The sequence below is a fragment of the Streptomyces sp. NPDC047085 genome, assembly GCF_040643735.1.
GTDB lineage: Bacteria > Actinomycetota > Actinomycetes > Streptomycetales > Streptomycetaceae > Streptomyces.
The window spans coordinates 482,222-597,088 of sequence record NZ_JBEYUW010000001.1 but is presented as its reverse complement, the minus strand read 5'-3'; the positions used below and the strand labels follow the sequence as shown (position 1 = coordinate 597,088).

93 protein-coding genes, 3 tRNA genes and 3 pseudogenes (2 of these 99 only partly in view) are annotated in these 114,867 nt (G+C 71.8%); 63 read left to right on the top strand and 36 right to left on the bottom strand.

Annotated features, from left to right (window positions below):
• Positions 1-1,147: the 3' portion of a pyroglutamyl peptidase gene (locus tag ABZ865_RS02410; RefSeq protein WP_361222579.1), read on the top strand. Its footprint begins 107 nt before the window's first position; only the last 1,147 of its 1,254 coding nucleotides appear in the window; its start codon lies off the left edge, out of view; it ends in the stop codon at positions 1,145-1,147.
• Here the strand turns inward: ABZ865_RS02410 and ABZ865_RS02405 are convergent.
• Positions 1,137-1,940: an EI24 domain-containing protein gene (locus tag ABZ865_RS02405; RefSeq protein WP_361222577.1), complete on the bottom strand. Its 804-nt coding sequence runs from the start codon at positions 1,938-1,940 to the stop codon at positions 1,137-1,139. The genes ABZ865_RS02410 and ABZ865_RS02405 overlap by 11 nt on opposite strands.
• A 514-nt stretch (positions 1,941-2,454) precedes the next feature.
• The gene (locus ABZ865_RS02400; protein WP_361222575.1) at positions 2,455-2,889 is read right to left on the bottom strand and encodes a MarR family transcriptional regulator; all 435 of its coding nucleotides are present in this window, start codon (positions 2,887-2,889) and stop codon (positions 2,455-2,457) included.
• A 104-nt stretch (positions 2,890-2,993) separates the two neighbouring features.
• On the opposite strand from ABZ865_RS02400, the gene ABZ865_RS02395 reads away from it, so the two are divergent.
• Both ABZ865_RS02395 and ABZ865_RS02390 read left to right on the top strand, forming a co-directional pair.
• Positions 2,994-3,992, top strand: a complete 999-nt coding sequence (locus ABZ865_RS02395; protein ID WP_361222573.1) for an NADP-dependent oxidoreductase — start codon at positions 2,994-2,996, stop codon at positions 3,990-3,992.
• A 94-nt stretch (positions 3,993-4,086) separates the two neighbouring features.
• Positions 4,087-4,506, top strand: coding sequence for an organic hydroperoxide resistance protein (locus ABZ865_RS02390; protein WP_361222571.1), 420 nt, complete (start codon positions 4,087-4,089; stop codon positions 4,504-4,506).
• 62 nt (positions 4,507-4,568) lie between these two features.
• Here ABZ865_RS02390 and ABZ865_RS02385 read toward each other — a convergent pair whose 3' ends face one another.
• Both ABZ865_RS02385 and ABZ865_RS02380 read right to left on the bottom strand, forming a co-directional pair.
• A complete protein-coding gene (locus tag ABZ865_RS02385) occupies positions 4,569-5,729 on the bottom strand; it encodes a serine hydrolase domain-containing protein (RefSeq protein ID WP_361222569.1) in 1,161 nt (386 codons plus the stop codon).
• Positions 5,730-5,924: 195 nt separating this feature from the next.
• Entirely contained in the window at positions 5,925-6,938 is a 1,014-nt protein-coding gene (locus ABZ865_RS02380; protein WP_361224421.1) for a hypothetical protein, read from the bottom strand.
• A gap of 200 nt (positions 6,939-7,138) precedes the next feature.
• Here ABZ865_RS02380 and ABZ865_RS02375 point away from each other — a divergent pair, with 200 nt between their 5' ends.
• The 8 genes from ABZ865_RS02375 to ABZ865_RS02340 all read left to right on the top strand — a co-directional run bounded on the left by ABZ865_RS02375 (position 7,139) and on the right by ABZ865_RS02340 (position 17,592).
• A complete protein-coding gene (locus ABZ865_RS02375; protein WP_361222567.1) occupies positions 7,139-8,296 on the top strand; it encodes a mandelate racemase/muconate lactonizing enzyme family protein in 1,158 nt (385 codons plus the stop codon).
• The gene (locus ABZ865_RS02370; RefSeq protein ID WP_361222565.1) at positions 8,293-9,309 is read left to right on the top strand and encodes an alcohol dehydrogenase catalytic domain-containing protein; all 1,017 of its coding nucleotides are present in this window, start codon (positions 8,293-8,295) and stop codon (positions 9,307-9,309) included. Before ABZ865_RS02375 ends, ABZ865_RS02370 begins: the two co-directional genes overlap by 4 nt.
• 182 nt (positions 9,310-9,491) lie before the next feature.
• The gene (locus tag ABZ865_RS02365) at positions 9,492-10,463 is read left to right on the top strand and encodes a hypothetical protein (protein WP_361222563.1); all 972 of its coding nucleotides are present in this window, start codon (positions 9,492-9,494) and stop codon (positions 10,461-10,463) included.
• 37 nt (positions 10,464-10,500) lie between these two features.
• Positions 10,501-11,610 (top strand): multiple monosaccharide ABC transporter substrate-binding protein, encoded by a 1,110-nt coding sequence (gene chvE, locus ABZ865_RS02360; protein ID WP_361222562.1) that lies wholly within the window; start codon positions 10,501-10,503, stop codon positions 11,608-11,610.
• Between the two features lie 42 nt (positions 11,611-11,652).
• Positions 11,653-13,212: a multiple monosaccharide ABC transporter ATP-binding protein gene (mmsA, locus tag ABZ865_RS02355; protein WP_361222560.1), complete on the top strand. Its 1,560-nt coding sequence runs from the start codon at positions 11,653-11,655 to the stop codon at positions 13,210-13,212.
• Entirely contained in the window at positions 13,209-14,453 is a 1,245-nt protein-coding gene (mmsB, locus tag ABZ865_RS02350) for a multiple monosaccharide ABC transporter permease (protein WP_361222558.1), read from the top strand. Before mmsA ends, mmsB begins: the two co-directional genes overlap by 4 nt.
• A gap of 144 nt (positions 14,454-14,597) precedes the next feature.
• The gene (locus tag ABZ865_RS02345) at positions 14,598-15,761 is read left to right on the top strand and encodes an aldose epimerase family protein (protein ID WP_361222557.1); all 1,164 of its coding nucleotides are present in this window, start codon (positions 14,598-14,600) and stop codon (positions 15,759-15,761) included.
• Positions 15,762-15,882: 121 nt separating this feature from the next.
• Positions 15,883-17,592 carry a histidinol-phosphate transaminase gene (locus ABZ865_RS02340; RefSeq protein WP_361222555.1) on the top strand — a complete coding sequence of 570 codons (1,710 nt, stop codon included), beginning with the start codon at positions 15,883-15,885 and terminating at the stop codon, positions 17,590-17,592.
• A gap of 19 nt (positions 17,593-17,611) precedes the next feature.
• Here the strand turns inward: ABZ865_RS02340 and ABZ865_RS02335 are convergent, their stop codons facing one another.
• The gene (locus ABZ865_RS02335; protein ID WP_361222553.1) at positions 17,612-18,079 is read right to left on the bottom strand and encodes a MarR family winged helix-turn-helix transcriptional regulator; all 468 of its coding nucleotides are present in this window, start codon (positions 18,077-18,079) and stop codon (positions 17,612-17,614) included.
• Between the two features lie 62 nt (positions 18,080-18,141).
• On the opposite strand from ABZ865_RS02335, the gene ABZ865_RS02330 reads away from it, so the two are divergent.
• Positions 18,142-18,513: a DUF4267 domain-containing protein gene (locus tag ABZ865_RS02330; RefSeq protein WP_361222551.1), complete on the top strand. Its 372-nt coding sequence runs from the start codon at positions 18,142-18,144 to the stop codon at positions 18,511-18,513.
• Here ABZ865_RS02330 and ABZ865_RS02325 read toward each other — a convergent pair.
• Positions 18,477-18,935, bottom strand: a complete 459-nt coding sequence (locus ABZ865_RS02325) for an ATP-binding protein (RefSeq protein WP_361222550.1) — start codon at positions 18,933-18,935, stop codon at positions 18,477-18,479. The two genes, ABZ865_RS02330 and ABZ865_RS02325, sit on opposite strands and share 37 nt — an antisense overlap.
• Before the next feature lie 107 nt (positions 18,936-19,042).
• On the opposite strand from ABZ865_RS02325, the gene ABZ865_RS02320 reads away from it, so the two are divergent.
• The 3 genes from ABZ865_RS02320 to ABZ865_RS02310 are packed head-to-tail and all read left to right on the top strand — an operon-like array spanning position 19,043 to position 20,827.
• Complete coding sequence (locus ABZ865_RS02320) at positions 19,043-19,879, top strand: helix-turn-helix transcriptional regulator (protein ID WP_361224318.1); 837 nt, start codon at positions 19,043-19,045, stop codon at positions 19,877-19,879.
• Entirely contained in the window at positions 19,876-20,061 is a 186-nt protein-coding gene (locus ABZ865_RS02315; protein WP_361222548.1) for a DUF397 domain-containing protein, read from the top strand. The genes ABZ865_RS02320 and ABZ865_RS02315 overlap by 4 nt, the downstream gene beginning before the upstream one ends.
• 7 nt (positions 20,062-20,068) lie before the next feature.
• On the top strand, positions 20,069-20,827 hold the full coding sequence (locus tag ABZ865_RS02310; protein WP_361222546.1) for a hypothetical protein: 759 nt from the start codon (positions 20,069-20,071) through the stop codon (positions 20,825-20,827).
• Between the two features lie 25 nt (positions 20,828-20,852).
• On the opposite strand, the gene ABZ865_RS02305 is transcribed toward ABZ865_RS02310, so the two are convergent.
• Entirely contained in the window at positions 20,853-21,503 is a 651-nt protein-coding gene (locus tag ABZ865_RS02305) for a DUF4360 domain-containing protein (protein ID WP_361222545.1), read from the bottom strand.
• Positions 21,504-21,726: 223 nt separating this feature from the next.
• Positions 21,727-22,008, bottom strand: a complete 282-nt coding sequence (locus ABZ865_RS02300; protein ID WP_361222543.1) for a hypothetical protein — start codon at positions 22,006-22,008, stop codon at positions 21,727-21,729.
• 75 nt (positions 22,009-22,083) lie between these two features.
• Between ABZ865_RS02300 and ABZ865_RS02295 the strand changes: the two genes are divergently transcribed.
• The 3 genes from ABZ865_RS02295 to ABZ865_RS02285 all read left to right on the top strand — a co-directional run bounded on the left by ABZ865_RS02295 (position 22,084) and on the right by ABZ865_RS02285 (position 27,165).
• Positions 22,084-25,053, top strand: coding sequence for a beta-galactosidase (locus ABZ865_RS02295; protein ID WP_361222542.1), 2,970 nt, complete (start codon positions 22,084-22,086; stop codon positions 25,051-25,053).
• 112 nt (positions 25,054-25,165) lie between these two features.
• Entirely contained in the window at positions 25,166-25,849 is a 684-nt protein-coding gene (locus ABZ865_RS02290; RefSeq protein WP_361222540.1) for a toxin-antitoxin system, toxin component family protein, read from the top strand.
• Positions 25,846-27,165: an MAB_1171c family putative transporter gene (locus ABZ865_RS02285; RefSeq protein ID WP_361222539.1), complete on the top strand. Its 1,320-nt coding sequence runs from the start codon at positions 25,846-25,848 to the stop codon at positions 27,163-27,165. Before ABZ865_RS02290 ends, ABZ865_RS02285 begins: the two co-directional genes overlap by 4 nt.
• Here ABZ865_RS02285 and ABZ865_RS02280 read toward each other — a convergent pair.
• A complete protein-coding gene (locus tag ABZ865_RS02280) occupies positions 27,106-27,960 on the bottom strand; it encodes an SMP-30/gluconolactonase/LRE family protein (RefSeq protein WP_361222537.1) in 855 nt (284 codons plus the stop codon). The two genes, ABZ865_RS02285 and ABZ865_RS02280, sit on opposite strands and share 60 nt — an antisense overlap.
• Positions 27,957-28,730: an IclR family transcriptional regulator gene (locus ABZ865_RS02275; protein WP_361222535.1), complete on the bottom strand. Its 774-nt coding sequence runs from the start codon at positions 28,728-28,730 to the stop codon at positions 27,957-27,959. The genes ABZ865_RS02280 and ABZ865_RS02275 overlap by 4 nt, the downstream gene beginning before the upstream one ends.
• A 167-nt stretch (positions 28,731-28,897) precedes the next feature.
• On the opposite strand from ABZ865_RS02275, the gene ABZ865_RS02270 reads away from it, so the two are divergent.
• On the top strand, positions 28,898-29,455 hold the full coding sequence (locus ABZ865_RS02270) for a hypothetical protein (protein ID WP_361222533.1): 558 nt from the start codon (positions 28,898-28,900) through the stop codon (positions 29,453-29,455).
• A gap of 31 nt (positions 29,456-29,486) precedes the next feature.
• Here the strand turns inward: ABZ865_RS02270 and ABZ865_RS02265 are convergent, their stop codons facing one another.
• Positions 29,487-30,317, bottom strand: a complete 831-nt coding sequence (locus ABZ865_RS02265) for an oxidoreductase (RefSeq protein WP_361222531.1) — start codon at positions 30,315-30,317, stop codon at positions 29,487-29,489.
• A gap of 94 nt (positions 30,318-30,411) precedes the next feature.
• Between ABZ865_RS02265 and ABZ865_RS02260 the strand changes: the two genes are divergently transcribed.
• Entirely contained in the window at positions 30,412-31,314 is a 903-nt protein-coding gene (locus tag ABZ865_RS02260) for a LysR family transcriptional regulator (protein ID WP_361222530.1), read from the top strand.
• Here the strand turns inward: ABZ865_RS02260 and ABZ865_RS02255 are convergent.
• On the bottom strand, positions 31,304-32,185 hold the full coding sequence (locus ABZ865_RS02255; protein ID WP_361222528.1) for a hypothetical protein: 882 nt from the start codon (positions 32,183-32,185) through the stop codon (positions 31,304-31,306). The genes ABZ865_RS02260 and ABZ865_RS02255 overlap by 11 nt on opposite strands.
• A gap of 139 nt (positions 32,186-32,324) precedes the next feature.
• Between ABZ865_RS02255 and ABZ865_RS02250 the strand changes: the two genes are divergently transcribed.
• The 4 genes from ABZ865_RS02250 to ABZ865_RS02235 are packed head-to-tail and all read left to right on the top strand — an operon-like array spanning position 32,325 to position 36,941.
• A complete protein-coding gene (locus ABZ865_RS02250) occupies positions 32,325-33,413 on the top strand; it encodes a MerR family transcriptional regulator (protein WP_361222526.1) in 1,089 nt (362 codons plus the stop codon).
• 40 nt (positions 33,414-33,453) lie between these two features.
• The gene (locus ABZ865_RS02245; RefSeq protein WP_361222524.1) at positions 33,454-34,059 is read left to right on the top strand and encodes a class I SAM-dependent methyltransferase; all 606 of its coding nucleotides are present in this window, start codon (positions 33,454-33,456) and stop codon (positions 34,057-34,059) included.
• A gap of 40 nt (positions 34,060-34,099) precedes the next feature.
• Complete coding sequence (locus ABZ865_RS02240) at positions 34,100-35,548, top strand: acyl-CoA synthetase (RefSeq protein WP_361222523.1); 1,449 nt, start codon at positions 34,100-34,102, stop codon at positions 35,546-35,548.
• Positions 35,541-36,941: a carboxyl transferase domain-containing protein gene (locus ABZ865_RS02235; protein WP_361222521.1), complete on the top strand. Its 1,401-nt coding sequence runs from the start codon at positions 35,541-35,543 to the stop codon at positions 36,939-36,941. The genes ABZ865_RS02240 and ABZ865_RS02235 overlap by 8 nt, the downstream gene beginning before the upstream one ends.
• A 1-nt stretch (position 36,942) precedes the next feature.
• Here the strand turns inward: ABZ865_RS02235 and ABZ865_RS02230 are convergent, their stop codons facing one another.
• Positions 36,943-40,581 carry a S8 family serine peptidase gene (locus ABZ865_RS02230; RefSeq protein ID WP_361222519.1) on the bottom strand — a complete coding sequence of 1,213 codons (3,639 nt, stop codon included), beginning with the start codon at positions 40,579-40,581 and terminating at the stop codon, positions 36,943-36,945.
• Positions 40,582-40,826: 245 nt separating this feature from the next.
• Between ABZ865_RS02230 and ABZ865_RS02225 the strand changes: the two genes are divergently transcribed.
• The 5 genes from ABZ865_RS02225 to ABZ865_RS02205 all read left to right on the top strand — a co-directional run bounded on the left by ABZ865_RS02225 (position 40,827) and on the right by ABZ865_RS02205 (position 50,220).
• A complete protein-coding gene (locus ABZ865_RS02225) occupies positions 40,827-41,282 on the top strand; it encodes a CU044_2847 family protein (protein WP_361222517.1) in 456 nt (151 codons plus the stop codon).
• Positions 41,279-42,997 carry a trypsin-like peptidase domain-containing protein gene (locus ABZ865_RS02220; RefSeq protein ID WP_361222515.1) on the top strand — a complete coding sequence of 573 codons (1,719 nt, stop codon included), beginning with the start codon at positions 41,279-41,281 and terminating at the stop codon, positions 42,995-42,997. The genes ABZ865_RS02225 and ABZ865_RS02220 overlap by 4 nt, the downstream gene beginning before the upstream one ends.
• A 96-nt stretch (positions 42,998-43,093) precedes the next feature.
• The gene (locus tag ABZ865_RS02215; protein ID WP_361222513.1) at positions 43,094-44,152 is read left to right on the top strand and encodes a MoxR family ATPase; all 1,059 of its coding nucleotides are present in this window, start codon (positions 43,094-43,096) and stop codon (positions 44,150-44,152) included.
• 5 nt (positions 44,153-44,157) lie between these two features.
• Positions 44,158-49,002, top strand: coding sequence for an SAV_2336 N-terminal domain-related protein (locus ABZ865_RS02210; protein ID WP_361222511.1), 4,845 nt, complete (start codon positions 44,158-44,160; stop codon positions 49,000-49,002).
• Between the two features lie 180 nt (positions 49,003-49,182).
• On the top strand, positions 49,183-50,220 hold the full coding sequence (locus ABZ865_RS02205; protein ID WP_361222509.1) for a rod shape-determining protein: 1,038 nt from the start codon (positions 49,183-49,185) through the stop codon (positions 50,218-50,220).
• A 229-nt stretch (positions 50,221-50,449) separates the two neighbouring features.
• Here ABZ865_RS02205 and ABZ865_RS02200 read toward each other — a convergent pair whose 3' ends face one another.
• From ABZ865_RS02200 to ABZ865_RS02190, 3 genes are all read right to left on the bottom strand, one after another.
• On the bottom strand, positions 50,450-52,363 hold the full coding sequence (locus ABZ865_RS02200) for a serine/threonine-protein kinase (protein WP_361222507.1): 1,914 nt from the start codon (positions 52,361-52,363) through the stop codon (positions 50,450-50,452).
• A gap of 184 nt (positions 52,364-52,547) precedes the next feature.
• Complete coding sequence (locus tag ABZ865_RS02195) at positions 52,548-53,906, bottom strand: protein kinase (protein ID WP_361222505.1); 1,359 nt, start codon at positions 53,904-53,906, stop codon at positions 52,548-52,550.
• A gap of 61 nt (positions 53,907-53,967) precedes the next feature.
• Positions 53,968-54,303 (bottom strand): hypothetical protein, encoded by a 336-nt coding sequence (locus tag ABZ865_RS02190; RefSeq protein WP_361222504.1) that lies wholly within the window; start codon positions 54,301-54,303, stop codon positions 53,968-53,970.
• Positions 54,304-54,551: 248 nt separating this feature from the next.
• Here ABZ865_RS02190 and ABZ865_RS02185 point away from each other — a divergent pair, with 248 nt between their 5' ends.
• Together ABZ865_RS02185 and ABZ865_RS02180 are read left to right on the top strand one after the other, a co-directional pair.
• Positions 54,552-55,037 (top strand): hypothetical protein, encoded by a 486-nt coding sequence (locus tag ABZ865_RS02185; protein ID WP_361222502.1) that lies wholly within the window; start codon positions 54,552-54,554, stop codon positions 55,035-55,037.
• A 212-nt stretch (positions 55,038-55,249) separates the two neighbouring features.
• Positions 55,250-55,993, top strand: coding sequence for a hypothetical protein (locus ABZ865_RS02180; protein WP_361222501.1), 744 nt, complete (start codon positions 55,250-55,252; stop codon positions 55,991-55,993).
• A 198-nt stretch (positions 55,994-56,191) separates the two neighbouring features.
• Here the strand turns inward: ABZ865_RS02180 and ABZ865_RS02175 are convergent.
• A pseudogene (locus ABZ865_RS02175) lies at positions 56,192-56,571 on the bottom strand (site-specific integrase); the annotation flags it as partial.
• 1,072 nt (positions 56,572-57,643) lie between these two features.
• Here ABZ865_RS02175 and ABZ865_RS02170 point away from each other — a divergent pair.
• From ABZ865_RS02170 to ABZ865_RS02160, 3 genes are all read left to right on the top strand, one after another.
• Entirely contained in the window at positions 57,644-58,153 is a 510-nt protein-coding gene (locus ABZ865_RS02170) for a hypothetical protein (RefSeq protein ID WP_361222500.1), read from the top strand.
• A 64-nt stretch (positions 58,154-58,217) separates the two neighbouring features.
• Positions 58,218-58,538 (top strand): hypothetical protein, encoded by a 321-nt coding sequence (locus ABZ865_RS02165; protein ID WP_361222498.1) that lies wholly within the window; start codon positions 58,218-58,220, stop codon positions 58,536-58,538.
• Entirely contained in the window at positions 58,535-58,732 is a 198-nt protein-coding gene (locus ABZ865_RS02160) for a hypothetical protein (protein WP_361222496.1), read from the top strand. Before ABZ865_RS02165 ends, ABZ865_RS02160 begins: the two co-directional genes overlap by 4 nt.
• A gap of 64 nt (positions 58,733-58,796) precedes the next feature.
• Here ABZ865_RS02160 and ABZ865_RS02155 read toward each other — a convergent pair whose 3' ends face one another.
• The 3 genes from ABZ865_RS02155 to ABZ865_RS02145 are packed head-to-tail and all read right to left on the bottom strand — an operon-like array spanning position 58,797 to position 60,431.
• A complete protein-coding gene (locus tag ABZ865_RS02155) occupies positions 58,797-59,648 on the bottom strand; it encodes a helix-turn-helix transcriptional regulator (RefSeq protein ID WP_361222495.1) in 852 nt (283 codons plus the stop codon).
• Positions 59,649-59,671: 23 nt separating this feature from the next.
• A complete protein-coding gene (locus ABZ865_RS02150; protein WP_361222493.1) occupies positions 59,672-60,199 on the bottom strand; it encodes a DUF6879 family protein in 528 nt (175 codons plus the stop codon).
• The gene (locus ABZ865_RS02145; RefSeq protein WP_361222491.1) at positions 60,171-60,431 is read right to left on the bottom strand and encodes a hypothetical protein; all 261 of its coding nucleotides are present in this window, start codon (positions 60,429-60,431) and stop codon (positions 60,171-60,173) included. The genes ABZ865_RS02150 and ABZ865_RS02145 overlap by 29 nt, the downstream gene beginning before the upstream one ends.
• Before the next feature lie 643 nt (positions 60,432-61,074).
• Here ABZ865_RS02145 and ABZ865_RS02140 point away from each other — a divergent pair.
• Complete coding sequence (locus ABZ865_RS02140) at positions 61,075-61,611, top strand: hypothetical protein (protein WP_361222490.1); 537 nt, start codon at positions 61,075-61,077, stop codon at positions 61,609-61,611.
• Positions 61,612-61,803: 192 nt separating this feature from the next.
• On the opposite strand, the gene ABZ865_RS02135 is transcribed toward ABZ865_RS02140, so the two are convergent.
• The 3 genes from ABZ865_RS02135 to ABZ865_RS02125 form a co-directional block, all read right to left on the bottom strand.
• Positions 61,804-61,877 (bottom strand) — tRNA-Ile (locus tag ABZ865_RS02135).
• Positions 61,878-62,055: 178 nt separating this feature from the next.
• Positions 62,056-62,128, bottom strand: a tRNA-Asn gene (locus ABZ865_RS02130).
• 6 nt (positions 62,129-62,134) lie between these two features.
• A tRNA-Asn gene (locus ABZ865_RS02125) sits at positions 62,135-62,207 on the bottom strand.
• A gap of 158 nt (positions 62,208-62,365) precedes the next feature.
• On the opposite strand from ABZ865_RS02125, the gene ABZ865_RS02120 reads away from it, so the two are divergent.
• The 4 genes from ABZ865_RS02120 to ABZ865_RS02105 all read left to right on the top strand — a co-directional run bounded on the left by ABZ865_RS02120 (position 62,366) and on the right by ABZ865_RS02105 (position 68,046).
• On the top strand, positions 62,366-62,665 hold the full coding sequence (locus ABZ865_RS02120) for a YtxH domain-containing protein (protein WP_361222489.1): 300 nt from the start codon (positions 62,366-62,368) through the stop codon (positions 62,663-62,665).
• A 107-nt stretch (positions 62,666-62,772) separates the two neighbouring features.
• Positions 62,773-64,212: an FGGY family carbohydrate kinase gene (locus tag ABZ865_RS02115; RefSeq protein ID WP_361222488.1), complete on the top strand. Its 1,440-nt coding sequence runs from the start codon at positions 62,773-62,775 to the stop codon at positions 64,210-64,212.
• A gap of 172 nt (positions 64,213-64,384) precedes the next feature.
• On the top strand, positions 64,385-66,118 hold the full coding sequence (locus ABZ865_RS02110; RefSeq protein WP_361222487.1) for an ABC transporter ATP-binding protein: 1,734 nt from the start codon (positions 64,385-64,387) through the stop codon (positions 66,116-66,118).
• Positions 66,118-68,046: an ABC transporter ATP-binding protein gene (locus tag ABZ865_RS02105; RefSeq protein ID WP_361222485.1), complete on the top strand. Its 1,929-nt coding sequence runs from the start codon at positions 66,118-66,120 to the stop codon at positions 68,044-68,046. Before ABZ865_RS02110 ends, ABZ865_RS02105 begins: the two co-directional genes overlap by 1 nt.
• Before the next feature lie 58 nt (positions 68,047-68,104).
• On the opposite strand, the pseudogene ABZ865_RS02100 reads toward ABZ865_RS02105, so the two are convergent.
• The 5 genes and pseudogenes from ABZ865_RS02100 to ABZ865_RS02080 all read right to left on the bottom strand — a co-directional run bounded on the left by ABZ865_RS02100 (position 68,105) and on the right by ABZ865_RS02080 (position 75,108).
• Positions 68,105-69,384 (bottom strand): annotated as a pseudogene (locus tag ABZ865_RS02100) (RNA polymerase sigma factor).
• Positions 69,385-69,453: 69 nt separating this feature from the next.
• Complete coding sequence (gene dnaG, locus ABZ865_RS02095) at positions 69,454-71,361, bottom strand: DNA primase (RefSeq protein WP_361222483.1); 1,908 nt, start codon at positions 71,359-71,361, stop codon at positions 69,454-69,456.
• 47 nt (positions 71,362-71,408) lie between these two features.
• A complete protein-coding gene (locus ABZ865_RS02090) occupies positions 71,409-72,674 on the bottom strand; it encodes an FAD-dependent oxidoreductase (protein ID WP_361222482.1) in 1,266 nt (421 codons plus the stop codon).
• Positions 72,675-72,778: 104 nt separating this feature from the next.
• Entirely contained in the window at positions 72,779-74,071 is a 1,293-nt protein-coding gene (locus ABZ865_RS02085; RefSeq protein ID WP_361222481.1) for a deoxyguanosinetriphosphate triphosphohydrolase, read from the bottom strand.
• A 122-nt stretch (positions 74,072-74,193) separates the two neighbouring features.
• The gene (locus ABZ865_RS02080; RefSeq protein WP_361222479.1) at positions 74,194-75,108 is read right to left on the bottom strand and encodes a sirohydrochlorin chelatase; all 915 of its coding nucleotides are present in this window, start codon (positions 75,106-75,108) and stop codon (positions 74,194-74,196) included.
• Positions 75,109-75,273: 165 nt separating this feature from the next.
• Here ABZ865_RS02080 and ABZ865_RS02075 point away from each other — a divergent pair, with 165 nt between their 5' ends.
• The 5 genes and pseudogenes from ABZ865_RS02075 to ABZ865_RS02055 all read left to right on the top strand — a co-directional run.
• Positions 75,274-75,966: an ElyC/SanA/YdcF family protein gene (locus tag ABZ865_RS02075; RefSeq protein WP_361222477.1), complete on the top strand. Its 693-nt coding sequence runs from the start codon at positions 75,274-75,276 to the stop codon at positions 75,964-75,966.
• Between the two features lie 2 nt (positions 75,967-75,968).
• Positions 75,969-77,438 (top strand): membrane-associated oxidoreductase, encoded by a 1,470-nt coding sequence (locus tag ABZ865_RS02070; RefSeq protein WP_361222475.1) that lies wholly within the window; start codon positions 75,969-75,971, stop codon positions 77,436-77,438.
• Positions 77,439-77,612: 174 nt separating this feature from the next.
• On the top strand, positions 77,613-80,000 hold the full coding sequence (locus tag ABZ865_RS02065) for a molybdopterin-dependent oxidoreductase (protein WP_361222473.1): 2,388 nt from the start codon (positions 77,613-77,615) through the stop codon (positions 79,998-80,000).
• 143 nt (positions 80,001-80,143) lie between these two features.
• Complete coding sequence (locus ABZ865_RS02060; RefSeq protein WP_361222472.1) at positions 80,144-81,298, top strand: transposase; 1,155 nt, start codon at positions 80,144-80,146, stop codon at positions 81,296-81,298.
• A gap of 122 nt (positions 81,299-81,420) precedes the next feature.
• A pseudogene (locus ABZ865_RS02055) lies at positions 81,421-81,609 on the top strand (arylamine N-acetyltransferase); the annotation flags it as partial.
• Between the two features lie 33 nt (positions 81,610-81,642).
• Here the strand turns inward: ABZ865_RS02055 and ABZ865_RS02050 are convergent.
• Positions 81,643-82,080 (bottom strand): gamma-glutamylcyclotransferase family protein, encoded by a 438-nt coding sequence (locus ABZ865_RS02050; protein WP_361222470.1) that lies wholly within the window; start codon positions 82,078-82,080, stop codon positions 81,643-81,645.
• 139 nt (positions 82,081-82,219) lie between these two features.
• On the opposite strand from ABZ865_RS02050, the gene ABZ865_RS02045 reads away from it, so the two are divergent.
• The 3 genes from ABZ865_RS02045 (at position 82,220) to ABZ865_RS02035 (ending at position 85,553) form a co-directional block, all read left to right on the top strand.
• Positions 82,220-83,869, top strand: a complete 1,650-nt coding sequence (locus tag ABZ865_RS02045) for a M4 family metallopeptidase (RefSeq protein ID WP_361222469.1) — start codon at positions 82,220-82,222, stop codon at positions 83,867-83,869.
• 355 nt (positions 83,870-84,224) lie between these two features.
• Positions 84,225-84,767: a hypothetical protein gene (locus ABZ865_RS02040; protein ID WP_361222467.1), complete on the top strand. Its 543-nt coding sequence runs from the start codon at positions 84,225-84,227 to the stop codon at positions 84,765-84,767.
• A gap of 135 nt (positions 84,768-84,902) precedes the next feature.
• Positions 84,903-85,553 (top strand): class F sortase, encoded by a 651-nt coding sequence (locus tag ABZ865_RS02035; RefSeq protein ID WP_361222465.1) that lies wholly within the window; start codon positions 84,903-84,905, stop codon positions 85,551-85,553.
• 17 nt (positions 85,554-85,570) lie between these two features.
• Here ABZ865_RS02035 and ABZ865_RS02030 read toward each other — a convergent pair whose 3' ends face one another.
• Complete coding sequence (locus ABZ865_RS02030; RefSeq protein ID WP_361222463.1) at positions 85,571-85,915, bottom strand: helix-turn-helix domain-containing protein; 345 nt, start codon at positions 85,913-85,915, stop codon at positions 85,571-85,573.
• Positions 85,916-86,013: 98 nt separating this feature from the next.
• Here ABZ865_RS02030 and ABZ865_RS02025 point away from each other — a divergent pair, with 98 nt between their 5' ends.
• The 11 genes from ABZ865_RS02025 to ABZ865_RS01975 all read left to right on the top strand — a co-directional run bounded on the left by ABZ865_RS02025 (position 86,014) and on the right by ABZ865_RS01975 (position 97,945).
• Positions 86,014-86,913: an NAD(P)-binding domain-containing protein gene (locus ABZ865_RS02025; protein ID WP_361222461.1), complete on the top strand. Its 900-nt coding sequence runs from the start codon at positions 86,014-86,016 to the stop codon at positions 86,911-86,913.
• Positions 86,914-87,103: 190 nt separating this feature from the next.
• Positions 87,104-88,318 carry an FAD-dependent oxidoreductase gene (locus tag ABZ865_RS02020; RefSeq protein ID WP_361222460.1) on the top strand — a complete coding sequence of 405 codons (1,215 nt, stop codon included), beginning with the start codon at positions 87,104-87,106 and terminating at the stop codon, positions 88,316-88,318.
• The gene (nirB, locus tag ABZ865_RS02015) at positions 88,318-90,924 is read left to right on the top strand and encodes a nitrite reductase large subunit NirB (protein ID WP_361222458.1); all 2,607 of its coding nucleotides are present in this window, start codon (positions 88,318-88,320) and stop codon (positions 90,922-90,924) included. The genes ABZ865_RS02020 and nirB overlap by 1 nt, the downstream gene beginning before the upstream one ends.
• Complete coding sequence (nirD, locus tag ABZ865_RS02010) at positions 90,921-91,274, top strand: nitrite reductase small subunit NirD (protein WP_361222456.1); 354 nt, start codon at positions 90,921-90,923, stop codon at positions 91,272-91,274. The genes nirB and nirD overlap by 4 nt, the downstream gene beginning before the upstream one ends.
• Before the next feature lie 557 nt (positions 91,275-91,831).
• Entirely contained in the window at positions 91,832-93,262 is a 1,431-nt protein-coding gene (locus ABZ865_RS02005) for an ATP-binding protein (RefSeq protein WP_361222455.1), read from the top strand.
• A gap of 2 nt (positions 93,263-93,264) precedes the next feature.
• Positions 93,265-93,687 (top strand): roadblock/LC7 domain-containing protein, encoded by a 423-nt coding sequence (locus ABZ865_RS02000; protein ID WP_361222453.1) that lies wholly within the window; start codon positions 93,265-93,267, stop codon positions 93,685-93,687.
• The gene (locus tag ABZ865_RS01995) at positions 93,684-94,034 is read left to right on the top strand and encodes a DUF742 domain-containing protein (RefSeq protein ID WP_361222451.1); all 351 of its coding nucleotides are present in this window, start codon (positions 93,684-93,686) and stop codon (positions 94,032-94,034) included. The genes ABZ865_RS02000 and ABZ865_RS01995 overlap by 4 nt, the downstream gene beginning before the upstream one ends.
• A complete protein-coding gene (locus ABZ865_RS01990; protein ID WP_361222449.1) occupies positions 94,012-94,653 on the top strand; it encodes an ATP/GTP-binding protein in 642 nt (213 codons plus the stop codon). Before ABZ865_RS01995 ends, ABZ865_RS01990 begins: the two co-directional genes overlap by 23 nt.
• Complete coding sequence (locus tag ABZ865_RS01985; RefSeq protein WP_361222447.1) at positions 94,650-95,867, top strand: cytochrome P450; 1,218 nt, start codon at positions 94,650-94,652, stop codon at positions 95,865-95,867. The genes ABZ865_RS01990 and ABZ865_RS01985 overlap by 4 nt, the downstream gene beginning before the upstream one ends.
• A gap of 93 nt (positions 95,868-95,960) precedes the next feature.
• Positions 95,961-97,205, top strand: a complete 1,245-nt coding sequence (locus ABZ865_RS01980) for a cytochrome P450 (RefSeq protein ID WP_361222445.1) — start codon at positions 95,961-95,963, stop codon at positions 97,203-97,205.
• Positions 97,206-97,411: 206 nt separating this feature from the next.
• On the top strand, positions 97,412-97,945 hold the full coding sequence (locus tag ABZ865_RS01975; protein WP_361222443.1) for a DUF4232 domain-containing protein: 534 nt from the start codon (positions 97,412-97,414) through the stop codon (positions 97,943-97,945).
• 155 nt (positions 97,946-98,100) lie between these two features.
• Here the strand turns inward: ABZ865_RS01975 and ppdK are convergent, their stop codons facing one another.
• Positions 98,101-100,821, bottom strand: coding sequence for a pyruvate, phosphate dikinase (gene ppdK, locus ABZ865_RS01970; protein ID WP_361222441.1), 2,721 nt, complete (start codon positions 100,819-100,821; stop codon positions 98,101-98,103).
• 408 nt (positions 100,822-101,229) lie between these two features.
• On the bottom strand, positions 101,230-102,459 hold the full coding sequence (locus ABZ865_RS01965) for an ROK family protein (RefSeq protein ID WP_361222439.1): 1,230 nt from the start codon (positions 102,457-102,459) through the stop codon (positions 101,230-101,232).
• Between the two features lie 120 nt (positions 102,460-102,579).
• On the opposite strand from ABZ865_RS01965, the gene ABZ865_RS01960 reads away from it, so the two are divergent.
• The 3 genes from ABZ865_RS01960 (at position 102,580) to ABZ865_RS01950 (ending at position 108,438) form a co-directional block, all read left to right on the top strand.
• Complete coding sequence (locus ABZ865_RS01960) at positions 102,580-104,490, top strand: hypothetical protein (RefSeq protein WP_361222437.1); 1,911 nt, start codon at positions 102,580-102,582, stop codon at positions 104,488-104,490.
• A complete protein-coding gene (locus ABZ865_RS01955) occupies positions 104,487-106,427 on the top strand; it encodes a glycogen debranching N-terminal domain-containing protein (protein ID WP_361222435.1) in 1,941 nt (646 codons plus the stop codon). The genes ABZ865_RS01960 and ABZ865_RS01955 overlap by 4 nt, the downstream gene beginning before the upstream one ends.
• A gap of 352 nt (positions 106,428-106,779) precedes the next feature.
• On the top strand, positions 106,780-108,438 hold the full coding sequence (locus tag ABZ865_RS01950; RefSeq protein ID WP_361224315.1) for a CDP-alcohol phosphatidyltransferase: 1,659 nt from the start codon (positions 106,780-106,782) through the stop codon (positions 108,436-108,438).
• Here the strand turns inward: ABZ865_RS01950 and dusB are convergent, their stop codons facing one another.
• Entirely contained in the window at positions 108,439-109,593 is a 1,155-nt protein-coding gene (gene dusB, locus ABZ865_RS01945) for a tRNA dihydrouridine synthase DusB (RefSeq protein WP_361222433.1), read from the bottom strand. It lies immediately after the preceding gene.
• 82 nt (positions 109,594-109,675) lie between these two features.
• Here dusB and ABZ865_RS01940 point away from each other — a divergent pair, with 82 nt between their 5' ends.
• A complete protein-coding gene (locus ABZ865_RS01940) occupies positions 109,676-111,127 on the top strand; it encodes an MFS transporter (protein WP_361222431.1) in 1,452 nt (483 codons plus the stop codon).
• Positions 111,128-111,203: 76 nt separating this feature from the next.
• Here the strand turns inward: ABZ865_RS01940 and ABZ865_RS01935 are convergent, their stop codons facing one another.
• The 3 genes from ABZ865_RS01935 to ABZ865_RS01925 form a co-directional block, all read right to left on the bottom strand.
• Entirely contained in the window at positions 111,204-113,036 is a 1,833-nt protein-coding gene (locus ABZ865_RS01935) for a VCBS repeat-containing protein (protein WP_361222429.1), read from the bottom strand.
• Between the two features lie 112 nt (positions 113,037-113,148).
• Positions 113,149-113,679, bottom strand: a complete 531-nt coding sequence (locus ABZ865_RS01930) for a DUF4232 domain-containing protein (protein ID WP_361222427.1) — start codon at positions 113,677-113,679, stop codon at positions 113,149-113,151.
• Positions 113,680-113,788: 109 nt separating this feature from the next.
• Entirely contained in the window at positions 113,789-114,664 is an 876-nt protein-coding gene (locus tag ABZ865_RS01925) for a helix-turn-helix transcriptional regulator (protein ID WP_361222425.1), read from the bottom strand.
• 169 nt (positions 114,665-114,833) lie between these two features.
• Here ABZ865_RS01925 and ABZ865_RS01920 point away from each other — a divergent pair, with 169 nt between their 5' ends.
• Positions 114,834-114,867: the 5' end (the start) of an MFS transporter gene (locus ABZ865_RS01920; protein ID WP_361222423.1), read on the top strand. The gene runs 1,391 nt beyond the window's last position; only the first 34 of its 1,425 coding nucleotides appear in the window; the start codon lies at positions 114,834-114,836; its stop codon lies off the right edge, out of view.

The following is a 114,867-nucleotide window of genomic DNA, read 5'->3' as shown; positions in this document are numbered from 1 at the left end:
CGAGGAGCAGCGGCTCGACAAGGCCGTACCGCGGGAGATCCTCCGGCGCTCCGGATTCGACGACGTGGCACCGGAGTTCGTCCGGGAGCTGGCCGGCACCCGCTCCTACGCGCTGGCCCGCCGGATCGTCGTACGGGAGGGTTCCGCGCTGTGGCGCAGGGCCGTCGACCGGGCGCAGGGACGCGGGCCGACGGGCGGCGACCTGAGCCGGGACGACGACCGGCCGCTGTACTGGGCCCGGCTGGAACTGACCAGGGAAGTGCGCGCCTGGGAGCCGGAGTTCATCCTCAACGACGCCCAACGCGCCGCACTGCTCGACCAGTTGGAGCGGACGTCACGCGGCCAGACCGACATCCGCTATCCCGCGCGCGGGCATGTCCGACGCGTCCTCCTCACCGGCTTCGACCCGTTCACGCTGGACCGGGACATCCGCATCTCCAATCCGTCCGGGGCGAGCGCGCTGGCGCTCGACGGGACGGTGATCGAGACGGCCGAGGGTCCGGCCCGGGTGGAGACGGCCGTGTTCCCGGTGCGCTGGGGGGACTTCGCGGACGGCACGGTGGAGCGCGCCCTGCGGCCATGTCTGCCGGAGGTCGACCTGTTCACAACCGTGAGCCAGGGCCGGGTGGGACGCTTCGACATCGAGCGCAACAACGGGGCCTGGCGGGGCGGCTTCCCCGACAACGACAACGTCTCGGCCACCGGCACCGTCCCGGTCACCGACCCGGCCACGCAGCCGCAGTGGACCACGACGACCCTGCCGTACGCCGCCGTCACGGCCGCGGACACGGGCCGGTTCCCCGTGTACGACCACACGGAGGTGACCGAGATCCCGGCCGGGGGCACCGAGCCGGTCGTACGGCCGGACGGTCCGACCAGTCGCTCGACGGCGCGGGCCGGGGGCGGCGGCGACTACCTCTCCAACGAGATCGCCTACCGGGCGACGCTGCTGCGGGACCGGCTGGGCCTGCACGACCGGCTGCCGGGCGGCCATGTGCACACCCCCGTGCTCCAGTTCGGGGCGGGCAACACCGACCCGGCGACGGGGGCGGTGACCGACCCCGAGTTCGTGCGCAACCGGCTGGACATCATCGCGCAGGTGCGGTCGATCGTGCGGGTGGCGGCGGAGGCCACGTTCAGGAAGTGACCTGCGCGTCGTCGCCGTTCGCCGCGGACTCCTCCTCGTCGTCCGCGCTCTCCTCGCCCAGCAGTTCCCGGGCGAGGAGGGTGGCGCCGGCGACCGCGCCCGGCATCAGGAACACGGCGACGAACGGGACCAGGAAGGCGAGGCCGAGGGGCGCGCCGAAGCCCCAGACCAGGGTCTTGCGGGAGCGGAGCAGGGTGAGGCGGGCGCGGAGGTCGACGCCTCGGCGCTGGAGGGCGACGGAGGCGAGTTCCTCGGTGAGGAAGAAACCGGTGACGAAGAAGCCGATCACCGGGACGACCGTCTGCCCGACGACGGGCAGGAAGCCGAGGGCGAAGAGCAGGACGCCCCACAGCCCGGCCCGGACCAGGATCCGCAGGCTGTCGCGGGCGGAGATCCACAGCTCGCGCCAGAGCGGCAGGCCGGACCGCGGCGCGGTGCCGTCGGGCGAGACGTCCTCGTCGACCTTCTCCGAGAGGCTCTCGTAGAAGGGCTGGCCGATCAGCAGGGTGACGGCCGTGAAGGTGAGGACGGCCAGCAGCAGGCCGAGGGCGAACAGGACAGCCGTGAGGAAGCCGCGGAACAGGCCCTGCCAGGGGCTGGACCAGTCGTCCGCGAACGGGGTCGCCCAGGCGACCGCGTCCGGCCCCCACACCGCAAGCGCGACCAGCGCCGCCACGTACAGGACCAGGGCGATCAGGCCCGGCAGCAGCCCGAACCCGTACTGCCGGCCATGCCGACCCACCCAGCGCTGGCCCCTCAGCAGATACCCGAACCCCACCCCAAGATCACGCATGACGAAGACTTTACCTGGGGCCGGCCCGGGGCCTGGGTCGCGCGGTCGGCCGGGGGGGCCGGGCCGGGGGCGGCCGGGAGGCCGGACCAGCGCGGGGGCCAGCCGGGACCCGGGGGCCCGAGGCCGGGAGGCGGGAAGACCGAACCGGGACCGGGGAGCCCGACCGGGGCCGGGGCCGGGATCGCGCGGTCGGCCGAGTCCAGCCCCCAGGCCAGCGCGGGGGCCAGCCGGGACCCAGGGGCCGGGAGCCGGGAGGCGGGAAGACAGGACCGGGGCCGGGGAGCCGGACCGGGGCCGGGGCCGCTCGGTCGGCACCGAGTCCGGCCCCCAGACCAACGCGGGGGCCAGCCGGGACCCAGGGGCCGGGAGGCGGGAAGACGGGACCGGGGACGGTGAGGCGGACCGGGGCCGGGGCCGGGGTCGCGCGGTGGGCCGAGTCCGCCTCCCCGGGCCGGGGCGGGGGCCGGAGCGGAAGCGGGGGGCGGGGCCGGCCGGGGCCGGAGGCTGGGGTGGCTCAGGTGTCGAGCATGCGGCGGAGTAGGTCGCGGAGGGAGCGGCGTTCGTCGTCCGAGAGGCCGGCCAGGGGGGCGCGGGCGAAGCGGAGACCTTCGCGCAGTTCGCGGACCACGCGCAGGCCCTCGTCGGTGGCGACGGCCATCTTGACCCGGCGGTCGGCGGGGTCGGGCCGGCGCTCGACCAGGCCGCGGGACTCCAGGCGGTCCACGATCCCGGTCACGTTGGACGGCTCGCACTTCAGCTTCTGGGCGAGCTTGCGCATGGGCAGCGGGTCGAGGGCCAGCAGGCTGAGCAGCTTCGCCTGCGCGCCGGTGAGCGCGTGCCCGGAGGCGGCTTCCTCGTAGTCCGCGTGGTAACGGGCCACCACCTCGGCGATGAGTTCGACGACCTCCACGGTCAGTTCGTCCGGACGGGTGCTCTGCGGTGTGGCCATAACCCCCAGGATACCTCATTACTTGACAACCTGAAATATTCAGATGCACTGTTGTTTCAGGTGCTGAAGTAATCGGCGCCGAGGAGTTTCGGAAAGGGACCGTGATGATCAACCGTGAGTGGCACCTGCTGAGCCGGCCGGTCGGCTGGCCGAAGCCCGAGGACTTCGCCCTGGTCGAGACCGAGGTCCCGACCCCCGGCGAGGGCCAGGTGCTGGTGCGGAACGAGTACCTCTCCGTCGATCCGTACATGCGCGGCAGGATGTCGGCCGCCAAGTCCTACGCCGCCCCCTACGAGCTGGGCAAAGCCATGCAGGGCGGCGCCGTCGGCGAGGTCGTCGCCTCCAACGCCGAGGGCATCTCCGTCGGCGACCACGTCCTGCACTTCTTCGGCTGGCGCGAGTACGCGGTCATGGACGCGCAGCACGCGGTCAAGGTCGACCCGGAGGCTGCTCCCCTGTCGACGTACCTCGGCGTACTCGGCATGACCGGCCTCACCGCCTACGCCGGCCTGCTGCGCACCGCCTCCTTCAAGGAGGGCGACGTCGTCTTCGTCTCCGGCGCGGCCGGTGCCGTGGGCAGCCAGGTCGGGCAGATCGCCAAGCTCAAGGGCGCCTCCCGGGTCATCGGCTCGGCCGGGTCCGACGAGAAGGTCAAGCTGCTGGTGGAGGAGTACGGCTTCGACGCCGCGTTCAACTACAAGAACGGCCCGGTCGCCGAGCAGCTGCGCGAGGCGGCGCCCGACGGCATCGACGTCTACTTCGACAACGTCGGCGGGGACCACCTGGAGGCGGCCATCGGCTCGCTCAACCAGGGCGGCCGGATCGCGGTCTGCGGCATGATCTCGGTCTACAACAACACCGAGCCCGCGCCCGGCCCGAGGAACCTCGCCCGGCTGATCCAGACCCGGGGCCGGATCGAGGGCTTCCTGGTCGGCGACCACTACGACCTGCAGCCGCAGTTCGTCCAGGAGGTCGGCCCGTGGGTCGCCTCGGGCGCGCTGAAGTACCGGGAGACCGTGGTCGACGGCGTCGAGAACACCCTGGAGGCGTTCCTCGGGGTCCTGCGGGGCGACAACATCGGCAAGATGGTCGTCAAGCTCTAGCCTTCCCGGCCTTTTCGGCATGCGGTAACTTCTTTCCGAAATACGCCGTCGATCGTGGGCGCGAGTCGCGGCGGACCGAGGAGGAAGACACCGCATGCCCATCCAGCACTCCGACGTCCTGTACACCGCCGTCGCCACGGCCGAGAACGGTCGCGACGGCCGCGTCGCGACCGACGACGGCAAGCTCGACGTCGTCGTGAACCCGCCCAAGGAGATGGGCGGCAGCGGCGCCGGCACCAACCCGGAGCAGCTGTTCGCCGCGGGTTACAGCGCCTGCTTCCAGGGCGCGCTCGGGGTTGTCGCGCGCCAGGAGGGCGCGGACATCTCCGGGTCGACCGTCACCGCGAAGGTCGGTATCGGCAAGAACGAGGAGGGGTTCGGGATCATCGTCGACATCTCGGCGAGCATCCCGAACGTCGACGCGGACACCGCGCGGAGCCTGATCGAGAAGGCCCACCAGGTGTGCCCCTACTCGAAGGCGACGCGGGGCAATGTCACCGTGACACTCGGCTGACAGCGAGCGTTGCGTACAGCGGCGGCCGCATCCTCGCTCTGGGGTGCGGCTGCCGTGTTCCGTCATCTGCTCGCCAGTGCCGCCCGGTGTACGGCCAGTGCCAGCCGGTCGTTCTCCGGGGCCGCCCCGCCCGGGAAGGCGAAGCGGCGGCGGGTGTAGCCGTAGGCGAGGCCGCTGCGGGGGTCGGCGAAGGCCTGGGAGCCAGCGTCGCCGCTGTGGCCGATCGCGCCGGCGCCGAGGAAGGGGTACCAGGTGTCGGCCGTGGCCTGGAAGCCCAGGCCGAACGACTTGTGGGCCCGGGCCACCAGGTCGTACCCGACGGAGTGCGGCTGCCCGAACTCCGCGACCGTGTCCTCCTTCAGCAGCGGCGCCTTCTCGGCGACCTCGCTGATCATCGCCGCGTACATCCCGGCCAGGCCGCGCGCCGAGGCGACGCCGCCCACCGAGGCGGGGCCCTTCGCGCGGACGGTGCGGTCGTTCGGCAGGGACTCCAGGTCGGTCGGCTCGGGGGCGTGCCGGTTGTAGGCGATCGCGGTGAGCGTGTGCGGACCGGTCGGCAGGGCGTTGAGCTGCGCCTGCTGCTCGGGGGTGGGCAGCATCGGCTGCGTGGTACGGAAGCGCGGCTCGCGGGAGGCCGGCAGGCCGAGGTGGAAGTCCAGGCCGTAGGGGGCGCGGATCCGCTCCTCGTACAGCTCCTGGATCGTACGGCCCGTCGCGCGCCGGACGACCTCGCCGGTGAGTGCGCCGATCACCAGCGCGTGGAAGCCGAAGGCCATGCCCGGCCGCCAGAACGGGCGCTGGTCGGCGAGGCGTTCGGCCAGCGCGCGGTCGTCGGCCAGCTCCGCCGCGCTGAAGCCGGTGTCGGTGCCCACCAGACCGGCGCGGTGCGCGAGCAGGTCGCGCAGGGTCAGCGCGCCCTTGCCCTCGACGCCGAACTCGGGCCAGTAGTAGGTGACTTTGCGGTCCAGTTCCAGCGTGCCGTCCTGGACCAGCAGGGCGGCGACGAGGTGGGCGGCGCCCTTGGTGGACGAGAACACGCCGTACAGCGAGTCCCCGTCGGCGCCCTCGCCCGCCCACAGGTCGACGACCCGCCGGCCGTGGACGTACGCGCACAACTGGCCCTCGTAGTCGCCCCGTTCCCCGGCGACGAATTCGGCGAACTCCTCACGCACCGCCTCGAAGCCCTCGGCGACGGTGCCGTGCACGCTGATCTCCTGCGTCATCCGCTCTCCTCAGACTGAGCCGCTGCTCGCTGCTCCCCCTCGACGCAACGCCCGCTCCGGCTTCGGGCGTTCCCGGCGTCGAGTACGACGAGACGTACCTGATCGACTCAACCACCCCGGCCCCCGGTTGGTATCACCGCTAGCCCGGATGGCCGATGCCACGGGCACTACGGAGGCACGGACGGCCGGGTGGGGCTAGGTGCACCACCACAGGAAGCGGTTGCACGTCTTGGTCGGTGAGGGATGGGGGGTCGGGACCGAGGTGGTCGGAGCGGTGGTGGGGGTGCTGGTCGGGCCGGAGGTCGGCGGGGCGGCCGTGGCCGACGGGCGGGGGCCGGTCGTGGCCGAATGCGCGGCCTTGTCCGTGGCGCTCGGGGACGTGGAGGCCTTGTCCTTCGGGGACTCGGACGCGGACGCGGAGGCCGACGCTCCCGGGGAGGCCGAGGTGTGGCCGGCCGAGGTGACGCCCGAGGTGCCGTTCAGCGGGGTGGCCGTGCTGCTGTCCGGGGAGGTGGAGGTCGCGTCGCCGTTCGTGGAGGTGTCCTCGGAGGCCGCGGGGCCGCCGGTGGAGAAGGGGGCGTCCATGCCGACCTCGGCGAAGGTCAGGCCGCCCGCCGCCAGGACCAGTCCCGCGGTGATCAGCACCGTACGACGCCGCCGGCGCCGGTGCGCGGCGGCCTTGCGGTCCCGGCGGCTCCCCTCGGCACGGGTCTGGCGGCGGCCGGAGCGGGGTGCGGAGTCGTCGGGGGCATGGCCGTCGGGCGCGTGGCCGTCGTCGACTCCTGAGTCGTCCCCTGTGTCGTCCCCTGTGTCGTCCGCTGTGTCGCCGCCGCGTTCGTCCTCGTACCGGTCCGCGTACTCGCCCGTGTAGCCGTCCGTGTAGGCGTCCTCGTACCCGTCCTCGTACTCGTCGCCGTACTCGCCTTCGGCCGCGGGGGCGGCGTGTGCGTCCGGCGAGTCGTATGCCTCGGGGGCGCCGCCCTGGCGGGGGATCCGTGCGCCCGCGGGGGGTGTCGGCGTGGCGTAGGGGGCGTGGCTCGGGTGGCCGCCCGTGGGTCCGGCTGGTGCGTAGGGGTCGGCCACCGTGCCGCCGTATCCGTGCGCGACGGGTACGTGCGCGGGCGCGTCGGCCGTCTGCGCCGGGGCGCCGCAGCCGGGGCAGGCCAGGGCGCCGTTGAGGTGCCGTTGGCACGGGTGGCAGTAGTCCATGACGCGGGAAGACTAGATTCCGCACCCGTCCCGTTCCTAGGCGGCGTTGTGAAGGTTTCGTGGGAGATGGCACATTCTCTCGAAACCCTTGCCGAAACCGTTACCTGTTCGCCCCATTGACACCCTCGCCGTCCCATCCTTACTGTCACGCCAACATTTCGAACGTGTGACGAAATCTCGAACAGCGAGAGGCAACTGCCGTGCGCATCACCGGAATCAGCACCCACGTGGTCGGGACGCCCTGGCGCAATCTGACATACGTACAGGTGCACACCGACGAGGGGATCACCGGGGTCGGCGAGACCCGGATGCTCGGCCGCACCGACGCGCTGATCGGCTATCTGCGGGAGGCCCAGGCCAACCACATCGTCGGATCCGACCCGTTCGCCGTCGAGGATCTGGTGCGCCGCATGAAGTACGGCGACTACGGGCGGGCCGGCGAGATCGTCATGTCCGGCATCGCGGTCGTCGAGATGGCCTGCTGGGACATCAAGGGCAAGGCGCTCGGCGTGCCCGTGTGGCAGCTGCTCGGTGGCAAGGTCACCGACAGGGTGAAGGCATACGCCAACGGGTGGTACACGACCGAGCGAACCCCGGATGCCTACCACAAGGCGGCCCGGGCGGTCATGGAGCGCGGGTACCGCGCGCTGAAGATCGACCCGTTCGGCACCGGCCACTTCGAGCTGGACCACGAGCAGACCCGGTACGCCGTCTCGCTCATCGAGGCCGTGCGGGATGCCATCGGGCCCGACGCCGAGCTGATGCTGGAGATGCACGGCCGCTTCTCCCCCGCCACGGCCGTACGGCTGGCACGGGAGCTCGCGCCCTTCCGGCCGGCCTGGCTGGAGGAGCCCGTGCCGCCGGAGAACCTGAAGGCGCTGGAGAAGGTCGCGGCCAAGGTGGACATCCCGGTCGCCACCGGTGAGCGCATCCACGACCGGATCGAGTTCCGTGAGCTGTTCGAGAGCCAGGCGGCGGACATCATCCAGCCCGACGTCGGCCACATCGGGGGCATCTGGGAGACCCGTAAGCTCGCCGCCACCGCCGAGACCCACTACACGCTGGTCGCCCCGCACAACGTGGGCGGCTCCGTGCTGACCGCGGCGAGCCTCCAAGTCGGCTTCAGCACCCCGAACTTCAAGATCCTGGAGCACTTCAACGACTTCGCGGACGCGGAGATCAAGAAGGTCGTGAAGGGGGCGCCGGAGGTCGTGGACGGCTATTTCCACCTCTCCGACAAGCCCGGCCTCGGTGTCGAGCTGGACACCGACGCCGCCGCCGAGTTCCCGCAGCAGCAGGCCCGGTTCGACCTGTGGGCCGAGGGCTGGGAGCAGCGCCGGCCGAAGGGGTCGAAGTGAGCGCCCGCACACTGAGGCAGGTCGTGATCGAGGCGCCCGGTGCGCACCGGCTCGTCGAGCACACACCCCGCGATCCCGGTCCCGGCGAGGCGCTGGTCGCCGTGCACGCGGTGGGCATCTGCGGCAGCGACCGCGAGGTGTACCAGGGCAACCGGCCCGAGGGGTACGTGCGCTACCCGCTCACGCCCGGCCACGAGTGGTCGGGGACGGTCGCGAAGGTGGGCCCGGGAGTCCCCGCGTCCCTCGTCGGCCGCAAGGTCGTCGGGGAGGGCTTCCGCAACTGCCAGGTGTGCGAGCGCTGTCACGCGGGCGAGACCACGCTGTGCACGGCGGGGTACGAGGAGACGGGGTTCACCCAGCCGGGCGCGATGGCCGGCACGCTCACCCTGCCCGCCCGGCTGCTGCATCCGCTGCCGGACGGCGCCGACCTCACGGCCGCCGCCCTGCTGGAGCCGGCCGCCTGTGTCGCGGCCGCCGCGCTGAAGGCGAACGCCCGGCCGGGCGAGCGGGTCGCGGTGGTCGGCACGGGCACGCTCGGGATGTTCGCCGTGCAGTTCCTGAAGGCGATCTCGCCGGTGGAGCTGCTGGTGGTGGGCACCGGACGGGACCGGGAGGCGCTGTCCCGGCAGTTCGGGGCGACCGACTTCCGGCTCCGGGACCAGGAGCTGCCGGAGGACTACGACGTCGTGATCGAGACCGCCGGGTCCGCGTCCGCCGCGCGCACCGCCGCCTCCCTGCTCAGGCGCGGTGGACGCCTGGTCCTGACCGGGATCCCGGCGCCGGGCGCGGATGGGCTCGACCCGACCGACCTCGTCGTACGACAGCTGGAGGTGCACACGGTCTTCGGGGCGCCGCCGGACGCCTGGGCGCATGCCGTACGGGTGTTCGGCGCCGGTCTGCTGGACCCGCTGCCGCTGGTCACGCACGAGCTGCCGCTGACCGAGTTCCCGCAGGCCATCGAGCTGGTGGGGGCCGGTGATCCGAAGGTGGGCAAGGTGCTGCTCCACCCCTGAGTCGTGCGCCGGCCGGGGTGTGACCTGAACGGCGCCCCGACCGGCGCACCACCAAGGTCTTCCCGTACCCACAGTCCCGAACCTTGTCCGAAATATCGAACGCGAAGTCGACGAGCGCACGCACCGATGTCAACGAGCGCCCACCGCACGCAACGAAACGCAACGAACGAGAAGGACAGCTTGTGACCGACGCTTCCGCCCCGGCAGCCCGCAGGCCCGGTGAGCAGGCGCTCGCCGCTCTCGGCCTGGGCGCGCCCGCCCTCGACCCCGCCGACGCCTCCGCCCACGGCTTCCCCGGCGGCGGCCGCTGGCGCACCGAGATCCCCTCGTGCGAGGGTCCCGAAGCGCTCGCGGTCGTCCTCAAGGAGGCCTCGCGCCTCGACGTGCCGATCCACCGGATCAGCCAGGGCAGCGGGGTGTGGATGCTCACCGACGCCGAGATCACCGAGATGGTCGAGGCGACCGGCGAGCGCGACATCGAGCTGTGCCTGTTCACCGGCCCGCGCGGCACCTGGGACATCGGCGGCTCGGTGCGCTCCGACTCGCGGGGGGCCGGACTGCGCGCCCGCGGCCACGACGCCGTCGCCGGCTGCGTCGAAGACGCCGTCAGGGCAACCGAGTTGGGCGTCAAGTGCCTGCTGGTCGCCGACGAAGGCGTGCTGTGGACCCTGCACCGGGCGCGCCAGACCGGGATCATCCCGGCCGACACCACCCTGAAGGTCTCGGCGCTGATCGGACCGGTCAACCCCGCCGCGTACGCGGTGTACGAGGGGCTGGGGGCCGACTCCATCAACGTGCCCAGCGATCTGACGCTCGATCACCTCACCGAGATCCGCCGGGTGTCCGGCGCCCCCATGGACATGTACATCGAGGCCCCCGACGATCTCGGCGGCTATGTGCGGATGTACGAGGTCGCCGAGCTGATCCGGCGCGGCGCACCGCTCTATCTGAAGTTCGGCCTGTCCAAGGCTCCCGGCATCTACCCGTGGGGCACCCATCTGCGGGACGTGACCCTGGACACCGCCCGGGAGCGGGTGCGGCGCGGCCGGCTCGCCCTGGACCTGCTCGCCCGGCACGGCGCGGACGACGGCATGGCGCCGCTCGGCTCCCGGTTGCCCGGCCCGCTCAACCGCTTCCCCATCACCACCGCGTGACCCCGCTCAACGACGAGAAGAACAAGGACGGATCACCATGCGCAACCGCAGAGCCGCTCTCACCGCGATAGCCGGAGCCGCCTCCCTCGCCCTCGCCCTGTCCGCCTGCGGCCAGAACAGCGACGGCGGCAGCAAGGCGGAGAAGGGCAGCGCCAAGGGCGGCACCATCGGCATCGCCATGCCGACGAAGTCCTCCGAGCGCTGGATCGCCGACGGCAAGAACGTCGTCAAGAACCTGGAGGCCAAGGGCTACAAGACCAAGCTGGTCTACGGCGAGGACGACCCGGACACCCAGGTCTCCCAGATCGAGAACCTGATCACGCAGGGCGTCAAGGGCCTGATCGTCGCGGCGATCGACAACAAGTCCCTGAACAACGTGCTCCAGGAGGCCGCGGACGCGCACATCCCGGTCATCGCCTACGACCGCCTGATCCTCGGCACCAAGAACGTCGACTACTACGCGTCCTTCGACAACGAGAAGGTCGGCAAGCTCCAGGGCACGTACATCGTGCACAAGCTGGGCCTGGACAGCGGCAAGAAGGGCCCGTTCAACATCGAGCTGTTCGCCGGCTCCAACGACGACAACAACACCCGGTACTTCTTCAACGGCGCGATGAGCGTCCTGAAGCCGTACATGGACAAGAAGCAGCTGGTCGTCCGCTCGGGCCAGACCGAGCTGAACAAGGTCACCACCCTGCGCTGGGACGGCGCCACCGCGCAGAAGCGCATGGACGACATCCTGACCTCCTCCTACAAGTCGGAGAAGGTCGACGCGGTCCTCTCCCCGTACGACGGCATCTCCATCGGCATCCTGTCGTCGCTGAAGTCGGACGGCTACGGCTCGGGGAGCAAGCCGCTGCCGGTGATCACCGGCCAGGACGCCGAGCTGGCCTCGGTGAAGTCGATCATCGCCGGTCAGCAGACGCAGACCGTCTACAAGGACACCCGCAAGCTCGCCGAGGTCGCCTCGACGATGGTCGACGACGTCCTCAACGGCAAGAAGCCCGAGGTCAACGACACCACGTCGTACAACAACGGCACCAAGGTCGTGCCCGCCTACCTGCTGCAGCCGGTGAGCGTCGACAAGTCCAACTACCAGCAGGTCCTGATCGACGGCGGCTACTACACCGCGTCCGAGCTCAAGTAAGCGCCCGCCCCTACGGATCGCAACGGATTGGAAGGCACGACCATGGCGGGACCCGTCCTGGAAATGCGCTCGATCGTCAAGACCTTTCCCGGTGTCAAGGCGCTGTCGGACGTCACCCTGACCGTCCGGCAGGGCGAGGTCCACGCCATCTGCGGGGAGAACGGCGCCGGCAAGTCCACCCTGATGAAGGTGCTGTCCGGCGTCCACCCGTACGGCAGTTACGAGGGGGACATCCTCTTCGAGGGAGAGGTGTCCCGGTTCAGGGACATCCGGGCGAGCGAGCAGCACGGCATCGTCATCATCCACCAGGAGCTGGCGCTGGTGCCGTACCTCTCCATCGCGGAGAACATCTTCCTGGGCAACGAGCACGCCAGGCGCGGGCTCATCAACTGGAACGACACCCTCAGGCACGCCACCGAACTGCTGCGCCGGGTCGGTCTGGACGAGCACCCGGAGACCCGCGTCGCCGACATCGGCGTGGGCAAGCAGCAGCTCGTGGAGATCGCGAAGGCGCTGTCCAAGCAGGTGAAGCTGCTGATCCTGGACGAGCCGACGGCGGCCCTGAACGACGAGGACAGCGGGAAACTCCTCGACCTGATCCTGGAGCTGAAGGACCAGGGCATCACCTCGATCATCATCTCCCACAAGCTCAACGAGATCCGCAGGGTCGCCGACTCGGTGACGATCATCCGGGACGGCCGATCCATCGAGACCCTCGACGTCAAGGCGCCGGAGACGACCGAGGAGCGGCTCATCGCGGGCATGGTCGGCCGCGACCTCGACCACCGCTTCCCCGAGCGCACCCCGCACCGGCCCGAGGAGGGCGCGGCCCCGGCGCTGGAGATCCGGGGCTGGACCGTGCACCACCCCATCGACCAGCAGCGCAAGGTCGTGGACGACGTGTCGCTCGAGGTCCGCCGCGGGGAGATCGTCGGCATCGCGGGCCTGATGGGCGCCGGCCGCACCGAACTCGCGATGAGCGTCTTCGGGCGGACCTACGGCCGGTACGCGGGCGGCACGGTCCTCAAGGACGGCAAGGAGATCCGGACCAGGACCGTCCCGGAGGCGGTCCGGCACGGCATCGCCTACGTCACCGAGGACCGCAAGCACTACGGCCTCAACCTCATCGACACCATCAACCGCAACATCTCGCTGACCGCGCTGACCAAGGTCGCCAAGCGGGGTGTGGTGGACGAGCACGAGGAGCGGCAGGTCGCCGAGGGCTTCCGCACCTCCATGAACATCAAGGCGCCGACCGTGTTCGAACCGGTGGGCAAGCTGTCGGGCGGCAACCAGCAGAAGGTCGTCCTCAGCAAGTGGATCTTCGCGGGTCCGGACGTGCTGATCCTGGACGAGCCCACGCGCGGCATCGACGTGGGCGCGAAGTACGAGATCTACACGGTCATCGACCAGCTCGCCGCCCAGGGCAAGGCCGTCGTCTTCATCTCCTCCGAACTGCCCGAACTGCTCGGCATGTGCGACCGCATCTACACGATGGCCGCCGGCCGGCTGACCGGTGAGGTGCCGCGGGCCGAGGCCACGCAGGAAGTGCTGATGCGTCACATGACGAAGGACAAGACCGACAAAGAGGTAACGCGATGAGCACGGATGTGACCGCCAAGAGCCCGGCCCCCGCGCCGCCGGGCAGGAGCGGATCGGCCGCCGACTCCGGTCTGCTCCGGCTGATGCTGGACGGCCTGCGGCGCAACATGCGCCAGTACGGCATGCTGATCGCGCTCGGCCTGATCGTCGTCCTGTTCGCGATCTGGACCGACGGGGACCTGCTGCTGCCGCGCAACGTCTCCAACCTGGTGCTGCAGAACAGCTACATCCTGATCCTCGCGATCGGCATGATGCTGGTGATCATCGCCGGGCACATCGACCTGTCGGTCGGTTCGCTGACCGCGTTCGTCGGCGCCTTCGCGGCCGTGCTGACCGTGCAGCACGGGCTGTCCTGGCCGATCGCGTTGGTGCTGTGCCTGCTGGTGGGCGCGGTGGCGGGCTCGGTGCAGGGCTTTCTGATCGCCTATCTCGGCATACCGTCCTTCATCGTGACGCTCGCGGGCATGCTCCTCTTCCGCGGCCTCACGGAGATCCTGCTCAAGGGGCAGACCCTCGGCCCCTTCCCCGACGGCCTGCAGAAGATGGGCAACGGCTTCCTGCCCGAGACCGGCCCGAACACCAACTACCACAACCTGACCCTGCTGCTCGGGCTCGCCCTGATCGTGGCCGTGGTCTGGCAGGAGGTCCGGGACCGCCGCCGCCAGCAGGAGTTCGCGCTGGACGTGCTGCCCACCCGCCTCTTCCTGCTCAAGCTGACGGCTCTGGTCGCCGCGATCCTCGTCCTCACCCTCCTGCTCGCCAGCTACAAGGGCGCCCCGATCGTGCTGATCATCCTCGGCGCGCTGGTCGTCGGCTACGGCTACGTGATGCGCAACGCGGTGTTCGGCCGGCACATCTACGCGATCGGCGGCAACCTTCCCGCGGCCAAGCTGTCCGGCGTGAAGGACAAGAAGGTCACCTTCTACGTCTTCCTGAACATGGGCGTCCTCGCGGCCCTGGCCGGTCTGGTGGTCGCGGCCCGGCTGAACGCGGCCTCGCCGAAGGCTGGCGTCAACTTCGAACTGGAGGCGATCGCCTCCTCGTTCATCGGCGGCGCGTCCATGAGCGGCGGTGTCGGCACCGTCCTCGGCGCCATCATCGGCGGCCTGGTCCTGGGCGTGCTGAACAACGGCATGAACCTCCTCAGCGTCGGCACCGACTGGCAGCAGGTCATCAAGGGCCTCGCCCTGCTGGTGGCGGTCGGCTTCGACGTGTGGAACAAGCGCAAGTCCGGTTCGTAAGCAAGCGAGTGAGCCGAAGGGGCGCGCCGGTGTCGAGAGACCGAACGCGCGGAGGCGCGAAGCGCTGAGCACGATCGGGCTCTCGACACCGGCATCCAGCGCCCCGGAGGCGAACGAGCGCCCAAACAAAGGGGAGCCGCACACATGGAACTGAACAGACGCACGGTCATCGCGGGAGCCGCGGCAGCGGGTATCGCCGCGACCACCCTCGGCACGGGCAGCGCCCAGGCCGCCACCGGTTCGGCCTCGGGAAGGAAGCCGGTGAAGGAACCCTTCGGCAAGCTCGCCGACGGCACGAGGATCTACCGCTGGTCGCTGGAGAACGGCGGCACGCGGCTGAAGGTCCTCAACTGGGGCGGTGTCGTCCAGAGCCTGGAGATCCCCGACCGGCACGGCCGCCACGCCAACGTCTCGCTGGGCTTCGCGCGCATCGACGACTACGTGGCGAAGACGCCGTACTTCGGCGCGCTCATCGGCCGCTACGGCAACCGCATAGGCAAGGGGCAGTTCACCCTGGACGGCACGGCGTACCAGCTGTCCGTCAACGACGGCGTGAACAGCCTGCACGGCGGCAAGCAGGGCTTCGACAAGCACGTGTGGGACGTGGAGCCGTTCACCGAGGGCTCGGACGTCGGACTGCGCCTGCACTACACCAGCGTCGACGGGGAGATGGGCTACCCGGGCACGCTCAGGGCGACGGTGACGTACACCCTCACCCGGCACGGCGCCTGGCGCATCGACTACGAGGCCACCACCGACAAGGCCACCGTCGTCAACCTCACCAGCCACGTCTACTGGAACCTGGCCGGCGAGGGCAGCGGCACGATCGAGGACCACGAGCTCACGATCGCCGCCTCCCGCTACACCCCCACCGACGCGGGCCTCATCCCGACGGGGGAGCTGGCGAAGGTGGCCGGGACCCCCTTCGACTTCCGCCACGCCAAGCCGATCGGCCGGGACATCCGGGCCGGCCACGAGCAGCAGGTGCAGGCAAAGGGGTACGACCACAACTGGGCGCTGGACAAGGGCGTCACCGCGAAGCCCGAGCACGTGGCGACCCTGCGCGACCCGCGCTCCGGCCGCACCCTGAAGATCGCCACCGACCAGCCGGGGCTGCAGTTCTACTCCGGCAACTTCCTCGACGGCACCCTGACCGGCACCGGCGGCCGCACCTACCGCCAGGGGGACGCGCTGTGCCTGGAGACCCAGCACTTCCCGGACTCGCCGAACCACGCGAACTTCCCGTCGACCGTGCTGCGGCCGGGCCGGACGTACCGGACGACGACGATCCACACGTTCGGGGTGTGACGTGACACGCGCGGCGTGAACTGGCTCACGTGCCCCGTGAGTTGAACAACACCTCCGGCGCCTCCGTACTCATGGGTGGCCCGTGCTCCCCCGCACGGGCCACCCTTGGACGGAGGTTCCCTTGCCTGACAACGTCACCTCGTTGTTCCGCAACACCGCGGCGCACAGCCCCTCGATGGCGGCGCTGACGCGGGAGAGCGACGGGTCGGGCCCGGTGGACTTCTGCATCCCGTGCAACCCGTACTTCCCCACTCCCGCCATGTTCGAGGAGCTGGCGGTCCGGCTGCGCGAGATCATCACGTACTACCCGAGCAGCGCCGACACCATCACGGCCGAGCTGTGCAGCCTGCTCCAGTTGCCGCCGCAGTGCGTGGCGATGGGCAACGGCTCCACCGAACTCATCACCTGGATCGACCACCTCCTGGTCCGCGAATCCCTGGCCATCCCCGTGCCGACCTTCGGCCGCTGGACCGACCAGCCGATGGAGACCGGCAAGCGGGTCGACATGTTCCCGCTCCAGGAGGCGAACGGCTTCGCGCTGGACCTCGCCCAGTACGCCGAGTTCATCCGGGCCCGGGGCACCCGGGTCGCGGTCATCTGCAATCCCAACAACCCCGACGGCGGCTACCTGCACAAGCAGCAGGTGGTGCAGTTCATGGACGCGATGGCCGACCTGGACCTGGTGGTCGTGGACGAGTCGTTCCTGGAGTTCGCCGACGCGGAGGCGGAACCGAGCGTCGTCCAGGAGGCGATGCTCCGCCCGAACGTCGTCGTCCTGCGCAGCCTCGGCAAGAACTTCGGCCTGCACGGCATCCGCTTCGGCTACCTGGTCGCGAACCCCGCGATCGCGGGCAGGGTCCGCTCGATGCTGCCCAAGTGGAACCTCAACTCCTTCGCCGAGCACGTGGTGTTCATGCTGCGCGAGCACGGCACGGAGTACGCGCAGAGCCTGATGCAGGTACGGCGCGACCGACTGGAGATGACCAGCCACCTCTCCGCCCTCCCCGGCCTCACGGTCTACCCCTCCCAGGGCAACTTCCTGTTCGTACGCCTCCCCGTCGGCGCCGAAGGCACCGTGGTCCGCGACCGGCTGCTCACCGAGCACCGGATCCTGGTCCGCGAGTGCGGCAACAAGATCGGTTCGTCCAGCCGCTTCCTGAGACTCGTGGTGCGCCCCCAGGTCGACGTGCGTCGCCTGGTGTCCGGCCTGGAACAGGTGCTCTACGGGACCAGGAGGGGAGCCGCCGTACCCGAGCTGAGCACCGGGACCAGCTACAGCTCGGGTACGGCGGCGGTGGACCGGCTGATGAGCGAGACCAACGGCGCCGGAATACCGGGGCTCGACGCGGGGGCCCTCGCGGCCGGCGTCGCCCCGGCCCCGGCCGCCGCTCCGGCCGCCGGCACCGGCATGCCCTTCCCCGCCGCCGCGCCGACCGGCGGCAGCATGCCGATGCCGGCGGCAGCCCAGCCGGTGCCGGTGGCAGCGCAGGCGGTCCCGATGCAGCAGCCGACGCCGGTACCAGTGCCGGTACAACAGCCGGTAGCCCCGGCCCCTGTTCCGGCGCCGACGCCCTTCCCCACGCCGGTACCGGCTCCCGCACCCGCGGCCCCCGCACCTGCTCCGACGCCGGTCCCCGTCCCCGTCCCCGTTCCGGCCGCTGCCGTCGCGGTCGCCCCCACCCCGCCGGGCGTTCCGGCCCGCGGGGGTCTCACGGCCGCCCAGGTACGCGGCATGACGGCCCCCGCCACCGACCTGACCCCGGCCCCGGCCACCGGCTGGCCCAACGCACAGAGCTGGCCGAACGCGGCGGGAATGGGACAGGCAGGCTAGCAGCGCCCGGGGCTCGCCGCTACGGCAAGCCCGCGTCCTTCGCCATCACGCGCAGGGCTTCGGTCAGCGCCTTTCGTTGAGTCTTCGTCAGCCCCGCCGTGAATTCCTCGTCCAGGGTTCGCGCCATGGACGTGCAGCGTTTCAGGAGGCCCTGTCCCTCCTCGGTGAGGGTCAGCACCTGCCGTCGGCGGTCCTGAGGGTCCCGGATGCGCTGCACCGCGCCGAGGCTCTCCAGGTGGTCGGCCAGTGAGACCACCAGGCTGGGCGCGACGCCCATCCGTGCGGCCAGTTCCTGCTGGGACGCGGCCGCGGCAAGGCTGAGTGCAGCCATCAGGCCGACGTGCTTGGGCTTGAGGCCCAGTTGCTCTATCTCCCGGGTGAACCGGTCGGTGGCCACCGTGCCCAGAGTGCCGAGCCGGAACACCACGGTCGAGGTCAGGCCCGGGGCGTCGCCTGCCGCCTTCGCCTCCCCATTGACATCGCTCATGCCGAGAATGGTAGCGTCCCAGTATCGTTCACAGTCAGAATGATTCAGGGGGGAACGCAATCATGAACTCGTCCACCGTGCAGACCGTCCTCGTCGTCGCCAACGCCCTCGCCTCCCTCGTCTCGGCCGGCTCGTGCGTCGCCGGGATGATCAGGCCCGGCCTCGCCCTGCCCAAGGGCATGGCCGTCAACGGGGGTACGCGTCTGTACGCGAACGCCTACGGCGCCAGGGCGATCCCCCTCGCCGCCGTCACCCTCGCCCTGTTCGCCCTGGGCGACCGGTCCGTCGTCGCCCCTGTTCTCGCCATCGCCGGTCTGGCCCAGATCGGCGACTCCGCGATCGGGGTTCAGCAGCGCAACAAGGGCATGGCCATCTGTGCCGGCGTCTTCGCCGTCCTTCACCTCGCGTCGGCGTGGTGGTTCCACACGCGCTGAACGCCCGCGGTCAGACGGGACGGCGGCAGGTCGACCTCGGCTCGTACGGTTTTCCCGGGCGGATCGCGGTCGACCACCTCCCACCGGTCGGCGAAGGCGTTCACCAGCACGAGCCCGCGCCCCGCGTCCGCGAGGGGTGCGGGCTCCCGTACATCTTGGGGGCCGGGCGGCTGCTGCTCGGCCCGGGTGTCGGTCACCTCGATCCGCACACTCCCCGCGAGCAGCGCGAGCCGCAGCTCGAAGTCCCGTCCGGGTACGCGTCCATGAGTTACGGCATTGGCGGCCAGTTCGGCCACGATCACCGCTACGGCGTCCGCCGCGTCGGTGCCGTGCGGGATGCCCCAGGCGTCGAGTTGGGCGAGGGCGAGATGCCGGGCCAGGCGGGCGCCGCGAGGAGTCGGGCTGAGGCGTTGGGTGAGCATGCGCCCAATGTGGGGGGCGTGAAGGAGGCTTCACCAGGTGCGCGCCGCGTACGCTGCATCAGCGTACGCGGTGACGATCTGGACAGTACTCGTGACGGGCCGTGACCATGACCTTCATGGGTGCGGGAAGCAACGGTGAGCCGGAGTCGTCGGACAGCCTGCGGACGTTCGGAGCGGTCGTGCAGGCGCTGCGCGAGTATCACGGGCTGAGCAGGGAGGAGTTCGGCCGCCTTGTGGGGTACTCCAAACACACGGTGGCCTCCGTGGAGTTGGGGAGGCGGATGCCGGACGTGGGGTTCGTGGAGGCGGCGGAGGGGGTGCTGGGCAACACGGGCGCGTTAAGGAAGGCGGCGGGGCATCTTGAGCGGCAGCCCGGCTTGGCCTCTTGGTTCCGGCGGTGGGCCGGGCTGGAAAAGACGGCGATCAACCTGTTCAACTACGAGTGCCGGATGCTTCCTGGGCTGTTGCAGACGGAGGCATTCGCAAGGCAGTTGTTCGCCGACGAGCTTCCACCTCTGAGCAACGAGCAGATCGAAGCCAGCTGGGCTGCCCGGGCCGAGCGTCAGCAACTGTTGCGCGAGCGACCGAACACCGCCTTCAACTTCATCATTGAGGAGCAGGTGTTCCTACGGCGTACAGGCGGGGTGGATGTCACCCGCGAGGCCATCGACCACGTACTTGAGATGGCTCAACTGCGCAACGTAGAGGTGCAGATCATGCCGCTCGTCCAGACGTCGCATGCTGGACTGCACGGGCCCATCGCCCTGCTGGAGAATCCGCAGAACAGGTGGTTCGCGTACAGCGAGGGGCAGGAGAGCGGACAGTTCATCGCCGACCCGAAGTCGATCAGCGTGCTCCAGAGCCGGTATGCCAGGATGCGTTCACAGGCTCTCACCATCCACGACTCCGTGAGCCTGTTGCAACGGATGCGAGGAGACCTATGAGCACCTCCGAACTGGCGTGGTTCAAGAGCAGCTACAGCAGCGGCTCCGGCGACAACTGCATCGAGGTCGCCCACACCCCCGCCACCATCCACGTCCGCGACTCCAAGGACCAGCAGGGCCCCACCCTCGCCCTCTCCCCCACCGCCTGGGCGGACTTCCTCACGTACGCCGTGCAGCGATGATGGAGGCATGACGATCAACACGGCCCTGGCCGACATCCTCGACCGTGGCGCCGCCGCGACGGAGGCGCAGCAACTGCTCGCCGCCCTCGCCGACCACGGCGTCTTCGTGCCCGCGCAGGCGAACGGGTCGGTGATGTTCCTCCGGGGAGAGGACGGCGCCCCCGTCCTCCCCGGCTACGTCAGCGAAGCGTGCTGCGCCGAGCAGTTGCCGGAGGCGGCCGGGTCGGTCCACTGTGACGCCCTGCGGCTGATGGACATCTCCCAGCAGACCGGCGTCGGCGTGCTCGCGCTGCACTCGGCCACGAACTGGGCCCGCGTACCGATGCCGTTGCTGGCCCAGACGCTGCGCGAGCGAGGTCAGCAGGCCGGAGGGCAGCAACTGAAGCTCACCTGGTCGACCCACCCCGTCGCCGTGGCGCTGCGGGACGCCCTCTCTCGGCGGATACGGGACTTCCCGGCGATCCGTACCGTCTGGGTGTCACAGGCGCGGCGCATGGAGACCGGGTTCGAGCACCTGATGCTGCACGTGGCCGTGGACGAGCCGCTGCCGTCGGCCTCCGCGCACCGGATGATGGAGGCGCTGCTCGGCGGGGAGGTGGTGCTCGGGGAGGAAAGCCCCCAGGTGGGCATGATCGCCCTGAACACCACCACGCACGCCGACACGCTCGCCGAGCTGGAGCGCATGGGCCTGGACACCGTACGCTCCGACCCCGCCACCGGGCGCGTCGAAGTGGTCTCCCGGGAGTTCGACGCGCCTCGGCAGTAGTCGGCCTACGTCACGTGTCCGGGCTCTACTTCCCCGGACACTGCTTCCAGGCCAGGTGGTACACCGTGCTGATGTCCCCGTCGGTCGAGTCCATCGTCATGAAGCTGACCTTGCCCGGTGACGAGCTGCCCGCGTTCACGCGCAGCTCGGTGTTGATGTTGAAGTTGCGGAGCACTCCGCAGGGGGCCCAGACGAGTTGGGCCCAGTCGGTGCTGTCGGTGGCCTGCCAGTCGTCGTTGTAGGGGCCGCCGAAGGGGTGGGTCTTGGACGCCGTGTTCGGGGAGCCCTGGAAGTAGTACGACGCCTTCTGCGTGCTGCTCGCGCCGGGCTGGAGCGAGAGGAAGCCCCGGTAGTCGGCGCTGGCGATGGCGTAGGTGAAGCCCTGCGGGACGTGGACGACCAGGTTGAGCTGGCAGTTCTTGCGGAAGGCCGTGGGGTCGGAGTTGCCGCCGGCCTGGGCGAGGTAGTCGCTGTAGGTGACGGTGAAGGCGGTGTTGTCCGGAGAGACGGCCACCGCGGCCGTACCGGCGGGACAGCCGGAGCCGTTCACCGTGGCGACGTCGATGACGATCTTGTCCGGGGGCGGGTCGTCGAAGACGGGGGACGAGGACGAAGCGGGTATCGCGGTGGTGAGCAGAGCGGCTACCGCGCCGCTCAGCAGGAGGCCACCAGCCATGGTTTCTCCCGGTTGTCGAGTGGGGGGTTACGCCTCCGACCCGTCCGCGAGACATGCTTGGCAGAAACTGTGTGGAACCTGTGAAGGCGGGGGAGGCGAGGGAATCGTAGGAAGCCCCGCTTCCGCCCGGCAGGGCGAACTCCGGCCATTCACTTCGGGGTTTTCACTCACCCGTCTGCAGGGGGATCTACAGGACCTACAGGACTTACAGCACCTGCGGGACCTACGGGTTCTCCCAGGCCGCCGGCTCCGCCGCCAGTGCCCGTACCGGCTCGGGCAGCGCGTCCGCCGCGAGGTCGGCGATGGTGACGCCCTCCAGGATGCGGCGCACATTGGCGCGCAGGGCGATCCACAGGGGCAGCAGGGGCTGCGCGGTTCCCGTGTACGACAGGCCCGTCGGGCGTACGGCGGCGATCTCCTCGGCCTTCACCGGGCCGTCGTCCTGCCGGACGGCCACCTCCAGTACCGCCCGTAACGCGTAATCCGCCCGTGCCGAGATCCTCATGCGTCCGTTGTGGGGCGTACCTCCGTGGACAATGGCCGGACCGCGCCCCCGTAAGATCGCCCGGGAGGATCCACCTTGGCGCTCAGCAGACGTACCTTCAGTGCCCTGGCCGGCTCGGCCGCGCTCGGTTTCGCCCTGGGCGGCAGCGGCGGTCCCGGGGCGCCCTCGGCGTTCGCGGCGCACAGCGTGCCCACCGGTCCGGCGCCCGCCCCGCCGCGTGCCGACGGGGAACGTCACACCATCGGGTACGACAACTACTCGCTGATCGTCGACGGCCGACGACTGGTGGTGTGGTCCGGCGAGATGCACCCCTTCCGGCTGCCGAGCCCCTCCCTGTGGCGGGACGTGCTGCAGAAGATGCGGGCGCACGGGTACAACGCCGTGAGCATCTACGTGTCCTGGAACTACCACTCCCCCGCGCCCGGGCACTACGACTTCTCCGGTGTCCGGGATCTCGACCTGTTCCTGCGCACGGCCGCCGAGACCGGGCTGTACGTGATCCTGCGGCCGGGCCCGTACATCAACGCCGAGATCGACGGCGGCGGCTTCCCGGGCTGGCTGACGGCGACGAAGGGGACGGCGCGCACCGCCGACCCGACGTATCTGTCGCACGTCGACGAGTGGCTCACCGCGGTGAACCGGATCGTCCGGCGGCATCTGTTCACGCAGGGCACGGGGACCGTCCTGCTGTACCAGATCGAGAACGAGTACGACTCCCACGTCGGGGAGGCGACCGGGCGGGACTACATGTCCCATCTGTACCGGAAGGTCCGGGGCGACGGGATCGACGTGCCCCTCTTCCACAACGACAAGGGGCGCAACGGCTACTGGGTTCCGGGGTCCTTCGACACCGACGGGGAGACGGGCGGCTGGCTGTACGGGTTCGACGGGTATCCGTCGCCGTCCCAGACGCCGCCGGACTGGGGGCACTTCGGGAAGGGCGGGCCGACGGGCGGGGCCACCGCCTCGCCGCGTACGCCCGGGTTCGTACCGGAGTTCGGGGGCGGCTGGTTCGACCCGTGGGGCGGGGCCTGGTTCGACGGCAAGGGGTACGCCGAGTCGCGGCGCACCCGGGACGCGGCCTACGAGCGCCGCTTCTACCTCACCAACCTCGCCAACGGCATCACCCTGCACAACGTGTACATGACCTTCGGCGGGACGTCGTGGGGCTGGCTGCCCGCGCCGGTGGTCTACACGTCGTACGACTACGGGGCGGCCATCGACGAGGGCCGCAACGTCACCGAGAAGATCGCCCCGATGCACCAGCTCGGGCATCTGCTCCAGCGCGTGCCGGACTTCGCCCGGCTGGACCGGGCGGCGGACGTGAAGGCGGCGGGGCTGAAGGTCTACCACCTGACCAACCCGGACACCGGCACCCATGTGTACGTCGCCCGCAACGACGGCACGGAGGCCGTCACCGGCGACCTGCCGACGAACGCCGGGAAGCTCAGGATCACCGTGCCCGCGCGCGACGCGCGCCTGCTGACCACCGGACTCGCGCTCGGCCGGCGGACGCTGAAGTACTCCACCGCCCAGCCCATGATGTCCCTGACCGTCGGCCGGCAGGACGTCGCCGTGTTCACCGGGCGGCACGGCGACATGGCGGACCTGGTCCTGAAGTCCCCGGTGGAGCCGTCCGTCACCCGCCTCGACCCGGAGGCGGCCTGGGCGTACGACGGCGACGAACTGCACGTCAACGCGCCCCTCGGACAGGGCGGGCTGACCCGGGTGCTGGTCGAGAAGGGCGAGAGCGACACCCCGCTGCTGCTGCTCTTCGCCGACGACGCCACGGCCGTACGGATGTTCCCGTACGACACCCCGTCCGGCACCCTGCTGGTGTACGGCCCCCAGCTGCTGCGCCACGCCGAGGTGCGCGGCTCCGAGGTCCATCTGACGGGTGACGTCACCGGGGAGACCACGCTGGAGGTGTGGGGTCCGCGCGGGATCGCGAGCCTGGTGTGGAACGGGCGCAGGGTGCCGACCCGGGTGACCATGTCCGGCAGCCTGATGACGACGGACATGCTGCCCGCCGTGCCGGAGGTGGTACTGCCCGCACTGGACGGCTGGCGGACGCGGACGGAGAACCCGGAGGCGGGGCCGAGCTTCGACGACTCGTCGTGGAAGGTCGCCGACAGGACGTCGTCGTACAGCGTCACCCCGGTCCCGGAGGGCGGGCCGGTGCTGTTCGCCGACGACTACGGCTTCCACTACGGAGACGTCTGGTACCGGGGCACGTTCAGCGACTCGACCGGCATCGAGGAGGTCTCGCTCTCCTACAGCACCGGCACGCAGGGGCTGTTGATGGCATGGCTGGACGGGGAGCCGCTGGGCACCCACCGGATGCCGGTGCCGGACAAGGACACCACCATCAGGAAGGGCAGTTGGGACGCCACCGCCGTCTTCCCGGTGCGTGAGCGGCTGCGCTCGCCCGGCCGGCATGTGCTGTCCGTCCTCGTGCGGCGCATGCAGCACGACCAGGACGGCAAGGCGCAGGACACGCACAAGGTGGCACGCGGCCTGACCGCCGCCGTCTTCAAGGGGGCCGCCCCGCACGTCGGTTGGCGGATCCAGGGCGAGGCGGCCCCGGACCCGGTGCGCGGTCCGCAGAACAACGGCGGCCTGTGCGGCGAGCGGGAGGGCTGGCACCTGCCCGGCCTCCCCGACCGGGACTGGCAGAAGGTGACCTTCCCGCGCGCCGAGCGGCGGCAGGGCGTGACCTGGTACCGGACCACGTTCCGGCTGTCGGTGCCGCAGGACGTCGACGCCTCGATCGGACTCACCCTGGAGGACGACCCGTACCGGGCCTACCGGGCGCAGATCTTCCTCAACGGCTGGAACATGGGCCAGTACATCAACAACGTCGGCCCCCAGCACACCTTCGTCCTCCCGAACGGCATCCTGCGCACCCGGGGCAGCAACACCCTGGCGCTGGCGGTCCTTTCGGAGTTCACGACGCTGTCCGGACCGGGCAAGGTCGAGCTGACGCTGCTGGGGACGGCGGTGGGCGGGGTGCCGGTGACGCCGGTGGAGTCGCCCGGCCGCTGATCGCGTTCGGCCTTGTTCACCTATCAACGAGGGTCGCCTGATCGCATGACGTGCGCGCGCCCGGGCGCGTAGGCTCGGACGGGCCGCTCAGCGGCGGTGCGAAGGGGGAGAGATGGCATTCGCGGGCGGCGCGCGACGGCGGGCGGCGCAGGTGGCCGCGCGGCTGGTCCGGCCCCGCCCGGGCTCGTCGCGGCGCTCCCTGGCCGCCGGACTCGCGGCCGCCGTCCGTGCCCGGCCGCAACCGCCGCACGGCGTACGGGAGCTGTGCCGGGCGCTGTGCGAGGAGATGAGCGCACGGCGGGGCGGCCGGCCGGTGGAGCTGCGGTTCGAGCGCTTCCCGGACGAGATCGAGGTCACCGGGCTGTGGGTGGAGTTCCAGGACTTCGACCTGGTGATCGTCGAGGAGCGCGCGGAGGCCGTGCAGCAACTGGTCATCCTGGGCCACGAGCTGTGGCATCTGCACGCCGGGCACCGGCACCATGCCCCGGCCGGGGAGGCGGCGGCGCAGGCGCTGGCCGACGAACCGGGGTGGCGTGAGCGGGCGCTGGCCGATGAGCCCGGGTGGCGTGAGCGGGCCCTGGCGGCCGGGCCCGGGTGGCGTGAGCGGGCGCTGACGGTCGCGGCCCGCAACGGGTCCCGGGCCGCCGAGGAGGCCGAGGCGGACGAGTTCGGCCACCGGCTCGCCACGCTGTTCCGGCCGTACCTCACCGAACGCGCCCCCGACGCCCCGCTCGGCCCGCTCGACCCGGTGCAGCGCTCGCTCGGCTACCGCGGACGGGGCGGGGCCGCCCGGTGACCCCGTTGGCGCTCGCCCCCTCGCGCCTCCTCGACCAGCTCTACATCTCGTTCTGGATCCCCACAGCCGTCCTCACCGTCGCCCTGCTGATGAAGCTGCCCGCCATCATCCGGCTGTGGCGGGACCCGCTGCTGCGCGCGGTCGGCCGCATGCTGCTGCTCGCCTGCGCCGTCTTCGTGTTCTGCGTGCCATCCATGATCGCCTGGGTCAACCGGCTGACCGGCGTGCCCAACATCGCGGCGCCCTGGTGCTATTCGCTCATCACCGCGCTGTGCGGTTCCTGCCTGCTGCTCATCATCACCTGGCGCAATGGCCCGTCCGACCGGTCGGCGGTCACCCGGTGCGCGATCCGCTGGGTGGTGTCGGTGTACTGCGGGGTGATCGTCGCCCTGTGGGGGCTGTTCCTGCTCGCCGACGTGCCGGTGGAGCGGGTGCACGACCTCGACACGTACTACGCCACCACGCCGTTCATGCGCGAGGAGATCCTGCTCTACCTCGTCGCGCACGCCGTGGCCTGTGTGATCACGTCCCGGCTGATCTGGAGATGGGTGCGCACCGAGGGACTGGACGCGTGGCTGCGGTGGGGGCTGCGTCTGCTCGGTGCCGGGTATGTGCTGAACCTGGCCTTCGACGCGGCCAAGATGGCCGCCGTCGGGGCGCGTTGGTCGGGGGGCGACGGTGACCTGGACTGGCTGAGCACGGATCTCGCCCCGCCGGTCGCCGCGCTGTCGGCGATCCTGGTCGCGGCCGGGTTCATCCTCCCGCACGCCGGTCAGTACCTTCAGGACCGCCGGCGGATCCGCCGCGCCCACCGTGACCTGCGCCCCCTGTACGAGCTGCTGCGCGGCACGAGCGGCGAGTCCGCGCCGCCGGCGGCACCCCTCGCGGGTCCCGAACTGCGCCTCACCCAGCGCGAGACCTTCATCCGGGACCTGCTGCTCCCGCTGGCCCGCCACATCGACACGGACCTGACCCGGCGTGCCCACGACGCCGCCCTCACCCTCGGCCACGGGCCGGAGCGGGCGCGGGCGTTGGCGGGTGCGGTGGGCATCCTGGCCGCGATCGAGGCGAGAAGCGGCGGCTCGGAGCCGGCCGAGGAGCACGAACGGCCCGAGCGGCCCGACCGGCCCGAGGGGTCCGAGCGGTCCGAGCCGGCTGCCGGGGCCGACGCGGCGGGCCTGCTCCAGGACATCGGCCCGATCTCCCGGGCGCTGTGTCGTCCCGGCGAGATCGAGGCGGTGCGTGTGCGCGTGCGGTCAGCCCTGGAACGGGAGTTGGGGGAGGCCCCTGCCCGCGTCCGGGATCACCAGCACTGAGCCCGACAGGGGGTGTGGTGCCGGCAGGCCCGCGCGGGCTGTCGTGATGTAGAGGTCCGTCAGGTCGGGGCCGCCGAAGGCGCAGGCGGTGGTGCGGGGGGTGGGGAGGGGGATCACGCGGTCCAGGGCGCCGGAGGGCGTATAGCGGTGGATCGCGCCCCCGTCCCAGAGGGCCACCCAGACGCAGCCGTCCGCGTCGACCGTGAGGCCGTCGGGGAAGCCCGCGCCCTTCTCGATCTCCGCCAGGGGGCGGCGGTTGTGGATGCCGCTGGAGTCGTGGTCGTAGTCGAAGACGTCCACACGTCTGGTGGGGGTGTCGGCGTAGTACAGGCGGCGGCCGTCCGGACTCCAGGCCGTGCCGTTGCTGACGGTGACGTCGGGGAGGATCGTCGTCGCCTCTCCGTCGCCGGTCAGGCGGGACAGCGTGCCGCCGCCGGGTGCCTCGTCGTAGCGCATGGTGCCGGCCCAGAGCGAGCCGTCCGGCGCGACGGCGGCGTCGTTCCCGCGGCGGCCCGGTGCCGGGTCGTGGTGGAGCCAGCGGAAGGTGTCGTCGGGGTCCAGCAGGCCCACGCCGTCACGGAGGTTGAGGACCAGACCGCCGTCGGCGCGGGGCTTGACCGCGCCCACGTGCTGGTCCGTCGTGCGGATCGTGCGGCGGCCGGAGGAGGGGTCGTAGGAGTGCACGCGCATGCCCAGGATGTCCACCCAGAGGAGCCGGCCGGTGGCCGGGTCCCAGGTGGGCCCCTCGCCGAGGGTGGCCTCCGCGCGTACCGCCACCTCGTACGGTGCCGTCATGCCGCGCCCCGGTGGCCGAGCCGCTCCGACAGTTCCGTCGCGCCCTTCACGGCCAGCTGCTCCAGCTCCGCGCGCCGCTCCTCGCTCCAGCGGATCATCGGGACCGAGATGGACAGGGCGGCGACCACCCGCCCGCTGCGGTCGCGCACCGGTGCGGCCACACAGCTCACGTCGGGGTTGGACTCGCGGCTCTCGACGGCGATGCCCCGCTGCCGGATCTCCGCGAGGGCGGCGCGCAGCGCGGCGGGGTCGGTGATGCTGTTCGGGGTCATCGCGGCCAGCTCGGCGTCGTCGGGGATCCGCGCGGCCAGCTCCTGCTCGGGCAGCGCGGCCAGCAGCATCTTGCCGACGGAGGTGCAGTGGGCGGGGAGGCGGCGGCCGGCCGCCGAGACCATGCGGACGGCGTGCGTGGAGTCGACCTTGGCGATGTAGATGACGTCGGTGTCCTCCAGGATGGCCACGTGGACCGTCTCGTCGCAGGTCTCGGCGACCGAGCGGGCCACCTGCTGCCCCTCGGCGGCGAGATCGAGCTGCTCGGCGTAGCGGCTGCCGAGCTGGTACGGGCGTACGCCGAGCCGGTAGCGTCCGGGCTGGCCCGGCACCTGAACGATGTACGAGCGGGCGGCGAGCGTGGTGACCAGCTCGTGCACGGTCGTGCGCGGCAGCTGCAGCTTGCGCACGATGTCGGGGGCGGAGAGCGTCCCGTCCCCGTCGAGGAACAGCTCCAGAATGTCGAGAGCCCGGGTCACGGCAGGCACGAGGCGTCCCACGTCCGGCCTCCTCCCTGTGTGTTCGAAATTTCAACAGGCGATCGGAATAACGAACACAGGCTAGTCACCCTGCCTTACGCGGGCAATGGGCCGGAACGAGCCGGACACACACCGCCGGAACGAGCCAGCCGCACACCGCCCGGACGAGCCCGGGCACCATGGGTGCCATGGACCTCGACTTCCAGCTGGTGCTGCTGCGCCGCATGGCCGACCACAACCCGGATCTGGTCGACGACGCCCGGCGCCGGCTGGGCGCGTCCCTCGCGGACATGAGGGAGGCGAACAAGCGCTGGCAGGCCATGGTCCGGTCGCCCAGATCGCGGTCCGCCGCCGCCCGGTACCGGTCGGTCCTCGGGCCCCCGGAGGCCGTCGTCCCGCGCCGCCTCGGTGACGTCGACTGCGAGGCTCGGCAGTGGACGCTGCCCCTCTGGCCCGACCTGCGCTTCGAGGTGCTGGTCTCCCCCGACGGCGCGGTCTGGAACGAGTGGCTGGTACGGGCACGGGGCGCCCCGGCCCCGACGCTGCGCACGCTGGACGACCTCGCCCCGTGGTCCTGCACGGTGGACGAGGCCGCCCGCGCCTTCGCCCCGGCCCGCCCGCTGGAGGGCACGGCACCCACCCGCTGGGGCCTCGCCTTCACGGCCCCCGACGGGGACGGCGTACAGCATGACGTCGTCGCCGAGTTCACGTGGGGGCTGCTCCAGCGGACGGCGATCCGCGCATGATCCGCACGTAAGGCGTCTTACGCGAAGGGCTTTACGCGTCGAACGCCGTCGCCCTGCTCTGCTTCTCCCAGGCGGTGACGTCCTCGCGGACCTGGTCGAGGTGGCCCAGCACGGCGCTCACCGAGTCGTCGCCGAGCGGCAGCCGCAGCGGGGTGGGCTCCGCCTCCAGCGCGGCCAGGATGACGGCCGCCGCCTTGGCCGGGTCGCCGGGCTGCGTGCCGTGGCCGCCCTCGACGAACCCGCGGGTCTCGCTCACCTTCGCGTACGCCCCGCTGTCCCCGCTGGCCTGGGCCCGGCCGGCCTCGAACAGCGCGGTGCGGAACGCGCCCGGCTCCACGATCAGCACCTTGACGCCGTATTCGGCGACCTCGTCCGCGAGCGCCTCGGACATGCCCTCCAGCGCGAACTTGGTCGCGCTGTACGCCCCGAAGCCCGCGAAGGACATCTGCCCACCCATGCTGCTCATCTGCACGATCGCGCCCGAGCGCCGCTCCCGCATGTGCGGCAGCACCGCCCGCACCAGGGCCGCCGGGCCGAAGACGTGCAGGTCGAACAGGTCCCGCAGCTCCTGGTCGGTGGTCTCCTCGACGGCACCGACGTGGGTGCGCCCCGCGTTGTTGACCAGCACGTCGATCCGCCCGTGCCGGGCCACCACATCCCGTACGGCCGTCTCGATCGCGGCCGTGTCGGTGACGTCCAGCCGCAGCGCCTCCACCTGGTCGGGGTGCGCGGCCACCAGATCGTCCAGGGCCTCGGCCCGCCGGGCCGCGCCGACCACCACGTCACCGGCGGCCACCGCCGCCTCGGTGATCGCCCGCCCGAAACCGCTGCTCGCGCCCGTCACCAGCCATACCTTGTTCATCACAACTCCCGTTGGGCCTCATCGGCTTCGACATGAACAACACTGCGGCCGCACCCCGTTGCCCGTCCAAGACCCTCGGTGATAACCAACGGCTATGACCATGGACGTCCACGCCCGCGATCTGCGCTACTTCGTCGCGGTCGCCGAGGAGCTGCACTTCACGCGCGCGGCCGAGCGGCTGTACGTCTCCCAGCCCGCGCTGAGCAAGCAGATCCGGGCGCTGGAGCGGCAGCTGGGGGCGGAGCTGTTCCGGCGCGACCGGCACGGGGTGGCGCTGACGGCCGCGGGCGAGGCGCTGCTCCCCCATGCGCGCGCGGTGCTGGCCGCGTGGGAGGCGGGCGCGGCGGCCGTGGAGGCGGCCAAGGCGGCCCAGCGCAGCACGCTGACCGTGGGCATGAGCACCAGTCCGGGCCGGGGCGGCCTGCTGCCCGCGATCCGCTCCCGTTTCACCGCCGCGCATCCCGAGGTCACCGTCCGGCTGCGCCAGCTGAGCTGGGACGATCCGACGGCGGGGCTGGCGGACGGCACCGTGGACGTCGCCTTCGTCTGGCTGCCGCTGCCGGACGAGGAGCGCTACGGCTGGACGGTGGTCGCCGAGGAGCCCCGCCTGGTCGCCCTGCCCGAGTCGCATCCGCTCGCCGCCCGCGCCGAGGTCGACTTCGCGGACCTGCTCGACGAGCCGTTCCTCGCCCTGCCCGCGAGCGCGGGCCCGCTGCGCGACTACTGGCTCGCCCTGGACGCCCGCGCCGGCCGCCCGCCCCGGATCGGCGCGGAGATCGCCGGGGCGGAGGAGACCTACGAGGCCCTGGTCGCGGGCCTGGGCATCTGCCTGGTCGCCGAGGGCAACGCCCCTCTGATCACCCTGGGTGGCGTCACCACCCGCCCGGTCAACGGGATCGGCCCGAGCCGCTATGCGCTCGCGTGGCGGCGCGAGGACGGGCAACGGCCGCTGGTCCGGGCGTACGCGGAGGCGTGCCGCAGGACGGTCAGCCGGTGACGTCCGCGGCCGCCGCCAGGATCGCCTCCGTCACGCGCGGCAGCGAGGCCGGATGGAGGAAGAGGAACAGGTTGGGCTCGACCAGCTCCAGCTCCATCACGCGGGGCTGTCCGTCCTCCCCGTCGACCAGGTCCACGCGCGCGTACAGCAGCCCGTCCGAGCCGCCGGGCACGGACGTCAACGCCTTCTCGGCGACGGCGAGTTCGGCGTCCGTGGGCTGCCAGGGCTCCAGACCCGGGTGGGCCACCTTGTCGGCGTCGTACGGCGTGCCGGGGGCGAGGACGGCGCCCTTGCGGCTGGCGTGCAGCAGGCGGCCGCCGAAGAACTGCAGCGCCCGCTCCCCGCTGACGTCGATGCCGGACACGTACGGCTGCACCATCGCGGTGAAGCCCTCCGCGTGCATCCGCGCGAGCTGCCGTAGCGCCGTCTCGTGTTCGGCGGGGGTGTATCGGGCGGCGAACCGGGCGCCCGCGCCCGAGGTCGGCTTGATCACGTACTCGTGGTCGGGCAGGTCGGCCGGCTCGTCCGGAGCGAAGTAGCGGGTGGGGACGGTGGGCACGCCGGCCGCCGCCAGTTCGCCGAGGTAGCGCTTGTCGCTGTTCCAGCGCACCACGGGGGCCGGATTGGCCAGGCGCGTCACGGCGCCGACCCGCTCCACCCACGCCTCGAACTCCGCGGCGCGCCAGCTGTAGTCCCAGGTCGACCGTATGACGACGAGGTCGTAGCGGCCCCAGTCGACGTCCGGGTCGTCCCAGTACCGGCTCTCCGCCTCGGCCCCGGCCTCCCGCAGCGCCCGCACCAGCACCGGCAGGTCGCTGTCCTTGCCCGGCTCGGCGCCGGGGTCGTAGGTGGCGAGGGCGATACGGGGCACAGCGGGGCTCCCTGTCGTACGACGGTTCGATCGGCTGCGAGGCTAACAAGCGCTCGCGGAACCGGCCCAGCCCATTTGACCTTCACCTTCGGTGAAGCCCCAGCATCGGTGGCGGACGACGAGGAGCGCGAGGAGCTTCATGGAGTTGCTGACGATCGGTGCCTTCGCCAAGGCGAGCCGGCTGTCGCCGAAGGCGCTGCGGCTGTACGACGAGCTGGAGTTGCTGCGGCCCGCCCGGGTCGACCCCGACACCGGCTACCGGTACTACGCCGTCGAGCAGCTCCCGCAGGCCCGGCTCGTGGCCTGGCTGCGACGGCTCGGCATGCCGCTCGCCGAGATCCGCACGGTGTGCGCCCTGGACGCGGCGGGCGCCGCACGCGAGATCCGGGCGTACTGGGCGCGTGTCGAGGCAGAGACGGCCGTGCGGCGGGATCTCGCCGCGTTCCTCGTCGACCAGCTGACCGTGGAGTCAGGAGACGTCGAGTCGAGAAGGGACCACACCACCATGCTGGAACTGCGCTACGCCGCCCACACCGACCGCGGGCACGTCCGCCCCGCCAACCAGGACACCGTCTACGCGGGCCGCAGACTGCTCGCCGTCGCCGACGGCTTCGGCCCGGCGGGGGCGTCCGCGAGCGGTGCCGCCGTGGAGGCACTGCGGTTTCTGGACGAGGGAGAGGAGCTTGCCGCCGGCAGCGTGCTGAACGTGCTGGAGGACGCGGTGCGGGGGGCGAGCGAGGCCGTCCACGATCTCGCGGAGGGCGGCGAGGAGAACGGCACCACGCTGACCGCGCTGCTGTGGACGGGCTCGAAGCTCGCCCTCGTCCACATCGGGGACTCCCGGGCGTACCTGCTCCGGGACGGCGAGCTGTTCCGGATCACCCACGACCACAGCGTCGTGCAGTCCCTGATCGACGAGGGACGGCTGACGCCGGAGGAGGCCGAGAGCCATCCGCAGCGGACACTGCTCCTGAAGGCCCTCGGCGGCGGCATGGCCCCGCTTCCGGACCTGCGACTGCACGAGGCCCGAGCCGGTGACCGGTATCTGCTGTGCTCGGACGGGCTGACCGGGGTCGTGCCGGACGAGCGGATCAAGGAACTCCTCGCCGGCGAGGACGCGGTGCGCACGCTGATCGCCGAAGCGAACGCGGCGGGCGGCCCGGACAACGTGAGCTGTGTCGTCGCCGACGTCGTCCCGCCGACCCACCCGCCCGTATCTGTCGAATAGACACCTCATGTGGCTGACGGGCCAAGTGAAACTTGTGCCCATGGCGACTTACGGCACCGATGCGTACGACGGTATCGACGGGCTCCCACCCCTCGTGCGGGAGGCGTTGAGTCGCGCCCGCGCCCATCGTTTTCCGTACTCCTGCCGCCCCGAGCAGGGCCGCCTGTTGCACGCCCTGGCAGGCGGTGCCCGGGGCCGTATCGGGGAGACCGGTACGGGGTTCGGGGTGGGGCTGGCGTGGTTGGTGTCGGGGGCGCGGGCCGGGGTGCGGGTGTACAGCGTGGAGAGGGATCCGGAGCGGGCTCGGGCGGCGGCCGGGGTGTTCGCCGAGCGCCCCGAGGTCACCGTGCTCAGAGGGGACTGGCGGGGGATCGAGGAGTACGGTCCGTTCGATCTGCTCGTGCTGGACGGCGGTGGGCAGGGCAAGGTGCCCGGGGACGCGGCGGCCGATGTCGAGCGGTTGCTGGTGCCCGGCGGGACGGTCGTCGTGGACGACTTCACCCCGGCCACCGGGTGGCCGCCGCTGCACGAGGGCGCGCCCGACCTCGCCCGGCTGCACTGGCTGGAGCATCCCGCGCTGCGGTCGGCGGAACTGCGGCTCGCGGACGATCTGAGCACGGTCGTCGGAACGCGGCGGCTGGTGTAGGAAGGGTGCAGATGTCCCCGAGACTCGAGGAGTGCGCCGCGTGTCCTCCCTCTTTCCCGCCCTGGCGGACGGTCCGGGCGAGCGGGTCGCCCTGCGGTTCGGCGAACAGTCGCTGACGTACGGAGGGCTCGCGGCGGCCGCGGGCGCGGTCGCCACCCGGATCCGGGGCGCCGGCCGGGTGGCCGTGTGGGCGACCCCGGAGCTGGAGACCGCCGTCGCGGTGACGGGCGCGCTGCTCGCCGGGGTGGCCGCGGTGCCGCTCAACCCGAAGTCGGGCGAGAAGGAGCTGGCTCATATCGTCAGCGACAGTGCGCCGGACGTGATCCTGACGGCGCCCGGTGCGGAACTTCCCGGTGTGCTGGGTGAGTTGGCGCGGCTCGACGTCGACGCGTCCGAGGCCGACGCCGTCCCGGAGGAGCGGGCCTCCGACGAGGACCCCGCGCTGATCGTCTACACCTCCGGCACCACCGGTCCGCCCAAGGGTGCCGTCATCCCGCGCCGGGCGCTCGCCGCGACCCTGGACGCGCTGGCCGACGCCTGGCAGTGGACCGGGGAGGACGTGCTGGTGCACGGACTGCCCCTGTTCCATGTGCACGGACTCGTGCTGGGCGTCCTCGGCCCGCTGCGGCGCGGTGGCGGCGTCCGGCACCTGGGGCGGTTCAGCACCGAGGGGGTGGCCCGGGAGCTGAACGGCGGCGCGACCATGCTGTTCGGGGTGCCGACGATGTACCACCGGATCGCCGAGGCCCTGCCGGACGATCCGGAGCTGGCGAAGGCGCTGTCCGGGGCCCGGCTGCTGGTCTCCGGCTCGGCCGCGCTGCCCGTGCACGACCACGAGCGGATCGCGGCTGCGACCGGCCGACGCGTGATCGAGCGGTACGGCATGACGGAGACGCTGATGAACACCAGCGTGCGCGCCGACGGGGAGGCCCGCGCGGGCACCGTCGGCCTGCCGCTGCCGGGTGTGGAGCTGCGGCTGGTCGAGGAGGACGGCACGGAGGTGGCGGCGTACGACGGGGAGACCGTCGGCGAGATCCAGGTGCGCGGCCCGAACCTGTTCACCGAGTACCTGAACCGGCCCGACGCGACCGCCGCCGCGTTCACCGCCGACGGCTGGTTCCGGACCGGGGACATGGCCGTGCGGGAGCCGGACGGGTATGTGCGGATCGTGGGGCGCAAGGCCACCGACCTGATCAAGAGCGGGGGTTACAAGATCGGGGCGGGCGAGATCGAGAACGCGCTGCTGGAGCACCCGGGGGTGCGCGAGGCGGCGGTCACCGGGGAGCCGGACGCGGACCTGGGCGAGCGGATCGTGGCCTGGATCGTCCCGGTCAATCCTCAATCACCGCCTGTCGCCGATGAGTTGGCCGACCATGTGGCCCGGCGGCTGGCGCCGCACAAGCGGCCGCGTGTGGTGCGCTACCTGGACGCGCTCCCCCGCAACGACATGGGGAAGATCATGAAGCGGGCGCTGGTGGCCGATGCCTGAGCGGCTGTCGGCCCGGGAGGTGCTGGCGCTGGTCGCGGACGAGGCGACGTTCACCGAACTCCCCGGCCGGATAAGGGAACCGAAGACCGACGGCCCGCTTGCCTGGGAGGGGTACGACGCCTCGCGCGCCCGTGCCGCCGGGCGCACCGGGGAGGAGGAGTCCGTCGTCTGCGGCACCGCGCGCGTCGGGGGCACCCGGGCCGTGCTGATCGCGTTCGAGTTCGGCTACCTCGGCGGATCCCTGGGCGAGCGCACCGGCGACCGCATCGAGGCGGCGTACCACCATGCCCGGGCACATCGGCTCCCGGTGGTGCCGTTGGTGGCGACCGGCGGCAGCCGGATGCAGGAGGGCATGCTGGCGCTGACCCAACTGCAGCGGGTGGCCCGCGAGTCGGCGCTCACCCGGGAGGCGGGCCTGCCGCAGATCGCGGTCCTGCGGGACCCCACGACCGGCGGCGGCTGGGCCACCCTCGGCGCCGGCGCCGATGTGATCCTGGCCCTGCCGGGCGCCCAGGTGGGCTTCGCGGGCTCCCGGGTCCGGCCCCCGGACGCGGACCCGGCCGCCTACACGGCGGAGGCGCAGGTGGCGGCGGGGTCCGCGGACGCGGTCGTACGGCCCGAGGAGCTGCGGGAGACGCTGGGGCGGTGGCTGCGCCTGCTCACCACCCCGGCGGGGGACGCCCCGGCGCCGCGCGCACTCGGCGCACCGGACCTCCCGGGCACCGGCTGGGAGGCCGTCCAGCGCGCCCGCTCCCCCGAACGCCCCCGCGCCCAGGCCTACCTGGACGCCTACTTCACCCACCGGGTCGCCCTCAGCGGCGACCGCTGCGGCGGCACGGACCCCGAGGGCATGCTGTGCGGGTTCGGCGAGCGGGACGGCCGTACCGTCGCGTACGCGGCACAGACCGGGGCGGCGACCAAGCCGGCCGGGTATCGCACCGCGGCCCGGCTGATCCGGCTCGCGGACCGCCTCGACATCCCGGTGCTGACGCTGGTGGACACGCCGGGCGCGGCCAACGGCGCCGAGTCCGAGCGGCAGGGGGCCGGGGCCGCGATCGCCGGGCTGTTCGGGGAGGTGGCCTCCGCCCGGGTGCCGATCACCACGCTGGTCATCGGCGAGGGCGGCTCCGGCGGGGCGCTGGCGCTGGCCGCGCCCGGCAACACCTGGGCCACGCCGGACAGTTACTTCTCGGTGATCGCCCCGGAGCTCGCGGCGGCCATCCTCAAGCGCCCGCCGGAGGAGGTCGAGACGACCGCGGGACAGCTGCGCATCCGGCCGCAGGACCTGGTGGAGCTGGGGGTGGTCCGGGGCATCGTCGACACCGAAACCGACGCCGACACCGAAGCCGACACCGACACCGACACCGAAACCGCGGACCACCCTCGCCCCTGAACTACTTCACGGCCACCGCCTGGATGATCTCCTGGGTCACCGAGCCGCCCCTGTCGTCGCGGGCCGAGGCCCGCAGGGAGATGTGGGCGGCGGTGTCCGGCACGTTCAGCGTGCCGTGCCAGGAGGCGCCCCGGCCGGCGGTCAGCGGGACCGTCCGCCAGGTGGCGCCGTCGTCGTACGACACCTCCAGCCGGCCACCGCCGAGGGTGCCGGTGCCGGCCGCCCCCACGACGTACTCGACGCCGAGCCCGACCGGTATCCGCTTGCCGCCGGGCACCTTGCCGGCGAGGTCGGTGTCGACGTCGTAGGAGAGGTTGATCAGCGGCAGGTAGGTCCAGTGGTCGTCCGGGGTGGCGGCCGAGCGGAAGGTCCACTCGCTGTGGCCCTTCGAGGCGGGCTGCCACGTTCCGGCGTCCAGCGCGGTGTCGGTGACCACCTTGTAGGTGTGCTCGTCGGCGGGCGCGTCCCAGACGTAGGCGCCGGAGCCGGTGCGGACCCGGTCGACCAGGCTGCCGTCCAGGTAGACGCCGGTGGTCTGGGTCATCCCGCTGTCCGGGCTCCACGGGTCGCCGAAGCCGGTGTGGTCGGGTCCGGAGTCACCCCAGCCGGGGGTGTTCAACTGGATCTCGTTCCCGGCGCGTTGCTGTCCCCAGCCGAGCCCGGTGCCGAGATACGGGTGCCACACGGGCCGGAACCAGTTCCGCACCGTCCGGGTTCCGCCGTCGTAGCGGATCAGTCCGCTGCGCTCTTCGAGCGCGCCGTCGCGGGCGGTGACGGACTCGTGCCAGCGCTGTCCGGGCCCGGTGGAGACGTAGTCGGTGCGCTCGGCGGGGAAGTCGACGCGCTGCTGGAAGCCGAGGCCGATGGTGAAGGTGTCGGTGATCGAGTACCGGAACTCGCCCCCGCTCACCGGCCGCGCCGCGTGGAACTTGACGTGGATGGCGGCCAGTTGGTCCTCGGTGGGCGCGTAGGTGAGGTCACGGTCCGGGATCGTGCCCGGGTGGCCCTGGGACAGGTCGTACACGTACGGCGAGTTGCGGGTGCCGGTCATGTCGACCCTGCCCTGCGAGCGCAGCTTCGCCGCGTCCGCCGCGCCGACCGTGGCGATCTGCAGGGGCCGGTCGGAGCCGTCGTCGGCGCCCCACCAGTGCATCAGCCGGCCGGGCGCGTCGTCCGTCACGAACAGGGCCTTGGCGCCCGCGTCCTGGACGGCCTGGGCGAGCGCGGCCGGGTCGGCGCCGTCGGTGAGGCGCGCGAGCACCGCCTTGCCGGACACCCCGGTGACCGGTCCGTCCCCGACGTCGACCAGCGGCAGCCGCGTCCGCCCCTCGATGAGCGTGCCGCCCGACTGCACGGTCGCGTCGGTGACCCCCTTGACCTCCAGCAGCGGCTTGGTGAGCCGCCACACGGTCCGGTACTCGAACGTGCCCTGGGTGACCTTGTGGGTGGGCGCGGCGAAGACGCTGTCGTAGGTCAGGGGCACCTGGACCGCGCCGAACAGGTCGGACCCGTTCGCCGCGCGGTCGTACTCCATGGTCAGCTGCTGGGTCTCGGTGCGCCGGTCGACATCCGCCTTGATCTCGCGCAGCTTCCGCCCGTCCAGGGTGACGTCACGGTCGCGGTCCAGGACGATCTCGGGGTCGGCGAGGAAGCCGAGGCCGAGCGAGTCGGCGCCGTGGCTGCCGCGCACGTCGAGGAACGAGGACAGGCTGTAGCTGCCCGGCTTCAGGCGCAGCTTGAGGGTCCCGGAGTCGCCGACCTGCTCGGGGAACGCGTCCTCGCCCTCGGCGAGCGGCTGTACGGCGAGGTAGGCGCCGGTGGGGGCGCCGTCGCGGTCCTTGACGTGGACGGTGAGCGTGTACCGCTCCTCCTCCTTGACCATCCCGAACACGGTGTGCGCGAGCGGCGTTCCGTCCGTGCCGGTGGCCACGATCTGCCCGCTGGTCTCGCCGACCGGCGCCTTGGCGCCGTCACCGGTGACGGTGGTGGAGGCGGTGCCGTGCGCGGGGACGGTGAGGGAGGAGTCGGCGAGGGTGGCGACGCCGTCCGCCGCGCCCTCGGCGGAGAGCTTCAACTGGATGTCGTGGTCGGAGGAGTTGCGGTAGGTGAGGGTCCGGGTGACGGGCTTGTTCGCGTCGTACGGCCAGCTGTAGAAGCCGAGATCGGCGCTGCCGGTGGCGGTGACGTCCGCCTTCACGGCGTCGGCGACGCTGAGCCGCCCGGTGCCCAGCACGTAGGCGGAGGCGTCGAGCCGCTTCGAGCTGGACATCAGCGCGTCCTTCAACTGGGCGCCGGTCCAGTCGGGGTGGGCCTGGGCGAGCAGGGCGGCGGCTCCGGCGACGTGCGGGGTCGCCATGGACGTACCGCTCATCGAGGTGTAGTAGCCGCTGCCGGGGACGAGCTGGGAGCGGGCGGCGAGGATGTCGACGCCGGGTGCGGAGATGTCCGGCTTCAGGGCGTTGTCGCCGTACCGGGGCCCGCCGCTGGTGAAGTAGGCGGCCTCGTCCGCGGAGTCGACCGCGCCGACGGTGAGGGCCGCGTCGGCGGCGCCGGGCGAGCCGATGGAGGACGGGGCGCCGGTGTTGCCGGCGGCGATGACGAAGAGGGCGCCGGTCTCCTGGGAGAGGGTGTCGACCGCCTGGGCCATCGGGTCGGTGCCGTCGCTGGGCTCGCTCGACCCGAGGCTCATGGAGATGACCCGGGCGTGCACGTCCCGTGCCGCCCACTCCATGCCGGCGATGATCTCGGACTCGCTGCCCGATCCCTCGTCGCCGAGCACCTTGCCGACCGCGAGACCGGCGTCGGGCGCGACGCCCTTCTCCTTGCCGTCGGAGGCGGCCCCGCTGCCGCCGACGGTGGAGGCGGTGTGGGTGCCGTGGCCGTTGCGGTCGGCGACCTCCTGACCCTCGACGAAGCTCTTGCTGATGGTCACCCGGTCCTTGAGATCGGGGTGACTCAGGTCGGCGCCGGTGTCGAGGACCGCGACGGTGACGCCCTTCCCGGTGAGCCCCGCGTCCCAGGCGGCCGGCGTGCCTATCTGGGCGTTGCTCTCGGCCATGTCGGCCTTCACGCGCCCGTCGAGCCAGACCTTGCCGACGCTCTTGCCATGCGTGAGGGACCGCCAGAAGGTGCGCCCCCGGTCCGCCTCGACGGCGGCCCCGCGCAGGCTCGGCAGGCTCCGGGTCCGCTCGGTGCCGGCCGGGGTGGTGGCGGCGCGGGACTTACCGTAGGTCACGATCAGCGGCAGCGAGTCCGCTTTGGCGTCCGCGAACCCCTGCCGGATCAGCCCGCTCACGTCGAACAGCCGCCGGTCCAGGGTGCCGGCCCGCAGATAGGGCAGGGCCTCGTCCGGTACGACGCTGATGTCACCGTCGCTCATCTGGGTCCGTACGGCTCCGGTGGCCCCCCGGGGACGCTGCACGGAGACGGTCCTCCGCCCCTGCCCCAGGTCGGTGACGGTCACCTTGTCACCGGTGACGAGGGTGACGGTGGTGGCGGTGGTGGCGGTAGCGGGGGAACCGGGGGTGCGCTGGGCCGCGGTGACGGCCTCTCGCGCGCCCGCCGAGCCGGTCGGCAACAGGGCGATCACGAGCCCCGCCGACAGCAGCGCCGCTCCGCGGCTGACTGGTCCTCTGGTCATCCACGCCTCATCTCGTGTGGAGTGCGTCGAGTGCTGGGACGAGTGTCATGTGCCTCGTGTTGCGGGGGTGTTGGGCGTCAGCGGCGGAAAACCGCCCTGGCGGGTTCTCGCCAACGGCCGTTCGTGACGCGGACCAAACGGATTACATCGCCAGTTCCCGTCCGCAACAATGGAGTTGGCCGTGGAGCACGAGCACGAGCACGAGCACGGGACATGGGATACGGGACACGGGGGCGGACGTCGTCATGAACAAGCTGATGGAGTTCACCACGGAGGACGGCGCCGTCGTCGTGGTCGAGGCCACGGACAGCGCGGGCGGTACCCGGCTGGTCTCCCGCGACGGGGGCGGCCCCGCGGCCCAGGCCGTCCGCACCTTCGAGGCGGCCCTGGACGGAGTGCGCGCGGCGACCCTCTCCGCGCTGCGCGTCTTTCGGGACGGCAGCCTGCGCCCCGACTCCGTGGAGCTGGAGTTCGGCGTGAAGCTCACCGCGGAGGCCGGCGCGATCATCGCCAAGGGCGCGGGCGAGGGGCAGCTGGTGGTGCGGCTGGCGTGGACGTCGGAGCGCTCGGCGCCGGACGCGGGTGCCGTAGTGGACGAAGGCGCTGGCGCAGGCGCGGGCGCGTCGGCGAACACCTCGTCCGCGCCCGGCACCCTGCCCGGTCCCGCGACGCCCCTGGCGGAGCCGGCACCCCGCTCATGAGAGGCGGTTCCTGGAACGCCCGGATCGAGTCCGGGGGCGTGGTGATCGGGGCCGGCTTCCTGGTGACGCCGAGCACGGTGCTCACCTGCGCCCATGTCGTACGGGACGGCGACGGGGCACCGCTGACCGTCTCCTTCCCGGGCCACCGGGACCTCGCCGCCGTCCCCGCGAGCGTCGCCGTGCACGGCGGCTGGGCGGGCGGCGACACCGACCCCGGCGATCTCGCCGTCCTCGAACTGGACCGGCAGGTGCCGATCGGCCCGGCCGGCTTCGCGCCGCCCGGCGCCGAACAGGGCCTGCCTGCCCCGGCGTTGGAGGCCTACGGCTTCCCGGACGGGTACGACGAGGGCCAGGTCGCCGAGTACCGTGCCTCGTCCGCCACGCTCATCGCCGGCGAGTGGGTGCAGCTGGTGGCGGCCACCGCGCATGGGCAGCCGCTGACGCACGGCTTCAGCGGGGCCGCGGTGACCCTGAAGGACGGCCGGGTGGTCGGCATGGTCACGCAGGTGGCGGGTGAGCAGGACGTCCGCGTCGCCCGGATGCTGCCCACCGAGGTGATGGCCCGCTACTGGCCGGGGCTGGGCGAGCTGGTGCCGGCGCGCGACGGCGGCCGGGACGGCCAGGACCCGACGAGACGGCTGTACGAACTGGTGCGGCGGGCCGAGGCGGCCGGGCTGGAGTGCTCACCGGACCGGCTGTTCGTGGACGCCGTCGGTGACTTCGGCCCGGCCCCGCCGCCGGGCGGGTTCCCCTCCCTGCGGGCGGCGGTCGGCTATGTGCAGTGGGAGGTCGCGGAGCCGGCCGAGGCGCTGGCCCGGTTCGCCGACCGGCTGGAGCAGCTGCTGTCCGCGCCCCGCGGCTCCGCCTCGGCCTCCGTCGCCACTTCCGCCTCCACCTCCACCTCCTCCGTCGTCTCCTGGTCGCCGATCCTGGTCGAGCTGGACCGCAGCGGCGCCGGCGCCGACCAGGTCACCGTCGAGGTGTCCGCGTACCGGGACGGGCAGCGCCGGCCCGTGGGCACCGTCCGGCTGCCCCGCGCCCGGGTACGGGCCTACGTCCAGGAGTGCGTGGACGTGGCGTTCGACCATCTCGCCCCCGGCGCCGAGGAGTTGATCACCTTCGTGCTGCCGCGCGAGTGGCTGAACGAGCCCGTGGCCCACTGGGAGTGCGGGCCGGAGGACTCCACGCCCCTGGGCTGCGCCCACCCCGTGGTCGTCGCGGACCGGTTCCGGCACCGCAGCGGCCGGCTGCGCCACCAACTGGGCAAGAAATGGCAGAAGTCGGGGAGCGGAACCGGCTCCCCGGCCCTGTACCGCGTCGACTGCGGCAGCCGGGACAACCCGGCCGGCCTGCGCAAGCGGCTCCGGGAGGGGGAGACCGAGCTGGCGGGCTACGCCACCCCGCCCACCGCGGCGCCGGACCGGTTCGAGGCCGGCCTGACCACCCCGGTCCCGGTCCTCCTCTGGCCGCGCACCGGCTGCCCCGGCACCGACCACACGACACCCTGCGCGGGAACCACCTTCCTCGACGGACTCGCCCCGTACGTCGACGGGGTCCCTCCCGCCGAACTCCCCCGTGTCATCCAGGAGTTGCGAGAGGAGGTGGCAGCCGCCGACGAACCGGACCGGCACTGGGCCCGGGACGTCCAGCTCCTGTGGGACGACCCACGCTGCTTCCCGGCCCCTCCGGCCAGCCTGCACTCCCCCGTCGCCTGAACCCGCCCTACGCATCGGCAACCCGCCCTCACTGCCCAGCCGCCCGCGCCACCCAGCCGCCCAGCCGCCCGCGCCGCCTCAACGGAGAAGGAACCCATGCCCCTGTGGCCCGTGTACACCGGCACGAAGGAGCCGCACGACGGCATCACCGAGCTGCCCGCTCCCCCGCCCTGGCGGGACTTCGACGGCGGCCCGGCGCTGGACACGCCCGCCGACGACGCCGACAGCGCGGCCACCTCCCCCGACCGCACGCACCGCGCCGCCACCTACCGGGCCACCGAGCAGACCGTCCAGCTCGTCAACGCGGCCCTCTACCTGCGCCGGCCGCTCCTCGTCACCGGCCCGCCCGGCACCGGCAAGTCCTCGCTGGCCTACGCGGTGGCCCGCGAGCTGAAGCTCGGCCCGGTGCTGCGCTGGAACATCACCAGCCGCAGCACCCTGCACGACGGCCTCTACCAGTACGACCCCCTCTCCCGCCTGTACGCGTCCCGCCAGGCCGCCGCCGCTGCCTCCGCCACCGCTGCCCCCGGCGCCCCGGCCTCCCCGGCCACCCCAGAGGCCGGCATCGAGGACCACCTGCGCCTCGGCCCCCTCGGCACCGCCCTCCTGCCCTACGACCGCCCCCGCGCCCTCCTCATCGACGAGATCGACAAAAGCGACCTGGACCTGCCCAACGACCTGCTGAACGCTCTGGAGGAGGGGCAGTACGAGATCCCCGAGCTGGTCCGCTCCGCCGCCGCGGGCCACCCCCGGGCCGAGGTCATGGTCGACGGCACCCACGAGCGCGTCCCCGTCGAACGCGGCCGGGTCCGCTGCCGGGCCTTCCCCTTCGTCGTACTGACCAGCAACGGCGAGCGCGAGTTCCCGCCCGCCTTCCTGCGCCGCTGTGTCACCCTGCGCCTGCGCCAGCCCGACGACAGCCACCTCGCCGACATCGTCCGCGCCCACTTCGACGGCGAGCCGGACGCCTACGCACAGACCCTGATCAGCCGCTTCCTGTCCCGCGTGGGCGGCGGCGACCTGGCCACCGACCAACTGCTGAACGCGATCTACCTGGCCCGCTCCTCCGACCTGTCCACCGACTCCCTGGACGCGCTGGCGAAGCAGCTCATGCCGTATCTCGGCGAGGCCGCCCAGCGCCCCGACGCCTTCTGACCGTCATGCCGGCTGACCGCCCGGGCTCCCCGGACCCGCTCGCCCGCCTCGCCGACGTCCTGGCCGAGGCGGCGGACGGCGTGCGCCCCACCGCGCGGGAACTGGCGGAACTGCTGTGGCTGGCACGCCAGATGGAGCCACGGGGCGACGAGTCGGGGCCGACGCCGGCCGAGCCCGCCCCAACCACCACGGACGCACCTCGGCAGCCGCCCGCATCACCCCGGGAGGAACCCCCGGCCACCCCGCCCGCCCCGGACCCGGCACCACCCGAGCCTCAGGAACCACCCCGGGTCCCTCTCCATCTCCCCTCCCCCGCATCCTCCGCACCCGGCTCGCACACCGACCTCCTCTCCCCGGCGCCCCCGATGCTCCGCCACCCGCTGGGCCTGCAACGCGCCCTGCGCCCCCTCAAGCGCCGTGCCGACGCCCCCTCCGGTCACCGGCTGGACGAGCGGGCGACGGCCGACCGCATCGCCCGCCTCGGCGCGGCCCCCGAGTGGTGGCTGCCGGTGCTGCGCCCCGCCCGGGAGCGCTGGCTGCGCCTGAACCTGGTGTACGACACCGGCCCGACCATGCCCGTCTGGCGCCCGCTGGTCCGCGAACTGCACACCGCGCTCGCCCAGTCGGGCATCTTCCGCACCGTGACCCCCGTCCGCGCCGACCCCGACGGCACGGTCCACGGCCACGGCGCGCACGCCCCGGCCGACGGCCGCACGGTCACCCTCGTGCTCAGCGACTGCATGGGCCCGCAGTGGCGGCCGGGCGAGGCGGGGCGGCGGTGGTACGACACCCTGCGCCGCTGGATCCGGCAGATGCCCGTGGCCGTCGTACAGCCTCTGCCCGAACACCTGTGGCGCGACACGGCGCTGCCCGCCGCCCCGGGCCTCCTGTCGGCCCCGCATCCGGCCGCCCCGACGGCCGCCCTGACCTTCGCGCCGTACGAGGGCCACGACGACGCCCCCTCCGGCGCCGTGCCGCTGCCCGTGCTGGAGCCGGACCCGAGGTGGCTGGCGAACTGGGCGGCCCTGCTGACCTCGGCCGGCGGCACCCCGTACCCCGGCTCGGCCGCCCTGCTCGGCGCGCCCCCGGACCCGGCGACCCGTACGGACCTCTCCCGGCTGGCGCCGGAGGACCTGGTCCTGCGCTTTCGCGCGACCTCCTCCCCGGACGCGTTCCGGCTGGCCGGCCATCTGGCCCTGGGCCGGCCCGACCTGCCGGTGATGCGGCTGGTGCAGCGCGCGGTGGCGGCAGACCCGCGTCCGCAGCACCTGGCCGAGGTGATCCTCAGCGGCCTGCTCACCGCCGTCCCCGGGCCGCCGGGGTCGTACGCCTTCCGACCCGGCGTACGGGACCTGCTGCTGCGCAGCCTGCCGCGCTCGGCCCGGGGACGGACGACGGAACTGCTCGCGCGGGTGGGCGGGTTGATCGAGGAGCGCGCGGGATCGGCACCCGGCGAGTTCCGGGCGGTGACGCCCGCGCCGGGCGGTGCGGGCCCGGCGGCGGCAGAGGGGGACGCGTTCGCGACGGTCCGCCCGGAGAGCGCGCGCCGGCTGTCGGGGCAGAGTTCGGCACCGCGCGGTCTCGTCCCCGGATACCGGCCCGTACGGCTGCTCCCTGCCAGCGAGTCCGTGTGGCTGGCCGAGCGGGTGGCGGACGGGGAGCGGGTGGCGTTGCGGCTGCTGGAGCCCGTCACCGAGCCGGTGCGCCGGGCGGCCTTCCTGCGGGACGCGGCACGGCTCAAGGAACTGACCCACCCGAACGTCGTGGCCGTGCATGACTTCGGAATCGAAGGCGACGTCCCTTATCTCGCCATGGAGTACGTGGACGGCATCGCCCTGAAGGACCTGGCGGAGCTCAACAGCTATCGCCTTCCACCCCCACTGGTGGCAGCCGTCGGGAGCGACCTCGCTCACGCCGTCACAGCCCTGCACGCCGCCGGCGCCACGCACGGCGGGATCGACATGTCCCGGATCATGCTCCTGCCTGACGGCACCACCAAGCTCACCCCCCTTGAACCGGGCCGCACCTCGGGGCCGACCGGGCGGGAGGAGGATCTACGGGCCCTGTGCGGGGTGATGCTGGGGCTGACCACGCGGTCCGCCCCGCTGGCGCTGCCCATCAGGCCCGAAACGCTCGTGCGGCTGCACCAGGCGTTGCGGCCTTCGTACGCCGAGGCATTCACCCTGCTGCTGTCGCGGTCGCCGACGGACCAGGATCAGGGTGCGGCCCTGCTCACCAGGGACGAACTGCTGTCCCGGGCCCGGGAGGCATACGACCAGCGGCGCTACTACGTCCTGAGTGCGCTGCGCGTGGAACTCCCGGACGGCACGTCACCGGAGTTCGCACCGCTGGAACGGGCAATGCTCGCCCTTCTGCTGCTCAAGAACGGCCGCACGGTGACCTACGACCAGCTCAGGTCCGGCCTGTGGGAACCGTACGAGGAGCCGAAGGACGCACCGTCCGTCCTGGAACGGATCGCCTCCCGACTGTGGCACACCCTGGGGGCGGGCGAGCTGACGCCAGTGCCTGGCGGTTACGCCCTGCACACCAGCGCCGACTACGTGGACCTGGTCCACTACGAGGAACTGGACCGCAGAGCCACCGTCCTGGCCGAGCGGGGGTCCCACCAGGAGGCGCGGGAGTGTCTGCAGGAGGCACTGGACCTCTGGGGCGACGAGGGCCCCCTCGTGAACGTCCCCGGCCCCTCGGCCCGCGCGGCCGGCACCAACCTCCTCCAGCTCCGGCTCGACCTCTACCGCAAGTGGGCCGAGCTGCACATGGACATGGGCGAGTACGAGCGCGCGGCCACCTATCTCCGCATGCTCCTGGGCATGAACCCGGACCGCGAGGACTATCGCCGTCTGCTGCTGATCGCTCTTCGGGAACTGGATCGTATCGACGACGCGCTGGAGGTGTTCCAGGAGTACGAGTGGTCGGGCGGTGACGATCCCACGATCCTGGCCCTGGGTCATGAACTGCGCGGCGAGCACGCCGACTACGACGACCCGGTGGCCGGGGCGGAGGAATACAACGCCGATCCAGACGACGGCGCCACGTCCGCCCCGGGCGAGGATCCCTACCCCACCGAGGAGCCGTCCCTCCTCTACGGCCCCGAGGACTCATCCGAGGAGCGGCCCCTGCCACGGGACGAGGTGCCGGAGAGCCTGTTCGCCGGGGAGGACGACCATCCCGACGAGCGCCTCGCGTCGTCCCGGGCGGTGGCATCCTTCGAGTACGCGGACTGGCCCCATGGCCCCGATGCCCATGAGGCCCTGGGCCGGGCGGTCGTGCGGCTGCTCGTGGCGAGCGGGCTGGATCCGGACCTTTACGAACTGTGGGACCAAGGCACCGGTTACGAAGTGCGGCTGCGACTCGGGGTGTCGGAGCTTCCCTTGCTCGCCGTCACCCTTCAGGAGTTCACGGACCGGGTCGCCGAGACGGGCGGCCTGCGCTGGCGGGTCATGTTCCACGGGCTCGCGGACACCGGAAGCATCGAGGGCAACCACGAGGAGTGGCGCCCCCGGGAGCTCATCGAGGACGTCCTGGATGCGAGCGATGCCCCGGGAATCGTCGCCGTCTCCAACGCCCTTCGGGACGAGCTGGACGGCAGCGGGCGGCCCTTCCCCGTGCTGCGGACCATGGCCCTCAGCACGGCCGAGGACGGCTGGTACCTGCTCGCGCACCCCGTCGCCGCGGACACGGTCCCTCCGGTCCAGGGCCCCTTCCGCCTGCCGGCCCGGTCCCCCCTGCCACTGCCGAGGGGCGGCACCAGGGCCCTCGTGTACAGCGAGCACGGCACCGGGCTCACCCTCTCCCGTCCCCGGGAAGAGACCTTCTACTACGAGGTGGACCTCACCGAACGCAGCACGGGCCTGGACAGAATCGGACCGCCCGTCGACGGGACGCCGGTGTTCGAGGCGAAGGGGACTGCGGTCTGGCGGATCAAGGACCCGGTCGAGGGCGTCGTGCGGAAAGAAGAACGTCAGCCTGCCCCCGACGCTCTCACCCGACACCTCGACGACTGCCTGTACACCGTCTCGTCCGCCTACCCCGCCAGCAGCCTCGACGAGGCACGGACCGCGCTGAACGCGCGGCTGGACGGCCTGTCGTTGCCCGGGCACGAGATCCGCTGGACGGTCACCCTCGCACGGGTCCGCCCGTCGCCCGCAGCCGCCGACGGCGCGGCCTCGCCATCGGAGCCGGCCGACCCGGACCTCGTCGCCGCCCTGCGGGCGGCGGACGCCGTCCTCTTCGGCTTCGACGGCACGTTGACCCGGCTGGCCAACGACACCGTCGACCTCGATCCCCGGTACGAGCGCCAGTCGCCCGACCGCCACAGCGACGCGCTCGACCTGCTCCGGCTGGAGCAGCTCTCCGACCCGATCACCCCGGCGCAGGAAGTGGAGCTGAGGAACAAGGAAGTGGCAGCGGTCGGGGACGCGCCCTCCCTCGCCTACTCCGATCTGCTGCTCCGCACCCTGGACGACAAGCGCCTTCCGTTGGCCGTGGTCACGAATTGCTCGACCGAGGCGGTCGTCCTGTACCTGGAGAGGCAGGAGCTGCACCACCGTCTCCTCGGCGGCGTGCACGGGCGTTCCGGCCTGTCCGCCCCGTTGCTGCCCGACCCGTACCGTCTGCTGGAGGCCGCCCGGCAGCTCGGTGTCCCCCCGGGTCGCTGCCTCATGATCGGCGCCACCGGCCCCGAGCGGGACGCGGCACGGGCGGCGGGTGTCAGGTTCATCGACGCCGACGTCGACGTCGGCCCCGGACCGGGGCGGGCCGCGCCCGACGCCCCCGTCCTGTACAGCGCGGGCCTTCTCCCCCTCCTCCGCGCCGCCCGGACTCTCTGAAACCCCGCGAGCGCCCCGCGACACGCCGTACACGCTGCGACACGCCGGAAACCCCCCATTCAGCGGCACCCCGCCCGGCCCCCTCCAGAAGGCACGCACCCCCGTACGCCGCGCAGGATGCCAGTGAGGCCCCGTGCTACGGGCCCTCGCCAAAAGCCCGCGTACTCGGGAGGATTTGCCGTGACCGTCAGCCTGGAGCAGCTGCGCCGCTGCCACTTCGCCGTCGACCTGGGCGCGGCTCGCACCCGGGTGTATGTGAAGGGCGCCGGCCTCGTCGTGGACGAGCCCTCGGCCGCGGCCATGAACACCCGTACCGGCGCGCTGATCGCGGTCGGTGAGCTCGCCGAGAAGATGACGGGGCGGACGCCGAGTTACATCAAGGTCGTACGGCCGGTGTCCGGTGGCACGGTCGTCGACATCGAGATGGCGCAACGCATGCTGAGGCATCTGATGGGCGACCGGATGCGTCGCGCCCTGCGCCGCAAGCCCCGGCTGCGCGCGGCGGCCTGCACCCCGCACGACGCCGATCCGCTGGCCCAGCGGGCGACGATCGAGACGCTGGTCGGGCTCGGCGCGCGGCGCGTGGAGCTGGTGGACACGCTCATCGCGGCCGCCGTGGGCTGCGGGCTGCCCGTGGAGCAGCCCGAGGCCACCATGATCATGGTGTGCGGGGCGGCGGCCACCCAGGTCGCCGTGCTCTCCCTCGGCTCGATCGTGACGGCCGAGCGGGTCCCGGTGGGCGGCGAGGCGGTGGACCACGCGATCGTGCAGCACCTGCGGCACGCGCACGAGCTGATACTGCCGAGCCAGTCGGTACGGCCGTTGCAGATCGCCCTGTCCGACAACGGGCTCACCGCGCACGGGCCGTCCACCACCGAGATCCACGGCCGGGACGTGGCCACCGGGCTCGCCCGCAGCGTGCAGGTCGACACGGCCGCGGTGCGCAACGCCATCCAGACCCCGCTGACGGCGGTGCTGGACGGCATCGGCAAGGTGTTGCGCGTCTGCCCGCCCGATCTGGTCGCCGACCTCGCCGACCGCGGGATCATGATGGTCGGCGGCTCCGCGCGGCTGCCCGGCTTCGACCAGATGCTGCGGCAGGCCACCGGAATGCCGGTGCACATCGCCGAGCAGCCCGACATCTGCGCCGCGCAGGGGCTGGGCGCGATGATGGAGGGCCGGATCGAACCCCTGGTCCTGGACCCCCTGGCCGCCTGAGCCGACCCCGGCTCAGTACGGCAGGATGCGCCCCGAGGGGGTCCTGCGGTCGATCTCCTGCCCGCGCGGGGCCGCGGGCCGACGACTGACACGTACTCGGATCCGACGGTCCATGACGCCCTCCTCCTGCCGGCACGGTTCCGGCAGTGGACGCCGGTAGGAGGACCGTGCCCCGGACACGGCATGTCCAAGCCAGGAAATGACCAACTTGTCATTTCCTGGCGCCCTTTCAGGAGCGGTCCACCGAGAACGTCGTACAGTTCGGGCCGTAGACCCGGCCGTCCAGGTGGTTCGGCGTGGACGGGTCCGCGGTGCCCTGGAGGTTGACCGCCAGGTAGTTCGGCGGCTGGTCGATCCAGTACGTGGCCCGCAGCGTGAGCACGCCGCTCTGAAGGGTGCCCGCCATCGCGAACGAGCCGCGCGGCACCTGGGGGTTCGAGGGCGCCGGATAGAACGCGAACACGGCGTTCACGGTGCCGTCGCCGTGGTCCTCGATGGTGAGCACCAGGCCCGTGATGCCCTGGTTGCACACGTAGCTGCCGTTCCACTGGCCCGAGAGACCGGTCACGGTCGCGGCGGGCGAGGACGGAACGGTCTCGTCGTCCGGCGATTCGACCGGCGTGGTCTCCTCGTCCGGCGACTCGACCGGGGTCTCGGCGGGCGAGGTCGGGGGGTCCGAGGGGGTCGGGGTGTCGTACGGCGAGGAGTAGGGCGACGCGTACGAGTGCGAGTCCCCCGAGTCCGATGCGGAGTCGCCGCCGAACAGCGCGTTCGCCTGCCACGCACCGAGCCCGATCACCAGCACCGCGGCGAGCACGGAGCCGATCACGGCCCCGCGCCGTCTGCGGGCGGATTTGCCGGTGGGCGGACCGAACGTGCCCGGCACCGGGGTCGGGAGCGTGCCGGGAAGCGGGGTTCCAGGGAACGAGGTTCCAGGGAGTGGGGTACCCGGGATCGGAGTTGTCGGCGGAGGGGTGTGGGCACCGCCTCCCGGCGCGTCCGACGCCCACGCGGTGGGCGTGTAGGCGGGCGGCGGGGTCGGCGGCACCGGCCCGGTCATCGTGGGCGCCTGGTGGGCGGGGCCGACCGGGGTGGAGGGCGGCGCGACGGGCCGCGGGGGCGGTGGCGTGCCGCCGGCCGCATGCCCGCCGTCCGCATGCCCGCCGTCCGCCCCGGGCGCGGCAGCCTCAGGGGTCGCCGCCCCAGGGGGCGCCCCGCCCGGGGTCGCCGCCTCCGCCGCTCCCGTCCCGGGCCCTGCCTCCCGTACCGTCTCGGCCACCGTCGGGGGCAGCCAGGACGCGTTGGTGAACAGGAGCGTCGTGCGGGCCGCGCCCGCCGCGTCGGTGAGTTCCGTGAGGAGCGCGTCGACGGTCGGCCGGTCCTCGGGACGCTTGGCCAGGCAGCGCGCGACCAGACCCCGTACCGGCTCGGGCACCGCGTCCAGGTCGGGCTCGCCGTGGACGATGCGGTACATCAGGCCCTGGGCCGAGCCGGTGCCGAAGGGGCCGGTGCCGGACGCGGTGAACCCGAGGACCGCACCGAGCGCGAACACGTCGCTGGCCGGGCCGACCCGCTCGCCGGTGAGCTGCTCCGGCGACATGAACCCGGGTGTTCCGATCACCACACCCGTCCGGGTGATGGCGCTCGCCTCGGACGCCGTCGAGATGCCGAAGTCGATGACGCGGGGACCGTCGGCGGCGAGCAGCACGTTCGAGGGCTTCAGATCGCGGTGCACGAGCCCCGCCCCGTGGATCGCCTCCAGCGCCTCGGCGAGCCCGGCCGCCAGCGTGGTCACCGGGCCGGCCGCCCAGGCGCCGTGCCGGGCGACGGCGGTGTCCAGCGAGATGCCCGGGACATAGGCGGTGGCCAGCCACGGCGGGTCCGCCTCCGGGTCCGCGTCCACCACGCCCGCCGTGAACACGCCGTTCACCCGGCGGGCGGCGGCGACCTCGCGCGCGAACCGCATCCGGAACTCGCGGTCCTCGGCCAGTTCGGGCCGTACGACCTTCACGGCGACCGCCCGGCCGCCCTTGGACCGGGCCAGATACACCCGGCCCATGCCGCCGGTCCCCAGCCGGCCCACCACCCGGTAGGGCCCGACCTGGTGGGGATCCCCCGCCCCCAGCGCACGCAAAGTCTCCACACGACCCCCCAAGGTCTTCCACGTCTCCCTGCGCAGGCTTCACATGATGACGGCAGCAAGCGCTTGCACGGTTTCCGCTTTCAACAGACTCGGGAGGAATGACACGGACTCGATACCATTCACCCGACCAAGCCCGCCCATATGGCCAATTGAGGGGGCCATCGGGCCGTTGGGGACGGACCGGCTACCGGGCCAGATAGCGGGCCAGGGTGTGGTCGAGCAGGCCGAGCCACTCGGTGAGCCGGGCCGACCGGCGGGCGTTCAGCTCGCACGGGTACACGCTGCCGTCCCAGAGCTGGACCGTCACCGTCAGCCGGCTGCCGCGCGAGGAGGGCGTACGCCCCACGGTGGCGATCTCCGCCCACTCGAAGTCCGCGGCGACCCCCGCCACTTCGAGGATCACCCCGGTGGCGTTCACGACGACCCGCGCCTCACCGTCGGCGAGCACGGCCTCCGGAGGGCCGTACGGCATCGGCGGCCCGAACCCGTACGGGACCGGAGACGCGGCGGCGAGCGGCGCGAACTGAGGAGGCGTCGAGGGCGGTGCGGGGAGGTGCGGGGGTGTCGAAGGCGTCGGTGGGAGGTGCTGAGGCGTCGCCTGCGCCGGTGGAAGGTGGACCGGCGTCCACGGAACCTGCGCGGGCGTCGCCGGGACCTGCGGGGGCGTCGGCACGCCGGTGACCGTCGGGACGTACGACACGCTCTGCCCGGCCTCCCGCTCTCCCTGCTCTCCCTCCTTCCCCTGCTTCCCCTGCTCCCCCGGCTCCGTCTCCACCCCCTCCAGCCGGTCGAGCAGTTCGGTCGGCGTGGGCCGGGCCGCGGGGTCCTTCGCCAGGCAGGCCGCCACCAGGTCCGCCAGCCCGGGCGGCACGGCGGACAGATCCGGCGGCTCGTGCACGGAGCGGTACATCAGCCCCATGGGCGTGCCCTCGCCCCAGGCGCAGCCGCCCGCCGCGGCGACCAGGACGGCGCCGAGGGCGAACATGTCGGCGGCGCCGGTCACATCGTTGCCGAGGGCCTGTTCGGGGGCGAGGAAGCCGGGGGTGCCGAAGGCGGTGCCGGTCGCGGTGAGGCGCGTGGATTCGACGGCGCGGGCGATCCCGAAGTCGATGACCCGGGGCCCGTCGTCCGCCATGACGATGTTGCCGGGCTTGAGATCGCGGTGCACCAGGCCACGGGCGTGGATGGACTCCAGCGCCTCGGCGAGCGCGGCGGCCAGCGCCCGCAGCCGCGGCTCGTCCAGCGCGCCCTCGGCGGCGAGCCGCGCCGCCAGGGTGGGCCCGGGAATGTAGGCGGTCGCCAGCCACAGCGGATCACCGTCCACGTCGGCGTCCACCACCGGCGCCGTGTGGAAGCCGCCGACGGTACGAGCCGCCTCGACCTCGCTGCGGAACCGCTCACGGAAGACCGGGTCCGCCGCCAGCTCCGCCCTGGCGACCTTCAGCGCGACCGCACGCCCGCCCCGCGTCCGGGCGAGGTACACGGTCCCCATCCCGCCCTCACCGAGCTTCCGCTCGACGAGGTACCCCCCTATGCGTTCCATGCGCACAGTATGACCGCCGGATCACCGCGTGGGGGCCGGTCAGAGGGCCCCCGGCGTCCGTTCACTCAGGGGCGAAGGTGAAGCTGCGCCACGGGCCGGTCGCCTTGACCGCCTCGGCCATGCCCCCGATGTCCAGGTAGATGCTCGCGCCGCCGGCCGGCACGGTGCAGTCGGGTGTCGTGTACAGGAGCATGTCGCTCTGCGTGTAGTTGTCGACGTGGGTCACGCCCTCTCGGAACCGGTGACACCCGTGGATCGACGGGTTCGAGAAGGTCTCCACCAGCGTGAGACCGTTGCGCCCCACGATCGTGCCGGACGCCTGATCCTGGCAGGCGGTCAGCGCGATGCCGAGCAGTGCGATGCCGGTGAGCGCGGCCAGCGACCGTGAAGAGCGCATGAAGCCTCCTGTACCGGGGCAGAGCCGTCGGAACGTCATACCGGCACCACTATCCGTCCGGACCCCCGGACGGCGCCGGTCAGGTACCGCCGTTCGGGTGAATTTCAGCCGGGTCGCCCGGTCGACCCACCCGGGGCGACCCGTCCGGGCCCGGCGAGTGACCCGGATACCCCTCCCGGCGTGCGGGCCCGCACAGGCGCCCCTTCACTGGGGCGGGAAGACCGTTCGTCAGTCACGGGAGGCTCGGTATGGCAGGGCAGTGGATGCGGGGTGCGGCGGGCACTGTGCTGGCCGTGGTCGTCGGGGTCGCGGCGGCCGGGTGTTCCGACGGCTCCGGAAAGGGGTCGGGTGCCGCGAGCAAGGCGGCCTCCGCCGCCTCCTCCCTCGCCTCCAAGGGGGCGGACGTGCTGGCGTCCGCCTCGGCGGAGGCCGGGCGGAAGCTGGGCGAGATCAAGAACGGGGTGAACGCCAAGGAAGATGTGAAGCTCGGCTCCCCCGCCACCGACGGCGACGGCCGGGCAGCGGTCAAGGTGACCGCCAGGAACACCGCCGACTCCGCCAAGTCCTTCGCCGTACAGGTCAACTTCACCGACCCGAGCGGCAATCTGCTGGACGTGGTCGTGGTGACGGTCGACAACGTGGCCGCGGGTGCCACCGGCGACGCCACGGCCACCAGCAACCGCAAACTGACCGGCGACGTGCGCGCGGCGGTCGGCAGAGCGGTACGCCACTGACCACCTGCCTCAGAAGCAGGCCCTCAACTGTTCGCACGCTGAACGCCCCCTGTGCGGCCCCGATGCGGGCTATGCGGGGGGCGTTTCGTCATGCCCGGGATCAGCATCGCCGGCACATGAACGCCTCGTGAGTCAAGCAGCGTCAGTCGTGCACGCCGTCTGTAGGTACTTGTACTCATGCTTGGCTTCCTCCTCGGCGGAAGGATGGGCCCATGCCTGAATTCCGTAAGAACAGGACCGTTCGGGGTGCGGTCGCGGCCGTGGCGCTCATCGCGGTCTCCGCGTGTTCCTCGGGCGCGACCAGCGACAAGGAGGCAAGCAAGCTCGCCTCCAGCCAGGCTGCTGTCCGCGCACGCCAGCAGGCACAGCAAGCACTGCTTCGAACGATTCGTTCCTACGACCAGCGCACTTCCCTCACTCTCACCCTGACCGTCGTACGTGACATGTGCCTGCCAGGCAGGTCGCGTCAGTGGATCGACTCCAACGGCGACGACAGCTACAAGGTCAACTGCACCATGCGCGCCACCGCCTACTACGGAGCCGACCGCAAACACGTCGGAGACGTGCTCGACAGCATCTTCACCGCAGGCGACCAGCACGGAACCGGCATCACCCTCGGTCACACCTACTACGGGGACCATCTCGTCGCCTACTACCGGGGCAAAGGCCCCAACCCGCTGGCCGGTTCGCAGCCCAAGGGGCAGGAAGTCCCCGAACCCACCCCGGAACTCTTCGACGCCTCACAGACCCTGGCCTGGGACCCCGTCCACCCCACCCGGGCGGATCATCCGGTTGCCGAACCAGACCCGTGCCCAGCCGGCCGCCCTCCCCTGATCCGATGCACACGCGAACCAGCCCATAGGACAGTTGCCGAAACCCGGAGGCAGTACAGCATGCTGTTCGAACTCGACCTCACTGCCCCCGAATACTACAAAGTAACCAAAAAGAGCAATTAGGCGCCCGGGGACCGAGGAAGCGTCGGCCCCCGGCCGGTCGGGGCTTCTGCATGCCTTGATCGCCTGCCTCTCAGGCCGGCAGTGAGGGGCTGGCGGTCTCCGGCGTGTCGCTCCAGGAGACCGCGGAGCGGGCGGTGCACAGTCGGCGCAGGTGAAAATGTTCATGCGCCGACCAGCGAAGGTGGGGCGGGTGGGACTCGAAATCGTGGAGTGGCGCAGCGTCTCCTTGATCGCATGCAGGTCTCCCCGCCTGCGTGGATCAATGTTGCGGCGCAGTGCCTGAGGTCCCGCAAGTTGATTGGCGGCAGGTCCGCGCGCCGGCAGATCCGCCGGAATGCGTCCGACACCTTCTCCGGGTGCAGCCACACCCCGTCGACGTCCACGAAGACCTTGCCCGTGTCCGCCCAGTCCGCCGTCTCCTTGCCCTTCGCCCGCTCCTCGGCCGCATGCCTGTTCCACGCCTCTCGCTCGGCCAGCCGGCGCTCGCGGTGCGCGCGGAGGACGGCCACGTTGAGGCTGTCGAGCGCGATCGTGCCCGCGCTGCCGTCGGTCTTCGGCGCGCTCTCTTCCGGGGTCCACTGATGTTCTTGCTCATCAAGAAGGCCCGCGCCTACGGCATCATCCTGATCCTGCTCACCCAGAACCCCGACGCCCCGAGCCTGCCCACCTAAATGGGGCCGACTGCGGCCGGTCGGGCCGAACTCGGCCGCCTCGACCCGCGGGCGCCATTGGCGAGACCTGTACCGGCCGCTACTGTCAGCTCACCTAGCAGGCACGAGCGGGGGGACGGTCATGGCTAGGGAGCCGGACATAAGCAAGAACCGCGTCCGTTTAGGGACAGAGCGCATCCGGGCTGCGGCCGGAGTCACGGCTGTGCTTGTCGGTGACGCTGCCATCGCGATTGTGGCGTGGGTTGGGATTGTCCATGTGTCTGGTACTGCTGATGCGTCCTCAGAAATCACCGGCATCCTTACAGGCGCATTCGTGGCCCTGAGCACCACAACAACGGCGTACTTCGGTATCAAGGCCGCCACCAACACGGCAGATCGCGCGCTCGGCGTCATCCAGGGGCAAGATGTCCCTCGTACCCCACAACCCCCTGGGCCCCAGTGATAGCCCCGGGGAGGCCGCCTGCAGTCAGCCCGCGCTAACGCATCATGGGGCCATGGAGTCGACCAACCTGCGGCCAGGGCACCTCACCGCCCACCAGGTCGACCCAGCAGCTCGGCATCACCCTCGGCGGCGTCCGCCCGCTCGTCCACCGCGGCCAACTCCAGCGCTCCGGCGGGACTGCCCGGCAACCTGGTACGCCATCCCGGACGTCGCCGCCCTCTCCGCCAAGCGCGCCGCACCCAAGGCCGCTTGACCGCAGGTCAGACAGCGTGTAACGACCCCGGTGTACAACTGTGCCCACAACCGGCACCACAGACCACATAGCGAAGCCCCGGCGCGGACCACCCGCCGGGGCTTCGTCGTGCCATCACCATGCGGCCGCAGCCTTGCCAAGCCGGAGCTGATCGCCCGGTCCAGGACAGTTCAAGCCCGCCCGGCCGCACCACCCGCGCCATCACAGGATCATCACAGCACTACCGCAAACCCCACACGCTGCGGATGATGTGCCCTCAAGCACAACCGTCCCAGGGGGGACCCATGCACCAGCAGCACCCGCAGCAGCAGCCCGGATGGGGAGCACCACAGCCTCCCAAGAAGCGCGTCAGCAAGAAGCTCAAGATTGTCGGCGGCGTGTTCCTCGGCCTCATGGCCATCGGCGCTCTGGCCAACGGCGGTAACTCCGGCGACAGCAACAAGGACACCACCGCAAGCAACAGCGCCAAAGCGAAGCCCACACCGAGCGCGAAGAGCGAGCCCAGCCCGGACGTGAGCGCCGCCGAGAAGGCCGCCGGCATTCCGCCGAAGCCGACCGGCGAGAAGCGGCAGCAGCTGCTCAACGCGCTGAAGAAGGCTGCGCCGGACACGGTGAAGTACGAGGACAAGGCCATCGACGCGGCCCGCAACCAGTGCTCGGCCATCAACAGCGCTAGCGCCAAGGCGGACTGGGCAGCGTCGCAGCGCTTCACCTACAAGGACGTCACGACCACCGAGGCCCAGGGCAAGCAGATCAACGAGGCCCTGAAGGGTCTCGGCTTCTGCAAGGTCTGACCCCAGCACACACCGGCCCGGCCGCACACCCGTGCAGCCGGGTCTCTTCATGCCGGGGGTGAGCATGGCCCGCAGCAGACACCGGTCGGGCCGCCCGTACCAGCGGGCACGCCGCGAGATGTTCGCCATCTACGGCACCATCTGCCACCTCTGCGGACACGACGGAGCAGGCGAAGCCGATCACCTCGTACCCATCAGCGTCGACAGCGACCAGCCCCTCGATCCCCACCGCATGCGCCCAGCCCAGCAGCTGGTGCTGACGCACGGCCTCGGCGAGCAGGCCGACGGCTCCTGGGCTTCGTTCAAGAACAGCGTCTGGGTACCGCGGCAGAACGGTAAGGGCGCCGTCATCGAGGCCCTGGAGACCAGGAGCTGCGGTCCTTGAGTGTCGGCCTGACCCGGGTGGAGACGAAGCTCGACGGCATCGGCCAGGGGCTGACAGACCTCGGGAAGGACGTCGCCGACCACGAGACACGGCTCCGTAGCCTGGAGCGCTCCCGCTGGCCCCTGCCCATCATCGGCGTCCTCGCCGGCGTGGTCGGCGCCGCCACGGGCGCCACCGCCCTGTTCGCACGCTGAACCCCGAGCGCCCCCAGTCATGGTCATGACGCCCGTGGCTGGGGGCGTTTCGTCATGCCCGGGATCAACGGAGCGCGTCGAGAGCCTTCACGATGAGCGCGCGGGCGTCGGCGCCGTACACGGCCATGCCGCGCAGCTGCTCGAACGCCTTCACGTACAGGGCGATCTCGGAGGGCTGTGTCACCTGCACGCGGGCCGCGAGCAACTCGACCGATACGAGCGTCTCGTCGTACACGTGGAACAGTTCCTGCGGCCACATCGGCCGGTCCTGGACCGCGCTGGGGATGATGCCCAGCGACACTTGCGGCAGTGCCCCCGCCGTGAGCAGATAGCCGAGCTGCGCGGCCATCGCATCCGGATCGCCCAGTTGGTAGTGGAGGACCGGCTCCTCGATGACCATCGCGAACCGGTGCCCCGGCTCGTGAATGATCCGGGATCGCTCCAGCCGGGCGGCGACCGCGTCGGCGACGTCGTCGGGGATGTCCCGGAAGCGGGTGATCGAGGTCATCAGTCCGCGCGCGTAACCCTCGGTCTGCAGCAGGCCGGGCACCATCGTGGGCGAGTACACCCGGAACAGCTTGGTCGCTTTGAACAGTGGCACGTAGCTGTTCTGAAGTTGCTTCAGCCCGGTGCGAATCTTGCGCCGCCACTCCATGTACATCGACTCGGCGGTGCGGGACTGGGCGATGATGTCGGCCGCCTGATCCCCGGCGCCGCAGGCTTCGCACCAGCGGCGGATGTCGTCGGCGGACGGCGGAGTGCGGGCGCCCTCGATCCGGTACGTCTTGGGGTGTGACCAGCCGCAGCGTGCGGCCAGCTCAGGCCCGGTGATCCCGGCGTCGGCGCGGAGTTCTTTCAGGCGCTGCGCGACGGCTTCGCGGGCGGCCTGGGCCGAGGAGGACGGGGAGAGGGGCATGAGCCGGCCTGGTCACTTTCACGTTAGGTGATCTTGTAGTTCTCGTGCGGGACGGCGCGTGCCCACACCGCTTCGAACGCGTCGGCGCACAGCTTCGCCGCGGCCGGGTCCTCGCTGATCTCGCCACCCGCCGATGCACCGTTCCCGGTGAAGTGGTTCCACCGGACCAGGCGGCCGTCGATCAGCCAGAAGTCATTGCCCGGAAGCGCGATATCGGAGGCGCGCCGACGCGCGAGCCACCGCACCTGTTCGCCGGCCCCTAGGTTGACGACGGTGCTCGCATGCTCGTACCGGATGTAGTCGCTCACCGGCTCGGAAACAATGCGGGCACGGCGCACGGTCACGCCGCGGGCGACGGTGCGGCGGATGAGCGCCACCCACGGACCCCAGTAGGGCGAGTCGGGGTCAGTGTCACGCTGCCCGGTGCGTTTCCAGCGGGCGAAGTCGTCGGCCTCGCTGGCGACTCCGTAGGCGTCTCGCATCTCGAGGTGGACGGCTGAGCTCTGCGCGCCGTCCAGCAGCTCATCGAAGCTCGGCACGTTCTGCGGCATCGCACGCCTTCCTCAGGATCGGCACCATGCGGGCCGGGATTCGGACAACTGCCTCATGCTCAGGGATGCCTGACGCGTGGCCGGGGACCTCGAACGTTGCGCACTCTGCTTCGAGTTCAGGGCCTGGCTTCCATCCCTGGATAACCAGTTCGTTCTTGCTGTCGTCGACCCACACCGTGGGGCTTTCACCTGTGCCGGTATTCGGGTCGATCCCGATGAACCGTAAGGGCATGACCGCCTCCTGCACGCTTCGTGTTCAGAGATGTACACCACCGTCATGCGCAGGGCTTGGCAGGTCAAGGGGCGAAACAAGACGCGTGTACATCGATGCACATCGCTGGCTGTGCTGCACACCTCACTCATAGCTTCTTGAGACAGACGAAACCCCGGCGAAGCGGCGGGCCTCCCGGGGCGCGGCCAACGCCACGTGAGGAGCGTCGACGTGCAGAAGACTAAAGCCATCCAGGCGGTGCCTGCAGCAGCCGAGTACAAGGCGTTGCTGAAGCACTGCAGCACCTGCCGCGCCTGTCACAGGAACACCGCCGTTGCGTGCCCCGAGGCGGGCCGCCTCCGCCGCGCGTGGTCAACGGCCCGCCGCGCAGAGCGCGGGGGTGTCCGGCGATGATCTGCGCGCGCTGCAACCAGCCGATCGAGGGCGAGCCCGAGCCGCTCATCAACATGTCGGCCTCCGGGCCCGGCAGCACGGTGTACGTCCACAAGGGGGGTGCAAGCCGGTGCCCCGCCAGACCGGCCCGGTACGGCGGGTAGGTGTCAGACCCCGGCAGTAGGCTCCCGGACCCGGCGCGACGGCGTGCCGGGCACGGGCAGGCCCCGGCCGGACGCCGATCCGGCCGGGGCCGATACCTGGAGGACTTATGACCATCACTGCCCCCGACGTACCCCAGGTCACCAGCCAGACCTGGAAGGGCCATTGGCACGGGTTCGGCCCTTGGATCGGCGCACCAGTCGACTACGCCAAGGAAGGCAACCGACGGCCGCCCCACCCTGTACGGCCCGCGCCTGAGGCAGGCCACGCCGACCGGTATCAGCAAGCTGCCGGCGAGTTCGCCACCTCCAGCTTGCCGCCCTTGATGTCCGGTCACTGGCTGGTGAAGCAGGGGCAAGTCGCGGCCGACCGCACCTGGACGGATGTCAGCGACGCCATCGAGTGGCTGACGCGGCACTACACCGACAACCCGCCATTCGAGCGGACCGACGGCGGCCAGGCATACGAGCGCCTGGACGCGAAGATCGCGTACACGTCCGACGTTCTCCCCCGAGGGGTGGACATCGCCTGGGTTCACTACACCCAGGCTCGCAGCCTGCTCTCGCTGTCCGTCGTGTGCTGCCCGAACCTCTTCCACCCGGGCACTCCGTGCCCGCTGGGAATCGGAGCCCCTGCCCTCGCCTGAGACCAGCAGAGCACGATCCCGATGGCCCCGGCCGGCACCTCGTCGGTCGGGGCTTCTTCGTACCTTGATCGCCTGCACTTCGGTTGAGCTTCGGCTGAGCTAACGATCTCCGGCGTGTCGCTCCAAGAGACCGCGGAGCGGGCGGTGCACAGTCGGCGCAGGTGAAAACGTTCCTGCGCCGACCAGCGAAGGTGGGGCGGGTGGGACTCGAACCCACGGCCGACGGATTATGAGTCCGCTGCTCTAACCGGCTGAGCTACCGCCCCATAGCGGCGTGTCGCGTACAAGTGTGCGCGCCGTCTGCCGCAGCATAGCCGCTCATACGATCTCCTGCCTCGGATGGTCGGCTTCTGCGCTGCTTCCTGACCTTGAGGACATCCGCGCAGGCCGCGGCGGTTCCCGGGGACATGAAAAAGGACCCCCAAGGGGCCCTCGTTCATTGCGCTCCCCCGACTGGACTCGAACCAGTAACCTGCCGGTTAACAGCCGGCTGCTCTGCCAATTGAGCTACGGAGGACCGAAGCTCCCCCGACTGGACTCGAACCAGTAACCTGCCGGTTAACAGCCGGCTGCTCTGCCAATTGAGCTACGGAGGATCGCCTCGTTGCATCGAACGCACCTACCTGGGTAATCGCCAGGGGGCGGGCGCTCGCTGCGACACATACATTAGCGCAAGCAGGGGGGTGCTCCGCCAATCGGTATCCCCAGGCCCCGACGCCGCACCAGAGACCTACGCAAGGGAAGGGTGGCCGCCATGCGCTACCGGCTCACGTTCGTCGCCGGACTCGCCCTCGGTTACGTCCTCGGCACCAGGGCCGGACGCGAGCGCTACGAGCAGCTGAAGAAGTCCGCTCAGCGGATCGCGCAGAACCCCGCCGTCCGCAACACCGCCGAGACCGCCGCCCAGCAGGGCCGCGTCTACGCCGGCAAGGCCTTCCACACTGTCAGCGACAAAGTCGGTGACCGCGTCCCCGAAGCCGTGGCCCAGCGCATGCGCTCCCTGCGCCACATGAACGGCACCCCCGAGGACGACTGGGGCACGAGCAACACGTAGGGGATCGCCCCCGCGGCGCGCCCCCACGGCGCGCCCCACCGCGCCCCTCCCACCTGCTTGACCGCCCACGGCCAAAGCCCGCGCGGCGATGCTGCAAAATTCTCCGTATGGGGATAGTCGCCGGCTTGGACAGCTCGTCCGATTTCACTCGCATCGTGGTCTGCGACACGGACACCGGTGCCGTGCTGCGGCAGGGGTATGCCCCGCATCCGATGGAGGGCCGCCCCAGCGACGTGGATCCGCAGGCCTGGTTGCTGTCCCTGGGCGAGGCCGCGGGGGGCGGTCTGCTGGAGGGCGTGCAGGCCATCGGCGTCTCCGCGCAGCAGAACGCGCTGGTCCCGCTCGACGCGCAGGGCAACACCGTGCGCCCGGCGATGATCGGCGGCGACAAGCGGGCGCAGGTCGCGGCGGCCGACCTGATCGACGCGCTGGGCGGCCGGGAGGCCTGGGCTCAGGCGGTCGGCAGTGTGCCGGGGGCCGCGCAGCCGGTGACCAAGCTGCGCTGGCTGGCGAAGAGCGAACCCGAGAACGCCCGCCGGACCGCGGTGCTGCTGCAGGCCCACGACTGGCTCGTCTGGCAGCTGCTCGGGCGGCCCGTGCGCAGGACGACCGACCGCGGCGGGGCGTCCGGCACCGGCTACTGGTCCGCGGCCACCGGCGCCTACCGGCCCGACCTGGTCGAGCTGGCCCTGGGCCACCAGGCGATGCTGCCCGAGGTGATCGGCCCGTCCGAGGCCGCCGGTACGACCCCGGAGGGGCTGCTGATCTCCGCCGGGACCGGGGAGACCATGGCCGCCGCGTTCGGGCTGGGGATCGGGATGGGGGACGCGGTCGTCTCGCTCGGAGCGTCCGGCTCGGTGATGGCCGTGCACCCGGAGGCGCTCGCCGACCAGTCCGGGATGATCACCTCGCTCGCCGACGCCACCGGCATGCACCTGCCGGTCGTGACCACCCTGAACGCCGTGCGCACCCTGCGCGGCACCGCCGAACTGCTCGGCCTGCCCGACCTGGAGAGCCTGTCCGAGCTGGCGATGAAGTCCACACCGGGCTCCCACGGGCTGGTCATGCTCCCCTATCTGGAGGGTGAGCGGACGCCCAACCTGCCGCACACCGCCGGCACGATCGCCGGGCTGCGGCGGGAGTCGATGCGGCCGGAGCATCTGGCGCGGGCCGCGTTCGAGGGCATGCTGTGCGGGCTCGCGGACGCGCTGGACGTGCTGCGCGGGCGGGGCGTGGACGTGCGGCGGATCTTCCTGCTGGGCCCGGCCGCCGAGCTGCCCGCCGTGCAGTCCGCGGCGCCCGCGCTGTTCGGCGCGCAGGTCGTCGTACCGCAGCCCGCCGACTACACGGCGATCGGCGCCGCCCGGCAGGCCGCCTGGGCGCTCGGTGTGTCGCAGGGCACACTCGATCCGCGCACCCCGCCGTCCTGGCGGGGCGCGGCCGCGCAGGTGCTGGAGCCGGGTGAGGAGCTGGCCGTGGGCCAGGCGGTGCGGCAGCAGTTCGTGGCGGTGCGGGAGCAGACCCATCCGGGTGCGTTCCGGGCATAGCGCTTGGGATGTCCGGAAGGTCGTAAACCTGTTGGGAGCGGGCCGTAGCCGTACAGCCGTACGGTTGTCCGCTGTTGGGTTAATCGGTTGAGGTAACACCGGTGGAGTGTTCGACGATAGGGGCCAGGGGCAACCACCTCAGCCCCCTACCGCCGACTCCGAGAGACGTAGCGTGCTCATACGACTTCTGCGGACCTACCTCAGGCCCTACAAGAAACCCATAGCCCTTCTGGTGCTGCTGCAGTTCCTGCAGACCTGCGCCACTCTCTACCTGCCCACGCTGAACGCGGACATCATCGACAACGGTGTCGTGAAGGGTGACACGGACTACATCCTGTCCTCCGGCGCCCTGATGATCGGCATCTCGCTGGCGCAGGTCGTGTGCAACATCGGCGCCGTGTACTTCGGCGCCCGGACCGCCTCCGCGCTCGGCCGGGACGTGCGCGGCGCGGTCTTCGACCGGGTGCAGGCCTTCTCCGCGCGTGAGGTGGGTCACTTCGGGGCGCCCTCGCTCATCACCCGTACGACGAACGACGTCCAGCAGGTCCAGATGCTGGCCCTGATGACGTTCACGCTGATGGCGTCGGCGCCCATCATGTGCGTCGGCGGCATCGTGCTGGCCCTCGGCCTGGACGTGCCGCTGTCCGGAGTGCTCGTCGCGGTCGTGCCGGTGCTGGGCATCTGCGTGACGCTGATCGTCCGGCGGCTGCGGCCGCTGTTCCGGACCATGCAGGTCCGCCTGGACACGGTGAACCGGGTGCTGCGCGAGCAGATCACCGGCAACCGGGTGATCCGCGCCTTCGTCCGGGACGAGTACGAGCAGGGGCGGTTCGGGAAGGCCAACGGCGAGCTGACGGAGATGCAGCTGGCCACCGGCCGGATGCTCGCGCTGATGTTCCCGATGGTGATGACGGTGGTGAACCTGTCGTCCATCGCGGTGGTGTGGTTCGGTGCGCACCGCATCGACAGCGGCGGGATGCGCATCGGTGACCTGACCGCGTTCCTCGCCTATCTGATGCAGATCGTGATGTCCGTGATGATGGCCACCTTCATGTTCATGATGGTGCCGCGCGCGGAGGTGTGTGCCGAGCGCATCGAGGAGGTGCTGGACACCGACTCGAGCGTGGTGCCGCCGCTCGCGCCGGTCGCCGAGCTGCGCCGGCACGGGCATCTGGAGATCCGCGGGGCGGGCTTCCGCTATCCGGGTGCCGAGGAGCCGGTGCTGAAGTCCATCGACCTGGTCGCCCGGCCCGGCGAGACGACCGCCGTGATCGGCTCGACCGGCAGCGGCAAGTCCACCCTGCTGGGGCTGGTGCCGCGGCTGTTCGACGCCACCGAGGGCGAGGTGCTGGTCGACGGCGTCGACGTCCGGGAGGTCGAGCCGCGGCTGCTCGCCAGGACCGTCGGCCTCGTGCCGCAGAAGCCGTACCTGTTCGCGGGCACGGTCGCCACCAACCTGCGCTACGGCAATCCGGACGCCACCGACGAGGAGCTGTGGCACGCCCTGGAGGTGGCGCAGGCCAAGGACTTCGTGCAGAAGCTGGAGGGCGGGCTGGACGCGCCGATCGCGCAGGGCGGCACCAACGTGTCCGGCGGTCAGCGCCAGCGTCTCGCCATCGCCCGCACGCTCGTCCAGCGCCCGGAGATCTACCTCTTCGACGACTCCTTCTCCGCGCTCGACTACGCCACGGACGCGGCGCTGCGCGCGGCGCTGGGCCAGGAGACCGCCGAGGCCACCGTGGTGATCGTCGCCCAGCGCGTGGCGACCATCCGGGACGCGGACCGGATCGTCGTCCTCGACGAGGGCCGGGTGGTCGGCTCCGGCCGCCACCACGAGCTCATGGCGAGCAACGAGACCTACCGGGAGATCGTCCTCTCCCAGCTCACGGAAGCGGAGGCTGCCTGATGGCCGGGCCCATGGGACGCATGATGGCCGGGGGCGGCCCCGACCAGCGCTCGATGGACTTCAAGGGGTCGGGCAAACGGCTCGTCGCCCAGTTCAAACCGGAACGGGTCACGATCTACGCGCTGCTGACATGCGTCGTCATCAGCGTGGCCCTGAACGTGATCGGCCCGAAGATCCTCGGCAAGGCCACCGACCTGGTATTCGCCGGGATCATCGGCCGGCAGATGCCGGCCGGGGCCAGCAAGGAGCAGGTGCTCGACTCGATGCGCGCGCGGGGCCAGGGCTCCGTCGCGGACATGCTGAAGAGCACCGACTTCACCCCCGGCAAGGGCATCGACTTCGACGCCGTCGGGGAGGTCCTGCTGATCGCGCTGGTCACCTTCCTGGTGGCCGGTCTGCTGATGGCGGTCGCCACCCGGCTGGTCAACCGGGCGGTGAACCGCACGATGTACCGGCTGCGCGAGGCCGTGCAGGGCAAGCTGTCGCGGCTGCCGCTGTCGTACTTCGACAAGCGCCAGCGCGGCGAGGTGCTGTCCCGGGCCACCAACGACATCGACAACATCGGGCAGACGCTGCAGCAGTCGATGGGCCAGCTGATCAACTCGGTGCTGACCATCATCGGCGTGCTCGCGATGATGTTCTACGTCTCCTGGATCCTGGCCCTGGTCGCCCTGGTGACCGTCCCGCTGTCCTTCGTGGTCGCCACCCGGGTCGGCAAGCGGTCGCAGCCGCACTTCGTGCAGCAGTGGCGCTCCACCGGCAAGCTGAACGCGCACATCGAGGAGATGTACACCGGGCACACCCTGGTGAAGGTGTTCGGGCGGCAGGAGGAGTCCGCGAAGCTGTTCGCCGAGCAGAACGACGCGCTGTACGAGGCCGGATTCAAGGCGCAGTTCAACAGCGGTGTGATGCAGCCGCTGATGATGTTCGTGTCGAACATCAACTATGTGCTGGTGGCCGTGGTCGGCGGTCTGCGCGTCGCCTCCGGCACGCTGTCCATCGGTGACGTGCAGGCCTTCATCCAGTACTCACGGCAGTTCTCGATGCCGCTGACGCAGGTCGCGTCGATGGCGAACCTGGTGCAGTCCGGTGTCGCCTCGGCAGAGCGGATCTTCGAACTCCTGGACGCGGAGGAGCAGGAGGCGGACCCGGTTCCGGGCGAGCGGCCGGAGCGGCTGCGCGGGCGGGTGGCGCTGGAGGGCGTGTCCTTCCGGTACGACCCCGAGAAGCCGCTGATCGAGGACCTGTCGCTGACGGTCGAACCCGGGCACACGGTCGCCATCGTCGGCCCGACCGGCGCGGGCAAGACCACGCTGGTCAACCTGCTGATGCGGTTCTACGACGTCTCCGGCGGGCGGATCACCCTCGACGGCGTGGACATCCGGAAGATGTCCCGGGACGAACTGCGGTCCGGGATCGGCATGGTGCTGCAGGACACCTGGCTGTTCGGCGGCACCATCGCGGAGAACATCGCGTACGGCGCGGCGCGGGAGGTGACCCGGGGCGAGATCGAGGAGGCCGCGCGTGCCGCGCACGCCGACCGCTTCGTCCGTACCCTCCCCGACGGCTACGACACCGTGATCGACGACGAGGGCACGGGGGTCAGCGCCGGTGAGAAGCAGCTCATCACCATCGCGCGGGCGTTCCTGTCCGACCCGACGATCCTGGTGCTGGACGAGGCGACGTCGTCCGTCGACACCCGTACCGAGGTGCTGATCCAGAAGGCGATGGCCAAACTCGCCGACGGCCGCACGTCGTTCGTCATCGCCCACCGTCTCTCCACCATCCGGGACGCGGACACCATCCTCGTCATGGAGAACGGCTCCATCGTCGAACAGGGCACCCACACGGACCTGCTGGCGGCGGACGGCGCGTACGCGCGCCTGTACAAGGCCCAGTTCGCGCAGGCGGTGGCCGAGGTCGACTGACCTTCGAGGGTCGTTCGTATCGAGACAGGGGGCGCTCACGTCAGTGAGCGCCCCCTCTTCAGTCCAGGTAGCCCCTCAGTTGGTCCGCGTAGGCGTGGTCGCGGAGTTTGTTGAGGGTTTTGGATTCGATCTGGCGTATGCGTTCGCGGGTGACGCCGAAGAGGCGGCCTATTTCCTCCAGGGTGCGGGGGCGGCCGTCGTCGAGGCCGTAGCGGAGTTGGACGACCTTGCGTTCGCGCTCGCCGAGGGTGGAGAGGACCGCCTCCAGGTGCTGGCGGAGGAGGAGGAAGGCCGCCGATTCGACGGGGCTCGCGGCGTCGCCGTCCTCGATGAGGTCGCCGAGGGCGACGTCGTCCTCCTCGCCGACCGGGGCGTGCAGGGACACCGGCTCCTGGGCGAGGCGCAGCACCTCGGACACCCGCTCGGGCGGCAGGTCCAGGTGGGCGGCGACCTCGTCCGGGGTCGGCTCGTAGCCCCGTTCCTGCAGCATGCGGCGCTGGACGCGGACGACCCGGTTGATCAGTTCCACGACGTGCACCGGCACCCGGATGGTGCGGGCCTGGTCGGCCAGGGCGCGGGACATGGCCTGGCGGATCCACCAGGTGGCGTACGTGGAGAACTTGTAGCCGCGCGCGTAGTCGAACTTCTCCACCGCGCGGATCAGCCCGAGGTTGCCCTCCTGGACCAGGTCGAGCATGGTCAGCCCGCGGCCCACGTACCGCTTCGCCACGGACACGACGAGCCGCAGATTGGCCTCGATGAGGCGCCGCTTGGCCATCCGGCCCATGACGACGAGCCGGTCCAGGTCGAGCGCGAGCTGGCTGTCCAGGTCGGGCGTGTTGCTCAGCTTCTCCTCGGCGAACAGCCCGGCCTCGACCCGGCGGGCGAGCTCGACCTCCTCGGCGGCGGTGAGCAGCGGGATGCGGCCGATCTCGCGCAGGTACTGGCGGAACAGGTCCGAGGAGGGGCCGCCGGTGTCGTTGGCACGCGCGGTGACCGGCGCCTCGACGGGTTCCGCGGCCTCGCCCGCCGCACCGGGCTCGTCGGCGTCGTCCGTCAGCGCCTCGGCGGGCGGTTCCGCCGGCTCGTCGGCCGCCTCCGGGTGGTGGAGGCCACGGCTCTGCGGGGGCACGGCCACGAGGACGTCGGAGTCGGCGTCCGCCTCGTCGGCGGTTGCGCTGGTGGTGCTGTCGTTTTGGGTGAGGGTCTGGGTCTGCACGGGGGCGACCTCCAGGATGATCGCTGCTCAAGGTGTGCGGCAGCGGCACTTCGGGAGCGGAGAGTCGACGGCCTGCGCTCCGATGACTCGGGCACCGCACCCAGTGTGGAGTACGACACATGCCCGCCACGAGGGGCGTGCGGTGACTTTTTGCGTTCGGTCCGTGACGGCCTGGTGATCCCGGCCCCTCAGAGGGCCGACGGTCCCTCGTCCTGGAGGGCCCTTTCGTACCTGGTGAGGATCATCATCTCGTTCTGGACGGCGGCCGACTGGGCCGGATCCGAGTGCCCGAGCCGGGTCAGCGTGCTCTGCAGATCGGTGAGCCGACGGGCGACGGCCCTGCGGCGGACGGCGACGAGCTGCTCGCCCGCGTACGCCTCGTCGACGGTACGGCGCATGATCGCCTCCACCGCCAGCTCGGTCACCATCGCCCGCACCGTGTCGTCGGGCGCCGCCTCGCGGACCCGGACCAGGTACTCCTGCGCGTCCTGCGTGCCGTACTCGGCGCCGCCCGCCTCCGCGATCGCCTGGCGGACCGCCGCGTAGGGCGGCGCGGTGAACTCGTCGACGCCGTACGCGTCGAACGCGGGCGACACCAGCTCGGGGCGCTGCAGGGCGAGTTTGAGCAGTTCGCGTTCGGTGGCGAAGACGGGGTTGCGCAGGGTGAGGGCCGGGCCGCTGCTCGCGGGGCGGGGGGCGGCGGCCTCCCACTGCTGCTGCGGGCCGCGCGGCTGCTGCTGCGGGCCGCCCTTGCCGCCCCGCTCACGGGCCCAACGGGCCAGCTGGGCCACCCGCTTGACCACGAACTGGGTGTCGAGGATGCCGAGCATGCCGGCGAGCTCGACGGCGACCTCGTGCTGCGCGCCGCTGTTCTTGATGCGGGCGACGATGGGCGCCGCCTCGTCCAGGGCGGCCGCACGGCCGGCCGGGGTGTCCAGGTCGTAGCGGCTCACGATCTGGCGGAGCGCGAACTCGAAGAGCGGAGTGCGGGGTTCGACCAGGTCGGCGACCGCCTCGTCGCCCTTGGCGAGGCGCAGCTCGCAGGGGTCCATGCCGTCCGGGGCGATGGCGATGTACGTCTCGGCGGCGAACTTCTGGTCGTCCTCGAAGGCGCGCAGGGCCGCCTTCTGGCCGGCCGCGTCGCCGTCGAAGGTGAAGATCACGCGGGCCGAGCCGTTGTCCATCAGCAGCCGGCGCAGGATCTTGATGTGGTCGCCGCCGAAGGCCGTGCCACAGGTCGCGATGGCCGTCGTCACGCCCGCCAGATGGCAGGCCATGACGTCGGTGTACCCCTCGACCACGACGGCCCGGCTGGACTTGGCGATGTGCTGCTTGGCGAGGTCGATGCCGTACAGGACCTGCGACTTCTTGTAGATCGCGGTGTCGGGCGTGTTCAGGTACTTCGGGCCGTTGTCCGCCTCGTACAGCTTGCGGGCGCCGAAGCCGACGACCTCGCCGCCGATGTCCCGGATGGGCCACATCAGCCGGCCCCGGAACCGGTCGATGGGCCCGCGGCGCCCCTCCTGGGACAGCCCGGACAGCACCAGCTCCTTGTCGGTGAAGCCCTTGCCGCGCAGATAGCGGGTGAGGTGGTCCCAGCCCTGGGGGCTGTAGCCGACGCCGAAGTGGACGGCGGCGGCCTGGTCGAAACCGCGCTCGGCGAGGAAGATCCGGCCGGTCTCGGCCTCGGGGCTGACGGCGAGCTGCTCGGCGTACCACTGCGCGGCGATCTTGTGCGCCTCGACCAGCCGGATGCGCTCGCCACGCTGGTGGGCGGGGTTGTACCCGCCCTCCTCGTAGCGCAGCGTGATGCCGGCCTGCCCGGCCAGCCGCTCCACCGCCTCCGAGAAGGAGAGGTGGTCCACCTTCATCACGAAGGTGATGGTGTCGCCGCCCTCCTGGCAGCCGAAGCAGTGGAAGAGTCCCTTGCTCGGGCTGACCTGGAAGGACGGCGACTTCTCGTCGTGGAAGGGGCACAGCCCCTTGAGGTTGCCGCCACCGGCGTTGCGCAGCTGGAGGTACTCCGAGACCACGGCGTCGATCGGGACCGCGTCCCGTACCGCCTTCACGTCCTCGTCGTTGATCCGTCCTGCCACGGATGAATTCTACGGGGGCGGTGTGACAGCGATGGCGCTCGCGGCGGTCAGGAGGCCAGGCCCTCGAGGGGGACGTGCGGGTCAGCGAGGGCCTCGGTGTTCACCTGGGCCTGGGAGCGGATCAGCTTCTGGATCTGCTCTGTGACATCCCACACGTTCACGTTCATCCCGGCCAGCACGCGTCCTTCCTTCACCCAGAACGCGATGAACTCCCGCTTGCCCGCGTCGCCCCGGATCACCACCTCGTCGTACGACCCCGGCGGCGCCCATCCGCTGTACTCCATGCCCAGGTCGTACTGGTCGGTGAAGAAGTAGGGCACGCGGTCGTAGACGACGTCCTGCCCGAGCATCGCGCGCGCGGCCGCCGGGCCGCCGTTGAGCGCGTTGGCCCAGTGCTCCACCCGCAGCCGGGTGTCGAACAGGGCGAGCGGGAAGTTCGCCACGTCACCGGCCGCGTAGATGTCCGGGTCGGAGGTGCGCAGCCGCTCGTCCACCACGACACCGCCGCCCCGCGCCCGGTCGGCCAGCTCCAGCCCGGCGGCCTCCGCGAGCGCGACCCGCGGTGCCGCGCCGATCGCCGCGAGGACGTCGTGCGCCGGGTGCTCCTCGCCGTCGTCGGTGCGGGCCGCGAGGACCATGCCGTCCTGGCCGACGATCTCGGTGAGCCGCCGCCCGAAGTGGAACCGGACGCCGTGCTCGCGGTGCAGCTCGGCGAAGACGTTGCCCAGCTCGGGGCCGAGCACGCCGTGCAGCGGGGTCGGCTCCGGCTCGATCACCGTGACCTCGGCGCCGTACTCACGGGCCGCCGCCGCGACCTCCAGGCCGATCCAGCCTGCGCCGGCGATCACGAGGTGCCCGTTGTCCCGGCCGAGGTTGTGCAGGACGTGCTTGAGGCGCTCGGCGTGGGCGAGGCGGCGCAGATGGTGGACGCCGGCCAGACCGGTGCCGGGGATGTCCAGGCGGCGGGGTTCGGCGCCGGTGACGAGCAGCAGCTTGTCGTAGCGGACGACGGTGCCGTCGTCCCCGAAGCGCACGGTCTTCCCGGCGCGGTCGATCGCGTCGACGGTCTGGCCGAGATGCAGCTCGATGTCGTTCTGCGCGTACCAGGCGGGCTCGTGCACGAAGACGCTGTCGCGCTCCTCCTTGCCGAGCAGGTAGCCCTTGGACAGGGGCGGCCGCTCGTACGGCTGGTCGCGTTCGTCGCAGATCAGTATCACGCGCCCGGTGAAGCCCTCCGCCCGGAGCGTCTCGGCCGCCTTCGCGCCGGCGAGGCCGCCTCCGACGATGACGAATGTCTGATCCGCGTCGACCACTTGATGCCTCCTCTTAAGGATGTCGCCACATGCGAGCGTCCCGCACACGGCGTGGTGCGGGAAGGGGTAGTGACCCGATCAGGCCATCCAGGGTCACTTTCCCTTCACATATGCCCCGTGAGTCTCGCGTGCAGCGAGCGGGCCGAGGCGTCGGTGAGGGAGGCGATCTGGTCGACGATCACCCGCTTGCGGGCGTGGTCGTCGGGTGCCTCTTCGAAGAGGGTCCGGAACTGGGGGTCCAGGCCGTCGGGGGCGCGGGCGGTGAGCGCCTCGGCCAGTTCGGCGACGACGACACGCTGGTCGGCGCGCAGCCGTTCCTGTTCCGCGCGCTGCATCACGTACCGGTCGGCGACGGCCTTGAGCACCGCGCACTCCAACCGGGTCTCGTGGGGTACGACGAGTTCGGCGCCGTAGCGGGTGAGCCGGCCGCTGCCGTAGGCGGCGCGGGTGGCGCCCTCGGCGGCCAGGCAGAACCGGCCGATGAGCTGGCTGGTGGCGTCCTTGAGGCGGGCCTGGGCGACCGCCGTGCCGTCGTAGCCGTGCGGCCACCACTCCTGGCCCTGGAGGCGGTCAAGGGCGGCGGCGAGTTCGGCGGGATCGGTGCCGGTGGGGACGTACCGGCCGATGGCGACCTCGAACACCGCCTGCCGTTCGGGCTCGGCGTGCAGGCAGTCGGGGTCGATGTGGCCGGCGTGCAGGCCGTCCTCGACGTCGTGCACCGAGTAGGCGACGTCGTCCGACCAGTCCATGACCTGCGCCTCGAAGCAGGTGCGGGTGCCGGGGGCCTCCTTGCGGACCCAGTCGAAGACCGGGCGGTCGTCCTCGTACACCCCGAACTTCGGGGACGCCGGGTTCGTGGGGTGGGCGCCGCGCGGCCAGGGGTACTTCGTGGCGGCGTCCAGGGCGGCGCGGGTGAGGTTGAGGCCGACGGAGCCTTCGGCGGTGAAGCGTTTGGGCTCGATGCGGGTGAGGAGCCTGAGGGACTGGGCGTTGCCCTCGAAGCCGCCGCAGTCGTCGGCGAACTCGTTCAGCGCCTGTTCGCCGTTGTGACCGAAAGGGGGGTGGCCGAGGTCGTGGGAGAGACAGGCGGCTTCGACGAGATCGGGGTCGCAGCCGAGGGCCGCGCCCAGTTCCCGGCCCACCTGGGCGCACTCCAGCGAGTGGGTCAGCCGGGTGCGGGGGCTCGCGTCCCAGGCGTGGGCGCTGCGCTCGCCTGGCGTGACGACCTGGGTCTTGCCGGCGAGACGGCGGAGGGCCGCGGAGTGGAGGATGCGGGCGCGGTCGCGTTGGAAGGCGGTGCGGCCGGGGCGTTTGTCGGGTTCGGGTGCCCAGCGGTCGGCTGACGCCGGGTCGTAGCCGGGGGGTGGTGCGGTGCCGGTACCTGCGGTGCCTTCCATGGTTCGACAGTAAGGGTCGGCAGTGACAATTGGGGTGCGTCGGTGCGCCTAGTCGCCTGCGTAGTTCTGTTTTTGGGCGAGTGCAGGTGGTGTGGGGCTGGTCGCGCAGTTCCCCGCGCCCCTTAGGCAGCTTCCGTCGACCGTGTTGACAGGCTCTGGTCGTAGCGGTGGAGGATCAGGCGGGCCATCGCGTCGTGGGCGCCCAGGGGGGCCGAGGCTATCCAGGGGGCCTGGTCCGCGCACTGGGTGGCGAAGCGGCCCGGGGCCGTGAAGTACGAGGCGACGGCCACTCTGTGGCGGCCCCTCGACGCCAGGGCGCGCAGGGCCGTCGGGACCGTCGGGCTCGCCGCCGAGGCGTACGCGGGGACGACCGGGACGTCGAGGCGGGCGGCGAGGAGGCGGGCGGTGCGGCGGGTGTCGGCGGCGGAGTCGGGGTCGCGGGAGCCCGCCGCGGCGAGGACGACGGCGGTCGAGCGGCGGTCGGTGTCGTCCATGGCCGGGGGCCAGCCGGCCTCGGTCAGGCGGGCGTGCAGGGCCTCCACGAGGAGCGGGTGCGGGCCGAGAGGCGCGGCCACGCGTGCGCGTACGGGGGAGGCCGCCGCCATCTCGGGGATGTCCTGCTTGACGTGGTAGCCGCGGCCGAGGAGCAGCGGGACGAGGACGGCGGGGGTGTCGCCGAGGGCGGCGAGCGTGTCGGGGAGCAGGGGCTCGTTCAGCTCGATGTGGCCCAGGTGGAGGGGGAGGCCGGGGCGCAGCTGTCGTACCCGGTCCATCAGGGCCCGGACGGTGGACAGCGCGCTCGGGTCGCGGCTGCCGTGGGCGACCAGGACGAGGGCGGGCGGGGCCGGCCGGCGGCGCCCGGGCGGCGCGACGAGCCTGAGCTGTCCGGCGAGCCGGCTGCTGATGCTGTTCAGCAGGTGCGCCGCGCTGAGGTCCGCCGTGCTCAGGTCCGACGCGCTGGGGTCCGCCAGGCTCAGGTCCGCCGGGTTGTCGCGGTGGACGCGGGGCTCGTCGCGGGGAGGGTTCGACGCCGTCATGGAAGGATCCTGCCGGTGCGAGGTTGCGACCCCGTTGCCGGGCCGTCACAGGCGTTTTCCGTACGATCACCGCGGGCGGCCGTGGGGCGTGAGGCGACGTGAGGCGAACCGCGTCGGTGTCCCTCGCGTCCTCCATGGTCGGAAACCGAACACATGGGGGACCGGATGAGGATCCGTCGACCGCGGCTGCCGCGCACCCGTACCGGGCAGCGGCGGCTGGTGCAGGCCGTGATGGCCGCGTGTGTGCTGGCGCTGCTGCCGGTCACCTGGCTGTACGTGTCGACGGCCGACCGGCTCCGTACGACGGCGGACGCGCCGCGCACCGAGGTCGCCGTCGTCTTCGGCGCCGGGCTGTGGAAGGGGGAGCCGTCGCCGTACCTCGCGCACCGGCTGGACGCGGCGGCGAAGCTGTACCGGGCGGGCAGGATCAAGGTCGTGCTGGTCACCGGGGACAACAGCCGCAAGGACTACGACGAGCCGGACGCGATGCGCGCCTACCTGACCCGGCACGGTGTGCCGGACGCGCGGATCGTCAGCGACTACGCCGGGTTCGACACCTGGGACTCCTGTGTGCGGGCCAAGAAGATCTTCGGGGTGGACCGGGCGGTGCTGATCAGCCAGGGCTTCCACATCCGCCGGGCGGTGGCGCTGTGCGAGGCGGCGGGGGTGGAGTCGTACGGCGTCGGGGTCCAGGACAAGCACGACGCGACCTGGTACTACGGCGGCACGCGCGAGGTGTTCGCGGCGGGCAAGGCGGCGCTGGACGCGGCGTTCCATCCGGATCCGACCTTCCTCGGGCCGCGCGAGCAGGGCGTCACGAAGGCACTGGCTGGGGCGCGGGCGGGGGCGCGGGACTGAGCATGGAGATCACGGACCTGACGCCGGCCGAGCGCCGTGTGCTGGACGCCTTCCCGCTCGGCGGGGGCGTCGACTTCCGGGAGGCCGACGACGAGGACCCCGCGCAGGGCGCCTCCTGGGGTCCCGAACGCACCCTGCGGGCGGAGGTGTTACGGGAACTGCTGCTGGACGGGCCGGTGCGGGAGGGGCGGATAGCCGGCCTGAAGGTGACGGGCGCGCGGATCACCGGGAAGCTGAACCTCATGTACGGCACGGTCGGCCACTCCGTCCGGCTGCGTTCCTGCCACTTCGAGGAGGAACCCAATCTGTACGGGGCGCGGGTCGTCGCCCTGATTCTGAGCGACTCGGTGCTGCCGGGGCTGATGGCCGGAAATCTGCGCGCCGAGGGGGTCGTACGGATCAGCCGCTGCCGGACCACGGGGCCGGTACGGCTGCAGGGGGCGAAGCTGTCCGGGGCGCTGTTCGCCGACAGGGCGCGGCTCGGCACTCCCGACGAGGTCCCGGAGGAGCCCGTGCTCCAGCTCAACCACGCCGAGCTGGGCACGGACATATGGGCCCCGGAGCTGGTCACGCACGGCAAGGTGCACCTGAACGGGGCGATCGTCCGCAACCAGGTGAACCTCAACGACGCGGAGCTGAACGCCCCCGGCGAGACCGTGCTGAACGCCGAGGTCCTGACCGTCGGCACCGACCTGCACGCCATGCGGCTGCGGGTCCGTGGCCGGGTCAATCTGGGCGGTGCCCGGATCCCCCGCCAGCTCAACCTCGCCTACGCCCGTCTGTCCAACCCCGGCGGCCAGGTCCTGCGCGCCAGCAGCAGTGTCATCGGTGAGCTGTGGCTGCGGGAGGCCGCGCCGATCGAGGGAGCCGTCAATCTGCGCCGTGCCCAGTTCGACCTGCTGCACGTACCGCCCGAGGTGTGGCCCGGGCAGGTCCTGATCGACGGGCTCAGCTACCGCGTCCTGAGCCCGCACCTCCCGGCCGAGCGGCGCCTTCCCCTGCTGGAGCGCCAGCCGGACGGTTATCTCCCCCACCCCTACGAGCAGTTGACCGCCGCCTACCGCACGGTGGGCGACGACGCCGCCGCGCGCACCGTCCAGCTGGCCAAGCTCCGCCGCCACCGCCGCACCCTCCCGGCGTACGCCCGGCTGTGGGGCTACCTCCAGGACGCGGCCGTCGGCTACGGCTTCCGCCCGATGCGGGCCGCGGGCTGGCTGCTGTTGCTGCTGTGCACCGGCACGCTGGCGTTCGCCCTGCACCATCCGCCCGAGCTGAAACACGCCGAGGCGCCCGCGTTCAACCCGTTCTTCTACACCCTCGACCTGCTGCTGCCGATCATCGACTTCGGCCAGGAGGCGGCGTTCGCGCCGCGCGGCTGGTACCAGTGGCTGTCGTACGTGCTGATCGCCACCGGCTGGGTGCTGGCGACGACGATCGCGGCGGGCGTCACCCGCTCCCTGAACCGGCAGTAGCTCCCTGAACCCGAGCAGCTCCCTGAACCGGCAGTAGCGCGCCTCACCGGCAGCGAGCAGGGAGAACGGAACCGGGACCTCACGCCGCGCCCGGCCCTGCGGGGAGGTCGCCGTGCCGGGCGTGTAACAGGCAGCGGGTCCGGGTCGTAACACGCCCGACGCACGCTGGACCGCATGGAGAACACCTCGACGCCCACCCACTGCCCGTACTGCGCCCTGCAGTGCGGGATGACCGTCTCGCCCCTGCCCCAGGGGGGCGTCGAGGTGACCGAACGGCCGGACTTCCCGGTGAACCAGGGCGCGCTGTGCGGCAAGGGGCGTACGGCGGCGGAGGTGCTGTCGGCCGGGGTGCGGCTGACCTCGCCACTGGTGCGGGACGGCGGCCGGCTGGTGGAGGCGAGCTGGGAGGAGGCGCTGGACCGGATCGCCGGGGCGCTGGCGTCGGTGCGGGCGGAGAGCGGTGCCGACGCGCTCGGGGTGTTCGGCGGGGGCGGCCTGACGAACGAGAAGGCGTACGCGCTCGGCAAGTTCGCGCGGGTGGTGCTGGGCACCTCACAGATCGACTACAACGGCCGGTTCTGCATGTCGTCGGCGGCGGCCGCCGGCACGAAGGCGTTCGGCCTGGACCGGGGGCTGCCCTTCCCGCTGGAGGACATCCCGCGCACCGGCTGTGTGATCCTCGTCGGCTCCAACCTCGCCGAGACCATGCCGCCCTCGCTGCGCTTCTTCCGCGAACTGCGGGAGAACGGCGGCACGTTGATCGTCGTGGACCCGCGCCGGACGAAGACGGCCGAGCAGGCGGACCTGCATCTCGCGCCCCGCCCCGGCACCGATCTGGCGCTGGCACTGGGCCTGCTCCACCTGGTGGTGGCCGAGGGCCGTACGGACGAGGAGTACATCCGGGAGCGTACGACCGGCTGGGAGGAGGCCCGCGCGGCGGCGATGGCGCACTGGCCGGAGTACGTGGAGCGGATCACGGGGGTGTCCGTTCCCGAGCTCCGGGAGGCGGTACGGCTGTTCTGCGCGCCGGAGTCCGCGATGGTGCTGACCGCGCGGGGGCCGGAACAGCAGTCCAAGGGCACGGACACGGTGGGGGCGTGGATCAACCTGTGCCTGGCGACCGGCCGTGCGGGCCGGCCGCTGTCGGGGTACGGCTGTCTGACCGGGCAGGGCAACGGGCAGGGCGGGCGCGAACACGGCCAGAAGGCCGACCAGTTGCCCGGCTACCGCAAGCTGGACGACCCGGCGGCCCGGCGGCACGTGGCCGAGGTGTGGGGCGTGGACCCGGACTCCCTGCCCGGTCCCGGCCGCAGCGCGTACGAGCTGCTGGACGCCCTCGGCACGGACGTCCGCTCGCTCTTGCTCATGGGGTCCAACCCGGTGGTGTCGGCGCCGCGCGCGGCCCACATCGAGGAGCGGCTGCGCTCGCTGGACTTCCTGGCCGTGTGCGACGTCGTGCTTTCGGAGACGGCGGAGCTGGCCGACGTCGTCCTGCCGGTCACCCAGTGGGCCGAGGAGACGGGCACGACGACCAGCCTGGAGGGCAGGGTCCTGCTGCGCCGCCAGGCGGTGACCGCGCCCGCCGGGGTCCGCAGCGACCTGTACGTCCTGCACGAGCTGGCCGCCCGCCTCGGCGTGGAGAAGGGCTTCCCGACCGACCCCGAGGAGGTCTTCGAGGAGCTGCGCAGGGCCAGCGCGGGCGGCCCCGCGGACTACTCGGGCATCACGTACCAGCGGCTGGCCGACGAGAACGGCGTCTTCTGGCCGTGCCCGGCAGACCCTCCGACCGGTCCCCAGGCGGGCCTCCCGACAGACACTCCGGCGGGCCCCCAGGCTGACCTCCCGGCAGACACTCCGGCGAGCCCCCAGGCTGACCTCCCGGCAGACACTCCGGCCGACCCCCGGGCGGGCCTCCCGGCAGACCCTTCCGGGATCGACGACGGCGAGGACGCGACGCTCGACACCCTGCCGGAGGACCCCGCCGGGGAGGCTGGTGAGGCCGGGGAAGCCGGGGAGTTCGTCAAGGCCGAGGAGGCCGCGGAAGCCGCGGAAGCCGGGGAAGCCGGGGAAGCCGGGAATCCGCATCCCGGGACCCCTCGTCTCTTCCTCGACCGCTTCGCCACCGAGGACGGCCGGGCTCGCTTCGTGGCCGTGGCGCACCGGGCCGCCGCGGAGGAGCCGGACGCCGAGTACCCGCTGCTGCTGACCACCGGCCGGGTGGTGTCGCAGTACCAGTCGGGCGCGCAGACCCGCCGCGTGGCGGAGCTGAACGCGGCCGCGCCCGGCCCGTTCGTCGAACTGCACCCGCGCCTCGCGGCCCGGCTCGGCGCGGCCGAGGGCGATCCCCTCGCCGTGGTCTCCCGGCGCGGCCGCGCGGTTGCCCCCGCCCGCATCACCACGGGCATCCGCCCCGACACCGTCTTCATGCCCTTCCACTGGCCGGGCGAGGGCCGCGCCAACACCCTCACCAACCCGGCCCTGGACCCGACCTCCCGGATGCCGGAGTTCAAGACGTGCGCGGTGCGGGTGGAGGCCCTGGGACCACAGGAGGGTGTCGCATAGGTTCGGTGCATGTCCGACACCGAACAGAACGGCCGCACGGCGGAGCCGAGGAATGCGAACAGCCGTCCCATCGATCACCGGGACTGGTGATCGATGCAGAAGTGCCGGTCGCGTGTGCGGCTGTCGCACTACGGTCCGGTCTCATGAGGCTGGTGGTCCAGGTGAAGCTGCTGCCGACACCGCAGGAAGCGTCGGCGCTGGAGGCGACCCTGCGCGCCTGCAACCGGGCCGCCACCTACGCCTCGCGGGTTGCCTTCACCCAAGGGCTGAAGGAGCGCAACGGCCTGCAGAAGCAGGTGTATAGGGAGCTGAAGGCCACGTTCGGGCTGTCCGCGCAGCCGGCGGTGCGGGCGGTGAAGAAGGTCGTCGACGCCTACGCGGCGCTGAAGGCCAAACTGCAATCCGGGAACCTGGGCCGGCCCACGTCCAGGCGGTACCGCAAGGCTGTGGGCTCGCCTATCTCGTTCCGTCCGGAGGCGGCGCAGCCGTTCGACGACCGCTGTCTGTCGTGGCAGTACGACGCGCGTACCGTGTCGATCTGGACCGTGGACGGGCGGATGAGGGGGGTCCGGTTCGCCTGCTCTGCTGATCATCTCAAGACCCTGGTGCAGTACCGCAAGGGCGAGAGCGACCTCATCTGCCGGGGCGGGAAGTGGTATCTGATCGCCACCTGCGACCTCCCGGATCCCGAGGTGTACGAGCCGGTCGACTGGATCGGGGTGGACCGGGGCATCGTGAACCTGGCCACCACATCCAACGGCACCAACTACCAAGGGCGTCGCCTGGGCCGCTACCGGCGCTGGCAGGCCCGCAAACGCGCCGAACTCCAGGCGAAGCAGACCCCCTCGGCCACCCGCCGCCTCGCCCGCCGCGCGCAGAAGGAGAAGCGCCATGCCAACCACGTGAACCACAAGATCAGCAAGGAGATCGTGTCCGTCGCGCAACGCACCGGTCGCGGGATCGCCGTGGAGGCACTCGGCGGGATCCGTGAGCGGGTACGGCTACGCCGCGACCAGCGGGACACCCTCTCCTCCTGGCCCTTCCACCAGCTCGGACAGCACCTCGCCTACAAGGCCAAGAAGGCCGGGGTGCCGTTCCTCGAGGTGGACTCCGCCTACACCTCGCAGCGCTGTCCGCGCTGCGGGCACACCGAGCGGGCCAACCGGCCCGACCGGGATCATTTCCGCTGTCGTCGGTGCGGGCTCGCTGGCCCGGCCGACCACGTCGCCGGGGTCAACGTGCGCGACCGCGCACGCTCGGCGTGGGTGTTCGTCACCGCACCCGCACCCTCCCCCTGACACACGTTGGAGGGGCTGGGTGGATGCGACCCGTGACCGTCCCGTCGTAGGGGGCAGTCGGGAGCGCGACGAGGTGTGAACGACCGAGCGCACAAGCTCGGCCGTTCACGGCCGAGAAGGTGACCCAGCGCCCCTATCTCCAGCGGACCACCGCCGAACGGCATCTCTCCCTCGACGGCGACCGGTTCGTCGAGACCCGCGCCGACGGCACGGTGACCGAGCGCAAGCTGGCCGACGAGGCGGAGGCGCGCCGGGTGGTGGACGAGGAGTTCGGCATCACCGTGCCCGAGGGGCTCAGGCTGCTGCGCTGATCGGTGACGAACAGGCCGGCGCCGCCTGTCTGATCAGCGGCGGGTCAGCCAGTCGCCGTCCGGGATGCGGGTGCCGCGGGCCCGCAGCTCGGCGGCGACGCGTGGGGCGGCCACGTACACCCAGGCCCGTGCGGTGGTGCCGTCGGCGCGCACGATGTCGCGGGCGACGCGCTCGTACAGGTTGCGCGGGTCGCCGGGGGTGTACTCCTCCAGGCGGTCCAGGTCGGCGAGCAGTTCCGGGTACGCCCCCGGGAGCGCGGTGACCAGCTCGCCGCGCACCTCTCCCCCGGGTTCCTCGACGGCGTAGGGGTAGCCGGGGCCGTCGTACAGCACGGCCCCGTCGAGGCGTGCCGGTTCCTCCGATTCCGTGCGGCCGCGCAGGAAGAGGTCGTGGTTGGCCTCGCCGGGGCGCAGGGTGCCGTAGACGAAGAAGGGGAGGGGCGGGGGCGGCGCGGGGGCGGGGGTGATCACGGAAACGATTCTGGACCTGCTCCGGCTCCCCACACATCTCCATGGCGGCGCTATGGACATGACATGTCATGCACTCTTAAATCTCAGTCGACATCAGCGCCACCCCCACGCCTCGAAGGCGCCTCCCCCAAGGAGACAGATGAGTCGGATACGGCAGCACGTCCGAGGATCCCGTCGTCTCGCCACGGCCGGCCTCGCCGCCACCACGGCCACTCTGCTGGCCGCCGCACTCGCTCCCACCGCTCACGCAGACGCCAGACCGACCCGGGCCACCGCGATCGAGAACGCGGCCTCGGCACTCCTCACGCACGCCACGAGCCTGGGCCTGACCCCCGCACAGGACACCAGCGTCCGTGACGTGATCGTCGACAAGGACGGAACCCAGCACGTCCGTTACGACCGCACGTACCACCAACTCCCGGTGCTGGGCGGCGACTTCGTGGTCCACCTGGCCCCCGGCGGCGGCTACAGGAGCGCCGACCGGGCCACCAGGAGCCTGATATCCCTCCCCACCGTCACCCCGAAGCTGTCCGCGCCGAAGGCCGCCGACCTCGCCGTGAACGCCCTGCGCGCCGCCAACCTCGGCGAGCCGCTGCGGCAGGTCAAGGCCAAGCCGGAGCTGGTCGTCGACGCCCTGCACGGTGCGCCGAGGCTCGCCTGGCGGACCAACGCCGTCGGCCAGGACTCGCTCGGCAACCCGGTCGCCCGCACCGTGCTGACCGACGCCCGCACCGGCGCCCAGATCGACGCCTGGGACAGCATCGAGACGGCCGCCGGCGACGGCAAGTCCCTCTACAGCGGAACCGTGCCGCTGGAGACGACCCTGTCCGGGTCGTCGTACCAGCTCAAGGACCCGACCCGCGGCAACACCTACACCGGTGACGCGCAGAACAAGACCGACCTGTGCTTCTTCGGCATCTGCTTCAGCCGGGCCCCCGCCGTCCTGTTCACGGACGCGGACAACCACTGGGGCACGGGCGTCAACTCCGACCGGGCGACGGCGGCCGTCGACGCCCAGTACGGCACGAACGAGACCTGGGACTACTACAAGAACGTCCACGGCCGCAACGGCATCGCCGGCGACGGCAAGGGCTCGTACAACCGCGTCCACTACGGCAGCAACTACAACAACGCCTTCTGGGACGACAGTTGCTTCTGCATGACGTACGGCGACGGTGACGGGACGACGTTCGGCCCGCTGGTGGCGCTCGACGTGGCCGGGCACGAGATGTCGCACGGGGTGACCTCGAAGACGGCCGCGCTGACCTACTCGGGCGAGTCCGGCGGCCTGAACGAGGCCACCTCCGACATCCTCGGCACGATGGTCGAGTGGTACGCCAGCAACCCCTCCGACCAGGGCGACTACCTCATCGGCGAGAAGATCGTGAAGTCCGGCTTCGGCAAGCCCGCCCTGCGCTTCATGGACAAGCCGTCCAAGGACGGCAACTCGGCGGACTACTGGAGCAGTTCGGTCGGCAACCTCGACGTGCACTACTCCTCGGGCGTCGCCAACCACTTCGCGTACCTGCTCGCCGAGGGCAGCGGCCCGAAGACCATCAACGGCGTGAACTACGACTCGCCGACGTCCAACGGCCAGTCCGTGACGGGCATCGGCCGGGACAAGGTCGGCAAGATCTGGTACCGGGCGCTGACGGTCTACATGACCTCCTCCACGAACTACGCGGGCGCGCGGACGGCCACGCTGAACGCCGCCAAGGACCTGTACGGCGCGGGCAGCGCGGAGTACAACGCGGTGGCGGCCGCCTGGAGCGCCGTCAACGTGAACTGACCCCGACACCACGGGCAGGACAGGGGCCGCCCCGGCCGGATGCGCCGTGGCGGCCCTTCGCGTTGGCGTTCGCGTTCCGGCGCGGCCGAGGGGGGCGGTCACCCGTTCATCGGTGACCGGCGCTCCATTCGTGTGCTCTTCGCCGACACGCTCGCACCCGCCCATGACCTGCCGGAACTCGGCGCCGCTAGTCCGTGTGGGGGCCGTGGGCGCCACCCGTTCACCGCAGCGCCGACGGATTCTCAGGAGGCGGCCCGGCCGCGGTGCCACTTACCTCGGTAGAGCAGGGGCTCGCCCCTGAACGAGTCGGAACCCGAGTCGGCCACGCCCGAGTCGGACAAGCCTGGGGAGCACCATGCGTCGCACCGCCCGTCTGCTGACCGGTACCGCGCTCGCCGCAGCGGCGGCGGGACTCTCCGCCGCCCCGGCCCACGGCGGTGGCCCCGTCCGCACGGTGACCGCGGCCGGCAGCCTGCAGGTGTATCCGTCCACGGCGGTGCCGGGCACTCACGTCACGGTGAACACGGCGGCCTGCGGGAGCAGCGGTTCGGCGCTGGGCGACGCGGGCGCGGTCGGTGCCGGAACGTTTCCTCTGGCGCCCAGTACGCACGAGGGCGAGGCGATCGGCCAGTTCCGGGTGCCGCCGAGCGCGCAGCCGGGGACGTACGAGATCGTCGCGAAGTGCGCCGTGGGCGACAAGCAGGTGACGGGCGACCTGATGGTCGCGTTGAGCGCGGTGCACGACCAGGTGCAGCCGCGGGGAAGCGTGAAGACGGGGGTCGGCGGCGCGCTCGGTCCCGACCCCGTGCAGACCGCGGCGGGTGTGGCGGCTCTGGCCGTCGCCGCCGCGGGCGGTACCTGGCTCCTGCATCGCCGGGCGAGAGGCGACGGGATCTGACGGACACCCTCCGCTGTCCGTCCGCCGGTACCGCACGTCCCGCCCCCTCCGGGTCCGACGCCCCTCGCGGCCCGGAGGGGGAAGGGGTCAGCCCCCTCAAGGGCCCCCGAGCAAGGCCTCCACTAAGGGGTTCGTATGCGCAGGATGCGTACGCGCAGGATTCGTCGGCGCGGGATCGAGGACGCCGCGATAGCCGCGGTCACCGTCGTCGCCCTCGGCTCGGGGGTGTGGCTGCTCGGCGGCACCGGGGCGCCCGCGCCGCCGCAGCCGTCGGCCGCCGAGGGCCGGGCCGACCCGGGCGGGCAGCGGCTCACCGCGCCCGGCCTCGAGCCGTCGCCGCCCACCCGCATCCGCATCCCCGCGATCCGCGTGGACGCCCCCCTGATGGGCCTCTCCCTCACCAGCAGCGGCAGCCTGGACGTGCCGCCCGCCGCGGACAAGAACCTCGCCGGCTGGTACGAGGCCGGCACCACGCCCGGCGAGACCGGCACCGCGATCGTCGCGGGCCACGTCGACAACACCGAGGGACCCGCCGTCTTCTACGACCTCGGCGCCCTCAGGCGGGGCGCCACCATCGAGGTGGACCGCGAGGACGGCACGGTCGCCGTGTTCACCGTGGACGCGGTGGAGGTCTACGCGGCACGGAACTTCCCCGACGACAAGGTCTACGGCGCCGCCCACCGCCCCGAACTGCGCGTCATCACCTGCGGCGGCGGCTACTCCAAGACCACCGGCTACCAGGGCAACGTGGTCGTCTTCGCGCATCTGTCGTCCTCGCACAGCTGACCGGCGGCGGCCGGGGCTCAGTGCGCCGGCACCTCGCCGCCGAGGACGTGCTCTCTGCCCCACGCGCCCAGCGGTGCCAGCGCCTCGTTCAGCAGCGTGCCGCGCCCGGTCAGCGAGTACTCGACCCGGGGCGGCACCTCGTCGTACTCCTCGCGGTGCACGATGCCGTCGGTCTCCAGCTCGCGCAGCTGCGCGGCGAGCACCTTCTCCGTCACGCCGGGCAGCTGCCGGCGCAGCTCTCCGAAGCGGTACGGGCGCTCGTGCAACGCCCAGAGGATCAGCACCTTCCACTTGCCGCCGATGACGTCCATCGCCGCGTCGATTCCGCAGACGTACGCCCCCGGCCGCCGACCGATCGCCATCCTCTCCCCCTTCGTCACCTGCACACTTCCCTGCGGGTAACCACCCACTTCCAAGTAGGTACTTACGCGGGCGGCTCCCTGGAGCGAGCCTAGTCGCCATGACCGACACCTCCCTTTCCTCCAGCCCCCTTTCCGCCGGCCCCCGCACCTCCCTCACCCTGCTCGGCACCGGCGCCATGGGCACCGCGCTCGGCCGGGCCTGGCTCGCCGCCGGGCATCCGCTGACCGTCTGGAACCGCACGCCCGGGCGCGCCGGGGCGCTGGCCGCCGAGGGGGCGGCGGTCGCCGGGAGCGCGGCGGAGGCGGTCGCGGCGAACCGGCTCGTCGTGGCGTGCCTGCTGGACGACGCCTCGGTGGGCGAGGCACTGAAGGACGCCGACCTGACCGGCCGGGACCTGGTGAACCTCACCACCGGCACCCCCGGCGAGGCCCGGGCGCGGGCCGCCTGGGCCACGAAGCGCGGCGCCCGCTTCCTGGACGGCGGGATCATGGCCGTACCGCCGATGATCGGCGCGCCCGGCGCCTATGTCCTGTACAGCGGGGACGGAGGCCTGTTCGAGGAGCACAGGGAGGTCCTGGCCGTGCCGGCCGGCACCGAGTACGTCGGCGCGGACCCAGGTCTGGCCGCGCTGCACGACGTGGCGCTGCTGAGCGGGATGTACGGGATGTTCGCCGGGATCACGCACGCGTTCGCGCTCGTCCGCGGGGAGGACGTGGACCTGAAGGCGTTCGCCGCGCTGCTCGTGCCGTGGCTGAACGCGATGTCCGGCATGGCGCACGGGGCGGCCGAGCGGCTGGAGAGCGGCGACCTGACGACCGGGGTCGTCTCCAGCCTGGCCATGCAGGTCGCGGGCACCGGCACGCTGCTGCGCACGGCCGGGGAACAGGGGGTCAGCGCCGAGCTGCTCACCCCGTTCCTGGAGCTGATGCGCCGCCGCCTGGCCGACGGGCACGGGGAGGAGGACACGACCGGGCTGGTCGAGATGCTGCGCGGCTGAGCGGACAGCCGGGCGGCCGGGCAGAGGACAGCCCGGGCAGCGGGTAAGCGGCCGGGGCGGCATCTCACAGGGCTGTCCGGAGTCCGTGCAGACCCCTCACACGTCTGCTCCGGGTCTGCTGAGGGCAGCGTTCCCCGTGGGAAACAGACGGGATGCGGCCGGGTAACGTCGGCGTCGCACGCTCAGGGGCATGACCTCGAAAACGCGTGTGGTGGTGATCGGCGCCGGCCTCGCGGGCGCACGGCTCGCCCGGCGGCTCGGCGAGCTGGGCGTGCCCGCGCTGCTCGTCGGCGAGGAGGAGCACCGGCCGTACAACCGGGTCCTGCTGGCCGAGGTGCTGGCCGGCCGGTACGCCCCGGAGGTGATCTCCCTCCCCGCGCCCGAGAACCTGGTGCGCGCCCGGATCACCGGCATCGACCGGGCCGCCCGGTCCCTGGAGTGCGCCGACGGCTCCTCGATCGCATACGACACGCTGGTTCTGGCCACCGGCTCGAATCCGGTACTGCCGCCGCTGCGCGGGCTGTTCACGCCGGATCGTCAACTCCCCGAGGGCGTCCACGCGTTCCGCACGATGGACGACTGTCTGGGGCTGTCGAAGGCGGTGCGGCCCGGGGTGCGCGCGGTCGTCGTGGGCGGCGGGCTGCTCGGGGTCTCCGCGGCCCGGGCGCTGGCCGTGCGCGGCGCCCAGGTGGTGCTCGCCCAGCAGTCCGAGCGGCTCATGGAGCGCCAGCTCGACCCGGACGCCTCCCGGCTGGTGCTGCGGCACCTCACGGACCTCGGTGTCGAGGTGCACACCGAGTGCCGGGTGCGGGACGTGCGCTGTGTGGCCGGCGCGGTCCGCTCGGTGGAGATGGCCGACGGTTACGCCCTCGACGCCGACCTCGTGGTCCTCGCGTGCGGGGTGCGGCCGCGCACCGGCCTCGCCGAGCAGGCGGGTCTCGCCGTCCACAACGGCGTCCTCGTGGACGACGCCCTGCGCTCCTCCGACCCGCACATTCACGCCGTCGGCGACTGCGCCCAGCACGACGGCACGGTCTACGGTCTCGCCGCCCCCGCCCTCGAACAGGCGGAAATCCTCGCCGAGTTGCTCGCGGGGGACGCGAACGCCCGCTACACCGGCACCCGTTCCCTGACCCGGCTGACCCTCACCGGCCCGGACTCGCCCTTCGACCTCGCCGCGTTCGGCGAGACGGAGGCCCGGCCCGGCGACGACGTCGTACGGCTCGCCGACGCCACCCGGGGCACCTACCGCAAGGTCGTCGTCCGCGACGACCGCCTGGTCGGCGGGGTCCTCGTCGGCGAACTCGGCACGGTCGGCGCCCTCGCCCGCGCCTGGGAGGGAGCGGAGCCGCTCCCCGACGACGGCCCCCTGCTCCACCTGCTCACCAACGATGGAGGCTCCTGATGACCGCCAACCTGGGGGCCACCCCCACGATCGTGCTCGTCGGCCATGGCATGGTCGGCCAGCGCTTCCTCGAAGCGCTCGCCGAGCGCGGCCTGACCGCCACGCACCGCGTGGTCGTGTTGTGCGAGGAACCGCGTCCCGCGTACGACCGGGTCCAGCTCACCTCGTACTTCTCGGGGCGGACGCCCGAGGAACTCTCCATGACCGACATGGAGTTCATCAAGGACCACGGCATCGAGCTGCACGTCGGCGATCCGGCGGAGACGATCGACCGTTCGTCCAGGACGGTCACGGCCCGCTCCGGACAGACCTTCGCGTACGACACCCTCGTCCTCGCCACCGGGTCCTACCCCTTCGTGCCGCCCGTCCCCAACAAGGACGCCGAGGGCTGCTTCGTCTACCGCACGATCGAGGATCTGCTCGCGATCGAGGAGTACGCGAAGGCCAGGGCCCAGGTGGGCGCCGTGGTCGGCGGCGGGCTGCTCGGTCTGGAGGCCGCCGGCGCGCTGAAGGGCCTCGGGCTCACCTCCCACATCGTGGAGTTCGCGCCCCGGCTGATGCCCGTCCAGGTCGACGAGGGCGGCGGCGCCGCGCTCCTGCGCACGATCGAGGGCATGGGCCTGACCGTCCACACCGGCGTGGGCACGCAGGAGATCGTGACCGGTGAGGACGGCGTCGTCAGCGGCATGAAGCTGTCCGACGGTTCCGAACTCGCCGTCGACATGGTGGTGTTCAGCGCCGGTGTCCGCCCCCGCGACCAGCTCGCCCGGGACTGCGGTCTGGCGGTCGGCGAGCGCGGCGGCATCACCGTCGACGCGCAGTGCCGCACGGTCACCGACCCGCACGTGTTCGCGATCGGCGAGTGCGCGCAGGCCGTCGACGGCCGGGTGTACGGCCTGGTCGCGCCGGGCTACGAGCAGGCCCAGACGGCGGCCGCGACGATCGCCGCCGACGAGGCGGAGTTCACCGGCGCCGACCTCTCCACCAAGCTCAAGCTGCTCGGCGTGGACGTGGCGTCCTTCGGCGACGCGCACGGCACCGCCGAGGGCTGCCTGGACGTCGTCTACTCCGACTCCCGCGCGGGCCTGTACAAGAAGCTGGTCATCGGCCGGGACGGCACCCTGCTGGGCGGCATCCTGGTCGGGGACGCGGAGGCGTACGGCACCCTGCGCGCGCTGACGGGTTCGGTGCCTCCCATCTCCCCCGAGTCGCTCGTCCTGCCCGCCGGAGCCGACTCGGGGGCCCAGCTCGGCCCGTCCGCGCTGCCGGACGAGGCGATCATCTGCTCCTGCCACAACGTCAGCAAGGGCACGATCCGCGGGGCGGTGACGGAGCACAAGTGCACCACCGTGCCCGAGGTGAAGAAGTGCACCAAGGCCGGTACCGGCTGCGGCAGTTGTGTGAAGGTGCTCGGGCAACTGGTAAACGCCGAACTGGAGGCGTCCGGCGTCGAGGTCGACAAGGGGCTGTGCGGCTGCTTCTCGCAGACCCGCGAGGAGCTGTACGAGATCGTCCTCGCGCTGCGCGTCACGTCGTACCGGGACCTGCTGGACCGGTACGGCCGCGAGGGCGCCCGGGGCGGCGACGGCTGCGAGACCTGCAAGCCGGCCGTGGCCTCGATCATCGCCTCCCTCGCCCCTTCGATCGGCGCGAGCGGCTATGTCCTGGACGGCGAGCAGGCGGCCCTTCAGGACACCAACGACCACTTTCTCGCCAATCTGCAGAAGAACGGCTCGTACTCGGTGGTGCCGCGCATCCCCGGCGGCGAGATCGCGCCCGAGAAGCTGATCGTGATCGGCGAGATCGCCCGGGACTTCGGCCTCTACACGAAGATCACCGGCGGCCAGCGGATCGACATGTTCGGCGCCCGGGTGGAGCAGCTCCCGCTGATCTGGGCACGGCTGGTGGACGCGGGCTTCGAGTCCGGGCACGCGTACGGCAAGTCGCTGCGCACGGTGAAGTCCTGTGTCGGCCAGACCTGGTGCCGCTACGGCGTCCAGGACTCGGTCCGCATGGCGATCGACCTGGAGCTGCGCTACCGGGGGCTCAGGTCGCCGCACAAGCTCAAGTCCGCCGTGTCCGGCTGTGCCCGCGAGTGCGCGGAGGCCCAGTCGAAGGACTTCGGCGTGATCGCCACCTCCAACGGCTGGAACCTGTACGTCGGCGGCAACGGCGGCGCGACCCCCCGCCACGCGGACCTGCTCGCCCAGGACCTCTCCGACGCCGAACTGATCCGCCTGATCGACCGGTTCCTGATGTTCTACATCCGCACCGCCGACCGGCTGGAGCGCACCTCCACCTGGCTGGAGCGGATCCCGGGCGGCCTGGACCACGTACGGGAAGTGGTCGTGGAGGACTCCCTCGGCATCTGCGAGGAGCTGGAGTCCCTGATGGCAGCGCATGTGTCGCACTACCGCGACGAGTGGGCCGAGACCGTCAACGACCCCGAGAAGCTGGCCCGGTTCGTGTCCTTCGTGAACGCGCCGGACACCCCGGACCCGGTCGTCGCCTTCGTCCCCGAGCGCGACCAGATGAAGCCCGACCTGCCGCTGCTCGCCATCGGCCTGCGGCCCGCCGACGACGTCCTGGAAGGAAGCGCCCGATGACCCTGGCTGTCGAGACCACCGACCTGAAGGTCCAGCTCCGGCTCGCCGACGACGACTGGTTCACGGCCTGTGACCTGAGCGCGCTCACCCCGGGCCGCGGGGTGGCGGCCCTGCTGCCGGACGGCCGCCAGGTGGCCCTCTTCCGGGACCGCGCCGACCGCCTGTACGCCATCGACAACCGCGAGCCCTTCACCGGCGCGGCGGTCCTCTCCCGCGGCCTGACCGGCACCCACCAGGGCCGCCCGTTCGTGGCGTCCCCGCTGCTCAAGCAGCGCTTCGACCTGATCTCCGGGCAGTGCCTGGACGACGAGGGGGCGCGGGTGACGGCGTACGAGGTACGGGCGGCCTGATCGCCGGGTTCGTCCGACGCCGCGTCTGCGCGGCCGGGGAGGCCGCCGCGGCTGTCCTCCATCCGGCCTCGGCCGACGCGGCGTCGGTCGTCTGTCGTCTGTCGTCTGTCGTCTGTCGTCTGTCGTCGGTACCGATCTGGTGGCGGACGGCGGCCGTCGACCTGATCGTGCACGGCGGCAGGCCCGTTGTCTGATTGTTCGTCATAGTTCCTTCACAGCCTTCCGGTTGGGGGCCATCGAACGCGGTGCCGTTTGCCGATAGGCTCTGGCAGACCGGAAAGGCCACCGGGCGTCGCAGACGTGACGCAGGCCGACATGACCGCGTACCCGGAGGACACTGTGCCCGCCGCGCTCCCCGACCCAGGGCCCGCCGCGCTCCCCGTCTTACGACCCTCCTTCCGGATCAGGCCGGTTCGGACCGACCGCTCACCCGCGGTCCCGGTTCCTTCCTCGCCCGGTATGCGAGCCTTTGTCTGTCATGCCCGCGTCCAGAGAATCGCCCCAGCAGCGGGCGGGACACGCGGGATGCGCGGCTCGGACACTCTGGAGAGGACTTGATGACCGATCTGATACCGGCCGTGAGCGCCGCGGTCGCCCTGGCGGCCGGCGGGACCACATGGCGCTACCACCGCGCGTACCGGCGGGAGCGAGGCAGGGCCGACCAGCTCCAGAGCCGTACGGATCAGCTCACCCAGCAGCTGGGTGCCGTGGAGTACGCCCTCGGGCAGCTGGCGTTCGAGGTGCTGCCCGCGGCGGGCGCCGCCGGCCGGCCCGAACAGCCGCACGGCGCCGACCTCCCCCTGCCCGTGCCGGTGGCGCACACGGCCCTCGCCGGGCGGCTCCGGGACGTCGCCGGTCAGGCGGTCGCCACCGTGGCGCGGGTGCGGGAGGCCGCGCAGGCGTCCGCCGACCAGCGCGTCGCCGAGATCCGGTCCGCCGCGGAGGACGAGGTCGCGAAGGCCCGTCTGGAGTCGCAGCAGGCGACGCGCGCGGCCGTGCGGAGTTTCGCGTCCAACGTGGTGGCGCGGGCCGCCCGGCTGAGCCGGGAGATCAGCAAGGGGGTGCGCTCCCACCAGGACGACGAGGCGTACGCGACCCTGGTGCACATCGACCACATCGCGCAGCAGATGCTGCTGACCGCCCAGGGCTACGCGGTGCTGGCCGGGGACAAGCTCTCCAGGCGCTGGCCGCGGACCTCGCTGACCGATGTGATCCGCGCCGCGATGGGCCGGATCGAGGGCTACCAGCGGGTGGAACACCACGAGTCGGACACCATCGCGGTGGAGAGCCGGGCGGTCGAGGCCGTCGTGCACACCCTGGCGCTGCTGCTGGACAACGCCCTGCGGTACTCGCCGCCGTCCGCCCGGGTGCACGTCTCGGTGGAGGAAGGCCATCACGCCTGCTTCCTGATCGTCGACGACGCCGGTCTGCGGATGGACGACGAGCGGCTGATGTGGGCCAAGGACGTCATGTCCGGCAAGCAGCGCGACGACATCACCGGGCTCGGCGCGCATCCGCAGACCGGCCTGCGGGTCGCCTCGCTGCTCGCCGAGAACTACGGCTTCCGGGTCGAGTTGACCGCGCCGAACATCTACCAGGGCACCCGGGCCGTGCTGGTCCTGCCGAAGAACCTCCTGGTGCTCTCCGCCGCCACCCCTCAGCCGGCCGCGGCCCAGCCCGCCGCCGAGCCCAGGTCCGCAGCCGAGCCCCCGTCCGCCGCCGCGCCGGCCGCGCAGGACTCCGTCTCCCCGGCGCCGACACCGACGCCCACGCCCGCGCCCACCCAGGCGTCCACCCCGGCGCCGGCCGCGACCACCGCGAGCGGGCTGACCGTCCGTCAGCGCCCGGCCCGGGTGCGCGCTGCCGCCCCGGCGACGCCCGAGACACCGGCCGTGCCGGGGCGGCCGAGCGTCGCCGCCGCCTGGGCGGCGGGCAGCCGCCGGGGACGCCGGCCCGAGGAAAACACCGGACCCACCGAAGGAAACTGACCATGCGCGACACGCACAGCAACGGCCTGGGATGGCTGCTCGACCAGGAGCTGGGCTCTGTCGAGGGCGTCGCATACGCCGTGCTGATGAGCAGCGACGGCCTCCTGCAGGCCCGCACGGAGACGATCGGCCAGGAGGACGCGGAGAAACTCGCCGCCCTCACCGCGTCGCTGCGCGCCGCCGGCAAGGCGTGGGACGAGCACGTCGGTGGCCAGGGGATGTGCCAGCTGCTGATCGAGTCGCAGGGCCGTATCGGGCTGACCACGGCGGCCGCGCGGAACTCGATGCTGTCGGTGGTCACGACCGGGCCGGAGGCCGATGTCGGTCTGATCAGCCATCACATGGTGCGGCTGGCGACGCGGCTCGGCCACGAACTGGAAGTCGGGGACCGGCGCCCCGTCCCGGAAGACAGCACCGCGACGTGAGCGGTCCGCGGCACGACCCGGACCTGATCAGGCCCTACGTCCGCACCGGCGGGCGGAACCGGCCCCGCCCGGATGTGCGGCTGGAGACGGTGGTCATCGCCACGTCCGGCCCGACCGACACGCTCGGGCCGGACACCCGCAGGGTGATGCGCCTGTTCGCCGGCGGGAGGGGCGGTCTGGCCGTCGCGGACATCGCCGCCGCGCTGGAGCTGCCGCCGTCCACCGTACGGATCCTCGTCTCCGAGCTGATGGACAGCGGCCTTCTGGCCAGCCCGGCCCCCGCCGAGGGCCGGCCCGGACTCGACCTGCTGCAGGAGGTGCTGCGTGGACTACGCGAACTGGTCTGACCAGCCGTCCGACCGGCCCCCCGTCCACTACGTGGCCCCCGGCGTGGCCCGGTCGGCGAAGATCGTCGTCGCCGGGGCGTTCGGGGTCGGCAAGACCACCTTCGTCGGCAGTGTCTCCGAGGTGACACCGCTGCGCATGGAGGAGCCGATCACCGAGGCGAGCGTCGGCGTGGACGATCTGCGCGGCACCCCGCACAAGTCGACCACGACGGTCGCCATGGACTTCGGGCGCATCCATCTGCTGGGCGACCGCCTCGTGCTCTACCTGTTCGGCACTCCGGGCCAGGCCCGTTTCCGGCCCCTGTGGGAAGGGCTGACCGAGGGAGCGCTGGGCGCGGTCGTCCTGGCCGACACCCGGGACCTCGACGGCTGCCACGAGGTGCTGAGCCTGCTGGAGGAGCAGCAGACGCCGTACTCCGTCGTCATCAACGTCTTCCCCGACGCGCCCCGCTACCCCCTGGACGAGATCCGGCAGGCGCTCGCGCTGGATCCGGACACCCCGCTGACCGAGTGCGACGCGCGTGACCGCACCTCCTGCGTGTACGCGCTGATCACCCTCGTCGAGCACCTGACCACCCGTCCCGTTCCCGCCTCTCTTGTGGAGCAGCCCCTTCCATGACCACCCCCGACCCCGGCACCGCGAGCCCACCGGCGCGGGTCGCGCTCTACGACGCCGCGTTCGCCGAGGACCCCCATGCCGGGTACGAGCGCATGCGCCGCGTCCACGGCCCCCTGGTCCCCGTGGATCTCGCCCCCGGCATCCCGGCGACCCTGGTCATCGGCTTCCATCAGGCCCGGCGCATCCTCAACGACCCGCTGCACTTCCCCGCCGACCCGCGGATCTGGCAGCAGTCCGTGCCCGAGACCTGCCCGGTCCGGCCGATGATGGAGTGGCGCCCCAACGCGCTGCGCTCGTCCGGCGCCGAGCACACCCGCTACCGGACGGCGAACACCGACAGCATCCAGGCGGTCGACCAGCACGAGCTGCGGGCCCTGGTGGAGAAGGTGGCCTCCGGGGCCATCGGCGCCTTCCAGTCCCTCGGCCGGGCCGACCTGCTCACCCAGTTCTCGTTCCCCATCGCGTTCCACGTCCTCAGCGCGCTGCTGGGCTGCCCCGACGAGATCGGCATGCGCATCGCCGACGGCATGGCCAAGATCTTCGAGTCGGAGGCGGAGACGGCAGCCCTCGGCAACCGGATCCTCGGCGAGGCCCTGGCCGAACTCGTCGCGCTGCGGCGGCAGTACCCCGGGGACGACATCACCTCCCGGCTGATCGCGCACAGCGCCCGGCTGGACGACGTCGAGATGTCCCACCAGCTCGTCACGCTGTACGGCGCGGGCATCGAACCGCTGACCAACCTGATCAGCAACACCGTGCTCAGGATCCTCACCGACGAGCAGTTCTCGGCCGGCCTGCACGCGGGGCAGCCCGTGCGGGACGCGCTCGACACGGTCCTGTACACCGACCCGCCGATGGCCAACTACTGCATCAGCTACCCGCCGTACCCGATCGATGTCGAGGGCGTGCTGCTGCCCGCCCACCAGCCCGTCGTCATCTCCATGGCCGCCTGCAACAACGACCCGGCCGTCACCGGCGGCCTGGGCGCCGGCGCGCTCACCGGCAACCGCGCGCACCTGTCCTGGAGCATCGGCCCGCACACCTGCCCGGCCCGCACCCACGCGTACCTCATCGCCGAGACGGCCATCGCCTGCCTGCTCGACGCGCTTCCCGAGATCGACCTCGCCTGTCCCGTGTCCGATCTGGTGTGGCGGCCCGGTCCGTTCCACCGCGCCCTGGAAGCCCTGCCCGTCCGTTTCCCCGCCGTCGCCTGATCCGCCGTCAGCCGTCGCCTGTTCTGCCGTCAGGCTTCGCCTGTCCTGCCGTATCCGTCGCCTGTCCTGCCGTCATCCGAAGGAGACCCGGCCTTGTCCCAGCACACTCCGCTCGTCCTCGACCCCACCGGGGCCGCCCGGCACCTGGAGCACGAGACCCTGCGCGCCCAGGGCCCCGCCACGCGTGTGGACATCCTCGGCGTCCAGGCCTGGGCGGTCACCGACCCCGCCCTGCTCAAGCAGCTGCTGACCAGCCCCGACGTGTCCAAGGACGCGCGTGCCCACTGGCCCGCCTTCGAGCAGACGGTCGCGACGTGGCCGCTCGCCCTGTGGGTCGCGGTGAAGAACATGTTCACCGCCTACGGCGCCGACCACCGCCGGCTGCGGCGCATGGTCGCCCCCGCCTTCACCGCGCGTCGCATCGCCGAGCTGCGCCCGGCCGTGGAGGCCATGGTCACCGAGCTGATCGACGACCTCGCCACGGTGCCCGCGGGAGAGGTCGTGGACCTGCGCGAGCGGCTGGCCTACCCGCTGCCCATCTCCGTGATCGGCCACCTGATGGGCGTGCCGGAGGACCAGCGGGCCGACTTCCGGCAGCTCGTGGACGGGGTCTTCGACACCACGCTCACCCAGGAGGAGTCCCAGGCCAACGCCGTCCGTCTCTACGGCGTCCTCGACGAGCTGATCGCCACGAAGCGCGACACTCCCGGCGACGACATGACCTCCCTGCTCATCGCGGCCCGCGACGAGGAGGCGGACGGCACCGGCTTCACCGCCGAGGAACTCCGCGACACGCTCCTGCTGATGATCAGCGCGGGGTACGAGACCACCGTCAACGTCATCGACCAGGCCGTCGTCGCGATGCTGACCTCCCCCGGCCAGCTCGACCTCGTCCGCACCGGCAAGGCCGGCTGGAACGACGTCGTGGAGGAGACCCTGCGGCACGAACCCGCCGTCAAGCACCTGCCCCTGCGCTACGCCGTGACCGACATCGAGCTGCCCGACGGCCGGACCATCGCCCAGGGCGAGGCCATCCTCGCCTCGTACGCCGCCGCCAACCGGCACCCGGACTGGCACGGCGACGACGCCGACACCTTCGACATCACCCGCACCGTCAAGGACCACCTGGCCTTCGGTCACGGGGTGCACTTCTGCCTCGGCGCCCCGCTGGCCCGCCTGGAGGTTGCGGAGGCCCTGCGGCAGCTCTTCGACCGCTTCCCCGACCTCTCCCTCGCGGGACCGGCCGGAGACCTGCGCCCGGTGCCCTCCCTCATCAGCAACGGCCACCAGCGACTCCCGGTCCTCCTGCGCCCGGTGAACGGCGACACGGACCAGTAGCCCTCGCCGGCTCCCGGCTCCACACCGGGCAGCGGCGCTTGGCCGCGGCGGCCGGGCCGACCTGTTCGTTCGGATCGGCTCGCTGACCAAGCCGCTCACCGCGACCGTCGTTCTTTTCCCGGTGAGCGGCACAACTTTTCCGGGTGGGCGCGCATCGAACACAATGACCCACATCCACCCATTCGCCCTGTGGAGGCGGATGCGCCATGTCTCTGTTTTCTCACCGCTTCTCCCGTCGCGGCACGGTCGCCCTGCTGACCGCCGCGCTCGCCGGGCTCACGGTCGGCGGAGCCGCCTGGGGTGTGACCTCGACGGCGGCGCAGGCGTCGGCCGGGGTCCCTACCTGCTCCGCGAGCGATCTCTACCTCTCCATGGGCCGCAAGGAGGGCGCGGCCGGTTCGCTCTACTGGTCCATCCGGTTCACCAACACCGGCACCAGCACGTGCGCCCTGCGCGGCTACCCGGGCGTGAGCGTCCTGGACACCGCGCACCGGCAGATCGGTCCGGCCGCCACCCGCACCGGCGAGTCCTCCTCGACGGTGACGCTCGCCCCCGCCCGCTCCACCGTCGCGGTCATCCGCACCGCCAACGGCCCCATCGGCGGGCCCTGCCTGCGCACCGGCACCTACCTGCGGATCTATCCGCCGGCCTCGCACACCGCGATCCTCGTCCCGGCCCACTGGACCATCTGCTCCGGCATCTTCCAGACCGGCCCGGTCAACAACGACGGCACTTTCTGACGCGCCGTCGCCGAAGGGGCGGCACCCCCGCACAGGGTGCCGCCCCTTTTCTTTCGTGGCGCCGGAGCCGCCGCCGATCGGTCTGAGGGTCGGGGACCGACGGCGGCTCCGGGGTCTGGGCGGACGGCACCCCGCACAAGGTGCCGTCCGTCGGATCAGCGGTGGTCGCTGCCCTCCGAGTTGGTCGCCGCGCGGCCGGCCTCGAGGCGGGCGACCGGGATGCGGAACGGGGAGCAGGAGACGTAGTCGAGTCCGGCCTCGTGGAAGAAGTGGACCGACTCGGGGTCGCCGCCGTGCTCACCGCAGACGCCGAGCTTGAGGTCGGGACGGGTCTCGCGGCCCGCCTTCGCCGCAGCCTTCACCAGGGAGCCGACGCCGTCCTTGTCGATCGTCTCGAACGGGGAGACTCCGAAGATGCCCTTCTCCAGGTAGGCGGTGAAGAAGCTCGCCTCGACGTCGTCGCGGGAGAAGCCCCAGACCGTCTGGGTCAGGTCGTTCGTGCCGAAGGAGAAGAACTCCGCGGCTTCGGCGATCTGGCCGGCCGTGAGCGCGGCGCGGGGCAGCTCGATCATGGTTCCGATCGCCAGCTTGAGCGAGGTGCCCGTGGCGGCCTCGATCTCGGCGATGACCTGGTCGGCCTCCTCGCGGACGATCTCCAGCTCCTGGACGGTGCCGACGAGCGGGATCATGATCTCGGCGCGCGGGTCGCCCTTGGCCGTCTTGCGCTCGGCCGCGGCCTCGGCGATCGCGCGGACCTGCATGGTGAACAGGCCGGGGATGACCAGGCCGAGGCGGACGCCGCGCAGGCCCAGCATCGGGTTCTGCTCGTGCAGGCGGTGGACCGCCTGGAGCAGGCGCAGCTCGTTCTCGTGCGGCTCCTGGCGGGACTCGGCGAGGGCCACGCGGACCGACAGTTCGGTGATGTCGGGCAGGAACTCGTGCAGCGGCGGGTCGAGGAGGCGGATCGTGACCGGCAGGCCGTCCATCGCCTCGAACAGCTCGACGAAGTCCTTCTTCTGCAGGGGCAGCAGCTCGCGCAGCGCGGCCTCGCGCTCCTCCTCGGTGTCCGCGAGGATCAGCTTCTCGACCATCTCGCGGCGCTCGCCGAGGAACATGTGCTCGGTGCGGCACAGGCCGATGCCCTGGGCGCCGAAGCGGCGGGCGCGCAGCGCGTCCTCGGCGTTGTCGGCGTTGGCGCGGACGCGCAGGCGGCGCTTGCGGTCGGCGAAGGCCATCATGCGGTGCACGGCCTCGACCAGCTCGTCGGCGTCGTCGGCGCCCGGGTGCATGCGGCCCTCGAAGTACTCCACGACGGGGGACGGGACCACCGGGACCTCGCCCAGGTAGACCTTGCCGGAGGAGCCGTCGATGGAGATCAGGTCGCCTTCCTCCACCACGTGGCCGCCCGGGACCGTCATCCGGCGGCGCTTGGTGTCGACCTCCAGCTCCTCGGCGCCGCAGACACAGGTCTTGCCCATGCCGCGCGCGACGACGGCCGCGTGGGAGGTCTTGCCGCCGCGGGAGGTCAGGATGCCCTCGGCGGCGATCATGCCGTCCAGGTCGTCGGGGTTGGTCTCGCGGCGGACCAGGATGACCTTCTCGCCCGAGCGGGACCACTTGACGGCGGTGTAGGAGTCGAAGACGGCCTTGCCGACGGCCGCGCCCGGCGAGGCCGCGATGCCCCGGCCGACCTGCTCGACCTTCGCGCTCTCGTCGAAGCGCGGGAACATCAGCTGGGCCAGCTGGGCGCCGGTGACGCGCTGGAGCGCCTCGGTCTCGTCGATCAGGCCCTGGTCCACCAGCTGGGTCGCGATGCGGAAGGCGGCACCGGCGGTGCGCTTGCCGACGCGGGTCTGGAGCATCCAGAGCTGGCCGCGCTCGATGGTGAACTCGATGTCGCAGAGATCCTTGTAGTGGTTCTCCAGGGTCTCCATGATCTGCATGAGCTGGTCGTACGACTTCTTGTCGATCGACTCCAGCTCCGCGAGCGGGACCGTGTTGCGGATACCGGCGACGACGTCCTCGCCCTGCGCGTTCTGCAGGTAGTCGCCGTAGACGCCCTGGTGGCCGCTGGCGGGGTCACGGGTGAAGGCGACGCCGGTGCCGGAGTCGGGGCCCAGGTTGCCGAAGACCATGGAGCAGACGTTGACGGCCGTGCCGAGGTCGTGCGGGATGCGCTCCTGGCGGCGGTACAGCTTCGCGCGGTCGCCGTTCCACGAGTCGAAGACCGCCTTGATGGCGAGGTCCATCTGCTCGCGCGGGTCCTGCGGGAAGTCCCGGCCGGCCTCCTTCTTGACGATCTTCTTGAAGGCGGTGACCAGCTTCTTCAGGTCGGCGGCCTCCAGGTCGGTGTCGACCGTGACCTTCTTGGCCTCCTTGGCCTTGTCGAGGGCCTCTTCGAAGAGGTCGCCGTCGACGCCGAGGACGGTCTTGCCGAACATCTGGATGAGGCGGCGGTAGGAGTCCCAGGCGAACCGGTCGTCGCCGGCCTGCTTGGCCAGGCCCTGCACCGACTTGTCGGAGAGGCCGATGTTCAGGACGGTGTCCATCATGCCGGGCATGGAGAACTTGGCGCCGGAGCGGACCGACACGAGCAGCGGGTCGTCGGCCTGGCCGAGCTTCTTGCCCATCTTCTGCTCGAGGGCGTCGAGGTGCGCACTCACCTCGTCACGCAGTGCCGCGGGCTCCTCGCCGCTGTCCAGGTAGACCTTGCAGGCCTCGGTGGTGATGGTGAAGCCCGGAGGCACCGGAAGGCCCAGGTTCGTCATCTCGGCGAGGTTGGCGCCCTTGCCACCGAGGAGGTCCTTGAGGTCCTTGTTGCCCTCGGTGAAGTCGTAAACGAACTTCGCTACCTGAGGATCTTTGTTTTCCGACACGGGTCTCGACTCCTTGAGGCCGCGGTGGCTGCCCTGACGCCGAGGAACATACCCAGATCGAAGGCATCTGGGTACGTCCACTTGCGCGTCATACGCCCGTAACCACTCGCCAGCCAGCGGATCGAAAGTCAAGGCTTGGCAAGCAGAGACGGGCGCATGTCTTCAACTCTTGAATGCAACACACCCCGAGAGCCCGCACTACCGCTCAGATGAGCGGCTCATCGGCGCATCTGAGTTCGATCGATGAACGATCAAGGGGTGGCACTGAGTGCCACCCCTTGGAGAAGTGCAGACGCGCAGTGATCCGCTCATCTGAGCGCGACCCCTATCAAGGGTGGCGAGAATCACGCTGCCACAGAGGGTCGGATTTCACCATGCGGACGTGGATCCAGGACGGAAACACCTAGGTCACACACCCAGCGCCGACAGCCGCTCCTCCACCCGCTCCGGCGCGTACAGGTGCTCCACGACCAGCGCGCCCGCGCCGATCAGCCCGGCCCGCTCCCCCAGCCGGGAGGTCACCACGTCCAGGTGGGCCGTGGAGCGGGGCAGCGCACGCTGGTAGAGCAGCTCGCGCACGCCGGTGAGGAAGGGGGTTCCGGCCAGATCGCCCGCGATCATCAGCACGCCCGGGTTGAGCAGGGTCACGACCGTCGCCAGCACGTCCCCGACCAGGCGCCCGGCCTCCCGGGCCAGCGCGGCCGCCTCCGGGTGCCCGGCGGCCAGCAGGTCCCGTACGTCCGAGCCGGACGCGGCCGGCACCCCGGACTCCGCCAGCCGCCGGGCCACGGCGCCGCCGCTGGCGACGGCGGCGAGACAGCCGTACGACCCGCACCGGCACAGCGCGTCGGCGCCCACCCGGATGTGCCCGATGTCGCCCGCGCCGCCGTCGACACCCCGGTACAGCGAGCCGTCGACCACGACCCCGGCGCCGATGCCGGTGGACACCTTGACCAGCACGAACGCCGAGCAGTCGGGGTACCCGGTGCGCTGCTCGCCGAAGGCCATGAGGTTGGCGTCGTTGTCCACCAGGACCGGGACGGCCGGGGCGCCGGTGTGCTCGGTGAGGGCGCGGGAGAGGCGGCCGCGTATGTCGTAGCCGTCCCAGCCGGGCATGATCGGCGGCTGGACGACCCGGCCGGTCTCGCTGTCCACCGGTCCCGGCACGGCCAGCCCGATGCCGCAGACCTCCTCCGCCCGGTGCCCGGTCTTGGTCAGCAGCTCGCCGAACCAGCGGCCGAGTTCGCCGAGTACGGCCTCGGGCCCGTCCTCGACCACGAGCGTGCCGGAGTGCTCGGCGAGGATCTCGCCGGTCAGGGTGAGGACGGCCGCGCGGGCGTGCCGGGTGTCGAGGTCGGCGGCGAGGACGACCGCGTGGGAGTCGTCGAACTCCAGGGTGATCGAGGGGCGGCCGCCGAGCGGTGAGTCGACCGGGCCGCCGGCGCCCTCGCGCAGCCAGCCGGCCCGGAACAGCCGGTCGAGGCGCTGGCCGACGGTGGCGCGGGAGAGTCCGGTGGCCTGCTGGAGCGCTCCGCGTGTGACGGCTCGCCCACTGCGCACCAGTTCGAGCAGATCGCCGGCGCCGGCCGGAGTACCGCCCCGTGTCGCCTTGCCGGTCCTGCCGGGCCGTCCGGTCATGCGCACCCCCTTGTGCTTCTCAAGTTTGCCTTACATGCTGAGTTTTGCGTGTTAAATAGACGTAACCCTGCGGTAGACGCAGCCAAACCCGGTCGGCCGGACGTCTTCGGGGAGCCCCGAGTGGATCGCACTGCCCAGCTCACTGCCGGTGCCACGGCCCATGTCACCGGCCGTGCCACGGCCCGTGTCCCGGAGCGCGAGATCGCATACGATCCGCCGCCCTCGGCCACGTCGGCCACATCCCTGCACGTCAGGGCGGCCGCGGTGCTGGAGGCGAACTGGACGGGCGCGTCGACGGTGCCCTCCCGGAGTCTGTATCCGCACCAGTGGTCGTGGGACTCGGCGTTCATCGCGATCGGCCTCCGGCACGTCTCGCCGCTGCGGGCGCAGACGGAGCTGGAGACGCTGCTGGCCGCCCAGTGGGCCGACGGGCGCGTCCCGCACATCGTCTTCAACCCCTCCGTACCGCTCGACGCGTACTTCCCGAGCCCCGACTTCTGGCGCTCCTCGACGGCGGGGCGCGCCGCGGGCGCCCCGCGCACCGTACAGACGTCCGGCATCGTGCAGCCACCGGTGCACGCGCTGGCGGCCTGGCTGGTGCACCGCGCCGACCCGGTCCTGTCGCGGGCGCGCGGCTTCCTCGCCGGGGTGTATCCCCGGCTGGCCGCCTGGCACCGGTATCTGCTGCACCGGCGGGACCTGGGCGGGGGCGGGCTGGTGTCCGTCGTGCACCCCTGGGAACAGGGTATGGACAACAGCCCCTGCTGGGACGCCCCGCTCTCCCGGGTGACCCCGGCCCCGGCCCGCTCCTTCCGCCGCGCCGACCTCGACCACGGCGCCGCCGAGGACCGGCCGACGGATCTGGACTACGGGCGGTACGTGCGGCTGGCCGCGGACTACAGGGATGCCGGGTACGCCGACGGCGACGGGGAGTTCGCGGTCGAGGACCCCGCCTTCAACGCCCTGCTCATCGCGTCCGAGCACGCGCTGGCGCACATCGCCGAGGAACTGGGGGCGGCCGGTACCGCCCGGCACGCGCGGGCCGAGCGGCTGACCGCGGCGCTGGTGGAGCGGCTGTGGGAGCCGGCGGCCGGGATGTTCCTGTGCCGGGACGTGCGGGGCGGCGGGCCGATCGGCGAGCGGAGCGTGACCGGGCTGGTCCCGCTGCTGTTGCCCGGGCTGCCGCGCGACATCACCGCCGCCCTCGTCCGCACGCTCCGCGGGCCGCACTTCTCGCTCGGCGACCGCACCCGGCTCGTTCCCAGCTACGACCTCCTCGGCGAGGCCTTCGACCCGCACCGGTACTGGCGCGGCCCGGCCTGGTTCAACACGAGCTGGCTGGTGGAGCGGGGGCTGCGCACGCACGGCGAGCGGGCGGCGGCCGGAGCCCTGCGCGACGCGATGCTGCGCCTGGCCGACACCACCGACTTCGCCGAGTACGTCGACCCGTACACCGGCGAGGCGTGCGGCGCGACCGGCTTCGGCTGGACCGCCGCGCTCACGCTCGACCTGCTGCACCAGCCGCGGGAGCACGGCGTGTCCCGGACGGCCACCGGCACGTTCGACAGAAGCGGGTCGGACTGGAGCGGCCCGGACCGGAGCGCCTTGGACCGGAGCGGCCCGGACCGGAGCGGCCCGGACCGGAGCGGCCCGGACCGGAGCGCGTCGGACCGGAGCGGCTCGGACCGGAGCGCGTTGAACCGGAGCGGCCCGGACCGGAGCGGCCCGGACCGAAGCGGCCCGGACCGGAGCGGGTCGGACCAGAGCAACCCGGGCCGGAGCGCGTTGGACCGGAGCAACCCGGACCCGAGCGCGTTGGACCGGAGCAACCCGGACCCGAGCGCGTTGGACCGGAGCAACCCGGACCCGAGCGGCCCGGACCCGAGCGGGTTGAACCAGAGCGGGTCGGACCGGAGCGGCCCGGACCGGAGCGGCTTAGGCAGTGGCGACCTCGGCGCAGGCGGCCTCGGTGCAGGCGACCTCGGCAGAGGTGGCTTCGACAGGAGTGACAAGGGAGGGGACCGGGGATGACGGACCGGCATCATCTGCTCGTGCACGGGGCGACGTTCGCCGCCGTGGGCGACCGGGGTGACATCAGCGGGGTGCGGGGCGGCAGCTCCCCGGACGGGTTGTTCGTACGGGACGCCCGGCATCTCAGCCGCTGGCAGCTCACCGTCGACGGCGCGGTGCCCGAGGTGCTCACGCCGGTCTCGGACGGGGACGCGGCGCGCTGCGTGCTGGTGCCGCGCGGCGGCCGGCAGGAGCCGCCCGCGCACACCCTCTTCCGGGAACAGGCCGTCGGCGACAGCGCGTTCATCGAATCGCTGAAGGTGACCAGCAACCGCCCGGTGCCGACCACCGTGCGCCTCGCGATCACCGCCGACGCCGACTTCACCGACCAGTTCGAACTCCGCTCCGACCACCGCACCTACGTCAAACCCGGCGCCGTACGCTCCCGCCAGGTCCTCGACGACGGCATCGAGTTCGCCTACCGGCGGGCCGAGTGGCACTCCTGTACGACCATCACGGCCGACCCCGCCCCGGACGCCGTCGAGGAGACCGGCACCGGCGCCCGGCGCCTGGTGTGGACCCTGGACCTGGCCCCGCACGGCACGACCGAGCTGGTGCTGCGCGTGATGGCCCGCCCGCACGGCGACAAACGTGCCCTGCGCGTGCCCCGCTCCCCCGCCGCCGTGCACGAACAACTCCTCGCACTGGAAGGCGCGTTCATGGAGGGCGTGGCCTTCCCGACCGGCTGGCCGGAGCTGGCCGCGGCCTGCGCGCGGGGCCTCGCGGACCTGGCCGCGCTCCAGGTCCCGGCGACCGGACCGGACGGCGAGGAGCTGCGCGTACCGGCGGCCGGCGCCCCCTGGTTCCTCACCCTGCTCGGCCGGGACGCCCTGCTGGCCTCGCTCTTCGCGCTGCCGTACCGCCCCCGGCTGGCCGCCGCCACCCTCCCCGCGCTCGCCGCCACCCAGGCGACGGCGGGCGGCATCGGATCCGCCGTCGCCCAGCCCGGCAAGATCGTGCACGAGGTGCGGCACGGCGAGCTGGCCCACTTCGGGCAGGTGCCGTTCGGGCGCTACTACGGCTCGGTCGACGCGACCCCGCTGTTCCTGATCCTGCTCGGGGCGTACGTCGAGCGGACCGGGGACGCGGACTTGGCCCGCCGCCTGGAACCGCACGCCCGTGCCGCCATCGGCTGGATGCTGGACCACGGCGGGCTGACCTCGCGCGGCTATCTCGTCTACCGCGCCGACGAGGGCGGCCTCGCCAACCAGAACTGGAAGGACTCCCCCGGCGCGATCTGCTGGTCCGACGGCACGCGCCCCACCGGGGCCGTGATGGCGGCGGGCGCCCAGGGCTACGCGTACGACGCGCTGCGCCGCACGGCGTGGGTGGCGCGCACGGTGTGGGACGACGAGACGTACGCCGCCCTGCTGGAACAGGCGGCGGCCGACCTGCGCGACCGCTTCCAGCGGGACTTCTGGATGCCGGACCGGTCCTTCCCGGCGCTCGCGCTGGACGGGGAGGGCCGCCAGGTCGACGCGCTCGCCTCCGACGCCGGGCATCTGCTGTGGTCCGGGCTGCTGGACAAGGAGTACGGCGAGGTGGTCGGCCGGCGGCTGCTCGAACCGGACTTCTTCTCGGGCTGGGGCGTCCGCACGCTCGCCTCCGGCCAGCCCGCGTACCACCCGCTCTCCTATCACCGGGGCTCGGTGTGGCCGCACGACAACGCGCTGATCACGCTGGGCCTCGCCCGCTACGGCCTGCACGACGAGGCCCGTACCGTCGCGCACGCCCTGGTCGACGCGGCCACGGCGGCCGGACACCGGCTGCCGGAGGTACTGGCGGGCTACGGCCGCGACACGCATCCGGAACCGGTCCCGTATCCGCATGCCTGCGTCCGGGAATCCCGGTCGGCGGCGGCTCCGTTGGCGCTGTTGACGGCGGTGGGCGGGGCGTAGCGGACTCTTGGCCAGGGATTTGCCGGGTGTTTGCCCGGGGGCGTGAACAGGGACGAAGGTACGGCCGTACGAGTGAGCATCATGGGTCTCGCACGGAAGGACCTTCGGGTTGTCTCAGCACACGACCACGCGGCAGGACACGGCTGAAGACGCCTTGGAGGGCACCGCCGACGCCACGTCCGAGGAGGCGCCGGCGGGCGTCGCCGAAGAACCCACCTCCGTAGCACCCATCGTCGAAGAATCCGTCGCCGAAGAACCCGCCCTCGTACAGCCCGTCGCCGAAGAATCCGTCGTCGAGGAACCCGCCCCACCCCGCGCCGCGTCCCACCCCTGGTCGAAGTGGTCCGGCTGGGTGGGGCGTTGGCGCGAGGGTCACCCGGCCGCCGCCCGGGCCCTCTCCCTCACCGTCACCCTGCTCGCCGCCGCCCTCGTCGTCATCGCGCTGGTGCTGCCGAACACGGTGGTCGGGCTCGGGCCGGCGAAGTTCACGCGCATACCCGGGGAGGCGGTGATCGGGGCGGCGGTGCTGATCGCGCTGCCGCGGCGGCCGCGGATCGTGCTGGCGGCGGTGTCGGGGGTCGCGCTCGGGTGCATGACCGTGCTGAACCTGCTGGACATGGGGTTCAACCAGTACCTCGGCCGGAACTTCAACCTGGTCCTGGACTGGACACTGCTCGGTGACGCGGAGTCGTACCTGGAGGACTCGCTCGGGCGCACGGCCACCCTCGCGGCCACAGCCGGTGTGATCGCGGTGGTCCTGCTCCTCTTCCTCCTGCTGGCGCTGTCGATGGTCCGGCTGGGCAACCTGCTCGCCCGGCACACCGGCACCGCGACCCGGGGAACGCTGATCGCGGGCGTCGTGTGGATCACCTGCTCCTCGCTCGGCCTGCAGATATCCGGCGTGCCGATCGCCTCGGACCGCACGGCCACGGCGCTGAAGGTCCAGGCCCGCCGGGTGGCCGACACCCTTCATGACGAGGCGGAGTTCCGGAAGGTGGCCAAGGTGGACGCCTTCGGCAACACCCCCGCCTCCCAGCTGGTGCCCGACCTGCGCGGCAAGGACATGATCTTCACGTTCATCGAGAGCTACGGCCGTAGCGCCATCGAGGACCCGATCATGTCCCCGGGGGTCGACAAGACCCTGGCCGAGCGCACCGAGGCGCTGGCGAAGGCGGGCTATCACGCCAAGAGCGGCTGGCTGACCTCGGCGACCTACGGCGGCAGCAGCTGGCTCGGCCACTCCACCGCCCTGTCGGGGCTCTGGGTCAACAACCAGCAGCGCTACCGCACGGTGATGGCGAGCGACCACCTCAGCCTCACCAAGGCCTTCAAGAAGTCCGGCGCCTGGGACACGGTCGGGGTCATGCCGGGCGTGCAGAAGGCCTGGCCCGAGCAGAGCTTCTACGGCCTGGACACGGTCTACAACGCCTTCGAACTCGGTTACAAGGGGCCGAAGTTCAGCTGGTCGACCATGCCGGACCAGTACGCGCTGGAGCAGTTCCAGCAGCGGGTGCACGGCAAGAAGCACGCCAAGCCGATGATGTCGGAGATCATCCTCACCTCCAGCCACCAGCCCTGGGCGCCGATCCCGAAGATGGTCGGCTGGGACCAGCTGGGCGACGGCTCGGTCTTCAAGGACATCCAGGCGGCGGGCAACAAGCCGGCCGACGTCATCGCCGACACCACCAAGTCCCGCGAGGAGTACGGCAAGTCGATCCAGTACTCGGTGACCGCGCTGACCGAGTGGCTGGAGCGCTACGGCAGCAAGGACACCGTCCTCGTCTTCCTCGGCGACCACCAGCCGATCGCCCGCGTCAGCGGCAACCACGCCAGCCGTGACGTGCCGATCTCGATCGTCGCCAAGGACCCGAAGGTCCTCGACAGGATCGCCGGGTGGGGCTGGTCGGACGGGCTGCGTCCCGCGCACGACGCGCCGGTGTGGAAGATGAGCGCCTTCCGCGACCGCTTCCTGACCGCGTACGGATCCACCCCGCACCCGAAGAAGGGCTGATCAGCCCCCGGAGGTGTCCAGCTCCGCGTCCTCGCTGACACCCGCGCAGTCGTACGGGTCCTTCAGCCAGCCGTCCGGCAGCACCACCCGGTTGTTGCCGGACGTACGGCCGCGCGGGCCGTCGGCCCCGGCGGGCCACGGCTGGTCGAGGTCCAGTTCGTCGAGGCCGGTCCGCAGCTCCTCCAGCGAGGAGGTGATCGCGAGCCGCTTGCGCATCTCGGAGCCGACCGCGAAGCCCTTCAGGTACCAGGCGACGTGCTTGCGGAAGTCGATGACGCCCCGCGACTCGTCGCCGATCCACTCACCGAGCAGGGTGGCGTGCCGGACCATGATGTCGGCGACCTCCCGCAGCGTCGGCCGCAGGATGTCCTCGGTACGCCCCTCGAAGGCGGCCACCAGGTCGGCGAACAGCCACGGGCGCCCGAGGCAGCCCCGGCCGACGACCACTCCGTCGCAGCCCGTCTCCCGCACCATCCGCAGCGCGTCCTCGGCCGACCAGATGTCGCCGTTGCCGAGCACGGGGATCTCCGGCACATGCTCCTTGAGGCGGGCGATGGCGTCCCAGTCGGCGGTGCCGCCGTAGTGCTGGGCGGCGGTGCGGCCGTGCAGGGCGATGGCCGTGACGCCCTCCTGGACGGCGATCCGCCCGGCGTCGAGGTAGGTGATGTGGTCGTCGTCGATGCCCTTGCGCATCTTCATCGTCACCGGAATGTCACCGGCGCCGGAGACGGCCTCGCGCAGGATGGCCCGCAGGAGGTTGCGCTTGTAGGGCAGGGCGGAGCCGCCGCCCTTCCTGGTCACCTTGGGGACCGGGCAGCCGAAGTTCAGGTCGATGTGGTCGGCGAGGTCCTCCTCCGCGATCATGCGGACGGCCTTGCCGACGGTCGCCGGGTCCACGCCGTACAGCTGGATCGAGCGCGGCTTCTCTGTCGCGTCGAAGTGGATCAGCTGCATGGTCTTCTCGTTGCGCTCGACCAGCGCCCGGGTCGTGATCATCTCGCTCACGAACAGGCCCTTGCCGCCGCTGAACTCCCTGCACAGGGTGCGGAAGGGCGCGTTCGTGATGCCGGCCATCGGCGCCAGCACGACGGGCGGCCGGACGGTGTGCGGGCCGATCTGCAGGGGGGACTCGGACGACGTGGGCGACGTGGGCATTGCCCCATTGTCGCGCACCGGCAGAGATCATGTAACGGTCATTAGTTAACCGCACTATTGAAATCGGCGTACGATGGGACGCATGCCGGAGCTGAGCCACCGCCGACGTCTGCTCGTGCTCGCGATCTGCTGCATGAGCCTGCTGATCGTGAGCCTCGACAACACGGTCCTCAACGTGGCGCTGCCGTCGATGCAGCGCGAACTGCACGCCACCACGTCCGGGCTGCAGTGGACGATCGACGCCTACACGCTGGTGCTGGCCTCGCTGCTGATGCTCGCGGGCTCGACGGCCGACCGGATCGGCCGCAAGCGGGTCTTCATGGCGGGGCTGGTGATCTTCTCGGTCGGCTCGCTGCTGTGCTCGCTCGCCCCGAACCTGGAGCTGCTGGTCGTCTTCCGCATGGTCCAGGCGGTCGGCGGCTCGATGCTCAACCCGGTCGCCATGTCGATCATCACCAACACCTTCACGGACCCGCGCGAGCGTGCCCGCGCCATCGGGGCGTGGGGCGGCGTGGTCGGCATATCCATGGCGGCCGGCCCGATGGTCGGCGGTCTGCTGGTGGAGTCGGTCGGCTGGCGCTCGATCTTCTGGGTCAACCTCCCCGTGGGCCTCGCGGCCCTCCTGCTCACCCTGCGCTTCGTCCCCGAGTCCCGCGCGCCCCGGGCCCGCCGCCCCGACCCGGTCGGCCAGCTGCTGGTCATCGCCCTGTTCGGCGCGCTGACGTACGCGATCATCGAGGCACCGGACTCGGGCCCCGGCACGGTGGCCCCCTTCGCCGTGGTCGCCCTCGTCGCGCTGCTGGGCCTGCTCCGGTACGAGCCCCGGCGCCCGGAACCCCTCATCGACCTGCGCTTCTTCCGCTCGGCTCCGTTCAGCGGCGCCACCGTGATCGCGATCAGCGCGTTCGCCGCGCTCGGCGGCTTCCTGTTCCTGTCGACGCTGTACCTGCAGAACGTACGCGGCCTCGACGCGCTGCACGCGGGCCTGTGGATGCTGCCGATGGCCGCGCCGACGTTCCTGTGCGCGCCGCTGTCCGGGCGGCTGGTCGGCAGCCGCGGCCCCCGGCTGCCGCTGCTGATCGCCGGGGCGGCCATGACCGCGAGCGGGATCCTGTTCGCCGCCTTCGAGGCGGAGACCTCGAACGCCACGCTGTTCGCCGGGTACGTGCTGTTCGGCATCGGCTTCGGCTTCGTGAACGCGCCGATCACGAACACGGCGGTGTCGGGGATGCCGCGCGCCCAGGCGGGGGTCGCGGCCGCGGTCGCCTCCACCAGCAGGCAGCTGGGGCAGACGCTGGGCGTGGCGATCGTGGGCGCCGTACTGGCCGCGGGGATCGGCTCGTCGTCGTACAAGGACGCGTTCGTGTCGGCGGCCCGGCCCGGGTGGTGGATCCTCACGGTGTGCGGGCTGGCCGTGCTGGTCCTCGGGCTGGTCACCAGCGGGCGCTGGGCGCGGCGGACCGCCGAGCGGACGGCCGAGCGGCTGGAGTCGCCCGAGGTGCGCCAGGCGGTCGCGGTCTCCGGACGGGAGTAGCCGTACCCGCGATGCCCCGGCACGGGCGGCAGGGGCGCGTGCCGGGGCATCGGGGTGTGGGGCGTGGTCGCAGGGCTCAGCCGGCGTGAACCAGGGTCTCCTCGCCGCCGAGGCGGGCGGCGCGCGTGTCCCTGTACAGGGTGGTCTCGCCGTCGGACCAGCGGACGACGAGGTCGTCGGTGCGGTGGTTCTGTGTGAAGTCGCCCGTGGTCATGACCTTGTTGTGCCGCCAGAGGGCGTTGGGATCCATGATGCGCTGCTCGCGGCCCAGGCCGGAGGTGGTGGTGTTGACGTAGTTGTCCAGTTCGCCGTCGGTCCACTGCACCATCAGGTCCCACTTGGCGCTGCCGGAGTACTCGCCCGCGGTGAGCAGCGTGGCGTTCCGCCAGGTGTCGTTCTTGTCCTTGAGCTTGTGCTCCGTGCCGAACGTGCCGGCGCCGACCCCGGTGTAGAGGGTCACCTCCCCGTCGGCCCAGCGCACGATCAGGTCGGTGACGTACCGGGAGGCGTTGAAGCGGCCCGCCGCGATCTGGGTCGCGTTCCTCCACCGGTCGTTGGGCTTGATCATCCGGGTACCGGACCGGTCGAGGCCCTTGGTGCCGACGTCGCCGTACAGGGTGACCTCGCCGTCGGACCAGCGCACCAGCAGGTCGAACCGGTTCGACCCGGTGAAGTCGCCCGCGGTGATGGTCCGGGCGCTCTTCCAGGTGGAGTTCCTCGGCAGCAGCCGGCGCTCGCCGGAGAAGCCGCCCTTGCCGTCGCTGTTGTAGAGGGTCGTCTCACCGTCGTCCCACACCACGATCATGTCGCTGTGGCCCTTGCCGTTGAAGTCGCCCGAGGCCATCAGCCTGGCGTGCTTCCAGGTCGGACCGGAGCCCATTGTGTAGGGCAGCGGCGGCTGCCGGTAGGGACCGTAGTCGGGGTTACGGCCCTTCTGGGCATCGGCGTAGAGCTTGAAGAAGCGGTCACCGTGCAGCGGGCTGTAGGTGATCTCGTTGTACCGCGGATCCGACCCCGGCACATCGGGGCCGCCCTGGTTGAAGCCGCCCACGTTACCGATGATCGTGCCGGTGTCCCCGGAGGCGTCGAGCTTGGAGAAGAACGGCCCGCCGGAGACCCCGCCCCACATGCCGCCGCAGAAGATCTGCATCTGGTAGTAGCCGGACAGCGCGGTCGTGTAGACGTCGGGGCAGCGGACCGCCGTGTCCTGCGGGTTGTGCCCGACCATCGGGTAGCCGACGACGGTCACCTTGTTGGCATAACCGGGTGTACGGGCCAGGGTGTTGGCGCCGCCCACGACGTCCTGGACGTTCTTGCCGCCGTTCGGCTTCAGGCTCGCGAAGGCGTAGTCCAGGTCGGAGTTCTTGCTCCTGTCCGAGGCGTACCGCTTGTCGCGGAACCACGTGTCGACCGCCCAGACCCCGTACTTCTGCTGCGCCGCGGTCCTGGTGTGGTCGTACATGGGCACGAACATGGCTTTGGCGCCGAGACAGTGGCCGGCGGTGAGGATCAGGTTGTGCCCCCCGCTGCGCACAACGCTGGCCGAACAGCGGTGGGCCCGCTCGCCCTCTCCCATTTTGAAGATCGTGCCGACGGACTTGATGCCTTTGAAGTGCTGGGCGGTGATGCCCCTCGCGGAGCGCTGCTCCCCCGCCGCCGCCAGGCTCTTCGGAGGGGTGGTGCGGCCCGAGGGGTCGGTGGCCGAGGCCATGCGTTCGGGCGTCCAGAAGCGCATGGCGGCCTGGGCCGTCCAGGTGTCATCGGCGGCCGGCACCCGCGTGTCAGCGGCCGGCGCGGGTGTGCCGGGGACAGCGCTCGGGTTGCCGGCCTGGGCCGCCGCGGCGTTGCCCAGCAGCAGCGCGGCGCTCAGCGCCGCGACGGCTCCGAGACGTATTCGTTTGTCGAGCAATTCAGGTTTCTCCCACTGAGGCAGGCAGGGCGGAACGAGCATCCCGGGAGCAGCCGTTGCCGTGCGCACGCCCACCGTCGATTCACCAGCAGTTCGTTGATTCACCGGCTGCTCACCGCAGTCGGGGCGCTCCCAGCAGCATGTCGGGGCCGCACACCTGCGCCCGCACCTGGTGCCCCTTGGCGTCGGTCAGCCGTACCGGGGAGCCGTAGTCGTGCGCGGCGGGGTGCGGGGGCCGTACGTCGACGCGAGGGTTGTACTCGGCCGAGACGTCGCAGTCCCCGGGGGCTCCGATCGGGTCGTAGAAGACCGGGAACTCGATGGTGCGGCCCGAGTCCAGCACCAGATGGACCGGCGTGGCCTTCTTGGGCTTCGCGTCGGCCGACGGCCCCTTGCCGACGTACACGCTGAGCGCCGGGTAGCCGTCGAAGGCGCAGGACTTCGGTCCCTTGTTCCTGGCGCTGAGGGTGGCCGCCGGCGTCTTGTGCGGCTTGCCGGGGAGACGGACCATCTTCCAGCTCAGCTGGGGCGTTCCGCATGCTGCGGGACGGGCGTCCGCCGGGCCCTGGTCGTTGCCGCAGGCAGCGGCACCCAGCAGCACCGCCAGGCCGAGCGCGGAGACCGCCAGTGTCCGCCTTGCCATGAGATCTTCCCCCTGGGTGACGGCACACCTGCGGGACCGAGTGCCGCCGCTCCTGCCTCACCGCCCAGAGAGATGCGTGCCCTCCCGGGGAGGTTCCCGAAGACGCTGGTCAGCTCGCCCGCGCGAGCTCGTACAGCTTCTCCAGGCGCTCTCGCGTCTCCTCGTTCTTCGGTGTGTACGTCACCATCCGCGGGCCCGGCTCCGGGCCGAGCCACAGGTCCGTGTGCTCCAGCGTCAGATGGCCCACGTAGGGGTTGAGGAACTCCTTGGTCTTGGAGCGGGTGCCCACCACCTCGTAGCGCTCCCAGTTCTCGCGGAACTCCGGGGACGCCGCCTTCAGGCGCTTGAGGAGCATCTTCCAGGCGGGCTCGCCGAGGTGCCCGGCCATCGAGGCGCGCAGCTTGGCGGCCATCAGGCGCATGGTCTCGTCGAGGTGGACGATCGCCGCGCGCCACTCGGGGTCGGTGTAGACGAGGAGCATGCAGTTGCGGTCCTCGGGCGGGACCGCGTCCAGGTCGCCGAGGAGGCGGGCGTAGGTGCGGTTGTAGGCGAGGATGTCGTACCGGCTGTTCTGGATGCAGGCCGGGACCGGCTCGAGCCGGCGGAGCATCTCGCGCAGGGCCGGGGTGATGCTGGGGCAGGTCGCGGCGGGGGTCGGGTCGGTGGCGCCGGCCAGCTGGAAGAGGTGGGCGCGTTCGCTGGGGTCCAGCATCAGGGTGCGCGCCAGGGCGTCCAGGACCTGCACGGAGACGTGGATGTTCCGGGCCTGTTCGAGCCAGGTGTACCAGGTGACACCGACCGCGGAGAGGTGGGCGACCTCCTCCCGGCGCAGACCGGGGGTGCGGCGCCGGGCACCGCGTGGGAGTCCCACCTGCTCGGGTGCGATCCGCTCGCGCCGGCTGCGCAGAAAGGCGGCCAGTTCGTGCCGCCGGATCTCGGCGCCCCGTGTCGCCGGGACGGCGGTCTCCTGGGCCATTGTCGTCATCCCTCCAGGGTGCCGCCGGACGCAGGCTGTTTCCAGGTGGTGCCACTACCAGGATGAGCACAGCCCGCTACCTGCCTGAGGGGCCGGGCAGAGCCTGTTTCCGGGTACTTCTTCTACCAGGATCAGAACACTCTGGTACCCGTCTGCGGGCGGGCGCAGGCTCGGGGACATGACCGAAACCGTCACCACTCCGGCCGTCCGTG

Excerpts from the sequence above, each read along its gene's own strand:
- ABZ865_RS02185 (WP_361222502.1), top strand. The coding sequence starts at position 54,552 with ATGGCAGGGCAGTGGATGCGGGGTGCGGCGGGCACTGTGCTGGCCGTG.
- ABZ865_RS01930 (WP_361222427.1), bottom strand. The coding sequence starts at position 113,679 with ATGGCAAGGCGGACACTGGCGGTCTCCGCGCTCGGCCTGGCGGTGCTG.
- ABZ865_RS02405 (WP_361222577.1), bottom strand. The coding sequence starts at position 1,940 with ATGCGTGATCTTGGGGTGGGGTTCGGGTATCTGCTGAGGGGCCAGCGC.
- ABZ865_RS02145 (WP_361222491.1), bottom strand. The coding sequence starts at position 60,431 with ATGCCCTTACGGTTCATCGGGATCGACCCGAATACCGGCACAGGTGAA.
- ABZ865_RS02045 (WP_361222469.1), top strand. The coding sequence starts at position 82,220 with ATGAGTCGGATACGGCAGCACGTCCGAGGATCCCGTCGTCTCGCCACG.
- ABZ865_RS02085 (WP_361222481.1), bottom strand. The coding sequence starts at position 74,071 with ATGGAAGGCACCGCAGGTACCGGCACCGCACCACCCCCCGGCTACGAC.
- ABZ865_RS02260 (WP_361222530.1), top strand. The coding sequence starts at position 30,412 with ATGACCATGGACGTCCACGCCCGCGATCTGCGCTACTTCGTCGCGGTC.
- ABZ865_RS02180 (WP_361222501.1), top strand. The coding sequence starts at position 55,250 with ATGCCTGAATTCCGTAAGAACAGGACCGTTCGGGGTGCGGTCGCGGCC.
- ABZ865_RS02000 (WP_361222453.1), top strand. The coding sequence starts at position 93,265 with ATGCGCGACACGCACAGCAACGGCCTGGGATGGCTGCTCGACCAGGAG.
- ABZ865_RS02235 (WP_361222521.1), top strand. The coding sequence starts at position 35,541 with ATGCCTGAGCGGCTGTCGGCCCGGGAGGTGCTGGCGCTGGTCGCGGAC.
- ABZ865_RS02250 (WP_361222526.1), top strand. The coding sequence starts at position 32,325 with ATGGAGTTGCTGACGATCGGTGCCTTCGCCAAGGCGAGCCGGCTGTCG.
- ABZ865_RS01965 (WP_361222439.1), bottom strand. The coding sequence starts at position 102,459 with ATGACCGGACGGCCCGGCAGGACCGGCAAGGCGACACGGGGCGGTACT.
- ABZ865_RS02005 (WP_361222455.1), top strand. The coding sequence starts at position 91,832 with ATGACCGATCTGATACCGGCCGTGAGCGCCGCGGTCGCCCTGGCGGCC.
- ABZ865_RS02210 (WP_361222511.1), top strand. The coding sequence starts at position 44,158 with ATGCCGGCTGACCGCCCGGGCTCCCCGGACCCGCTCGCCCGCCTCGCC.
- ABZ865_RS02165 (WP_361222498.1), top strand. The coding sequence starts at position 58,218 with ATGGCCCGCAGCAGACACCGGTCGGGCCGCCCGTACCAGCGGGCACGC.
- ABZ865_RS02220 (WP_361222515.1), top strand. The coding sequence starts at position 41,279 with ATGAGAGGCGGTTCCTGGAACGCCCGGATCGAGTCCGGGGGCGTGGTG.
- ABZ865_RS02215 (WP_361222513.1), top strand. The coding sequence starts at position 43,094 with ATGCCCCTGTGGCCCGTGTACACCGGCACGAAGGAGCCGCACGACGGC.
- ABZ865_RS02030 (WP_361222463.1), bottom strand. The coding sequence starts at position 85,915 with ATGGCGATCGGTCGGCGGCCGGGGGCGTACGTCTGCGGAATCGACGCG.
- ABZ865_RS02400 (WP_361222575.1), bottom strand. The coding sequence starts at position 2,889 with ATGGCCACACCGCAGAGCACCCGTCCGGACGAACTGACCGTGGAGGTC.
- nirD (WP_361222456.1), top strand. The coding sequence starts at position 90,921 with ATGACCCTGGCTGTCGAGACCACCGACCTGAAGGTCCAGCTCCGGCTC.
- ABZ865_RS02280 (WP_361222537.1), bottom strand. The coding sequence starts at position 27,960 with ATGACGGCACCGTACGAGGTGGCGGTACGCGCGGAGGCCACCCTCGGC.
- ABZ865_RS02020 (WP_361222460.1), top strand. The coding sequence starts at position 87,104 with ATGACCTCGAAAACGCGTGTGGTGGTGATCGGCGCCGGCCTCGCGGGC.
- ABZ865_RS02105 (WP_361222485.1), top strand. The coding sequence starts at position 66,118 with ATGGCCGGGCCCATGGGACGCATGATGGCCGGGGGCGGCCCCGACCAG.
- ABZ865_RS02025 (WP_361222461.1), top strand. The coding sequence starts at position 86,014 with ATGACCGACACCTCCCTTTCCTCCAGCCCCCTTTCCGCCGGCCCCCGC.
- ABZ865_RS02305 (WP_361222545.1), bottom strand. The coding sequence starts at position 21,503 with ATGGCTGGTGGCCTCCTGCTGAGCGGCGCGGTAGCCGCTCTGCTCACC.
- ABZ865_RS02065 (WP_361222473.1), top strand. The coding sequence starts at position 77,613 with ATGGAGAACACCTCGACGCCCACCCACTGCCCGTACTGCGCCCTGCAG.
- ABZ865_RS02335 (WP_361222553.1), bottom strand. The coding sequence starts at position 18,079 with ATGAGCGATGTCAATGGGGAGGCGAAGGCGGCAGGCGACGCCCCGGGC.
- ABZ865_RS02230 (WP_361222519.1), bottom strand. The coding sequence starts at position 40,581 with ATGACCAGAGGACCAGTCAGCCGCGGAGCGGCGCTGCTGTCGGCGGGG.
- ABZ865_RS01925 (WP_361222425.1), bottom strand. The coding sequence starts at position 114,664 with ATGACGACAATGGCCCAGGAGACCGCCGTCCCGGCGACACGGGGCGCC.
- ABZ865_RS02270 (WP_361222533.1), top strand. The coding sequence starts at position 28,898 with ATGGACCTCGACTTCCAGCTGGTGCTGCTGCGCCGCATGGCCGACCAC.
- ABZ865_RS01985 (WP_361222447.1), top strand. The coding sequence starts at position 94,650 with ATGACCACCCCCGACCCCGGCACCGCGAGCCCACCGGCGCGGGTCGCG.
- chvE (WP_361222562.1), top strand. The coding sequence starts at position 10,501 with ATGCGCAACCGCAGAGCCGCTCTCACCGCGATAGCCGGAGCCGCCTCC.
- ABZ865_RS01940 (WP_361222431.1), top strand. The coding sequence starts at position 109,676 with ATGCCGGAGCTGAGCCACCGCCGACGTCTGCTCGTGCTCGCGATCTGC.
- ABZ865_RS02190 (WP_361222504.1), bottom strand. The coding sequence starts at position 54,303 with ATGCGCTCTTCACGGTCGCTGGCCGCGCTCACCGGCATCGCACTGCTC.
- ABZ865_RS02040 (WP_361222467.1), top strand. The coding sequence starts at position 84,225 with ATGCGTCGCACCGCCCGTCTGCTGACCGGTACCGCGCTCGCCGCAGCG.
- ABZ865_RS02395 (WP_361222573.1), top strand. The coding sequence starts at position 2,994 with ATGATCAACCGTGAGTGGCACCTGCTGAGCCGGCCGGTCGGCTGGCCG.
- ABZ865_RS02115 (WP_361222488.1), top strand. The coding sequence starts at position 62,773 with ATGGGGATAGTCGCCGGCTTGGACAGCTCGTCCGATTTCACTCGCATC.
- ABZ865_RS02150 (WP_361222493.1), bottom strand. The coding sequence starts at position 60,199 with ATGCCGCAGAACGTGCCGAGCTTCGATGAGCTGCTGGACGGCGCGCAG.
- ABZ865_RS02080 (WP_361222479.1), bottom strand. The coding sequence starts at position 75,108 with ATGACGGCGTCGAACCCTCCCCGCGACGAGCCCCGCGTCCACCGCGAC.
- ABZ865_RS02380 (WP_361224421.1), bottom strand. The coding sequence starts at position 6,938 with ATGGACTACTGCCACCCGTGCCAACGGCACCTCAACGGCGCCCTGGCC.
- ABZ865_RS02330 (WP_361222551.1), top strand. The coding sequence starts at position 18,142 with ATGAACTCGTCCACCGTGCAGACCGTCCTCGTCGTCGCCAACGCCCTC.
- ABZ865_RS02345 (WP_361222557.1), top strand. The coding sequence starts at position 14,598 with ATGGAACTGAACAGACGCACGGTCATCGCGGGAGCCGCGGCAGCGGGT.
- ABZ865_RS02320 (WP_361224318.1), top strand. The coding sequence starts at position 19,043 with ATGACCTTCATGGGTGCGGGAAGCAACGGTGAGCCGGAGTCGTCGGAC.
- ABZ865_RS01955 (WP_361222435.1), top strand. The coding sequence starts at position 104,487 with ATGACGGACCGGCATCATCTGCTCGTGCACGGGGCGACGTTCGCCGCC.
- ABZ865_RS01975 (WP_361222443.1), top strand. The coding sequence starts at position 97,412 with ATGTCTCTGTTTTCTCACCGCTTCTCCCGTCGCGGCACGGTCGCCCTG.
- ABZ865_RS02265 (WP_361222531.1), bottom strand. The coding sequence starts at position 30,317 with ATGAACAAGGTATGGCTGGTGACGGGCGCGAGCAGCGGTTTCGGGCGG.
- ABZ865_RS02290 (WP_361222540.1), top strand. The coding sequence starts at position 25,166 with ATGGCATTCGCGGGCGGCGCGCGACGGCGGGCGGCGCAGGTGGCCGCG.
- mmsB (WP_361222558.1), top strand. The coding sequence starts at position 13,209 with ATGAGCACGGATGTGACCGCCAAGAGCCCGGCCCCCGCGCCGCCGGGC.
- ABZ865_RS02140 (WP_361222490.1), top strand. The coding sequence starts at position 61,075 with ATGACCATCACTGCCCCCGACGTACCCCAGGTCACCAGCCAGACCTGG.
- dusB (WP_361222433.1), bottom strand. The coding sequence starts at position 109,593 with ATGCCCACGTCGCCCACGTCGTCCGAGTCCCCCCTGCAGATCGGCCCG.
- ABZ865_RS02120 (WP_361222489.1), top strand. The coding sequence starts at position 62,366 with ATGCGCTACCGGCTCACGTTCGTCGCCGGACTCGCCCTCGGTTACGTC.
- ABZ865_RS02310 (WP_361222546.1), top strand. The coding sequence starts at position 20,069 with ATGACGATCAACACGGCCCTGGCCGACATCCTCGACCGTGGCGCCGCC.
- ABZ865_RS02075 (WP_361222477.1), top strand. The coding sequence starts at position 75,274 with ATGAGGATCCGTCGACCGCGGCTGCCGCGCACCCGTACCGGGCAGCGG.
- nirB (WP_361222458.1), top strand. The coding sequence starts at position 88,318 with ATGACCGCCAACCTGGGGGCCACCCCCACGATCGTGCTCGTCGGCCAT.
- ABZ865_RS02070 (WP_361222475.1), top strand. The coding sequence starts at position 75,969 with ATGGAGATCACGGACCTGACGCCGGCCGAGCGCCGTGTGCTGGACGCC.
- ABZ865_RS02225 (WP_361222517.1), top strand. The coding sequence starts at position 40,827 with ATGAACAAGCTGATGGAGTTCACCACGGAGGACGGCGCCGTCGTCGTG.
- ABZ865_RS02060 (WP_361222472.1), top strand. The coding sequence starts at position 80,144 with ATGAGGCTGGTGGTCCAGGTGAAGCTGCTGCCGACACCGCAGGAAGCG.
- ABZ865_RS02245 (WP_361222524.1), top strand. The coding sequence starts at position 33,454 with ATGGCGACTTACGGCACCGATGCGTACGACGGTATCGACGGGCTCCCA.
- ABZ865_RS02155 (WP_361222495.1), bottom strand. The coding sequence starts at position 59,648 with ATGCCCCTCTCCCCGTCCTCCTCGGCCCAGGCCGCCCGCGAAGCCGTC.
- ABZ865_RS02195 (WP_361222505.1), bottom strand. The coding sequence starts at position 53,906 with ATGGAACGCATAGGGGGGTACCTCGTCGAGCGGAAGCTCGGTGAGGGC.
- mmsA (WP_361222560.1), top strand. The coding sequence starts at position 11,653 with ATGGCGGGACCCGTCCTGGAAATGCGCTCGATCGTCAAGACCTTTCCC.
- ABZ865_RS02390 (WP_361222571.1), top strand. The coding sequence starts at position 4,087 with ATGCCCATCCAGCACTCCGACGTCCTGTACACCGCCGTCGCCACGGCC.
- ABZ865_RS02325 (WP_361222550.1), bottom strand. The coding sequence starts at position 18,935 with ATGCTCACCCAACGCCTCAGCCCGACTCCTCGCGGCGCCCGCCTGGCC.
- ABZ865_RS02170 (WP_361222500.1), top strand. The coding sequence starts at position 57,644 with ATGCACCAGCAGCACCCGCAGCAGCAGCCCGGATGGGGAGCACCACAG.
- ABZ865_RS02300 (WP_361222543.1), bottom strand. The coding sequence starts at position 22,008 with ATGAGGATCTCGGCACGGGCGGATTACGCGTTACGGGCGGTACTGGAG.
- ABZ865_RS02035 (WP_361222465.1), top strand. The coding sequence starts at position 84,903 with ATGCGCAGGATGCGTACGCGCAGGATTCGTCGGCGCGGGATCGAGGAC.
- ABZ865_RS02315 (WP_361222548.1), top strand. The coding sequence starts at position 19,876 with ATGAGCACCTCCGAACTGGCGTGGTTCAAGAGCAGCTACAGCAGCGGC.
- ABZ865_RS02385 (WP_361222569.1), bottom strand. The coding sequence starts at position 5,729 with ATGACGCAGGAGATCAGCGTGCACGGCACCGTCGCCGAGGGCTTCGAG.